107 protein-coding genes, 1 tRNA gene and 1 pseudogene (1 of these 109 cut by a window edge) are annotated in these 110,752 nt (G+C 67.4%); 54 read left to right on the plus strand and 55 right to left on the minus strand.

The genetic code is table 11. The features are described from left to right. The first annotated feature begins 105 nt into the window (after positions 1-105). Genes pdxY through AC5JCN_RS03200 form a run of 4 tightly spaced genes read left to right on the plus strand, consistent with a single transcriptional unit; the run spans position 106 to position 3,711 of the window. The gene (gene pdxY, locus AC5JCN_RS03185) at positions 106-954 is read left to right on the plus strand and encodes a pyridoxal kinase PdxY (protein WP_495753551.1); all 849 of its coding nucleotides are present in this window, start codon (positions 106-108) and stop codon (positions 952-954) included. Positions 955-988: 34 nt separating this feature from the next. After that, positions 989-2,089: an endonuclease/exonuclease/phosphatase family protein gene (locus tag AC5JCN_RS03190; RefSeq protein WP_495753552.1), complete on the plus strand. Its 1,101-nt coding sequence runs from the start codon at positions 989-991 to the stop codon at positions 2,087-2,089. Positions 2,090-2,113: 24 nt separating this feature from the next. After that, positions 2,114-3,016, plus strand: coding sequence for a PhzF family phenazine biosynthesis protein (locus tag AC5JCN_RS03195; RefSeq protein ID WP_495753553.1), 903 nt, complete (start codon positions 2,114-2,116; stop codon positions 3,014-3,016). Beyond that, a complete protein-coding gene (locus tag AC5JCN_RS03200) occupies positions 3,013-3,711 on the plus strand; it encodes an NUDIX hydrolase (protein WP_495753554.1) in 699 nt (232 codons plus the stop codon). The genes AC5JCN_RS03195 and AC5JCN_RS03200 overlap by 4 nt, the downstream gene beginning before the upstream one ends. Before the next feature lie 68 nt (positions 3,712-3,779). Here the strand turns inward: AC5JCN_RS03200 and AC5JCN_RS03205 are convergent, their stop codons facing one another. Continuing rightward, entirely contained in the window at positions 3,780-4,136 is a 357-nt protein-coding gene (locus AC5JCN_RS03205; protein ID WP_495753555.1) for a hypothetical protein, read from the minus strand. A 395-nt stretch (positions 4,137-4,531) separates the two neighbouring features. Between AC5JCN_RS03205 and AC5JCN_RS03210 the strand changes: the two genes are divergently transcribed. After that, positions 4,532-6,112, plus strand: a complete 1,581-nt coding sequence (locus AC5JCN_RS03210; protein WP_495753556.1) for a 2-isopropylmalate synthase — start codon at positions 4,532-4,534, stop codon at positions 6,110-6,112. A 118-nt stretch (positions 6,113-6,230) separates the two neighbouring features. Next, positions 6,231-6,306: transfer RNA gene (locus tag AC5JCN_RS03215), tRNA-Lys, on the plus strand. Positions 6,307-6,781: 475 nt separating this feature from the next. Here AC5JCN_RS03215 and AC5JCN_RS03220 read toward each other — a convergent pair. The 4 genes from AC5JCN_RS03220 to AC5JCN_RS03235 all read right to left on the minus strand — a co-directional run bounded on the left by AC5JCN_RS03220 (position 6,782) and on the right by AC5JCN_RS03235 (position 8,379). Then, complete coding sequence (locus tag AC5JCN_RS03220; protein ID WP_495753557.1) at positions 6,782-7,129, minus strand: barstar family protein; 348 nt, start codon at positions 7,127-7,129, stop codon at positions 6,782-6,784. A 161-nt stretch (positions 7,130-7,290) separates the two neighbouring features. Next, complete coding sequence (locus AC5JCN_RS03225) at positions 7,291-7,758, minus strand: hypothetical protein (protein WP_495753558.1); 468 nt, start codon at positions 7,756-7,758, stop codon at positions 7,291-7,293. 153 nt (positions 7,759-7,911) lie between these two features. Next, on the minus strand, positions 7,912-8,106 hold the full coding sequence (locus AC5JCN_RS03230) for a hypothetical protein (RefSeq protein WP_495753559.1): 195 nt from the start codon (positions 8,104-8,106) through the stop codon (positions 7,912-7,914). A gap of 51 nt (positions 8,107-8,157) precedes the next feature. After that, positions 8,158-8,379 (minus strand): hypothetical protein, encoded by a 222-nt coding sequence (locus AC5JCN_RS03235; protein WP_495753560.1) that lies wholly within the window; start codon positions 8,377-8,379, stop codon positions 8,158-8,160. 198 nt (positions 8,380-8,577) lie between these two features. Here AC5JCN_RS03235 and AC5JCN_RS03240 point away from each other — a divergent pair, with 198 nt between their 5' ends. Continuing rightward, a complete protein-coding gene (locus AC5JCN_RS03240) occupies positions 8,578-9,384 on the plus strand; it encodes a metallophosphoesterase (protein ID WP_495753561.1) in 807 nt (268 codons plus the stop codon). A 32-nt stretch (positions 9,385-9,416) separates the two neighbouring features. Continuing rightward, complete coding sequence (locus tag AC5JCN_RS03245) at positions 9,417-10,034, plus strand: hypothetical protein (RefSeq protein WP_495753562.1); 618 nt, start codon at positions 9,417-9,419, stop codon at positions 10,032-10,034. A gap of 316 nt (positions 10,035-10,350) precedes the next feature. Here AC5JCN_RS03245 and AC5JCN_RS03250 read toward each other — a convergent pair whose 3' ends face one another. Beyond that, positions 10,351-10,518 (minus strand): hypothetical protein, encoded by a 168-nt coding sequence (locus tag AC5JCN_RS03250; protein WP_495753563.1) that lies wholly within the window; start codon positions 10,516-10,518, stop codon positions 10,351-10,353. A gap of 251 nt (positions 10,519-10,769) precedes the next feature. Here AC5JCN_RS03250 and AC5JCN_RS03255 point away from each other — a divergent pair, with 251 nt between their 5' ends. Beyond that, positions 10,770-11,774 (plus strand): OmpA family protein, encoded by a 1,005-nt coding sequence (locus tag AC5JCN_RS03255; protein ID WP_495753564.1) that lies wholly within the window; start codon positions 10,770-10,772, stop codon positions 11,772-11,774. A gap of 238 nt (positions 11,775-12,012) precedes the next feature. Here AC5JCN_RS03255 and AC5JCN_RS03260 read toward each other — a convergent pair whose 3' ends face one another. After that, positions 12,013-12,702, minus strand: coding sequence for an RraA family protein (locus tag AC5JCN_RS03260; protein WP_495753565.1), 690 nt, complete (start codon positions 12,700-12,702; stop codon positions 12,013-12,015). 457 nt (positions 12,703-13,159) lie between these two features. Here AC5JCN_RS03260 and AC5JCN_RS03265 point away from each other — a divergent pair, with 457 nt between their 5' ends. After that, a complete protein-coding gene (locus AC5JCN_RS03265) occupies positions 13,160-14,590 on the plus strand; it encodes a DUF1254 domain-containing protein (protein WP_495753566.1) in 1,431 nt (476 codons plus the stop codon). A gap of 29 nt (positions 14,591-14,619) precedes the next feature. Here the strand turns inward: AC5JCN_RS03265 and AC5JCN_RS03270 are convergent, their stop codons facing one another. The 7 genes and pseudogenes from AC5JCN_RS03270 to AC5JCN_RS03300 all read right to left on the minus strand — a co-directional run. Next, positions 14,620-14,808, minus strand: a complete 189-nt coding sequence (locus AC5JCN_RS03270; protein WP_495753567.1) for a hypothetical protein — start codon at positions 14,806-14,808, stop codon at positions 14,620-14,622. 296 nt (positions 14,809-15,104) lie between these two features. After that, positions 15,105-16,049, minus strand: a complete 945-nt coding sequence (locus AC5JCN_RS03275) for a phosphatidate cytidylyltransferase (protein ID WP_495753568.1) — start codon at positions 16,047-16,049, stop codon at positions 15,105-15,107. After that, the gene (locus AC5JCN_RS03280) at positions 16,046-16,705 is read right to left on the minus strand and encodes a lysophospholipid acyltransferase family protein (protein WP_495753569.1); all 660 of its coding nucleotides are present in this window, start codon (positions 16,703-16,705) and stop codon (positions 16,046-16,048) included. Before AC5JCN_RS03280 ends, AC5JCN_RS03275 begins: the two co-directional genes overlap by 4 nt. 4 nt (positions 16,706-16,709) lie before the next feature. Further along, complete coding sequence (locus AC5JCN_RS03285) at positions 16,710-17,168, minus strand: hypothetical protein (RefSeq protein ID WP_495753570.1); 459 nt, start codon at positions 17,166-17,168, stop codon at positions 16,710-16,712. Beyond that, on the minus strand, positions 17,165-18,496 hold the full coding sequence (locus AC5JCN_RS03290) for a phosphatase PAP2/dual specificity phosphatase family protein (RefSeq protein ID WP_495753571.1): 1,332 nt from the start codon (positions 18,494-18,496) through the stop codon (positions 17,165-17,167). The genes AC5JCN_RS03285 and AC5JCN_RS03290 overlap by 4 nt, the downstream gene beginning before the upstream one ends. Continuing rightward, on the minus strand, positions 18,493-20,286 hold the full coding sequence (locus tag AC5JCN_RS03295) for a bifunctional alpha/beta hydrolase/class I SAM-dependent methyltransferase (protein WP_495753738.1): 1,794 nt from the start codon (positions 20,284-20,286) through the stop codon (positions 18,493-18,495). Before AC5JCN_RS03295 ends, AC5JCN_RS03290 begins: the two co-directional genes overlap by 4 nt. Before the next feature lie 48 nt (positions 20,287-20,334). After that, positions 20,335-20,940, minus strand: a pseudogene (locus tag AC5JCN_RS03300) (CDP-alcohol phosphatidyltransferase family protein); the annotation flags it as partial. Between the two features lie 258 nt (positions 20,941-21,198). Here AC5JCN_RS03300 and AC5JCN_RS03305 point away from each other — a divergent pair. The 8 genes from AC5JCN_RS03305 (at position 21,199) to AC5JCN_RS03340 (ending at position 29,961) form a co-directional block, all read left to right on the plus strand. Beyond that, positions 21,199-22,257, plus strand: a complete 1,059-nt coding sequence (locus AC5JCN_RS03305) for an ABC transporter substrate-binding protein (RefSeq protein WP_495753572.1) — start codon at positions 21,199-21,201, stop codon at positions 22,255-22,257. 12 nt (positions 22,258-22,269) lie between these two features. Next, positions 22,270-23,163 carry an ABC transporter permease gene (locus tag AC5JCN_RS03310; protein ID WP_495753573.1) on the plus strand — a complete coding sequence of 298 codons (894 nt, stop codon included), beginning with the start codon at positions 22,270-22,272 and terminating at the stop codon, positions 23,161-23,163. Continuing rightward, the gene (locus AC5JCN_RS03315) at positions 23,160-23,960 is read left to right on the plus strand and encodes an ABC transporter permease (RefSeq protein WP_495753574.1); all 801 of its coding nucleotides are present in this window, start codon (positions 23,160-23,162) and stop codon (positions 23,958-23,960) included. The genes AC5JCN_RS03310 and AC5JCN_RS03315 overlap by 4 nt, the downstream gene beginning before the upstream one ends. Next, positions 23,947-25,023, plus strand: a complete 1,077-nt coding sequence (locus AC5JCN_RS03320) for an ABC transporter ATP-binding protein (RefSeq protein ID WP_495753575.1) — start codon at positions 23,947-23,949, stop codon at positions 25,021-25,023. Before AC5JCN_RS03315 ends, AC5JCN_RS03320 begins: the two co-directional genes overlap by 14 nt. Then, the gene (locus tag AC5JCN_RS03325) at positions 25,020-25,757 is read left to right on the plus strand and encodes an MBL fold metallo-hydrolase (RefSeq protein ID WP_495753576.1); all 738 of its coding nucleotides are present in this window, start codon (positions 25,020-25,022) and stop codon (positions 25,755-25,757) included. Before AC5JCN_RS03320 ends, AC5JCN_RS03325 begins: the two co-directional genes overlap by 4 nt. 570 nt (positions 25,758-26,327) lie before the next feature. Then, the gene (locus tag AC5JCN_RS03330; RefSeq protein ID WP_495753577.1) at positions 26,328-27,965 is read left to right on the plus strand and encodes a cryptochrome/photolyase family protein; all 1,638 of its coding nucleotides are present in this window, start codon (positions 26,328-26,330) and stop codon (positions 27,963-27,965) included. Between the two features lie 69 nt (positions 27,966-28,034). Then, the gene (locus tag AC5JCN_RS03335) at positions 28,035-29,513 is read left to right on the plus strand and encodes a protein adenylyltransferase SelO (protein WP_495753578.1); all 1,479 of its coding nucleotides are present in this window, start codon (positions 28,035-28,037) and stop codon (positions 29,511-29,513) included. A 106-nt stretch (positions 29,514-29,619) separates the two neighbouring features. Next, a complete protein-coding gene (locus AC5JCN_RS03340) occupies positions 29,620-29,961 on the plus strand; it encodes an ArsR/SmtB family transcription factor (RefSeq protein WP_495753579.1) in 342 nt (113 codons plus the stop codon). Positions 29,962-30,052: 91 nt separating this feature from the next. On the opposite strand, the gene AC5JCN_RS03345 is transcribed toward AC5JCN_RS03340, so the two are convergent. The 8 genes from AC5JCN_RS03345 to AC5JCN_RS03380 all read right to left on the minus strand — a co-directional run bounded on the left by AC5JCN_RS03345 (position 30,053) and on the right by AC5JCN_RS03380 (position 37,230). Further along, a complete protein-coding gene (locus AC5JCN_RS03345) occupies positions 30,053-30,445 on the minus strand; it encodes a hypothetical protein (protein ID WP_495753739.1) in 393 nt (130 codons plus the stop codon). A gap of 113 nt (positions 30,446-30,558) precedes the next feature. Next, complete coding sequence (locus AC5JCN_RS03350) at positions 30,559-31,650, minus strand: D-TA family PLP-dependent enzyme (protein ID WP_495753580.1); 1,092 nt, start codon at positions 31,648-31,650, stop codon at positions 30,559-30,561. Next, positions 31,647-32,459 (minus strand): SDR family NAD(P)-dependent oxidoreductase, encoded by an 813-nt coding sequence (locus AC5JCN_RS03355; RefSeq protein ID WP_495753740.1) that lies wholly within the window; start codon positions 32,457-32,459, stop codon positions 31,647-31,649. The genes AC5JCN_RS03350 and AC5JCN_RS03355 overlap by 4 nt, the downstream gene beginning before the upstream one ends. Before the next feature lie 16 nt (positions 32,460-32,475). Further along, on the minus strand, positions 32,476-33,525 hold the full coding sequence (locus AC5JCN_RS03360) for an ABC transporter permease (protein ID WP_495753581.1): 1,050 nt from the start codon (positions 33,523-33,525) through the stop codon (positions 32,476-32,478). Positions 33,526-33,587: 62 nt separating this feature from the next. Then, positions 33,588-34,646, minus strand: coding sequence for a sugar ABC transporter substrate-binding protein (locus tag AC5JCN_RS03365; RefSeq protein ID WP_495753582.1), 1,059 nt, complete (start codon positions 34,644-34,646; stop codon positions 33,588-33,590). Positions 34,647-34,675: 29 nt separating this feature from the next. Next, on the minus strand, positions 34,676-35,443 hold the full coding sequence (locus AC5JCN_RS03370; protein WP_495753583.1) for an ATP-binding cassette domain-containing protein: 768 nt from the start codon (positions 35,441-35,443) through the stop codon (positions 34,676-34,678). A 7-nt stretch (positions 35,444-35,450) separates the two neighbouring features. After that, entirely contained in the window at positions 35,451-36,695 is a 1,245-nt protein-coding gene (locus tag AC5JCN_RS03375; protein ID WP_495753584.1) for an ROK family transcriptional regulator, read from the minus strand. Between the two features lie 55 nt (positions 36,696-36,750). Beyond that, positions 36,751-37,230 (minus strand): GNAT family N-acetyltransferase, encoded by a 480-nt coding sequence (locus AC5JCN_RS03380; protein ID WP_495753585.1) that lies wholly within the window; start codon positions 37,228-37,230, stop codon positions 36,751-36,753. Between the two features lie 131 nt (positions 37,231-37,361). On the opposite strand from AC5JCN_RS03380, the gene ada reads away from it, so the two are divergent. After that, on the plus strand, positions 37,362-38,483 hold the full coding sequence (gene ada, locus AC5JCN_RS03385; RefSeq protein ID WP_495753586.1) for a bifunctional DNA-binding transcriptional regulator/O6-methylguanine-DNA methyltransferase Ada: 1,122 nt from the start codon (positions 37,362-37,364) through the stop codon (positions 38,481-38,483). A gap of 55 nt (positions 38,484-38,538) precedes the next feature. On the opposite strand, the gene AC5JCN_RS03390 is transcribed toward ada, so the two are convergent. Together AC5JCN_RS03390 and pgi are read right to left on the minus strand one after the other, a co-directional pair. Further along, positions 38,539-39,549 carry a zinc-binding alcohol dehydrogenase family protein gene (locus AC5JCN_RS03390; RefSeq protein ID WP_495753587.1) on the minus strand — a complete coding sequence of 337 codons (1,011 nt, stop codon included), beginning with the start codon at positions 39,547-39,549 and terminating at the stop codon, positions 38,539-38,541. Positions 39,550-39,661: 112 nt separating this feature from the next. Then, positions 39,662-41,299: a glucose-6-phosphate isomerase gene (gene pgi / locus AC5JCN_RS03395; protein WP_495753588.1), complete on the minus strand. Its 1,638-nt coding sequence runs from the start codon at positions 41,297-41,299 to the stop codon at positions 39,662-39,664. Positions 41,300-41,434: 135 nt separating this feature from the next. On the opposite strand from pgi, the gene AC5JCN_RS03400 reads away from it, so the two are divergent. The 5 genes from AC5JCN_RS03400 to AC5JCN_RS03420 all read left to right on the plus strand — a co-directional run bounded on the left by AC5JCN_RS03400 (position 41,435) and on the right by AC5JCN_RS03420 (position 47,656). Further along, the gene (locus AC5JCN_RS03400; protein ID WP_495753589.1) at positions 41,435-42,349 is read left to right on the plus strand and encodes a LysR substrate-binding domain-containing protein; all 915 of its coding nucleotides are present in this window, start codon (positions 41,435-41,437) and stop codon (positions 42,347-42,349) included. A gap of 116 nt (positions 42,350-42,465) precedes the next feature. Further along, complete coding sequence (locus AC5JCN_RS03405) at positions 42,466-42,939, plus strand: formate dehydrogenase subunit gamma (protein WP_495753590.1); 474 nt, start codon at positions 42,466-42,468, stop codon at positions 42,937-42,939. Continuing rightward, a complete protein-coding gene (locus AC5JCN_RS03410) occupies positions 42,936-44,498 on the plus strand; it encodes a formate dehydrogenase beta subunit (RefSeq protein ID WP_495753591.1) in 1,563 nt (520 codons plus the stop codon). The genes AC5JCN_RS03405 and AC5JCN_RS03410 overlap by 4 nt, the downstream gene beginning before the upstream one ends. A gap of 10 nt (positions 44,499-44,508) precedes the next feature. Then, entirely contained in the window at positions 44,509-47,349 is a 2,841-nt protein-coding gene (gene fdhF / locus AC5JCN_RS03415; RefSeq protein WP_495753592.1) for a formate dehydrogenase subunit alpha, read from the plus strand. Between the two features lie 88 nt (positions 47,350-47,437). Then, positions 47,438-47,656 carry a formate dehydrogenase subunit delta gene (locus AC5JCN_RS03420; protein ID WP_495753593.1) on the plus strand — a complete coding sequence of 73 codons (219 nt, stop codon included), beginning with the start codon at positions 47,438-47,440 and terminating at the stop codon, positions 47,654-47,656. Between the two features lie 8 nt (positions 47,657-47,664). On the opposite strand, the gene AC5JCN_RS03425 is transcribed toward AC5JCN_RS03420, so the two are convergent. Together AC5JCN_RS03425 and AC5JCN_RS03430 are read right to left on the minus strand one after the other, a co-directional pair. After that, positions 47,665-48,030: a hypothetical protein gene (locus tag AC5JCN_RS03425; protein ID WP_495753594.1), complete on the minus strand. Its 366-nt coding sequence runs from the start codon at positions 48,028-48,030 to the stop codon at positions 47,665-47,667. Between the two features lie 113 nt (positions 48,031-48,143). Then, positions 48,144-49,127 (minus strand): LysR substrate-binding domain-containing protein, encoded by a 984-nt coding sequence (locus AC5JCN_RS03430; RefSeq protein ID WP_495753595.1) that lies wholly within the window; start codon positions 49,125-49,127, stop codon positions 48,144-48,146. A 104-nt stretch (positions 49,128-49,231) separates the two neighbouring features. Between AC5JCN_RS03430 and AC5JCN_RS03435 the strand changes: the two genes are divergently transcribed. The 4 genes from AC5JCN_RS03435 to AC5JCN_RS03450 all read left to right on the plus strand — a co-directional run bounded on the left by AC5JCN_RS03435 (position 49,232) and on the right by AC5JCN_RS03450 (position 57,962). Next, the gene (locus tag AC5JCN_RS03435) at positions 49,232-50,797 is read left to right on the plus strand and encodes a trimethylamine methyltransferase family protein (protein ID WP_495753596.1); all 1,566 of its coding nucleotides are present in this window, start codon (positions 49,232-49,234) and stop codon (positions 50,795-50,797) included. A 279-nt stretch (positions 50,798-51,076) separates the two neighbouring features. Continuing rightward, entirely contained in the window at positions 51,077-53,512 is a 2,436-nt protein-coding gene (locus AC5JCN_RS03440; protein WP_495753597.1) for a GcvT family protein, read from the plus strand. Between the two features lie 83 nt (positions 53,513-53,595). After that, a complete protein-coding gene (locus AC5JCN_RS03445; RefSeq protein ID WP_495753598.1) occupies positions 53,596-56,040 on the plus strand; it encodes a GcvT family protein in 2,445 nt (814 codons plus the stop codon). 173 nt (positions 56,041-56,213) lie between these two features. After that, complete coding sequence (locus AC5JCN_RS03450; RefSeq protein WP_495753599.1) at positions 56,214-57,962, plus strand: hypothetical protein; 1,749 nt, start codon at positions 56,214-56,216, stop codon at positions 57,960-57,962. 85 nt (positions 57,963-58,047) lie between these two features. On the opposite strand, the gene AC5JCN_RS03455 is transcribed toward AC5JCN_RS03450, so the two are convergent. Both AC5JCN_RS03455 and AC5JCN_RS03460 read right to left on the minus strand, forming a co-directional pair. Continuing rightward, positions 58,048-58,641, minus strand: coding sequence for a transglutaminase-like cysteine peptidase (locus AC5JCN_RS03455; RefSeq protein WP_495753600.1), 594 nt, complete (start codon positions 58,639-58,641; stop codon positions 58,048-58,050). 90 nt (positions 58,642-58,731) lie between these two features. Then, positions 58,732-60,606 (minus strand): PAS domain-containing protein, encoded by a 1,875-nt coding sequence (locus AC5JCN_RS03460; RefSeq protein ID WP_495753601.1) that lies wholly within the window; start codon positions 60,604-60,606, stop codon positions 58,732-58,734. Positions 60,607-60,813: 207 nt separating this feature from the next. Here AC5JCN_RS03460 and AC5JCN_RS03465 point away from each other — a divergent pair, with 207 nt between their 5' ends. The 5 genes from AC5JCN_RS03465 to AC5JCN_RS03485 all read left to right on the plus strand — a co-directional run bounded on the left by AC5JCN_RS03465 (position 60,814) and on the right by AC5JCN_RS03485 (position 65,830). Continuing rightward, positions 60,814-63,090 carry a glycoside hydrolase family 3 N-terminal domain-containing protein gene (locus tag AC5JCN_RS03465; RefSeq protein WP_495753602.1) on the plus strand — a complete coding sequence of 759 codons (2,277 nt, stop codon included), beginning with the start codon at positions 60,814-60,816 and terminating at the stop codon, positions 63,088-63,090. A 62-nt stretch (positions 63,091-63,152) separates the two neighbouring features. Then, complete coding sequence (locus AC5JCN_RS03470; RefSeq protein ID WP_495753603.1) at positions 63,153-63,689, plus strand: ferritin-like domain-containing protein; 537 nt, start codon at positions 63,153-63,155, stop codon at positions 63,687-63,689. Between the two features lie 353 nt (positions 63,690-64,042). Then, on the plus strand, positions 64,043-64,255 hold the full coding sequence (locus AC5JCN_RS03475) for a hypothetical protein (RefSeq protein ID WP_495753604.1): 213 nt from the start codon (positions 64,043-64,045) through the stop codon (positions 64,253-64,255). Positions 64,256-64,433: 178 nt separating this feature from the next. Further along, positions 64,434-64,754, plus strand: coding sequence for a hypothetical protein (locus AC5JCN_RS03480; RefSeq protein ID WP_495753605.1), 321 nt, complete (start codon positions 64,434-64,436; stop codon positions 64,752-64,754). 44 nt (positions 64,755-64,798) lie between these two features. Then, complete coding sequence (locus tag AC5JCN_RS03485; protein WP_495753606.1) at positions 64,799-65,830, plus strand: cysteine synthase A; 1,032 nt, start codon at positions 64,799-64,801, stop codon at positions 65,828-65,830. Positions 65,831-66,017: 187 nt separating this feature from the next. On the opposite strand, the gene cysN is transcribed toward AC5JCN_RS03485, so the two are convergent. The 12 genes from cysN to AC5JCN_RS03545 all read right to left on the minus strand — a co-directional run bounded on the left by cysN (position 66,018) and on the right by AC5JCN_RS03545 (position 78,119). Continuing rightward, positions 66,018-67,949: a sulfate adenylyltransferase subunit CysN gene (cysN, locus tag AC5JCN_RS03490; protein ID WP_495753607.1), complete on the minus strand. Its 1,932-nt coding sequence runs from the start codon at positions 67,947-67,949 to the stop codon at positions 66,018-66,020. Then, a complete protein-coding gene (gene cysD / locus AC5JCN_RS03495) occupies positions 67,949-68,908 on the minus strand; it encodes a sulfate adenylyltransferase subunit CysD (RefSeq protein WP_495753741.1) in 960 nt (319 codons plus the stop codon). The genes cysN and cysD overlap by 1 nt, the downstream gene beginning before the upstream one ends. Positions 68,909-68,928: 20 nt before the next feature. Next, positions 68,929-69,441 (minus strand): DUF934 domain-containing protein, encoded by a 513-nt coding sequence (locus tag AC5JCN_RS03500; protein ID WP_495753608.1) that lies wholly within the window; start codon positions 69,439-69,441, stop codon positions 68,929-68,931. After that, on the minus strand, positions 69,441-70,187 hold the full coding sequence (locus AC5JCN_RS03505) for a phosphoadenylyl-sulfate reductase (RefSeq protein ID WP_495753609.1): 747 nt from the start codon (positions 70,185-70,187) through the stop codon (positions 69,441-69,443). Before AC5JCN_RS03505 ends, AC5JCN_RS03500 begins: the two co-directional genes overlap by 1 nt. Further along, the gene (locus AC5JCN_RS03510) at positions 70,171-71,838 is read right to left on the minus strand and encodes a nitrite/sulfite reductase (protein ID WP_495753610.1); all 1,668 of its coding nucleotides are present in this window, start codon (positions 71,836-71,838) and stop codon (positions 70,171-70,173) included. The genes AC5JCN_RS03505 and AC5JCN_RS03510 overlap by 17 nt, the downstream gene beginning before the upstream one ends. Before the next feature lie 21 nt (positions 71,839-71,859). Then, the gene (locus AC5JCN_RS03515) at positions 71,860-72,186 is read right to left on the minus strand and encodes a DUF2849 domain-containing protein (RefSeq protein WP_495753611.1); all 327 of its coding nucleotides are present in this window, start codon (positions 72,184-72,186) and stop codon (positions 71,860-71,862) included. Positions 72,187-72,198: 12 nt separating this feature from the next. Next, positions 72,199-73,611: a siroheme synthase CysG gene (cysG, locus tag AC5JCN_RS03520; RefSeq protein ID WP_495753612.1), complete on the minus strand. Its 1,413-nt coding sequence runs from the start codon at positions 73,609-73,611 to the stop codon at positions 72,199-72,201. Positions 73,612-73,733: 122 nt separating this feature from the next. Continuing rightward, positions 73,734-74,081: a 2Fe-2S iron-sulfur cluster-binding protein gene (locus AC5JCN_RS03525; protein ID WP_495753613.1), complete on the minus strand. Its 348-nt coding sequence runs from the start codon at positions 74,079-74,081 to the stop codon at positions 73,734-73,736. Between the two features lie 97 nt (positions 74,082-74,178). Further along, positions 74,179-75,246 carry a sulfate/molybdate ABC transporter ATP-binding protein gene (locus AC5JCN_RS03530; protein WP_495753614.1) on the minus strand — a complete coding sequence of 356 codons (1,068 nt, stop codon included), beginning with the start codon at positions 75,244-75,246 and terminating at the stop codon, positions 74,179-74,181. Further along, positions 75,230-76,081 carry a sulfate ABC transporter permease subunit CysW gene (cysW, locus tag AC5JCN_RS03535; protein WP_495753615.1) on the minus strand — a complete coding sequence of 284 codons (852 nt, stop codon included), beginning with the start codon at positions 76,079-76,081 and terminating at the stop codon, positions 75,230-75,232. The genes AC5JCN_RS03530 and cysW overlap by 17 nt, the downstream gene beginning before the upstream one ends. Further along, on the minus strand, positions 76,074-76,970 hold the full coding sequence (cysT, locus tag AC5JCN_RS03540) for a sulfate ABC transporter permease subunit CysT (RefSeq protein WP_495753616.1): 897 nt from the start codon (positions 76,968-76,970) through the stop codon (positions 76,074-76,076). Before cysT ends, cysW begins: the two co-directional genes overlap by 8 nt. A 96-nt stretch (positions 76,971-77,066) precedes the next feature. Beyond that, the gene (locus AC5JCN_RS03545) at positions 77,067-78,119 is read right to left on the minus strand and encodes a sulfate ABC transporter substrate-binding protein (RefSeq protein WP_495753617.1); all 1,053 of its coding nucleotides are present in this window, start codon (positions 78,117-78,119) and stop codon (positions 77,067-77,069) included. A gap of 221 nt (positions 78,120-78,340) precedes the next feature. Here AC5JCN_RS03545 and AC5JCN_RS03550 point away from each other — a divergent pair, with 221 nt between their 5' ends. Beyond that, positions 78,341-78,604, plus strand: a complete 264-nt coding sequence (locus AC5JCN_RS03550) for a YMGG-like glycine zipper-containing protein (RefSeq protein ID WP_495753618.1) — start codon at positions 78,341-78,343, stop codon at positions 78,602-78,604. 3 nt (positions 78,605-78,607) lie between these two features. On the opposite strand, the gene AC5JCN_RS03555 is transcribed toward AC5JCN_RS03550, so the two are convergent. After that, a complete protein-coding gene (locus tag AC5JCN_RS03555; RefSeq protein WP_495753619.1) occupies positions 78,608-79,174 on the minus strand; it encodes a sigma-70 family RNA polymerase sigma factor in 567 nt (188 codons plus the stop codon). Next, on the minus strand, positions 79,174-79,446 hold the full coding sequence (locus AC5JCN_RS03560) for a NepR family anti-sigma factor (protein WP_495753620.1): 273 nt from the start codon (positions 79,444-79,446) through the stop codon (positions 79,174-79,176). Before AC5JCN_RS03560 ends, AC5JCN_RS03555 begins: the two co-directional genes overlap by 1 nt. Before the next feature lie 216 nt (positions 79,447-79,662). On the opposite strand from AC5JCN_RS03560, the gene AC5JCN_RS03565 reads away from it, so the two are divergent. Beyond that, positions 79,663-80,466, plus strand: coding sequence for a response regulator (locus AC5JCN_RS03565; RefSeq protein ID WP_495753621.1), 804 nt, complete (start codon positions 79,663-79,665; stop codon positions 80,464-80,466). An 89-nt stretch (positions 80,467-80,555) separates the two neighbouring features. On the opposite strand, the gene AC5JCN_RS03570 is transcribed toward AC5JCN_RS03565, so the two are convergent. The 3 genes from AC5JCN_RS03570 to AC5JCN_RS03580 form a co-directional block, all read right to left on the minus strand. Then, a complete protein-coding gene (locus tag AC5JCN_RS03570) occupies positions 80,556-81,071 on the minus strand; it encodes a hypothetical protein (protein ID WP_495753622.1) in 516 nt (171 codons plus the stop codon). Then, the gene (locus AC5JCN_RS03575; protein ID WP_495753623.1) at positions 81,068-81,415 is read right to left on the minus strand and encodes an ElaB/YgaM/YqjD family protein; all 348 of its coding nucleotides are present in this window, start codon (positions 81,413-81,415) and stop codon (positions 81,068-81,070) included. The genes AC5JCN_RS03570 and AC5JCN_RS03575 overlap by 4 nt, the downstream gene beginning before the upstream one ends. 306 nt (positions 81,416-81,721) lie before the next feature. Continuing rightward, the gene (locus AC5JCN_RS03580; protein WP_495753624.1) at positions 81,722-81,988 is read right to left on the minus strand and encodes a hypothetical protein; all 267 of its coding nucleotides are present in this window, start codon (positions 81,986-81,988) and stop codon (positions 81,722-81,724) included. 190 nt (positions 81,989-82,178) lie between these two features. Here AC5JCN_RS03580 and AC5JCN_RS03585 point away from each other — a divergent pair, with 190 nt between their 5' ends. Next, positions 82,179-82,679, plus strand: a complete 501-nt coding sequence (locus AC5JCN_RS03585) for a pyridoxamine 5'-phosphate oxidase family protein (RefSeq protein WP_495753625.1) — start codon at positions 82,179-82,181, stop codon at positions 82,677-82,679. A gap of 4 nt (positions 82,680-82,683) precedes the next feature. On the opposite strand, the gene AC5JCN_RS03590 is transcribed toward AC5JCN_RS03585, so the two are convergent. Together AC5JCN_RS03590 and AC5JCN_RS03595 are read right to left on the minus strand one after the other, a co-directional pair. After that, positions 82,684-82,887: a hypothetical protein gene (locus AC5JCN_RS03590; RefSeq protein ID WP_495753626.1), complete on the minus strand. Its 204-nt coding sequence runs from the start codon at positions 82,885-82,887 to the stop codon at positions 82,684-82,686. A 77-nt stretch (positions 82,888-82,964) separates the two neighbouring features. Beyond that, positions 82,965-85,229, minus strand: coding sequence for a mechanosensitive ion channel family protein (locus AC5JCN_RS03595; protein ID WP_495753627.1), 2,265 nt, complete (start codon positions 85,227-85,229; stop codon positions 82,965-82,967). Positions 85,230-85,450: 221 nt separating this feature from the next. On the opposite strand from AC5JCN_RS03595, the gene AC5JCN_RS03600 reads away from it, so the two are divergent. Both AC5JCN_RS03600 and AC5JCN_RS03605 read left to right on the plus strand, forming a co-directional pair. Further along, a complete protein-coding gene (locus AC5JCN_RS03600) occupies positions 85,451-85,666 on the plus strand; it encodes a Rho termination factor N-terminal domain-containing protein (protein WP_495753628.1) in 216 nt (71 codons plus the stop codon). A gap of 410 nt (positions 85,667-86,076) precedes the next feature. Continuing rightward, entirely contained in the window at positions 86,077-86,436 is a 360-nt protein-coding gene (locus AC5JCN_RS03605; protein ID WP_495753629.1) for a response regulator, read from the plus strand. Between the two features lie 3 nt (positions 86,437-86,439). Here the strand turns inward: AC5JCN_RS03605 and AC5JCN_RS03610 are convergent, their stop codons facing one another. Together AC5JCN_RS03610 and AC5JCN_RS03615 are read right to left on the minus strand one after the other, a co-directional pair. Beyond that, positions 86,440-87,531, minus strand: a complete 1,092-nt coding sequence (locus AC5JCN_RS03610; protein WP_495753630.1) for a sensor histidine kinase — start codon at positions 87,529-87,531, stop codon at positions 86,440-86,442. 84 nt (positions 87,532-87,615) lie between these two features. Beyond that, complete coding sequence (locus tag AC5JCN_RS03615; RefSeq protein ID WP_495753631.1) at positions 87,616-88,323, minus strand: outer membrane protein; 708 nt, start codon at positions 88,321-88,323, stop codon at positions 87,616-87,618. 466 nt (positions 88,324-88,789) lie between these two features. On the opposite strand from AC5JCN_RS03615, the gene ku reads away from it, so the two are divergent. Together ku and ligD are read left to right on the plus strand one after the other, a co-directional pair. Next, positions 88,790-89,824 (plus strand): non-homologous end joining protein Ku, encoded by a 1,035-nt coding sequence (gene ku, locus AC5JCN_RS03620; protein WP_495753632.1) that lies wholly within the window; start codon positions 88,790-88,792, stop codon positions 89,822-89,824. A 4-nt stretch (positions 89,825-89,828) separates the two neighbouring features. Further along, positions 89,829-92,528 (plus strand): DNA ligase D, encoded by a 2,700-nt coding sequence (ligD, locus tag AC5JCN_RS03625; protein WP_495753633.1) that lies wholly within the window; start codon positions 89,829-89,831, stop codon positions 92,526-92,528. Here ligD and AC5JCN_RS03630 read toward each other — a convergent pair. Continuing rightward, positions 92,525-93,055, minus strand: coding sequence for a hypothetical protein (locus AC5JCN_RS03630; RefSeq protein ID WP_495753634.1), 531 nt, complete (start codon positions 93,053-93,055; stop codon positions 92,525-92,527). The two genes, ligD and AC5JCN_RS03630, sit on opposite strands and share 4 nt — an antisense overlap. Positions 93,056-93,237: 182 nt before the next feature. On the opposite strand from AC5JCN_RS03630, the gene AC5JCN_RS03635 reads away from it, so the two are divergent. The 3 genes from AC5JCN_RS03635 (at position 93,238) to AC5JCN_RS03645 (ending at position 96,806) form a co-directional block, all read left to right on the plus strand. Next, entirely contained in the window at positions 93,238-93,393 is a 156-nt protein-coding gene (locus AC5JCN_RS03635; RefSeq protein ID WP_495753635.1) for a hypothetical protein, read from the plus strand. Between the two features lie 96 nt (positions 93,394-93,489). Beyond that, entirely contained in the window at positions 93,490-96,426 is a 2,937-nt protein-coding gene (locus AC5JCN_RS03640; protein WP_495753636.1) for a PAS domain-containing protein, read from the plus strand. 74 nt (positions 96,427-96,500) lie between these two features. After that, positions 96,501-96,806: a hypothetical protein gene (locus AC5JCN_RS03645; protein ID WP_495753637.1), complete on the plus strand. Its 306-nt coding sequence runs from the start codon at positions 96,501-96,503 to the stop codon at positions 96,804-96,806. Here the strand turns inward: AC5JCN_RS03645 and AC5JCN_RS03650 are convergent. Continuing rightward, entirely contained in the window at positions 96,781-99,537 is a 2,757-nt protein-coding gene (locus AC5JCN_RS03650) for a glycoside hydrolase family 2 protein (protein ID WP_495753638.1), read from the minus strand. The two genes, AC5JCN_RS03645 and AC5JCN_RS03650, sit on opposite strands and share 26 nt — an antisense overlap. A 288-nt stretch (positions 99,538-99,825) precedes the next feature. On the opposite strand from AC5JCN_RS03650, the gene AC5JCN_RS03655 reads away from it, so the two are divergent. The 3 genes from AC5JCN_RS03655 (at position 99,826) to glf (ending at position 103,274) form a co-directional block, all read left to right on the plus strand. Continuing rightward, a complete protein-coding gene (locus tag AC5JCN_RS03655; RefSeq protein ID WP_495753639.1) occupies positions 99,826-100,695 on the plus strand; it encodes an SDR family oxidoreductase in 870 nt (289 codons plus the stop codon). A gap of 226 nt (positions 100,696-100,921) precedes the next feature. Then, positions 100,922-102,160, plus strand: coding sequence for a glycosyltransferase (locus AC5JCN_RS03660; RefSeq protein WP_495753640.1), 1,239 nt, complete (start codon positions 100,922-100,924; stop codon positions 102,158-102,160). Continuing rightward, positions 102,153-103,274 (plus strand): UDP-galactopyranose mutase, encoded by a 1,122-nt coding sequence (gene glf / locus AC5JCN_RS03665; RefSeq protein ID WP_495753641.1) that lies wholly within the window; start codon positions 102,153-102,155, stop codon positions 103,272-103,274. The genes AC5JCN_RS03660 and glf overlap by 8 nt, the downstream gene beginning before the upstream one ends. A 138-nt stretch (positions 103,275-103,412) precedes the next feature. On the opposite strand, the gene AC5JCN_RS03670 is transcribed toward glf, so the two are convergent. Then, entirely contained in the window at positions 103,413-103,697 is a 285-nt protein-coding gene (locus AC5JCN_RS03670; protein WP_495753642.1) for a con-10 family general stress protein, read from the minus strand. A 179-nt stretch (positions 103,698-103,876) separates the two neighbouring features. Between AC5JCN_RS03670 and AC5JCN_RS03675 the strand changes: the two genes are divergently transcribed. After that, entirely contained in the window at positions 103,877-104,143 is a 267-nt protein-coding gene (locus AC5JCN_RS03675; protein ID WP_495753643.1) for a YMGG-like glycine zipper-containing protein, read from the plus strand. Between the two features lie 237 nt (positions 104,144-104,380). Here AC5JCN_RS03675 and AC5JCN_RS03680 read toward each other — a convergent pair whose 3' ends face one another. Then, positions 104,381-104,869, minus strand: a complete 489-nt coding sequence (locus AC5JCN_RS03680) for a YciE/YciF ferroxidase family protein (protein ID WP_495753644.1) — start codon at positions 104,867-104,869, stop codon at positions 104,381-104,383. A 270-nt stretch (positions 104,870-105,139) separates the two neighbouring features. Between AC5JCN_RS03680 and AC5JCN_RS03685 the strand changes: the two genes are divergently transcribed. From AC5JCN_RS03685 to AC5JCN_RS03695, 3 genes are all read left to right on the plus strand, one after another. Continuing rightward, the gene (locus AC5JCN_RS03685; protein ID WP_495753645.1) at positions 105,140-105,427 is read left to right on the plus strand and encodes a hypothetical protein; all 288 of its coding nucleotides are present in this window, start codon (positions 105,140-105,142) and stop codon (positions 105,425-105,427) included. A gap of 292 nt (positions 105,428-105,719) precedes the next feature. Further along, positions 105,720-105,878 (plus strand): DUF3309 family protein, encoded by a 159-nt coding sequence (locus tag AC5JCN_RS03690; protein ID WP_495753646.1) that lies wholly within the window; start codon positions 105,720-105,722, stop codon positions 105,876-105,878. A 22-nt stretch (positions 105,879-105,900) separates the two neighbouring features. Further along, the gene (locus AC5JCN_RS03695) at positions 105,901-106,275 is read left to right on the plus strand and encodes a hypothetical protein (protein WP_495753647.1); all 375 of its coding nucleotides are present in this window, start codon (positions 105,901-105,903) and stop codon (positions 106,273-106,275) included. A 40-nt stretch (positions 106,276-106,315) separates the two neighbouring features. Here AC5JCN_RS03695 and AC5JCN_RS03700 read toward each other — a convergent pair whose 3' ends face one another. Next, on the minus strand, positions 106,316-107,128 hold the full coding sequence (locus AC5JCN_RS03700) for a response regulator (protein ID WP_495753648.1): 813 nt from the start codon (positions 107,126-107,128) through the stop codon (positions 106,316-106,318). A 163-nt stretch (positions 107,129-107,291) separates the two neighbouring features. Here AC5JCN_RS03700 and AC5JCN_RS03705 point away from each other — a divergent pair, with 163 nt between their 5' ends. Both AC5JCN_RS03705 and AC5JCN_RS03710 read left to right on the plus strand, forming a co-directional pair. Next, entirely contained in the window at positions 107,292-107,513 is a 222-nt protein-coding gene (locus AC5JCN_RS03705; protein WP_495753649.1) for a NepR family anti-sigma factor, read from the plus strand. Continuing rightward, the gene (locus AC5JCN_RS03710) at positions 107,510-108,091 is read left to right on the plus strand and encodes a sigma-70 family RNA polymerase sigma factor (protein WP_495753650.1); all 582 of its coding nucleotides are present in this window, start codon (positions 107,510-107,512) and stop codon (positions 108,089-108,091) included. Before AC5JCN_RS03705 ends, AC5JCN_RS03710 begins: the two co-directional genes overlap by 4 nt. Before the next feature lies 1 nt (position 108,092). On the opposite strand, the gene AC5JCN_RS03715 is transcribed toward AC5JCN_RS03710, so the two are convergent. Then, entirely contained in the window at positions 108,093-108,578 is a 486-nt protein-coding gene (locus tag AC5JCN_RS03715) for a hypothetical protein (protein WP_495753651.1), read from the minus strand. A 134-nt stretch (positions 108,579-108,712) separates the two neighbouring features. Between AC5JCN_RS03715 and AC5JCN_RS03720 the strand changes: the two genes are divergently transcribed. After that, positions 108,713-110,455 carry a methyltransferase domain-containing protein gene (locus tag AC5JCN_RS03720; protein WP_495753652.1) on the plus strand — a complete coding sequence of 581 codons (1,743 nt, stop codon included), beginning with the start codon at positions 108,713-108,715 and terminating at the stop codon, positions 110,453-110,455. 136 nt (positions 110,456-110,591) lie between these two features. After that, positions 110,592-110,752: the start of a sarcosine oxidase subunit beta family protein gene (locus AC5JCN_RS03725; protein ID WP_495753653.1), read on the plus strand. The gene runs 1,090 nt beyond the window's last position; the window shows 161 of its 1,251 coding nt (coding positions 1-161); the start codon lies at positions 110,592-110,594; its stop codon lies off the right edge, out of view.

Here is a 110,752-nt window from a genome sequence, read left to right on the forward strand (position 1 = left end):
CACGGGTTTCGTGTCGCCACTGATCCCATCCATCAGCGAAATTCGCTTGCCGCGTACGGGTGCCGGACCGAAGCTCCGCGTCTCCCGGGATCAATGTGCGCGTCGATGAACATCCTCTCCATCCAGTCCCACGTCGCCTATGGCCATGTCGGCAACGCCTCGGCCACCTTCCCCATGCAGCGGCTGGGCTGCGAGGTGTGGCCCATCCACACCGTCCAGTTCTCGAACCATACGGGCTACGGCCACTGGCGCGGTCGGGTCTTCGACGGGCCGATGATCGAGGAGCTGGTCGAGGGCATCGCCGAACGCGGGGCGCTGTCCCGCTGCGACGGGGTGCTGTCGGGCTATATGGGATCCGCCGACATCGGCACGGCCATTCTCTCGGCGGTTGCGCGGGTCAAGGACGCCAATCCCAACGCGATCTATTGCTGCGACCCGGTGATCGGCGACGTCGGCCGCGGCGTCTTCGTGCGGCCCGGGATCCCGGAATTCATGCGCGAGAAGGCTGTCCCCGCAGCCGACATCATCACCCCCAACCAGTTCGAGCTCGACATGCTCTCCGGCGCGGAGAGCCACACGAGGAACGGGCTGCGCGCCGCGCTCGAGGCGGTGCACGGGTTGGGCCCGAAGGTAATCCTGGTGACCTCGCTCGTCGCCGACGACACGCCGGAGGACGCGATCGATCTCGTCGGCTCGCAGGACGGGCAGGTCTGGCGAGTCCGGACGCCCCGGCTGGACATCTCGGTCAACGGGGCGGGGGACGCCATCGCGGCGCTGTTCTTCGTCCACTGGCTCAGGTCGCGCTCGACCGCCGAGGCCCTCGCCTTGGCCGCGTCCTCGGTCTACGGCCTCCTGCGCCGGACCGCCGAAGCCGGGTCGCGCGAGATCCTGACGGTTGCCGCGCAGGACGAGTTCGTGGCGCCGACCACCCGCTTCACGCCGGAGGCGCTGTGAGGCGGGACCGTCGACCCCACCGGGACAGCCGCCGATGAGGCTGCGCGTCGCCACCTTCAACGTCGAGAACCTGTCGTCCCGCTGGCGGCCGGACGACCTTCAGCGGGGCGATGCGGCGGCCGCGCTGGCTCTCGCGGACATCCAGGACCAGGAGCAACGGGCGGCCGCGCAGCTCTCCGTCGCGCTCGCGCAGGAAGACGACAAGCGGCAGATGACGGCGCTCGCGATCGCCGAGACGGGTGCGGACATCCTCTGCCTGCAGGAGGTCGACAATCTGCGCTCGCTGGAGGCGTTCTTCTCGAAATACGTGAATCGGATCTCCGACATCCGCTACGGGCATTTCGCTCTGAAGGAGGGCAATGACCGGCGCGGCATCGACGTGGCGTTCGCCGCGCGGCGCTCGCTCGTTCCCGAGGGAACGCCGCGCCTGACGAGCCATGCCGAAGCCACCTTCGCCGAGCTCGACGTCTTCGACCAGAATCTCGAGGTTTTCGGCATCACGCCGCAGGACCGCGTCTTCACGCGCGACTGCCTTCAGGTCGAGCTTGCCATCGAAGGCCGCCAACTGACGCTGTTCCTGTGCCACTTCCGCTCGATGGACAATGCCGGTCGCGACGATGGGCGCGAGAGCACGATCCCGCTGCGTCGCGCCGAGGCGCAGGCGGTGCGCCGCATCGTCGAGCGGCGGTTCGGGGCCGACTGGCCTCAGGCGGCCTGGATCGTCGCCGGCGACCTCAACGACTACACCGCGGCGATCGAGCCCGGCGGCAGGGCGGTGCCCGGACAGCCGAGCGGAATCGATCCGCTCCTCGACGATTTTGCCGTGAACCCGGTCGAAGCGCTGCCGCCGCACGAGCGCTGGACGTACTTCCACCGGGCGTGGTCTTCGGGCAGGGCGCGCCTCGTCGAGCAGCACGTGCAACTCGACTACGTGCTTCTCTCCCCCGCGCTGGCGGATGGGGCGAGAGCCGAGATCGTGCGCCGCGGGCTACCCTACCGGGCGCCGCTCGACCCGCGCGATCCCGACCGGTCCATCGCCAGGCTGGCGACGACCTGCGACCGCTATCCCCGCGTCGGCTGGGATCGGCCCAAGGCAAGCGATCACTGCCCCCTGATCGTCGAATTCGAGTTCTAGCGTCACCGGTACGAGGGGAGTTTCATGCGCAGGCGCTTCTTGACGCTGGACGTGTTCACCGACCGGCCGCTCGCCGGTAACCCGCTCGCCGTCGTGCTGGACAGCCAGGGCCTTACCGATATCGCGATGCAGGCCATCGCCGGCGAGTTCAACCTGTCGGAGACGGTGTTCGTCTTTCCGCCCGCCGACCCGCACCAGCGCGCCGCGCTGAGGATCTTCACGCCCTCGCGCGAGCTGCCCTTCGCAGGCCATCCCACGGTCGGCACGGCGGTCCTGCTGGGGCTGCTCGACCATGGCCAGAGCCACGGCGTGGCGGCATTCGGGCTGGAGGAGCGCGTTGGCCTTGTGCCCTGCGCGGTCGAGATCTCCGGCGAGGGACGGGGGCAGGCCACCTTCACCGTGCCGCGCCTCCCGGAGCGGCTGGACGGGGCGCCTTCCCCCGGAGAAGTGGCGGTTGGCCTCGGTCTCGACCTCGGCCAGGTCGGCTGCCACGGCTTTCGGGCGCCTCAGGTCTGGAGTGCCGGCGTACCCTATGTCTGCGTGCCCGTGTCTGATCTGGCGGCGCTCGGCGCGGTGCAGCCCGATCCGCGCGCCTGGCCCGGAACCTTCGGCGGCGCGGTCGGCAATGCCTACCTCTTCACGCGAGACCCGGAGGGCGGCTTCCGCACGCGGATGTTCGCCAGCGACCTCGGCGCGGGGATCCGGGAGGATCCCGCCACGGGATCGGCAGCCGCGGCGATCTCTGGCTGGCTGGCGGGTGCGGGAGAGGAGGCCGAGGGCGAGTCCTTCCTGCCGATCCGCCAGGGCTACGAGATGGGCCGGGCCTCCGAGATCCTCCTCGGCCTTGTCATGGAGGAGGGCCGGCTTGCGCGCGCCACCATTGGCGGCTCTGCGGTGATCGTCGCCGAGGGGGCATTGCGGCTGTGAGCCTCGTGTTTCATCGCGTCGAAGCTGTCGACTGCCGGCTCGACGACCGTCCGTGGGCCTGGGCCGAGGCGGAGGCCGCCCGTATCGACGCGCACTGGGCCACGCTCGTCGCCCGCAAGCCCGCACTCTACGACGGCGCGGTGCTGCTGATGCACAGCGGGCGGGTCGACGGCAGCGTCTTCCGCGGATCCTACCTGTTCACGCGGTTCTCCCGCTTCATGGCGTGGCGTGACTTCGGCTCGCCCGACCGCTCGATCCGCAACGGCTTCGCCATGGCGGCGCTGCGCAGCGCGGACGGCGCCTGGCTGCTCGGCGAGATGGGTGCCCACACCGCCAATGCCGGGCAGGTCTACTTTCCCTCCGGGACGCCCGATCCCTCCGACATTCGTGACGGAAGGGTCGACCTCGCCGGCAGCGTGGCCCGGGAACTTGAGGAGGAAACAGGACTTTCAGCCGCCGAGGCGAGGTTCGAACCGGCATGGACCATCGTCGAGGCCGGACAGAAGGTGGCCTTCCTGCAGACCGTGACGGTTGACGCCGACGCGGACGCGCTGCGGGCGCGGATCCATGACTTTCTGACGCGGGATCCGCAGCCGGAACTCGCCCGCATCCACATCGCCCGCAGCAGGGCAGACATCACGCCCGCCATGCCGGACTTCGTCGCCGGATTTCTGGAACGGGAACTCGCCGGGTAGTCGCTCGTCCGGCGCACATCGAGCCAGTCTGCGGCCTCGCCCCGCAACGGTTCCGGCGGATCCGGTCCTCAGCCGGCGGGATAGCCGTTCCGGACACGCGACTGCCTGACGAGCGAGCTCGCTTCCGCATCGCGGCCGGCCTGGCAGGCCTCGCTCGCCTTGGCGATATCGCCCTGGATGCGGTCGTAGACCGTCTGGCTGACGTGCCCGGTGTTCAGGTCGTTGTCCTGGATCGCCTTCCAGCGGGCGATGTCCGCCGAGCAGCCCTTGCCATCCGGCAGCTTGAAGCCCTCCGGGGATACGCCCGGCGGCAGGCCGGCGTACGACGAAGCCGGAGGTGTGCCGGACGCCGTTCCGCCCGGACCGGCGGAATTGCAGGCGGCGAGGGCGGCGCAGGCGGCAAGGACGAGGACAGGCTTCAGCATGGGGCGACTCTCCGCTTCTTCGCCGCCGCAGTGTCACGGGCGTGAGCGCCACGTCAACGCCTCCTTCACCGGCCGCCAAGGGCGGACTTGCGCGAGAACGGCTGCGGGATTATGCACGAGCGTCCGCCGGGATTGACCCGGCCGAGGACGAGAGGACGCCGTGGCCGCTCGCGCTGCCCATCGCCGCATCGAGACGGAGACCCTCAGGGTCCGTCCGGCGGCGTCGTGCGTCCCGGGCCTGCTTTCCCAGCTGCTGCTTCTTAGCTGCCCCTGAGGGCCGGCCGGGCGCGTGCGCCTGGGCACTCAGGGGACCGGACGAGCCGCACCAGACCGAACCCATAGGCGCCTCGAACGTCATTCTCGTACCCGGCGCCGCTCCGACAGGAGACAAAGCCATGTCCGCGACCACCGCGAACCCCGTTATCCACAGCCCGGCATCGGACGACCGCGTCGTCATCTTCGACACCACGTTGCGCGACGGCGAACAATCGCCCGGCGCATCCATGACCTTCGAGGAAAAGCTGCAGGTTGCGGCGTTGCTCGAGGAGATGGGGGTCGACATCATCGAGGCCGGCTTCCCCATCGCCAGCCAGGGCGACTTCGAGAGCGTGCGCGAGATTGCCCGGCGCAGCGAAAGGGCCGTCATCGCCGGTCTCGCGCGTGCGATCACCGCCGACATCGCGCGCGCAGGGGAGGCGGTGAAGCCGGCGCGCAGGCCCCGCATCCACACCTTCGTCTCCACCTCGCCCATCCATCTCGCCCACCAGATGAAGAAGAGCCTGGAGGAGGTTCTGGAAATCATCTCCGTCACCGTCCGGCAGGCCCGCAATCTCGTCGAGGACGTCGAGTGGTCGGCGATGGACGCCACGCGCACGCCGATCGAGGACCTGGTGCGCTGCGTCGATGCCGCGATCCGCGCCGGTGCAACGACGATCAACCTGCCTGACACGGTCGGATACGCCGTGCCGGCCGAGTACGAGGCCATGTTCCGGACCATCCGGGAGCGGGTGAAGGACAGCGACAAGGCCGTCTTCTCCGTCCACTGCCACGACGACCTCGGCCTCGCCGTCGCGAACTCACTGGCCGGCATCGCCGGCGGTGCGCGGCAGGTGGAGTGCACCATCAACGGGCTCGGCGAGCGGGCGGGCAATGCCGCGTTGGAGGAGATCGTGATGGCCATCCGCACGCGTCGCGACGCGATCCCGGTGGTCACGGGGGTAGACGCCAGCTATCTGACGCGCGCGTCGCGCCTGGTCTCGGCCGTCACGTCCTTCCCGGTGCAGTACAACAAGGCCATCGTCGGCCGGAACGCCTTCGCGCATGAGAGCGGCATCCACCAGGACGGCATGCTGAAAAACGCGCAGACCTACGAGATCATGACGCCGGAGTCGGTTGGCGTGTCGAAGACCTCGCTCGTCATGGGCAAGCACTCCGGCCGCCACGCCTTCCGCGAGAAGCTGAAGGAGCTGGGGTACGCTCTCGGCGAAAACGCCTTCGAGGATGCGTTCCGCCGCTTCAAGGACCTCGCCGACCGCAAGAAGCACGTCTACGACGAGGACATCGAGGCCCTCGTGGACGAGGAGATCGGCAGCGCCGAGGACCGCATCACTCTGGTCGCGCTCACCGTGATCGCAGGCACGCAGGGTCCGCAGCTCGCCACGCTGACGCTGGACGTGGACGGCCACCACGAGACGGTGCAGTCCACCGGCAACGGACCGGTCGACGCCACCTTCAACGCCATCCGCCGCATCGTCCCGCACGAAGCCAGGCTCGACCTCTTCCAGGTCCAGGCTGTGACCGAGGGAACCGACGCCCAGGCCGAGGTCTCGGTCCGCCTCTCGGAGGAGGGCCGCACGGTGACCGCCAAGGCCGCCGATCCCGACACGCTGGCCGCGGCCGCGCGCGCCTATCTCGGAGCGCTCAACCGCCTGTCGGTCAAGTCGGCCCGTGCAAGGCCGGAGTCGCTGGCGGGCTGAAGCTGAAGCGGCGCGCGAAAAGCGCGCCGCTGACCTGCACGCAGGGTCTGGACATCCCCGGCGGCCTTTGCTACTCACCGCCTCGCCGCGGAGCCGAAGGGCTCCACGGACCTTTGATGGGCGCATAGCTCAGTTGGTAGAGCAGCTGACTCTTAATCAGCGGGTCCTAGGTTCGAGCCCTAGTGCGCCCACCATCAAAGCCATTGAGAACGTTGATATATTTCGCTTCTGGGGGCGCGAATGCTTTCGGGCGCAGCATCCAGGTAGCAAATAGGTAGCGGGACGTGCTCTGCGCATGTCAGGGCCAGCTGTCGTTCGCGGCACGCCGCTTTGAGCCCTTCATCCAATCGCATCGAGTCCGCTCGGGCCTTTGGTGCAGCACGACAGACCCTGAACATCCCGACGCCGTTTGCGCTCGCAACATTCGGTGTCGTCACCGTACCAGTTGCATTGGGTCCCCATCCCCCCGGCATCTTCCAAAAGCCGCCCGAATAGTCCGCCACAAACGGAAACTCATGTCGGCTCCCACACAGGCGAAGTGGTCACGAGCGATAGAACTCGCTTCCTCATACCTACTGCTTGAGCTCAGACCGAGAGGGGAAGAAAGTTGCACACCTCCTCGGATGCGAACACACGGCCTTAGCGCCGCTGGCAATGGGCTCTTTCTAGTTACGGAAAACATCCAGAAATAAGCAGAGACAGTACCGGTGACTTCCCAACCTCCGTCCGCTGATAATTCACAAAGGCCGTACAATCGATCAACGATTCAAATTGCTGAGGGCAACGACGAGCGAAATCGGCTGCATTGTCGATCTTTAGCGTCAAGAGATCGCCAGGGCTCACCGCCTGTTTGAGCATTCCATCCTGAGGTGCATCGGCGTAGGCCATGCAGTCGATCCATGCATCCATGTTGCGGCCGTAGAACGAAGGAAAACCTAGGGCCTCGGTGAAGATATCATGGAAGGACTCCCAATCCGTGATGCGATCGGCGGGAATATCTACAAGTGTGGTTTTCATGCTCGTGGACCAAACCGTGGAGTTCGCGATGAGACAGTGGATGCGGCTCAGCCGGTAGGAGGAATTTGTCCTCAATTGCTTAAATAATGCAGGTTCTGATACCTATGGAAAACTTATATCTCGGATCTGATCTCATAGAACGCATGAGCTCTGTTTGATCGTCAGATCTGCCAGAAAGTCAGCGTATAATCCAACGGATCCTTGTTCGGCTTATCGTCAAAGGCGACTTCAAAGCGACGGCCGGGAAAATTAAACCCGAGTTTGACATCGTGTATTTCTTTCAAAATGCGCCCAAGATAACGCATTTGTTCTTCTGTGGCCTGCATTCCGTTTGTATGTAAACTGTCGAGGTGTACGTGATTCATTACTTTTTCAATCGACGATCTATCTCCACTCCCCTCAAAACTACGAAGCGACTTTAAATCAAACCCGCTCCGGAGTACATAATCTTCAAAGACAACAAATTCCGGCCAGAACATCAAACTGTAGCCGATGGCCAGCTCGTAACTTCCTCTGTAACTAACCCAGACGTCTGCAGGGACACCTCGTCCCTCGTTCCATTGCTGGATCTCCGGGATGAGTGCTGAGAAGTCAGTTTGGATTGCCATTGGGTGATGATGCACGCGCAAGAGCGCAGCCGCAACTAAGTTGCCCCTCTACAAACATTCAGGTCTACAGCCTTTGATGCCGACCTTGCTATTAAAGGCGCGCCGGAAGAGGTAGAATAGAGACGTCGCCACTTCGACCGGGAGCGGCAGAAAGCTGCACATCGCCATGTCAACTTACGCGAAACTGACACCGCCGAGGAATTCGTTACCATCCAGAACAGCCTCTTCAGTCTTTCCCTTAAGCATCGCTTCGAATGCATGCGTGAAGCGTGAGACCGCCTCGTAATTTGTCAGGTAGCGCGCAGTCACCATTTGCTGCTTCTCAGCATTTGCATCACGCAGCACTTCGTCTGCAAGTTCGACGCACACCAGAAGACGGCCTCTGCCATCATAGCGGGTAATGATCAGTCGAAGATTGCATTAAGGGATTGCACTTGTTTGTATGCCTTCGATCATCGGCGGGCGTTCGGCATTCAACGGATAACTGCGCAGAGCCTTGATGAAATCTTTCTCCAGATTCGTTCTGCTGAAATAGGCTGAACCCACGCCAGAGAAGAAGTGAGAACGCACCTGCGCAATTAAGGTCACCAGATCGTCGTCCTCAAATCCGACGCGCAATCTCAGTTCCGGCCGTTCCATCATGACTTGGCCTCAAGATCGGGTCCCGCCCACGTGTGTCGGAGTATGCCAAGCTTTCTGTCGTAAAGGCGCCTGTCCAGGGTCTGGAGATAAGCTCGGGGTTCAGCGATGCCGCCTGAATGTGGCTGCAGTAGATAGTTCGTGGCCAGATCCGATTTTGCTGTCTGTTGCCCGTAGGTCGATCCGGCTGGAAGATACGCCATGACCCGCTTATGGGTGCTCTCCGACGTGCATTGCGACTTCCCAGCTGAACCTTGGATCGTCCCCCAGGGCGTCGAGGCGGACGCGATTGTCATCGCCGGCGACTACCGAAACGGACTCCGCAACGCGATCCGGGCTGTGGCCAGCGACTATGCCAGCTATTTGCGGGACGGTGTCCCGTTGATCTACGTGCCGGGAAACCACTGTTACTGGAACTGCGGACTGCAGCACGAATTGGAAGCGGCCCAGCCGCTTGCGCTTGATCTGGGCGTCGCGCTGCTCGCATCTGGCGAAACGACCGAAGTTGACGGGGTACGGATCGTCGGGGCGACCCTCTGGACAGACATGCTGATCGCGGGCAACGGTTACTCTGATCTCCTGGTCGTTCAGGACACCATGCTTGACTTCCGGAAGATCCGGGACGGCAACTTCCGCAAGATCCGTGCGAGCCAGATTGTCGCTGAGCATGCCAAGCACCGGGCGGCGATCGAATCCGTTCTTCGGGTTCCACATGCCGGCAAGACCGTCGTGGTGACCCATCATGCGCCGTCCGCCCTCGGACTTCGGTATGGCAAGGTCACCGAAGCCCTCGATGCGGCCTTTGCATCGGACCTGGACGCCATGATCGAGGTCTTTCGCCCCGAACTGTGGATCCACGGGCACGTCCACTGCACGCGGCGGTATGCGGTGTCAGGCACCTCCATCGTGGTGAACGCACGTGGCTATGTGGAAAGCAGCAGGCGCCCCGGGACGGCGCTTGTCCGTGAGAACCCGGATTTCGACCAGCGGCTTGTCGTCGAAGTTTGACCGGTTGCAGAAACGCATCGCGAGGATGGCAGATGCTTGACAGATATTCCCGGCGAGTTGCGGATATCCTGTTTGCAGAGCGCCCTGATTGGCGCAGCTACGCAACGTTCAAACGCGATTCGGATCAAAAATTGCGCTTCCTGCAGATCGAGTTTCCGACCCCTCCAAAGGCCGATCTATTGGACCCGCTGTACATTTCTACATGGAATTCTGAAATCACCGTGGGGATGGACATAATGCACAGCCATATCATGGGCGAAGAAACTGCAGAGTTCCTGGTTGCATCAGGGCTCGATCCCGAGGCGCTCGCATTGCTGGACAGTGACGAGGATTTCGAACGCGGCTGCGCGTACGTCATCGCCTTCGTCGAGGAATTCATCTCTGAGGACACCATCGTCGCATCCGCTTGGAAGGGCAAAAGCTGGAAAAGCTCATGGTATGTGACGCGCGATGACATGATGTCTGGCGCCGCGCAACGCGAGGCGATCGTTCGCGCGGAGAGCAGCCCAATTTGGCCAGACAGTCCAAATCGGACTCCGCCAGTGGATAAAGCGCTAGACCGGTACAGGATCAGAAGCTGGAAAGGCACGTTCGATCTCGATCTGGACGCTTTCGGAAATCGCGTGCAGCTCCCAAGCCCGTCGGACTAATGATCGCCGCCTTCATCGGATTTTCCCGAACGTGACGAACACGCGGACGACCGCTTGGCTCGCTAAACGACCGGCCAGGGGCACTCCTGGTTGAACCAACTGCGGTGCCTTGCGCTCGTGTCGGGAGGCTGCAGACCGCCCTAGTTATCTGTAAAATTAATTGAATTAAGAATCTGTTGGCAAGGTAGAGCAGCAGACTCTTCATCAGCGGGTCCTAGGTTCGAGCCCTAGTGCGCCCACCATCAAAGTCCTGATATCGCTGACGGAACGAACCGGGCGACGGTGCGACGCCCGGCTTGGTGCGTTCGTGCTCAGTTCAGCAATAGCCGCCCTGTCCACCGCTCCGGCAGCCCGACGCGCGCTGGCCGCAGCGGGATCCGTCGGATGCAGTGTCGTAGGAATTGGTGCAGGCGAAGGCCCGGGTCGGGGCGACGGACGTGCACGCCATGAGAAGAGCAGCGAAGAGCGCCGAGATGATGCGCATTGTGTTCTCCTGACGGAAAAGCGAGGTCTTGCCTCCAGGTCAGGCTAATCGGGCGCCCATTACGCGATCGTCCTTGCGTTCGAGATCAACGCGTTAAGTCGGCGTAATCCGGTTCACCTCGCGCCTCCCGGGATCCGCCGGCATGAGCGATCGACAGGCCACCAATCGGTTTTGAGGGCTCTCGCTGTCGCATGGGCGAGGGCTGCCCTAGCCTGCGGGCCGTTTCTCGCGGGGGAAGGCGGATGAGCAGGATGAACGTGTTGCGCCGCGCTGGCGCCCTGGCCCAATACGCGGCGGCCATCGCATGTCTTTTGGGTCCGGCGCTCGCTTTCGCCGCCGACGCGCCGGGCTGCAAGGATGCCGCGGGTCTCAAGCGCTTCGAAGGCTCGGCCATCGTGCTCTGCGAGGCGCGTAACTTCGCCGAGTACACGCTCGCCAAGGGCAAGGCCGCGTCTTACGATTTCGACGCCAAGAAGGCTGCCTTCGACGCCTCGGAAGACCTCGAGGGACGGTTGGTTCAGAACGTCTATGCCGTGCCGCGGGGACCGTCGTCGGCGGAGGTTTTCCGCAACTACCTGGCCGAGCTCCAGGCCAAGGGGTTCACCGTCCTCTTCCAGGGCAAGAAGGACGAGCTCGGCCCCGCGATGGGGTCTTTCTTCGAGAACATGGGGCCGGGGACACAGATCTTCGGCTACAGCCCCGACGAGGCCCGTTACGTCGCCGCCGTGAAGGAGGACGGTGCGGCGAAGACCTACGCAGCCATCTATGTCGTCGAGTTCATCAATGGCTATGAGCCGCGCTTCGCGCCGGAGAAGGGCCAGGTGATGGTGCGCTTCGACACGCTCCAGGTGGGCGAACTGAAGAACCAGATGGTTGTCGTCTCCGCGTCCGAAATCGACAAGGCCATCATCGGGACGGGCCGTGTGGCGCTGTACGGGATCCTGTTCGACTTCAACCAGTCGACCATCAAGGCCGAGTCCCGCCCGGCGCTGGACGAGATCGCCAAGTACCTGAAGGCCAACCCCGAGCGCAAAGTCTACGTGGTCGGGCATACCGACAGTGTCGGCGGCTTCGACTCAAACATGCAGCTCTCGAAGGCGCGTGCTGCTGCCGTCGCGGCAGATCTCGCCAAGACCTACGGCATCCAGGCCGCCCGTCTTCAGGCGAGCGGCGTCGGGCTGCAGTCCCCGGTGGCGAGCAACGATACCGAGGACGGGCGTGCGAAGAACCGGCGGGTGGAACTCGTGCCACGCTGAGCGGCGGTTCCCGGCGCTGCGGCCTGGCACTGGACGCCCGCGCGCGGCCGTCCCGCACCGGAACACCCTTCATGAAAAGGCCCCGCAACGGGGCACGTTGCGGGGCCAAGGCGTGTCAAGTTGAACAGGCAGATGACCTGTAAGCTCAATGGGAGCAACCTCTGGGCCAAGGGGAGGCCCGGTCGACACCATGGCCCGGCGTGCCGACGATCCACCGGGAGTTGTGCGGCTGCCGCTGTCAGAACTTCCCGTACCGGAGATACGCCTCCTTCGGCGCGACGCCCTCAAGGATGGCCTTGCGCACCTTGTTCTCCGCCTGGATCACGTCCTCGACCTTGCCGACGACCTCGGCGGCCACCTCCTGCGGGATGACGACGATGCCGTCGATATCGCCGAGGATGTAGTCGCCGGTGGCGATGCGGACCTGGCCGATGGTGACCGGCTCGCCATAGGCCTCCGGCATCCAGGAGGCGACGATGTCGCGCGGGGTGTGGAACCGAGCGAAGACGGGAAAGCCGATCTTGCGGATAAAGGCGAGGTCGCGCGTGCCGCCGTCGACGATGTAGCCGCGCACGCCCCGGAATTGCAGCGTTTCGGCCGACAATTCGCCCATCAGAGCCCGCACGTCGTCCTGCGGCTGGCAGGCCACGACGTGACCCGCGGGCGCCAAACTGAGGAACTCGGTCCAGGCGATCAGGCTTTCATGGGCGGAGATCGTGTCGTCGGGCCGGCCGCGCACGGTGAAGACGCGGCCGAAGACGCGGGTGTCGGGATCGATCGCGCGGATCGTGCGCGGCAGGACGCATCCGGCCCGGCCCATGTCGCGCATGACGTCGTAGATCGCGCCCGAGTAGCAGTGGCCGAGACGCTCGGTCAGGTCCGCCGCTGCCGGGTCGAGACCGCCGCCTGTGTCCGTTGCGCCCTCCATTGCGTCCTCCCTTTTCCCCGCTCGTCTTTGCAAGCTGCGGTCCGCTTCGCACTCAAGTCGGGCAGCCATCAAACTGTCAAGGGGAGGCTCGCTCATTTGTTGGACCAGATCCTTCCTGAAGGTACAGATGCGCCAATACGGCTCCACCAAATGCGCCGACTGAGCTTGAAAATCCACTCTGCCGCGGATCTTGTCCTACAAATAAAAGAGGTTGGCTGCGCCCGATCCGTTTGCTTCATCTCACCTGACCAGCGATGTCTTGGTGGCAAACCAAGCATTCCGGAGCCTCACTCGACACGACCCGGCTGATTGCGATCAAACTCGTCCCGATCCTCGTGCCTGCTGATCCGCTTCCCTGCGGGCGAGTCCCCAATCGTCCTTCGACTGTCCCAAACTGCCAAGACTCGGCTGCGGTGGTTGGGCAAGTGTGCGGCTCCGATCCAAGAGGACCGCAGCCATGACGATGACCCGCCGCGAAGCACTCGGCGCCTTCACCGCTCTCACCGCCGCCGGATTTGCTCCGGCTGCGCACGCTCTGGACGGACCGCTAGCCGACCTCGTGGAGGGGACGGAAGAATTCGCCATCGCGTCCGACGCGTACATCTACGGCTATCCGTTGGTCACCATGGAGATGACGCGCCGCATCGTCACCAACGTCGCCGAGCAGGTCGGGACGCGTGGGCCGATGGGGACGATCATCAAGCTGCGCGAATACCCCAACGCTGCGTTCCGGGACGTCACCGCTCCGAACGCGGACACGCTGTACACGACGTCGTTCTTCGACGTCGGCGACGAGCCCTGGGTGCTGGATACACCCGACATGGGCGATCGCTACTTCCTGCTGCCGTTCCTGAGCGGCTGGACCGACGTGTTCCAGGTTCCCGGCACGCGCACCACGGGAGGCAAGGCGCGAACCTTCCTGATCACGGGGCCGGGATGGTCCGGCACGGTGCCGGACGGCATGATGCAGCTGAAATCCCCGACCGCGCTGGTGTGGCTGCTCGGGCGCATCTACTGCACCGGCACCCCCGAGGATTACGCGGCGGTCCACGCACTGCAGGACAAGTTCAAGCTGCAGCCGCTTAGCTCCTGGGGCAAGCCCTGGACCGCGCCCGCCGGCAAGGTGGATTCGTCCATCGACATGAAGACGCCGGTCCGCGACCAGGTGAACGCGCTCTCGGCGGTGGACTACTTCACCCTGCTGGCCGAACTCCTGAAGCGGAATCCGCCGGCTTCGGCGGACGCGCCGGCCCTGAAGCGCTTCGAGCGTATCGGCCTGGTGGCCGGCAAGAGCTTTGATCCGCAGTTCGTCGACAAGGGCTGGGAACGGCGCCTGCCGGAGTTCTCGTACCACCGCATCATGGCGCAATTCCTGTCGCGCAATGGCGACATGACGCGGCAGAACGGCTGGGCCTTCACGACCAAGGCCGGCGTCTACGGCACCAACTACATCCAGCGCGCTCTGGTGACCGCCATCGGCCTCGGCGCCAACCGTCCGCAGGACGCGATCTATCCCACGTCGCTGAAGCCATCGCTGGTCGAAAACTACGATGGGTCGAAGAAGTACGAGCTGCGCTTTGCCAAGGGTGAAATGCCGCCGGTGCGGGGGTTCTGGTCGCTGACCATGTACGACGAGAATCTTTTCTTCGTCGAGAACCCGATCAACCGCTATTCGATGAGCCTGCGGACCAACCCGAAATACGAGAAGGACGGTTCGCTGGTCATCTCCATTCAGAACGACAGCCCGGGCGCCGACAAGGAGGCCAACTGGCTTCCCGCCCCAAAGGGCAAGTTCCACCTGATGCTGCGGCTCTACTGGCCGGACGAGAGCCACCCCTCGATCATCGACGGCTCGTGGACCATCCCGCAGGTCAAGAAGGTCGGCTGAGCATCTGCACCCGACGGGTCCGTCCGCGCTCAGCGCGGGCGGCGCTCCACCTCGGTGGGATAGAGCGACACGGCCGACTTGCCGACAGAGGCCTCGGCCAAGGCAATCAAAATGCGGGACAGGTCGGCCGGCACTGTTCCGGATCCTGCCGCGGCCTGCCCAACGGCGCCGCGACGGGCCGCAATGAGTTTCCAGGTCGACTCGATGATGCGTGGCATCGTTGGTCCTCCCCGATGGGCTTCTGCCCCGATCCATGGACAGAACGCTCCTGCGTTCCGGGTCCTCCCGCCGGGTTGGGATCGTTCCCGACCAGCGTCCATGCGAGAGATGATTTGACCCGCCGCGTTAACGAGTCCTTTTACCTTTCGCCGAAAGCCGGGGTCATCGGGCTCGCGCCTTCCATCTCGGGTTGCGCGCTCGCGAGATGATCAACAATAGGTTGCAGCAATCTTCGCCGCGCCGGAAATGAAGGCTTAACCCGATTGCAGACTCGCTCCGGGAGGCTGGAACCTTTTCAGGCAGCCCACCAGTAGCGGACGAGATGGAAGAAGACGGGGGCGGCGAAGACCACCGAGTCGATCCTGTCCATCATGCCGCCATGCCCCTCGATCAGGCGGCCCCAATCCTTGACGCCGCGGTCGCGCTTGATGGCGGACATCACCAGCCCGCCGAAGAAGCCCATCAGCGTGATGACGAGCGCCATGGCCCCCGCCTGCGCGGGCGTGAACGGCGTCATCCACCACAGCCCCGCCCCGAGCAAGGTGGCGGACGCCACGCCTCCGACGAGGCCTTCCCACGTTTTCGAAGGCGACACGGTGGGCGCCACCTTGTGCCGCCCGAAGAGCTTCCCCCAGACGTATTGCAACACGTCGCTGGACTGCACGACCACGACGAGGAAGCAGATCAGCAGCAAATTGTGGCCCTCGTAGCCGGGTATGGCGAGGGTCAGCAGCGCCGGCACGTGCGAGACGCAGAACACGGCGACCATCAGGCCCCATTGCACCTCCGCGATGCGGGTGAGGAACCCGGACACCTCGCCGCGCAGCACCGCGACGATCGGCAGCATCAGGAAGACGTAGACCGGGATGAACACCGCGAAGAGCCCGTACCACTCCCACCAGACGAGCGCGTACTGGATGGGCAGCACGACGTAGAAGGCGGCCGCCAGGGCATAGTGGTCGCCACGCCGCGTGTGGACCAGCGTCATGGCTTCGCGCATGGCCGTGAAGGACACGGCGGCGAAGAGCAGGATCACGCCGGCCCGGCCGAACTGGAACGCGATGGCGATGAGGGCGACCATCGCCCACCAGGCCCGGATGCGGGCATTCAGGTTCTGAACCGTGGGGTTTGGCCCGTCGCGTTCGAGGCGACGGTGCAGGACATAGCCGGCCACCGAGGCGACGAGCAGCACCCCCGCGATGCCGCCGAAGAGGATCAGGCTGTGCTGCCAGGCGGTCATGCCGCCGTCTCCGAGCTCGCAGCGGGCTGAGACGGCCGCAGAGCCAGCACGGCGGCCTGGGCGCGATCCATGAATGCCGTCCTGTCCTCGCCCTGCTGCAAGGTGAAGGGCTGTCCGAAGGTCACCGTGCAGAGGAGGGGGACCGGTATCATCTCGCCCTTCGGCATGACGCGGCTGAGATTATCGATCCACACCGGTACGATCTCAGTGCCGGGCCTGGCGCGAGCGAGGTGGAACAGGCCGGTGCGAAAGGGCAGGAGCGGCTCCGGCCCCGTATTGCGCGTGCCTTCGGGAAACAGGATCAGCGACGAGGTCTCCAGTGCGCCCATCATCGTGGCGATGGGGTTGGCGGCGCGTGAGACCGGCGTCCGGTCGATCAGGAGAGCGTTGAACACGCGCTGTCCAAAGAAGCGCCGCAGCCGCCCCTTGCTCCAGTAGTCGAGTGCCGCGACCGGGCGCGTCGTGCGCCGCAGGTCGCGCGGCAGGACAGTCCAGACCAGCACGAAATCGCCGTGGCTGACATGGTTGGCGATGTAGATGCGCCGGGCCGGCGATGGCGTGCAGCCCGTCCAGTTGGCGCGGACGCCCGTCACGATCCGCGCGAAAGCGACGATGCCGAGCGCTGCAGCCGTTGCCGGAATGTCGCTCACCGCCATTGTTTCAATTCGCAAGTCCGGCGGCGAGGGCCAGCAACACGACCTGGACACCCAATGCCGCGCCCTGCAGCGCCATCAGCCGGCTTGCTCCGGCGATGCGGGCAACGAGGGGGCGGCCAGCCTTGCCCTCCGGCATCAGGCGGAGGCGCGCCATGGCCCGGTCGAAGGCCGCGAGGTCGGCCGCCTCTCCCGTCAGGCCGCTGAAGAGGGCCGCGTCGAACCCGACGCGAATGGCGAGGTAGAGCTGAGCCAGGCCTGCGCCGACGGCGCCGATGCAGAGCGAGACGGCCACAGGCGCTTCGTGCCGCGCGGTGAGCAGGGCGGCGAGAAGCGCGACACCGGTGAGAATACGCGACAGCGAGTCGATGCGGCCGCCCTGCCGCAGCAGGGCCGCGGCGATGCCGGCGGCGCGGCGCTCCTCTGTGGCGGCAGGCCCGGGCTGGATGCGCGGGACGGGGTTCATGACCGGCTTCCTGCCTCCGCTATCCTGTCGAGTGTCTCGCGGCTGGCGACGACGGCCGGCCTCGCCCGGCGAACAACGTCGAGCGCGTCCCCGGCGGTTGCGGCTCGCCCCGTCCGAAGCAGCCACGTGGCCACCGCCGCGGCGCTGCGCCCGTAGCCCAGGGCGCAGCATGCAAGGACAGGCCCAACCCGCCGCAGCCGCTCGATCTCGTCCGCGGCCTGGCGGAGCTCCGCGGCTTCGGGCACGACGAGGTCGAGCATCGGCACGCCTGATACGATCGCGCCTCCGCCACGGCATGGGATCTCGGGGCAGAGGTCGACGATGCCGGCAAAGCCGTGTGCCCCGGCCCGCCGCACCGGGACGCGGCCGATCCACACGCCGTCGGCAACAGCGTCGGGAGCGGGGGACTTCCGCGTCCAGAGCCGGGAGTTCACGAGAGCGGCGAGCGTGTAGGGAGCGAAGAGCCAGCGGGCGGCGAAGGAGGGCGTTCCCCCAGCTGACTGGAAGCCGGCCGGCCCGGCGAGTGCATAGGAAACCGCGACCATCAGGCAGGACACCGCAGGCCACAGCAGCCAGAGCGCCCAACCCCCCAGGGCGAAGGCGCCAGATGCGAGCAGGCTGGCCAGACCCGCGTAGAGGAGGGCGAGTTCGCGCCGCTTCGAACTTGGCGTCAGCCGGAGCCGGGACAGGGGTGACGGCGAACTGTCCGGCCACATCCAGAGGCACAGGAGACCAGCGAGCAGCCCCGTCGGGATGTCGACGAAATGATGCTGGAACGTCGTCAGCACAGACACGCCGATCAGCGCAAACCAGCTGATCAGGAAAGGCCGGAGCCAGCCGGGGACGTGCCTGGCGTAGAGCGCTGCCAGGATGACGCAGAGTGCGATGTGCAGGGAAGGCGCCTGGTTGAACGGCTTGTCGAAGCTCAGCAGCGCGTCGAAGAGGCTGGCCGGGAGACCGGGCTCGATGGTCGGCCGCTCGAAGCTGAACCGCAGCGGAAACAGCAGGAAGCATACGACGCAGATCGCCTGGATGGTGAGCAGGCGTCTACCGTGTGTATCGAGCTCCCGGCGGTCGACGCAGACGAACACGGAGGCCGCGTAGAACAGGTTGATGCTCCAGTACGGGATGATCGTCCACGCAAGGAACGGTACCGACCGCTCCCAATCGAAGACGATGGTGGGGACGTCGGCGCGCATGCCGGCCAGCCAGTTCGCCGTGCCGTAGGTGAGGTAGAACAGCGGCCCGAGCACCGCGAGCCAGGCGCAGGCGCGCAGCCAAGGGCGCCCAGCACGCGTCGTCTCGAGTGGCGCAGCAGCGATGCTCATCCCTCGCGCCTTGCCAGAGACACGGTGAAGATGCCCTCGCGGCCGACGCGGTGCTCGACCTTGCGGAACCCGGCGGCGGCGACCAGCTGATCCATCTCGGCCACTGTCCGGCGGCGCATCACCCAGGCCGAGCCGCCGCGGTGGCTCGTCAGGGCCCGCGCGATGAAGGCGAGCTGGGGGTGCCAAGGCTGGCCGGTGTAGACCAGCCAGCCGCCCGGCGGCACCGCCTTCGCGAGCCCGGCCAGCGAGCGGCGCACCATGGCGTTGGACGGGAAGAGTTCGAAGAGGCCGGAGACGACGGCCAAGGTCGGACGGGGGTCGAGAGCTGCCAGCCCATCCTCGTCGAAGGCGTCGCCTTCCTCGAAGCGGGCGACGCTGCCCAGGCCGCGCGCGGCGATGAGATCCCTCCCGGCCGCCACGTTGAGAGGCGAGTAGTCCCTGAGCAGGATCGTCTCTGCATCGACGCCGGACGATGCGAGTGCGTCCAGCACGTAGCGCCCGTGCCCGGCGGCAACGTCGACCACGCGCACCGGCAGTTCCGCGTCGCGCAGGCGCCGCATGGCCTCGGCCAGGAGCTCCTCGACATGGGCTTTCCGCTCGCGGATGCCGCTCCAGCCGGGGGAGTCGAGATAGGCGCGGTCCACGAGCCGGCCGGGCACGCCGAACCCCGTCGCGCGGTTGCGATAGACGTAGTCGAGCGTGGAGCCTGAATCGAATCCGGTCCGGTGACCGAGCGCGATGCCGTCGGAGAAAACGCCTGCAAAGCGCAGGCCGGCCCGGGTCGCAGCCCAGTAGAGGCCTTCCGGCGACCATGCGGGGAGGGGGGAGGCCAGCACCTCGGCCTGGTCCCTCGTATAGCCCATGCGGTCGGCGTCCAGGAAGGACGGCCGCGCCGGTTCCTCGTCGAAGCGTTCGCTGACGAAGCGCCGCGCGTGGCCGATCGCGATGGCGCGATCCTTCTCGCCCAGCGTGTCATGGAAGAAGCCGGGCAGGACGTGGCGCTCCTTCGTGGCCGAGCCCAGCCGCTCGAAGAAGCGGTGCTGGGGACGGTGCCGCACGACCCAGTCGTCGCCGGATATCAGAAGCTGCGTCGGGACGGTAATCGCCCTCGCATCAGCGACGATGCGATCGGAGGTCGCATAGAGGCCAAGGAGGACGTCCACGGAGATGGCGCGGGTGACCAGCGGATCGGCCTTGAAGCTCTCGATGCGCGCGGGGTCGTGCGTCAGGAGCTTCGGCTTCACGTAGGAGTTCACGGTGAAATTGCCGCGCAGCTTGCGCAGCAGACCCAGGCCAGGGCGCGCGAACGGCACGTAGAGCTTGACGCTGAAGGCGGGCGAGCCGAGCACGAGAGCGCGCAAGGGCGGCGCGTAGTCGTGCACCCAGGCCGTCGCCAGCACGGCGCCGACGCTCTGGGCCACGACCGCCATGTCGTGGCGGGCGATGGCGTAGGTCTCGCTCACGTGCCGGGCGAAATCCTCCACGTCGCGCACCGAGCGGGCGAAGCTCGGCGAATGGCCGCGTTCGCCGGGCGAGAGACCGTGTCCTCGCGCGTCCCAGGCGAAGATGTCGAAGCCGGGCAGGCCGAGTTCGTCGGCCAGATGCGCCACGCGGCCGGAGTGCTCATGGCCACGGTGGAAGACGAGGATGGCGCCCTTGCGGTCCTGCGTCGCTGGCCAGCGGCGGTAGAACAGGTCGACGCCGTCGGACGTGCGGAACGTGTTTTCCTCATAGGGCCGGTCGGTCAGCGAAGGCGCGGCATTTTCTCTCGCCTGCCCCGGTCGCGGCACGTCGTGCGCTTCGAGGACCTGCGGGAACGAAGCCGGAAAGCCATCGGCCTTCGCCTCTGCCAGCCCGGCCCGGACACGATTTATCGTGGTGAGGGCCAAAAGGGCTGCCAGGGCGGGCATGATCCAGACAGCGGCCGGCGGAAGCGCGCCGGCGAACCCGATCCAGGCGCCGAGCACGCCGAAGACGGCGGCGCGGTCGCTCTTGCCCATGGGACCCCGGTATTGGCGGGGAGCGCCCACCATCGGGCCGAGGGCCCCGGCAAACTCGGAGATGACGGCGAGAACGACGACCGCCGCTACCGAGCCGGGAGAGAAGGGCGCGACGAGGGCGAAGGGTGCATAAAGCGCGACGTCGGACACCACGTCGGACAGTTCGTTGAGGTAGGCGCCTAGCCGGCTCTTCTGGCCGTGCTCGCGGGCCAGCATGCCGTCGGCGGCATTCAGCGCCATGCGCAGGAGCAGCCACGCCGGCAGCAGGAGGAAGACTGTGAGGCGCCCGTCCAGGGCACCGCGGGAAACGACCCACCCGACGAGCACGGATCCGATTGCCGCGGAGACCGTGACCTGGTTAGCCGTCACGCCTGTCCTGGCGAGTGCAGCAACCGCAGGGCGCAAGAGAGCCTGAAACTGCGGCTTCACCGCGTAGATCGACATGCCCTGCCCCCCGCAGAGATTTCCTGCTTCACGCTCTTTGCGACTCCACTCAACCCGGGGCTGTGCCGAAACGCACGCGGCCGCCTTGAATTGCTGGACGCTACGTGCCCGTTGGCCGACGGTGCGGATGGGCCGGGGTGGGGCCAGCGGAAGTGGCAGGGGCAGTGCGGCAATCCGTTGCGTTGCGCGAACCGTACGCTGGCACACATCGCGCATGGCGCGGTGGGCACGTTCTACAGGCGTTGAGGAGGGAACAGGATGGCAAGAGGGGCGGGGCGGGTACTTGGACTTTGCACGGCTTTGGCCGTGTCCATGCTGATGGCAGGAGCATCGAAGGCGCAGGAAATCAACGCGCTGGTCTGGTGCGACCACACCGACGAAGGGTTCCTCAAGGCCTTCACAGACAAGACCGGCATCAAGGTCAACGTGAAGGACTATGAAGGCACGGGCACCGCGCTCGCGCTGCTCGAGCAGTCGAAGCCGGCCGACTGGGACGTGTTCGTCGTCGATTCCACCGACGTGCGCCGCGTGGTCGAGCGCAAGCTCCTTGCGGAGCTCGATCCCAAGGACTTCCCGCTCGCCAACATCCCGCCCGCGGTGCTACTGCCCGACTACCACCAGGTCGGCGGCAAGATGTATGCGGTGCCCGAGAAGTTCGGCTACAACGCCATCGCCTTCGACAAGTCGAAGATCCCGGCCGAGAAAGCCCGCGACGTCAGCGTGCTGTGGGATCCCGCAATGAAGGGCAAGATCGCCATCTACGACTACTACCTGCCCGTGATCGGACAGGTGGCCGTGGCGCTCGGCAAGACCCCTCAGTCGCTCACCGAGGCTGATCTCCCCGCCATCAAGGAGAAGCTGGCAGCCATGCGCGCGAACGCGGTGCTCGTCGGTGACGTCGTCACGTCGCAGACGGCCCTGGCCACGGGGCAGGTCGCAATCCTGGCGGGCGGAGGCGAGTACACGGTGTCTGGTCTCTCGGCCGAGAAGCCGAACCTCGACTGGGTTCTGCCGGACGTCGGCGGTATCCGCTGGCAGCAGGCCATCGGCGTCTTCGCCGGATCGGCCAAGAAGAAGGAAGCGACGCAGTTCGTGCAGTACGTGCTGTCGCCAGAGGGCCAGGCCAAGCTCGCCACCTCGTCCTGCTATTGGGGCATGCCCGCCAATTCCAAGGCAACGCTGACGCAAGAGCAGAAGACGGTGCTGCGCTGGGACGAGCAGCCGAAGTTCATCGCCAAGTCCTTCCCCTATCCCTCGCCGAGCGAGTCCCTCGACAAGGCGATGCTGACGATGTGGGAGGAGGTCCTGCAGAAGTAAGCGCCAGCCACCATGGCTGGCTCGGGAACAATCGCGGCCGCCTCCGCCGAGGACAGCGGCCGCCGCGCCGACGCGCGCCGCGGGCTGATGCTCGCGGCGCCCGCCGTGCTGTGGACGCTGGCCTTCTTCCTCGTCCCGACCGCCGTCATCGCGGTGTGGAGCCTCTTCCGGAAGGAGGGCGCGGTACTCATCACCACGCCGGGGCTCGACAACTACCGCAGGTTCATCGAGCAGGACAGTTTCGTCCAAGGGTTGTGGAACTCCCTGGAAGTCACTCTGCTTGCGACACTTCTCTCCGTCCTGCTCGCCTTTCCGCTGGCCTACATGATCGCGACCCGCGTGCCGGCGCAGTGGCAGCGGCTCTGCCTGACGCTGGCGGTTCTGCCGTTCTGGACGTCCTACGTCGTGCGGTCCTACGCCTGGCTTCTGGTGCTGGCGCCGAACGGTGTGGTGAACCAGACGCTACTGGCGCTGGGACTCGCTTCGGAGCCGGTGCAGCTGTCCTTCAACCAGGGTGCGACGGTCCTGGGCTTCGTGCACTTCTTCACGATGCTCTGCACCCTCACCATTTTCGCGAGCCTCGTGCGCATCGACCCGAAGCTGCGACTGGCGGCCGCCGACCTCGGGGCTGGGCCGGTGCAGACCTTCCTGCGCGTGACGCTGCCCCTGGCCCTGCCCGGCGTCGCGACAGGGGCCTTCCTCACCTTCGTCGTCGCCATCGGTGACTTCGTCACGCCGCAGATCCTGGGCGGCAACACCCAGCTGCTCCTGTCGCAGCTGATCCTGCAGCAGATCAACCGGCGCGCCGATATCCCGATGGCTTCGGCGCTGTCGATGATCCTGCTCGTCCTCGTCGCTCTCGCCTATGTCGCCGCGGCGCGCTGGCTCACCGCGAGGCGGGCATGAACGGCCGCGCAGGACGGGCCGCAGGAGCGGCGCTCGTCATCGTCCCGATCTTCGTCTTCATCTACCTGCCCATCGCGGTGCTGGTGATGTTTTCATTCCAGGCCGGCAAGGTGCCCGTGCCGCCCTTCACCGGCCCGTCGCTGGAGTGGTACGGCAAGGTGCTGGGCAATGACCGGGTTCTCGCGGCGACCGGCAGCTCGGTGCTCGTCGGGCTCCTCTCCTCGGCCTTCGCGACCGTGCTCGCCACGCTGGCGGCGTGGGGCCTCGCGCGACATGCCGTGCCCGGACGCCGGCTGATCGAGGGGCTGATCTACCTGCCTCTCGCGGTCTCCTACCTCGTCGTCGGCGTCGGCCTGCTGGTGGCCTTCTCGGCCCTGGGGATCGGCAAGTCGCTCTGGGCGGTCGGCATCGGCCATGTCGTCTTGAACCTGCCGCTCGCCTTCGCGGTCGTCTACAGCCAGTTCGATCGGGATCAGGCGAGGCTCGAGCAGGCTGCGCGGGATCTCGGCGCATCCGAGCCGCAGGTTCTGGCGCGCGTCACCCTTCCGCTGCTCTGGCCGGCCATTCTGGCCGCCTTTCTCCTCAGCTTCACCTTCTCCTGGGACGAGTTCATCGTGGCCTTCCTCCTGTCGGCGTTCCAGCCGACGCTCCCCGTCGTCATCTGGTCCATGCTGCGCACCGGCCTCGACCCGCAGACCAACGCGGCCGGCACGCTGGTCTTCCTCGTGTCCGTCGTCGGCGCGCTCGTTTTCGAGCTGCTGGTGCTCAGGCGGAGGGCACGTGATGCGCGCGGCTGAACTGGCTTTGCAGGACGTCAGCAAGTCGTTCGACGGCGTCGTCGCGGTCGAGCGCTTCTCCATGGCCGTGCCGCCGGGGAGCTACGTGGTCCTGCTCGGCCCGTCGGGCTCGGGCAAGAGCACGGTGCTCTCGATGCTCGGCGGCTTCGTCCTGCCGAGCTCCGGGCGGATCCTGATCGGCGGCGAGGATGTCTCGACCGTTCCCCCCGCCAAACGCCCGACGGCGACCGTGTTCCAGGACTACGCGCTGTTTCCCCATCTCACCGTCGCCGGCAATATCGGCTTCGGCCTGTCGGTGCGTGGCCTCCCGAAAGCACAGATCGCTGCCAAGGTCGGCGAAGCGCTCGACATGGTGGGGCTGGCCGGTTTCGGGAATCGGACGATCTCGGCCACCTCCGGCGGCCAGCGGCAGCGCATCGCGCTGGCCCGGGCGCTCGTCACCGATCCCGCGGTGCTGCTGCTGGACGAGCCTCTCGGTGCGCTCGACCTGGCCTTGCGGCGGCAGATGCAGGACGAGCTCAGGCGCATCCAGAGGGCGCAGTCGCGCAGCTTCGTCCACGTCACGCACGACCAGGAGGAGGCGATGGCCATCGCCGACCTCCTCGTCATCATGCGGGCCGGCAGGATCGAGGACGCCGGTCCGCCGGAGCGGGTCTACTCCCGCCCGCGCACCCGCTTCGCAGCAACGTTCATGGGCGAAAGTACCATCCTGGAGGGCCGCGTTGCGGCGGCCGCGGATGGCATCGTGACGGTGGACACGACGGCCGGCCGCTTCGCCGCCGAGGGCGACACCCCAGCCGGCACCGCGGTCGCGCTGGCGCTGCGGCCCGAACAGGTGCATTGCGGCGTCCCGGGTCCCGGCGACCAGCCGCTCGGGACGGCGCGGATCGAGGAACGCGTCTTCCAGGGCAGCTTCGTGCGCCTTCGCGCGTTGCTTCCGTCGGGAGCACGGATCCTGGCGAAGGTCGGACCGGCCGAGGCTGCGATGCTGGGCGACACGGCATCGCTGCATGTGAGACAGGGCGGCTTCGTGCTGCTTCGGGACGAGAGCGAATTGCGATGACGAAGCCGGTCATTCCCCCTGCGGATTGGTACGAGACGCTGCCCTTCGCCGACGGCATCACGCTCATCCACGAGCCCTGGATGCCGTTCTTCTTCCGCTGCAACATGTGGCATGTCCGCGGCCGGGACCGTGACCTCCTCGTCGACACCGGGCTCGGCGCCTTCTCGCTGCGCCAGAACGTGCCGCTTGTGAACGGCAGGCCCATCGTCTGCCTCAGCAGCCACACGCATTTCGACCATATCGGCTCGACGCACGAGTTCGAGGAGCGGCTGGTTCACCCGGCGGAGGCGCACATCCTCGCCGACCCCCGCAACGAGTGGACGCTGGCCGCGAAGTACGCGCGACCCGGAGGCGACGAGGCCATGTTCGACGGCGTGCCCGAGGGCTGGGTGGCCGCGGAATACGCGATCAAGCCTGCCCCTGCCACCGGGCTGGTGAACGAGGGCGACCGGATCGACTTGGGCGACCGCGCCTTCACCGTGCTGCACACGCCCGGCCACTCGCCGGGCCATGTCTCTCTCTTCGAGGAGAAGACCGGCACCCTGATCGCCGCCGACGTCATCTATGACGGCCCGCTGGTGACGAATTGCTACCACTCAAACATAAACGACTACCGCGCCACCATGCGGCGCCTGCGCGAGCTGCAACCCTCCATCGTGCATGGCGGCCACTGTCCCAGCTTCGGACCGGTGCGTTTCCGGCAGCTTATCGATGCGTTCCTCGCGGAGGGGTAGGGCCTCCGGAGCGCGGGTCTCCAGACCCGCACCTTCAAACCTGCCAAAAGGCGCGTCTGAAGACGCGCGGTCCAAAGGCGCGTCTGAGACACTGCTTTGGAGCGCGGGTCTTCAGACCCGCACCTTCGAGCCTGCTAACAGGCGCGTCGGAGACGCGCGGTCCAAAGGCGCGTCTGAGACACTGCTTTGGAGCGCGGGTCTTCAGACCCGCACCTTAAGGCCTGCTAACAGGCGCGTCTGAAGACGCGCGGTCCAAAGGCGCGTCTGAGACACTGCTCTGGAGCGCGGGTCTCCAGACCCGCACCTTTGAGCCTGCCGAAAGGCGCGTCGGAGACGCGCGGTCCAAAGGCGCGTCTGAGACACTGCTTTGGAGCGCGGGTCTTCAGACCCGCACCTTCGAACCTGCCGAAAGGCGCGTCGGAGACGCGCGGTCTAAAGGCGCGTCTGAGACACTACTTTGGAGCGCGGGTCTTCAGACCCGCACCTTTGAACCTGCCAACAGGCGCGTCGGAGACGCGCGGTCCAAAAAGGCGCGTCACGCCGCCTCTTCCCCGATTGCGCCGTCGCCCCATGTGGGTTGCAGACGCTTCAGGAGCACTCGTGACGACTCTCCGCCTCATCCTCGGCGACCAGCTGACCCGCGATCTGTCCTCGCTGGCCGATCTCGATCCTGCCACCGACGTTGTGGTGATGGTCGAGGTGGCGGACGAGACGACCTATGTGCGCCACCACAAGCAGAAGATCGCGCTGATCCTCTCGGCCATGCGCCACTTCGCACAGGCGCTGCTGGAGGAGGGGATCACTGTCGATTATGTCCGCCTGGACGACGCCGGGAACACCGGGTCCTTCAGCGGCGAACTGCAGCGGGCCGTGGAGCGGCACCGGCCGCGGCGGATTGTCGTGACGGAGCCCGGCGAGTGGCGGGTCTGGGAGGCGATGCGGGGCTGGTCCAAGGCATTCGACCTGCCCGTCGAGATCCGGGAGGACGATCGCTTCTTCTGCTCGCGCGGACGCTTCGCGCGCTGGGCTGGCGGCCGCAAGGCCTACCGCATGGAGTTCTTCTACCGCGACATGCGGCGCGAGTCCGGCCTGCTCATGGACGGCGAGGAGCCGGTCGGTGGCCGCTGGAACTTCGACGCGGAGAACCGCAAGAGCCTCCCGCCCGGCGTTGTCCCGCCGCCCCGTGCCGCCTTCGAGCCGGATGAGATCACGCGCGGGGTGCTGGACCTCGTCGCCGGGCGCTTTGCCGAGCATTTCGGCGACCTGGAGCCTTTCGGCTGGGCCGTGACCCGCACCGGGGCACTGGAGGCGCTGGACCACTTCATGACGGCCTGCCTGCCGTCCTTCGGCGACTACCAGGACGCGATGAAGAGCGGGAACGTGTTCCTCTACCATTCCGTGCTGTCGCCCTACCTGAACTGCGGGTTGCTGACGGCCCGGGAGGTCTGCTTCGCGGCCGAGCGGGAGTGGGAGGCAGGACGGGCGCCGCTCAACGCGGTGGAAGGCTTCGTGCGCCAGATCCTCGGCTGGCGGGAATATGTCCGCGGCATCTACTGGCTGCGCATGCCCGACTATGCCGGCACGAACGCGCTGTCGGCGAAGCGGCCGCTGCCCTGGTTCTACTGGTCGGGCGAGACGGCCATGAACTGCCTCGCCAATGTCATCGGCGACACCAAGCGCCATGCCTACGCCAATCACATCCAGCGCCTGATGGTGACGGGCAACTTCGCGCTGCTCGCCGGGATCAACCCGGCCGAGGTCGAGGAGTGGTACCTCGTCGTCTATGCCGACGCCTATGAGTGGGTGGAGCTGCCGAACGTCCACGGCATGGTCATGTTCGCGGATGGGGGCCTGCTGGCCTCCAAGCCCTACGCCGCCTCGGGCGCCTACATCGACCGCATGTCGGACTATTGCAGCGGCTGCGCCTATGATCCCGCTGTAAAGACAGGGCCCGGCGCCTGCCCGTTCAACATCCTGTACTGGAACTTCCTGGTCGAGAACCGGGCGGCCCTGGCGAAGAACCCACGCATGGCCATGCCCTACCGCACGCTCGACCGCATGGCTCCCGAACGCCGCAAGGCCATCGTAAAGGAGGCCGCTGCCTTCCTTGCAAGCATGGGAGGCGACACCGGTCCGCAGGGGGGAGGCCGGGCGCAGCTGGCCCTCGATCTCGACGCTCCGCCCGTTCGCAGCGCCACGCGGCCTTGATAGGCGGGCCGGAAGGCCCGATCTTCGGAGGACGGCGTGCGTTGAGCGTGCGGCGAGGAGCTTCAGCCGATGACTGTGCACGTCCCCTTCGACAATTCCTACGCCCGTATGCCGGACGTATTCTACGCCCGCGTCGAGCCGACGCCGGTGCAGTCGCCCCGGCTGATCGCGCTCAACCGCGCGCTGGCGGCGCAACTCGGTGTGGACGCCGACGCGCTGGCCTCGCCCGAGGGGGTCGAGATCCTCGCCGGCAAACGCATCCCCGAGGGTGCCGAGCCGCTGGCGATGGCCTATGCGGGCCACCAGTTCGGCAACTTCGTGCCGCAGCTCGGCGATGGGCGGGCCATCCTGCTGGGCGAGGTGGTGGACAGGAATGGCGTACGCCGCGACATCCAGCTGAAGGGCTCGGGGCCGACGCCGTTCTCCCGCCGGGGTGACGGCCGGGCGGCGCTCGGTCCCGTGCTGCGCGAATACCTCGTCAGCGAGGCCATAGCCGCTCTCGGCGTGCCCACCACCCGGGCCCTCGCGGCGGTGACGACCGGCGAGCACGTCTTCCGCGAGACCATCCTGCCGGGGGCCGTTCTGACGCGCGTCGCATCGAGCCATATCCGGGTCGGGACCTTTCAGTACTTCGCCGTGCGGGGCGATGTGGATGCGCTGCGGGATCTGGCCGCACACGTCATCGCCCGTCACTACCCGGAGGCGGCGCGGGCAGAGAACCCGTATCGCGCGCTGCTCGAAGGCGTTCTGCGCCGGCAGGCGGCACTCGTCGCGCGCTGGCTGCTGCTCGGGTTCATCCACGGCGTCATGAACACCGACAACATGTCGGTGGCCGGCGAGACCATCGACTATGGCCCCTGCGCCTTCCTGGACGCCTATGACCCCGCGACGGTCTTCAGCTCCATCGACGAGTTCGGCCGCTATGCCTACGCCAACCAGCCGACGATCGCGCAGTGGAACTTGGCACGCCTCGCCGAGTGCCTGATTCCGCTTCTCTCCGAGGACAAGGACGAGGCGCTGGAGCAAGCCCGCGCCGTGCTGGCCACATTCCCGGACCATTTCAACGCCGCGCACGTGGCCGGCTTGCGGGCCAAGCTGGGCCTCGCGACGGAGGACGACGGCGACCTCGCCCTGATGCAGGATTTGCTCGACCGCATGGCCGCGAACCGCACCGACTTCACGCTGACCTTCCGGCGCCTCGCCGACGCCGCGGCGGGCAGCGAGGCGGACGGGCCCGTCCGCGACCTTTTCGTCGATCCCACACAGTACGACGACTGGGCCGCCCAGTGGCGCGAGAGGCTGGCCCGGCAGCCCGGCACAGCCGAGGATCGGCGCAGCGCGATGCGGCGTGTCAGCCCCGCCTACATCCCCCGCAACCATCTCGTGGAGCGCATGATCGAGGCCGCCGTCGAGCGGCAGGACTACGCCCCCTTCGAGGAGTTCATGGCCGTCCTCTCGCGTCCCTTCGAGGACCAGCCCGGCCGCGAGGCCTATGCCGAGCCTCCGCCGGAGGGGCAGGGCGTATACCGGACGTTCTGCGGGACGTAGGGGGCGTTCCAGCCAGCTTGGTTTGCGTTGATTTCCTGCAGCCGGGGCCCATACTCAACCAATCGGTTTCCGGTCCGAGGGTAGGCATGCAGCTGGCGTTCGGGGAATGAGCGAGGATCGCCTCAGCCTGATCCTGGCCGCTCTGGCCGATCCCACCCGCCGTGCGATCCTGGCGCGGCTGGCCCGGGGCGAGACATGCGTCACCGAGTTGGCCGAACCGTTCGAGATGAGCCTTCCGGCCGTGTCCAAGCACCTGAAGGTGCTGGAGAGGGCAGGGCTGATCGCCCGCGGACGCGATTCGCGCTGGCGGCCCTGCAGGCTGGAATGCGGGCCGCTGCGGGAGGTCGCTCTCTGGCTCGAGCACTACAGGGTGTTCTGGGACGAGGGCATCCGGCGCTTGGAGGCCGAGGTCACGACCGCAGGGTGCAACGACAAGGACGCATGCTAGCCAGGCCAGCCCCGCTGCAGGCGTTGCAAAGGAAGAGCCGGCACGCGGTTGCCCGCGGCCGGCTCCGGTCAGTGTCTGTACGGCGGTGAGATCAGGCGCCCTTGAGTCGCTTGTTGCACTCGCTGTAGTAGCCGCCGCCCTTCATGATCCACTTCAGACCGCCATTGCCGTCCTTGGCCTTGTTGGCGTTGTACTGGTCGAGGCAGGTCTCCATCCGGGCCTTGCCCGGCGATTCCTTGGCGTATTTCGGTGAGACCGCCTTCGGGAAGACGGCTTTCGTCGCGGCGCCGGCCGGAGCCTCGTCATTCGCCTCGGCGTCGTCGGTGCACTCGGCCTTGCGGAAGTCATTCCACTTCATGCCGTCGAGCGTGCCCGCCTTCTGCGCCTCCTGGTACTTGGCGCTGCATTCCTTCATCGTCAGCGCGCTCGCCGGCGCGATGCCGCCGAACGTGGCGGCCAAGAGCAGGGCCGTTCCGGCCCCCATGATCGCAACGGTCTTCACGTTCAGTTTCCTCCACCGCAGGTTGCGGATGCGAGGAGCCTCTTCCAGCTTCTTGATATTTGCAACCTATTTGGTGCAGCAGCTCCAGGTTGCTCTCAGGAGACGCGTCCCCGCGCGTCCACCGGAATGCTGCCTAGCACGATGTTGCCACGCACCGCGACGACGCGGTCGAAGAGGTTCGTCACCGGGCAGACATGGTTCGGCACGATCCGGATGACGTCTCCGACCCTGGGCCCGGCCCCGATCGTGTCGGCGAGGTCAATGAGGCCATGCTCCTCGTCAAGCCGATAGACGATGGCCTGGGGCCATTCGCGCACGAGGCCGTATCCGTTCTGGCCCGAGAGGTCGCTCGTCAACGCCTTTGAGCCGGCGTCGATGATCACGCGGCCTGCAGTGGGGCGGCTGACAACTGTCGCCACAACCGAGAGGCCGCAATCGTCGAGAGAGCAAAGCCCGCGGCTTACCAGTGAACGGTCGTTGTAGATGTAGGTGCCGGCCCGGTACTCGGTGACGACGTCCAGCGCGTCGTCCCTGGCCATGTCGGGCGTGCCGCCGGCCGAGACGGTCTCGACCCGAAGCCCCGCCGCCTCGCACTGGCCGCGCGCTTCACGGAGAAACTCTCCCATCCGGGCCCGGCCCCCCGGCGGCGGGTAGGTCATGAGCCCCCCGAAACGCAGGCCGTCCGTGCCGTCGATGGATCGCGCCAGCGTCACGGCCGCCTCCGGCGTCTGCACCCCGCAGCGCCCTGCGCCGGTGTCACACTCGACCAGAACGGTGATGGGCCTGCCGGCGGCCTGGCCCGCCGCTCCAAGGCCGTCCACGATCACCTGCGAATCCGCTACGACGGTGAGCCGGATCCGCGATGCGAGGTCGGCGAGGCGGCCCAGCTTTTGCTCTCCGAGAATGCCGAAGGTGATCAGGATGTCGTCGATTCCGGCATCGGCCATCACCTCTGCCTCGCCGATTTTCTGGCAGGTGATGCCGCGCGCGCCGAGTTCGATCTGCCGGCGGGCCCAGCAGACGAGCTTGTGCGTCTTGATGTGCGGCCGGTTGGCGATGCCGAGCGTGTTGCAGCGTTCCTGCCAGCGGATGAGGTTGCGCTCGACCACGTCCACGTCGATCACCGGCAGCGGCGTCTCCAGCTGCGTGAAGCTCATTCCGGCAGTTGCGGAAAAGGGCGCGGTCATGTTGGCGGTTCCGGTTCGGGTTGCGCGGCACCGGGGGAGATGCGGAAGTCGCGGCCTTCGGGAAGCGTCTGGCCGCCGTCGACGACGATGGTCGTGCCGGTCACGAAGCTCGCGCCCTCGCTGGCCAGGAAGGCGACGGCGTGGGCCACGTCCTCCGGCGTCCCGAGGCGGCCGACCGGGACGCTGTCGCGCATGCCGTCAATGAACTCCTGGCTGCGCTCGGCCTTCATTCCGTCGGTCAGGATGTTCCCGGGCTCGACGCCGTTCACCGTGATGCCGTCCGCGGCCCATTCGAGCGCCGCCGAGCGGATGAAGCCGACGATCCCGGCCTTGCTCGCGGCGTAGTGGCCATGGCCCGGGCTCGTCACGCGCGGTCCGGTGATTGACGAGGTGAAGATCATGCGCCCGTAGCGCTGGCGTCTCATCGGGGCGAGCGCTGCGCGGGCGGCGAGAAAGGTGCCGCGGAGATTCACGGCCATGACCCGGTCCCACTCATCGGGATCGATGTGCTCGATCAAGCGCCAGGGGTATATGCCGGCGTTTTGAACCATGATGTCGAGGCGGCCGAAGCGCGACAGCGTTTCGTCCACGATGCGTTGCGCATGGCTGGGGTCGGAGATGTCGACCTCGATCCCGTGCGAGGCGCCGGCGGGCCCGAACCGCGCGGCGGCCTGGGCCGGCTCCAGCTCCGGACGGTCGCCGATCACCACCCGAGCGCCGTCAGCGAGGAAGCGGCGGGCGATGCCCTCGCCGATGCCCCGTGCCGCACCTACGACGATGGCGACGCGTCCTTCGAGGCTTCTGGTCACGCTCATCCCCCGGAAATCACAGATAACGGCGGCGGATCGACGTCTTCACCGTGTCCAGCAGCACGGCGAAGAGCACCAGCCCGCCACGGATGACGAGCGTGTAGTGGGGCGGCATGCCCATCACGTTGATGGCCGTCGAGATGGCGGAGAGCAGCAGGACGCCTGCGAACACGCCGGAGAGCCTGCCCGAGCCACCCTTGAGGCTGACACCGCCGATCACCACCGCTGCGAAAGCCTCGAACAGCATGCCCGTGCCGAGGTTCGCGGTTGCACCCGCCGTGCGTGACGCCAGGAGCCAGCCGGCGAGACCGGCGACCGCGCCGGAAATGACGAAGGTCGCCGCCACCACGCGGTCGACGCGGATTCCGGCGCGGTAGGGCGCGATCGGGTTGCCGCCGATCATCAGCACGTAGCGGCCGAACGGCGTCTTCCTCAGCACGAAGGCGAAGACGATGAAGACGATGATGAGGACGATGCCGAGCAGCGGGATGCCGCCCAGATTCCAGATCGAGACCGCCCTGATCTCAGGCGGAAGGCCATAGACCGAGCGCCCGCCCGAGAAGGCCACCACAAGCCCGCGCGCCCAGATGTAGGACGCGAGAGTGACGATGAAGGCGTTGATCTTCAGCCCGACCACGAGCCAGGCGTTGATCGCGCCGATGATGACGCCGATGCCCACGCCGACCGCCAGCGAGACGGGGAGGGCGAGCCAGGCCGGGTTGAGCACGAGGCCCGAACCGGCCCCGTGCGTGCCGAAGACGAGGGCGACGGTCATGGCGGAGAGCGCCAGCACGGACTCGACGGACAGGTCCATATGCCCGGCCATGATCACCATGGACAGGCCGACGGCCATGATCCCGACGAAGGTGGACTGCTCCAGGATGTTCAGCAGGATCCCGATCTGAAAGAAGTTCGGGATGGTCAGGGAGAAGAACGCGAGCACCGCGACCAGGATGATCCAGACGAGGTGCTCCAGCGCGAACTCGATCACAGCCTTGCCGGGCCTTTCCGCGGGGGCGGCGGGGCCGGAAAGTGCGCTGTCGGCACCGGCGGCGGGATCGGTCATCGTCAGTCTCCGGCGGGGATCGCGGCGCGGAATGCCCGCGCCGCGTCAGTGTCAGGCCAGTGTCACTCGACCGGCTTCACGGGGTCCGTCGGCGCCTTCAGGTTGCCCCAGAAGCGCGCCTCGTCGACGTTCTTCTTGGAGATGGCGGCGCCCGGGATCCTGATGTTCGGGCCCCAGTCTTCCATCGTCAGGTCGGATTCGAGCCCCAGCACCTTGTACTTGCCGGGCTTGATCTCCTGCTTGCCGGCGATCTTGTCCGCAAACATCGCAATGGCGGCGGCCTGGGCGTAGAGCGGCTGCTCCACCTCGACCTGCTCCCAGCCCTTGCGGATCAGGTCGAGGCCCACCGGCGCGCCGTTGGAGCTGACGAGCATGATCTCGCCCGGCTTCTTGCCCTTCGCCTCCATGATGGCGACGACGGGAACCGCGAGGTGCGCGGCGTGCACGAAGACAAGGTCGATGTCGGGGTTGGTCAGGATCTGGTCCGACATGATGTCGCCGGCCTTCGACGCTTCCCACTGCAGGGCGGGCTGCGTGATGATCTTGACGTCCGGGAAGGCCTTCATCTTCTCCTCGAAGCCCTTCTGGATGTCGAGGGTGTAGCTGTCGCCGGGATCGCCGAGGATCTGCAGAACCTTGCCCTTCACCGCGCCCTTCTTCTCCTTCAGGAGGCGCTGGATCTCGTCACCGGCGACGTAGCCGATCTCGACCGTGCCGGCGACGGAGGTGAAGTCGCTCTTCGTGGACTTGATCTGCCGGTCGAAGATGACGACCGGAATGCCTGCCGCGCGCGCCTTCTCGATGCCGGGCTTGACGGCGTCGAAGTCGACGGCCGCCAGGATGATGCCCTGAGGCTTCAGCTTGATCACGTCGTCGAGTTGGTTCAGCTGCAGGTCGGTCCGGTTCTGGCCGTCGAGGGACGTCACCTCGTAGCCGACGTCCTTCATGAACCGCTCGATCGCCTTGATCGACTCCGTCTGGAACTCGTCGAGCAGGGTCGGCACAAGATAGTAGAACTTGCCCTTCGATTGAGCGAAGGCTGCGCCGGGCATGGCGAGTGCGAGCCCGAGCACGCCCAGCCCCAGTACGGCCCCAAACAGGGCCCTCAACATCGGCTTCATCGTCGTCCTCCTCCTCCGTGAGAAGTCCCTCACGCCTGGGCGAGCCCGCTGCGGATATCGCCCGTGATCATCCGGACGACCTCGTCCGGCGTGGTGTCGCGCGTCGCCACGTCCCCCGCGACGCGCCCGTGGCGCAGCACCACGATCCTGTCCGCGACCTGGAAGGCCTGGGCCATGATGTGGGTGATCACGACCACCCCGATGCCCTGCGCGGCCACTCTCTTGATCATCTCCAGGCCGCGCCGCGTCTGCTCGACGCCGAGGGCCGCGAAGGGCTCGTCGAGCAGCACCAGCTTGCCGCCCCAGTGGACGAAGCGGTTGAGCTCGATGGCCTGGCGCTGCCCGCCGGAGAGATGCTCGACATTCGTGCGCAGCGAGGGAATGCGCGTCCCCCCGTCGGCCAGCGCCTTGCGCGTCGCCTCGTACATCTCGCGCTCGCGGAGCACGGGGATGCCGAGGATCTTGCGGGTCAGCTCGCGGCCCATGAAGAAATTGGCGACCACGTCGACATTCGTGCACAGCGACAGGTCCTGATAGACCGTCTCGATTCCCGCCGCCTTGGCCTCGGCGGGGGAGGGAAACACGCGCTGCTCGCCCTCGAACAGCATGCGGCCCTCGGTCGGCTCCATGCCGCCCGAGATGATCTTCACCAGTGTCGACTTGCCCGCCCCGTTGTCGCCGAGCAGCGCCAGGACCTCGCCGCGCTCGATGCGCATCGTCACGCCGCGCAGCGCCTCGATGGCTCCGAACCTCTTGGTGACGCCGTCGAGTTCGAGGAGGGGCGGGGGTGCGCTCATGCCGGCCTCACGACGCTTTCTGCAGCAGGGCCGCCACGCGCGGCAGCGGAGCGACGATCGGATCCGGGGAGCTTCCCGCATCGCCTTCGAAGAGAAGGCCGAAGCGCGGCGACAGCACTCCGTTGAAGGCCAGTACGGCGGCGCCGAGCAGCGCGGCGTCTGCGCCGAGCGCCGAGCGGGTGATGCGGGGGAGGGCACGGTTCCGTCGCTGGCCGACCGATGGCGGGAGCGGCTCCATGGCGGCCAGCAACCGGTCGAGGATCGATGGTGGAAGCGAACCGCCGACGATGATCGTCGAGGGATCCAGCAGGTTCTCGACCACGGCGACGGCCCGGGCGAGCAGGGGGGCCGCGTCCGAGATCCAGGCTTCCACGACGGGGTGGACGGATCCGTCCTTCGCGTCGAGCCGGTCGCTCTCGGGATCGATGCCCGCGGCCACGAAGCGGCGGCGCAGCGCATCCAGCGAGACGTAGCGCTCGAGGCAGCCCCTGTTTCCGCAAGGGCAGGGATCGCCTCCCGGCACGACGACCATGTGCCCGAGTTCGCCGGCATTGCCGTGGGCACCGGTCCACAGGCTGCGGTCCGCGATGGTCGCGCCGCCCAGGCCGGCGCTGAAAAACACGTAGAAGAAATCGCTGAGCGCTGCGCCCGCGCCGAATTGGCGTTCACCCAGCGCCGCGGCTCCGCCGTCCATCCCGATGAAGACCGGCAGGCCGGTCAGCCCCGCGAAGGTCTCGCGCAGCGGCACGCCGCGCAGCGCCTCGATCGTCGTGGATCCTGCGTGGCTCATCGGCTCCACGTCGAAGGGCCCGGGCATGGCGATGCCCAGCCCGAGCACGCGGCCCGTGCCGCAGGCGGCGCGCATGCGGCCGACGAGGTCGGCGGCGGTGGAGAGGACGCCCTCGGTGTCCGACGGCATCCGCGCCTCGACCTGCGCCACGCGATCGCCTGCGAGGTCGACCGCCATGGCGCCGGCATGCAACGGCGTCAGCTGGACGCCGATCGCGTAGCCGCCGCGGCCGTCGATCTCCAGCATCGTCGCCGGCTGCCCCCGCCGGGTCGGCTTCTCGCGGCGGGACTTGAGGAAGCCTCCGTCCTCGAGTTCGCGGATGATGTTGGAGACGGTCTGTGCGCTGAGGGAAACCTCGCGTGCAATGTCGGCGCGAGAGACAGGGCCCATCAGCCGGATCGTCTCGAGGACGATTCGGCGGTTGTACGGTCTTCCGAACTCCTGGTTCGTGCCGCGCAGCATGAACCCCTCCTGCCTGGAGTGTGTGGTCGCCGAATTAATAAGTCCATTGGTTTTTTTAAAACTGGACTGCACTTTTGAAGAGAAGACGTGTCATCAGGCGGCTGCCCCTGTCGGCGAACCCGAGACGCTCGTAGAGCCGTTCGGCGGGGTTGCCGGGCATGATCTCGAGATGGATGGCAACCACTCCGGTCCTGCTCGCCTCGGCCACGAGCGTCTCGACCAACCATTGTCCGACACCCGCACCGCGCGTGTCCGGCGCAATGTAGAGGTCGTCGAGGAAGGCATCCCGGCCTCCCCACTCGATGCTGAATCCGTAGCAGATCACCGCGTATCCGACAGGCTGCGCGCCATTCCTGAGAAGAGCGGCGAAGCCGAGCGAGGGGTCGCGCAAAAGCCGGCCCAGAGCCGCTTCCCCCGCGGCTGAGAGGGGATGGTCGTCCTCGGCGTGAAAGACGCGCGCCAGTGCCAGCAAATCGTGCTCGTCGGCCGGTCCTGCCGTCGTCAGCACAAGCCCGTCCGCCGTCTCGGCCCGCATCGTCGTTGTCCTCGGTGGCCGGGGAGCAAAGCGGCAGGGGAGTTCAACCGCAAGGGGCGGAGTTCGCGGCGGTGTGGAAGGCGCCATCTTGCGTCCACACCGATGATGCCTCAATCGCAAGGGAGATCGCGATGACCGCCCAGCCCCGGATGATCAGCCCCGTGGAACAGCTTCCTTCGCCCGACCTGCTCTGGGACGCCGTGACCCGGCGCGACGGCGCCTGGGATGGCCGGTTCGTCTATGGTGTGCGCACGACCGGTGTCTATTGCCGGCCGTCCTGCCCGGCTCGGCTGGCGCGGCGCGAGAACGTGTCGTTCCACGCAACGACGGAGCAGGCCCGCGAATCTGGGCTGCGCGCCTGCAAGCGCTGCAATCCCGATGGCGAGGATCCCCGCGCCAGGCGCGAGGCGCTGGTCGCCGCGGCCTGCAGGGCGATCGAGGAAGCCGAGGAGGCGCCCCGGCTGGAAGACCTCGCCGCGTCCGCCGGACTGTCGCCCTTCCACTTTCATCGCGTCTTCCGGTCCATCACTGGGCTCACGCCGGCCGCATGGGCTGCCGCCCACAAGGGGCGCCGGGTCCGCGAAAGCCTGGGAAAGGGGGCGGGTGTGACGGAGGCGCTCTATGATGCGGGCTTCAACTCCTCCAGCCGCTTCTACGAGAAGGCGACGTCCATGCTGGGCATGAAGCCCTCGGCCTATCGAGACGGGGGGCGTGGCGAGGAGATCCGCTTCGCGGTCGGCCAGTGCTCCCTCGGCGCGATCCTCGTCGCCGCGACGGGCGCCGGCCTGTGCGCCATCACCATGGGCGAGGATCCCGAAGCCCTGGTCCGTGACCTCCAGGACCGGTTTCCGAAGGCGAGGCTCGTTGGCGGCGATGCCACCTTCGAGCGGACGGTGGCCGCGGTAGTCGCCTTCGTCGAGGAGCCGGGCCGGGGTCTCGAGCTGCCGCTCGATATCCGTGGCACCGCCTTCCAGCAGCGCGTCTGGGACGCGTTGCGGTCCATCCCGGCCGGTGAAACCGTGACCTACACCGACATCGCAGCACGCCTTGGTCGGCCCGAAGCGGTGCGGGCCGTCGCCGGGGCCTGCGCCGCCAACGCCATTGCCGTCGCTATCCCCTGCCACCGCGTGGTTCGCCGCGACGGTGACCTCTCCGGCTACCGGTGGGGCATCGAGCGCAAGGCGGAACTTCTCAGGCGCGAGGGAGCTCCGTCTCCCGCGCTCCGGGACAAGGCGGCGCGAACCGCCGGATGAGGCGTTCTCCCGGAGGCGGGGACAAGAGCCTGCCTGCGCCGGGGGCTGTCGAGCCTCAGATCTCCAGCAGGGCCTTCACCACCCCCGTCTCGGGCTTCGCCCATTCCGGGATGAGCGACGGGGCCTCGTCGAGGCTGCCGCGGTGGGTGGCGAGGGCCTTCGAGGGGACGTGGCCGGCACGCATCGCGGCCAGGACGGTGTCGAAGTCCTCCCGCGTCGCGTTGCGGCTGGCGAAGATCGTGAGTTCGCGCCGGTGGAACTCGGGATCGTCGAAGGTGATGGCGCTGCGCACGATGCTCAGCAGCACGTAGGACCCGCCGCTCGCGACATAGGCGAAGCCGGCGTCCATCGCCGCCGGGCTGCCGGTGGCGTCGATCACGAGGTCGAAGAAGTCCCCGCCCGTGGCGGCCCGCAGCCGGTCCTTGACGTCGGGGGAAGCCTCCATCCCGGTATCCGCCCTGGCCTCGTTCACGGCGAAGGCGAGGCGCTTCGTGTTGCCGTCGACCACGGTGACGTGGGCTCCGCGGGCCTTGGCGAACACGATGGCGGAGAGGCCGATCGGGCCCGCGCCGACGACGAGCACGCGCTGATCGGCCCGCAGCCCGGACCGGCGGACGCCGTGGGCGCCGATGGCCAGGAACTCGACCATGGCGGCCTCGTCCAGCGACAGGTCGTCGACGGCGATTAGGTTCTCCACCGGCAGGGCCTGCCAGTCCGCCATGCCGCCATCCCTATGCACACCGAGCACGGAGAGCGTGGTGCAGCAATTCGTCTTGCCCTGCCGGCAGGCGATGCAGTGGCCGCAGTGGAGATAGGGGATGATGGTGACGGTCTGGCCCTTGCGCAGCCCGCTGCCGGCCGGTGCCTCCTCGATGGTGCCGGAAAGCTCGTGGCCGATGATGCGCGGGTACTCGAAGAAGGGCTGGCGGCCTCCGACGATGTGATAGTCGGTGCCGCAGACACCTGCCCGCCGCATGCGCACCAGCGCCTGCCCGGGGCCAGGGCGAGGCGCGTCGCGCTCGACGATCTTGAGCGAATGCGGGTTGTCGCACAGCAGCGCGCGCATGGTGTGTTTCCTCCTGGGCGGCGGGCCTCTGCGGACCCTGCTCTCGGACCGCGGGTCCTCAGACCCGCTTGTATCATCAGGGCGAACTGCGCGTCTGAAGACGCGCGGTCCTTCAGCGGAGATCCCGCAGGTACTTCACCAGCCCGGCCGTGGACGAATCGAGCCCATCCGTCGGCTTTTCGCCGGAGACGATCGGCTGCAGGCGCGTGGCGAGTTCCTTGCCGAGTTCCACGCCCCACTGGTCGAAGGCGTTGATGTCCCAGATCGCCGCCTCAACGAAGACGCGATGCTCGAACAGCGCGATCAGCCGGCCCAGCGTGAACGGGTCGAGCTTGCGGTAGGCGATCATCAGCGAGGGCCGGCTGCCCGGGAAGGTGCGGTGAGCCGAGAGACGGTCGGCGTCCTCCGGCGTACGGCCCGCGGCCACCAGCTGGGCGGCGGCCTGCGCCGGCGTGCGCCCGCGCAGCAGGGCCTCGGACTGCGCCAGGCAGTTGGCCATCAGGAGCTCGTGATGAACCTCCATGCCGGTCTCGTGCGCCTGAGCGGCGATGAGGAACTCGACCGGGATCGGGTCCGTGCCTTGGTGGATCAGCTGGAAAAAGGCGTGCTGGGCGTTGGTGCCCGGCTCGCCCCACACCACCGGCCCGGTCGGGTGGGCGACCGGCTTGCCGTCGCGCGTGACACGCTTGCCGTTCGACTCCATGTCGAGCTGCTGCACATAGGCCGGCAGCCGCGACAGGCGCTGGTCGTAGGGGATCAGCGCCCGCGTGGCGTAGCCGCAGACGTCGCGGTGCCAGACGCCGACCAGCCCGAGCAGGATGGGAAGGTTCACCTCCGGCGGGGCCGTGCGGAAGTGCTCGTCCAATGCGTGACCGCCGGCGAGCATCTCCGCGAAGCGCTCGGGCCCTATTGCGATCATCACCGGCAGGCCGATGGCCGACCAGAGCGAGTAGCGGCCGCCGACCCAGTCCCAGAAGCCGAAGGTGCGGTCCCGCGCGATGCCGAAGGCGTCGACCTTGTCGAGCGCCGTCGACACGGCCGCGAACTGGCCGCGAACCGCCTTCTCGCCCCGCGCTGCTACGAGCCAGGCCCGCGCCGAGCGGGCATTGGTCATCGTCTCGATGGTGGTGAAGGTCTTCGATGCAACGATGAAGAGGGTGCGGGCAGGGTCCAGTCCCTTCAGCGTGTCGGCGAGATGGGCGCCGTCGACGTTCGAGACGTAGTGCAGGCGCGGGCCGTCATGGTACGGCGCCAGCGCCAGCGTCGCCATCGCCGGCCCGAGGTCGGAGCCGCCGATGCCGATGTTGACGACGTCGGTGAAGGGCTTGCCGTCACCGGCCGAGATCCGGCCGGAGCGCACGCTGTCCGCGAACTCATAGAGGCGGGCCAATTCGGAGCGCACATCGCCCATCACGTCGCGGCCGCCCAGAGTCACGGTGGCATTGGCCGGCGCGCGGAGAGCCGTGTGGAGCACCGCCCGGCCCTCGGTGAGGTTGATCGGCTCGGCGGCGAACATCGCGTCCCGCTTGCCCTCGACCCCGCAGGCGCGGGCCAGCCCCACCAGCAGGTCGCGGGCGCGGATGTCGATGGAGGTCTTCGAGTAGTCGAGGAGAAGGTCGTCCAGATTGGCCGAGAAAATGTCGAAGCGGGCCGGGTCGGCCTCGAAAAGCCGGAGCACGGGGGTGTCGGCCGTCGAGGCGCGGTGCGCCTCCAGCGCGTGCCAGGCTGCGGTCCTGTCGGTTTCAGTCATGGGGATCTCCTGCAGGATCGCCGCACCCTAGCCGTGCACCTCTTCGCAGGAAAGGCAGGCTGGTCCGCGGCGCGCCAGTGTCGTGAAAGCTGCTATAGAGCAAAGCGGCAGAAGAGGAACGCCGGACCCGCATTCATGCTGAAACAGCTCCGCTACCTCGCCGTTCTCGCGGGCGAGAAGCATTTTGGCCGGGCGGCCGCGGTGCTCAATATTTCTCAGCCCACCTTGTCCGCGGCCATCCGCCAGCTGGAGCAGGAGCTCGGCGTGCCGCTGGTCGAGCGCAGCCAGCGCTTCCGCGACCTCACGCCGGAGGGGCGGTGCGTGGTGGAGCATGCGACGCGCATGGTCGCGACCTTCGAGGAAATGCGGCAGAGCCTGGAAGAGATGAGCACGGGTCTCTCCGGCCGGCTGCGCCTGGGGGCCATCCCCACCGCGATGCCGGTCGTCTCGCTGCTGACCACGCCATTTCATGCACGGTATCCGCGCGTGACGGTGACGGTGCTCTCGCAGACCTCGCAGGAGATCGAGCGCAAGCTGGCGGAGTTCGAGCTGGAGGTCGGGTTGACGTATCTCGACAACGAGCCGCTCGATCATGTACGCGCCAAGCCGGTCTACAATGAAGAGTACGTCTTCCTCACGGGCCGGGGAGGGGCCTTTGCGGGCCGGGACGAAATCACCTGGGAAGAGGCATCGCGCGTGCCGCTGTGCCTTCTCACGCCGGATATGCAGAACAGGCGCATCGTCGACGGCGTCTTCCGCTCCGTCGGGGTCTCGCCGCAGGTCGCGGTGGAAACGAACTCCATCTTCAATCTCTGCTCGCACGCCGGGTCCGGTGTCGTGTCGAGCATCGTGCCCCGGCCGTTGCTGCAGTTCTTCGGCATGCCGCGCGGGGCGCGCGCCATCGAGCTCGTCGCACCCCGCGTCGCCAAGTCCGTAGGCCTCATCATCGCCGACCGTGACCCGGCGCCGCCGCTGGCCCGGCGGATGTTCGAAAGCGTCACCGCCCTCGATCTCGACAGCTCACTCAGCCCCATGGTCCAGGCTGGTTGATAGGCTGAGACTATCAACCGTTCCGAAGTTTCGATTTGATCGAGCCGCGCCCTTCACCGCATGGTGAGGGTTATACCGGCAGAATTGCGCTTCTGGCGGTTCGAGGGGAACGCCCGATGCGGGTCTGGGACGCCGAGACAGCCTCGGCATTGATCGAAGATCACAAACACCTGGACGGGGCGATGCTACCCGTCCTGCACGCGCTGCAGGAGCGCTTCGGCTATATCGACGACAGCGCCATCCCGCTGGTCGCGGACGCGCTGAACGTGTCGCGCGCCGAGGTGTTCGGCGTCATCACCTTCTACCACGACTTCCGCCGCCAACCCGCCGGCCGCCACGTGCTCAAGGTGTGCCGGGCCGAGGCCTGCCAGTCCATGGGTTGCGAGAGCCTCGTCGAGCATCTGGCCGCCGAGCATGGGATATCGATGGGCGAAACCTCCGCCGACGGGCGCGTGACGGTCGAGACGGTCTATTGCCTCGGCAATTGCGCGCTCTCTCCGGCGGTCCTGATGGACGGCGAGCTGGTGGGCCGGGTGGACCGCGACACGCTGGATGGCCTCATGGCCCGCACCAAAGGCGCCCTGTCATGACCGTCCGTGTCTTCGTTCCGCGCGACGCGGCCGCTCTCTCCGTGGGCGCCGAGCGCGTTGCCAAGGCGATCGCCGTCGAGGCTGCCATCCGGAACGTGCCGGTCGAGATCGTCCGCACGGGCACGCGCGGCATGCTCTGGCTGGAGCCGCTGGCCGAGGTCGAGATCGACGGCGTCCGCCAGGGCTATGGCCCGGTGGCGCCTGCCGATGTGCCATCGCTGTTCGATGCCGGCTTCCTGACCGGCGGTGAGCATGCGCTGGGGCTGGGGCCGGTCGAGAGCCAGCCCTGGATGAAGCGCCAGCAGCGCCTGACATTCTTGCGCTGCGGCGTGGTCGACCCCCTGTCCGTCGACGACTATGTCGCCCATGGCGGCTTTCGCGGGCTGACCGCGGCGCTTGCCCTGGAACCACCCGCCATCGTCGAAGCCGTCAAGGTCTCGGGCCTGCGCGGCCGGGGCGGCGCCGGCTTCCCCACCGGGATCAAGTGGGCGACCGTCGCCAATGCCCAGGCCGACCAGAAGTACATTGTCTGCAACGCCGACGAGGGCGACAGCGGCACCTTTGCAGATCGGATCCTCATGGAGGGTGATCCCTTTACCCTCATCGAGGGGATGATCATCGCCGGCCTCGCCGTCGGTGCGACCAGGGGCTTCGTCTACCTCCGCTCCGAATACCCGCACGCCTTCCGCACGTTTCAGGCGGCCATTGCCGCCGCGGAAGCAGACGGGTGGCTGGGCGCCTCGGTCGCGGGCTCCGGCAAGGCCTTCCACCTGGAGGTCCGTCTCGGCGCTGGCGCCTATATCTGCGGCGAGGAGACCTCGCTGCTGGAGAGCCTGGAGGGCAAGCGCGGCCAGGTGCGCGCCAAGCCGCCCCTACCGGCGCTCAAGGGCCTCTTCGGCAAGCCTACCGTCGTCAACAACGTGCTCTCCTTCGCCGCCGTGCCGTGGATCCTGGAGCATGGCGGGCAGGCCTATCATGACTTCGGCATGGGCAGGTCGCGCGGCACGCTGCCGGTGCAGATCGCCGGCAATGTCAGGCATGGCGGGCTGTTCGAGACCGCCTTCGGGGCCACCCTGCGCGAGCTGGTCGAGGACCTCGGCGGCGGAACGGCGTCCGGCCGGCCCGTCCGGGCCGTGCAGGTCGGCGGTCCGCTCGGCGCCTATCTTCCCGCCGGCCTTCTCGACACGCCGGTCGACTACGAGGCGCTGGCGGCGGTCAAGGGTATGCTGGGGCATGGCGGCATCGTCGTGTTCGACGACACGGTCGACATGGCGAAGCAGGCGCGCTTCGCCATGGAATTCTGCGCTGTCGAGAGCTGCGGCAAGTGCACCCCGTGCCGGATCGGGTCGACGCGCGGCGTCGAGACGATCGACCGCATCGTCGCGGGGGTCGAGCCGGCGAAGAACCACGCCGTTCTGGCCGACCTGCTGCAGCTGATGACCGATGCGTCCCTGTGTGCGCTGGGCGGCCTGACGCCGCTGCCGGTGCAGAGCGCGCTCACCCACTTCCCCGAGGATTTCGACCGGCCGCAGCGCATTCCGCTGCGCGCGGCCGAGTGAGGAGGCCAGCATGGCCCTCGTGCAAGAGACCGACTACGGCACCCCGATCCGCGTCGCGGAGCAGACGGTCACCCTGACCATCGACGGCGAGGCTGTCACGGTGCCGGCCGGCACCTCCGTCATGGCGGCGGCGATGAGCATGGGCACCAAGATCCCGAAGCTCTGCGCCACCGACATGCTGGAGCCATTCGGATCCTGCCGGCTCTGCCTCGTGGAGATCGACGGCAGGCGCGGCACCCCGGCGTCCTGCACCACGCCGGCCGAGGACGGGATGGTCGTCCACACCCAGACGCAGAAGCTCGCCAAGCTGCGCAAGGGGGTGATGGAGCTCTACATCTCCGATCACCCGCTGGACTGCCTGACCTGCGGCGCGAACGGCGACTGCGAGCTGCAGGACATGGCAGGTGCCGTCGGCCTGCGCGAGGTTCGCTACGGCTACGAGGGCGCAAATCACTTCGAATCTGCCAAGGACGAGTCGAACCCCTATTTCTCCTTCGACCCCGCCAAGTGCATCGTCTGCTCGCGTTGCGTCCGCGCCTGCGAGGAGGTGCAGGGCACCTTCGCGCTCACCATCTCGGGCCGGGGCTTCGAGAGCGCCGTGTCGCCGGGCGGCCTCGACTTCCTGTCCTCCGACTGCGTTTCGTGCGGCGCCTGCGTGCAGGCCTGCCCCACCGCCACGCTCATCGAGAAGAGTGTGCTCGAGAAGGGCCAGCCCGAGCACTCCGCCGTCACCACCTGCGCCTATTGCGGCGTCGGCTGCTCGTTCAAGGCGGAGATGCAGGGCGAGACCCTGGTGCGCATGGTGCCGTACAAGGACGGCAAGGCGAACGAGGGTCATTCCTGCGTGAAGGGCCGCTTCGCCTGGGGTTACGCCACGCACAAGGACCGCATCACCACGCCCATGGTCCGCGACAAGATTACCGACCCGTGGCGCGAAGTGTCGTGGGACGAAGCCATCGGCCGGGCCGCGAGCGAGTTCAGGCGGATCCAGGCGACCTATGGCAGCGAGGCGATCGGCGGCATCACGTCCTCGCGTTGCACGAACGAGGAGACGTTCCTCGTCCAGAAGCTGATCCGCGCCGGGTTCGGCAACAACAATGTCGACACCTGCGCCCGCGTCTGCCACTCGCCCACCGGCTACGGCTTGCGGACGACGTTCGGCACATCGGCCGGAACGCAGGACTTCAAGTCTGTCGACAAGACGGACGTGATCCTCGTCATCGGCGCCAACCCGACCGACGCCCATCCCGTCTTCGGCTCCCGGCTGAAGCGCCGGATCCGGAAGGGCGCCAAGCTCATCGTCATCGATCCCCGCCGGATCGAGCTGGTGAAGACGGCGCACGTGAAGGCCGAGCACCATCTGCAGCTGATGCCGGGCACCAACGTCGCGATGATCAATGCGCTCGCGCATGTCATCGTCACCGAGGGCCTGATCGACGAAGCCTTCGTGCGCGAGCGCTGCGACCTCGGCGACTTCGAGGTCTGGGCCCGCTTCATCGCCGAGGAGCGCAACTCGCCCGAGGCCACGGCGGAGCTGACCGGGGTGCCGGCCGGAGAGGTGCGGGCAGCCGCCCGGCTCTTCGCCACCGGGGGCAACGGCGCCATCTTCTACGGCCTCGGCGTCACCGAGCATTCGCAGGGCTCGACGATGGTGATGGGCATGGCGAACCTCGCCATGGCCACCGGCAACATCGGCCGCGACGGCGTCGGCGTGAACCCGCTGCGCGGCCAGAACAACGTGCAGGGCTCGTGCGACATGGGCTCGTTCCCGCACGAGTTCTCCGGCTACCGGCACGTCTCGGACGATGCCACGCGCGAGATGTTCGAGACCATGTGGGGCCGCCCGCTCTCCGACGAGCCGGGCCTGCGCATCCCCAACATGCTCGACGAGGCCGTCGCCGGCGGCTTCAAGGGCATCTACATCCAGGGCGAGGATCCCGCACAGTCCGATCCCGACACCCAGCACGTCATTGCCGGTCTCGAGGCGATGGAGTGCGTCGTCGTGCAGGACCTGTTCCTGAATGAGACGGCGAAGTACGCCCACGTCTTCCTGCCCGGCGCGTCCTTCCTGGAGAAGGACGGCACCTTCACCAATGCCGAGCGGCGCATCAGCCGCGTCCGCAGGGTGATGTCCCCGCTGGCCGGCAAGGCCGACTGGGAGGTGACGATCGCCTTCGCCAACGCGCTCGGCTACCCGATGTCCTACAGCCATCCGTCCGAGATCATGGACGAGATCGCCCTGCTCACGCCGACCTTCGCCGGGGTGAGCTACCAGAGGATCGACGAGCTCGGCTCGATCCAGTGGCCCTGCAACGACAAGGCTCCGGCGGGTACGCCGATCATGCATGTCGACCGCTTCGTACGCGGTTCCGGCAAGTTCATGATCACCGAGTTCGTGCCGACTGAAGAGCGGACCGGCGCCCGCTTCCCGCTGATCCTGACCACCGGCCGCATTCTGAGCCAGTACAATGTCGGCGCGCAGACAAGGCGCACAGCCAACACCGCCTGGCATGACGAGGATGTGCTGGAGATCCACCCGTTCGACGCCGAGAACCGCGGCATCCAGACTGGAGACCTCGTCTCGCTCGCGTCTCGCTCCGGCGAGATCGCGCTGCGCGCCGAGGTGAGCGAGCGGATGCAGCCGGGGGTGATCTACACGACCTTCCACCACGCCAGGACGGGCGCCAACGTCGTCACCTCCGACTATTCCGACTGGGCGACCAACTGCCCGGAGTACAAGGTCACCGCCGTGCAGGTGCGCCGCACGAACCGGATGTCCGACTGGCAGGAGCAGTTCGACAAGGACGAGATCGACCTCAAGCGCATCGCCCATGTGGAGGCGGCTGAATGAGGCCCGGACCGCGCGTCTCCGGACGCGCTGTTCGGATGGAAACGCGACATAGCGGGTCTGAAGACCCGCGCTCCGGCAGGACAGTTCGATGACGAATGAGCGCATGGTCAGTATGGCCAACCAGATCGCCACCTTCTTCCGCTCCTACCCCCACGCCGTGGCGGTGGAGGGCGTGGAGAGCCACATCCGCCAGTTCTGGGAAAGGCGCATGCGCACCCAGCTGCTCGACCACATCGCCCATGGCGGCGAGGGCCTGGACCCGCTGGTCATCGAGGCGGCGCAGGGACTGAAGCCAAAGGCGGCCTGACGACCCGCTCAGCGGGCGCCGGGCACGAGCGGCCCCTGGCCTACGCCGTAGTCGCAGGACTGTTTTCGCTTTTCGAGTTTGTCCCGTAGCCTCGCCAGCTGCGCCAGGGAGTCCGCCGGCATGCCGCAAGCCGTGCCGGTTCTCTTGAACTCGGCGATCAGCGCATCCGTGCTCGCGAGCAGTGGCCTCGTCTCGCAGAAGGGCGGCACGACCGCCCCATATCCGTTGATGTTGTCGAGCAGTTCATGGTGCCGCCACAGCAGTTTCCTGGTCTGCGTGCAGTCTGTCGCCTGGGCGGGCTGCGTAATGGCCCCGGCTGCCAGAAACAGGGCAAGGAGTGGGAACAATCGCTCCACCAGCGTCAGGCTCGGCATGACGGACATCCTGTGTCTGGGGGAGCTCCCCAGAGCTAGGACCGCTCACAGGCCTCTGAAAGCCGGTTTAATGCGTATGGCCGATCGGTCGCGGGCGAACCACGGCAGCTTTCTCACCGCGCGTCGGCAGTGACGTGGCCGCGCCGCCTGACCCTCGCGATCCCTCCCGTAAGAACCGGATCCGTCGCGATCTCGTCTAAGAGCCAGCTGCGGAAGCGCGAGACGGCGGGCTCCTCCGCCTCGGCCTCGCGGCAGACGAGGTACCAGCGCGCCGGCTGGCGGGCGGCGATGGAGAAGGGCTGGACGAGGCGGCCCGCCTTCAGGTCCGCCGAGGCGAGGAAATGCGGGACCACGGCTACGCCGCGGCCCTCGGCTGCGGCCTCGATGACCAGCAGGTAGCTGTCGAAGCTGGCGCTCGAGGCCGGCACGATCCCGCCGATGGCGGCTGCCCCGGCCCATGTCGTCCAGTCCTCGTTGGCGGGGTGGACGACGAGCCTGTGGTGGCGGCCGAGATCGCGAGGGCTCGTCAACGGCACCGGCCCGTCGACGAGGCTGGGGCTGCAGACCAGCACGAGGTCCGCCTCGAAAAGCGGCGTGTAGTGGCGGCCGGGCCTGTCCGGCGTCGTCGTGCAGATCATGCCGAGATCGGCGAGCGCCGGGTCGTACTCCCAGTCCATCTGGCTGGCGTTGACCTTCAGCAGGACGTCGGGACATGCTTTCTGGAAGGAGTGCAGCCTCGGCATGAACCAGCGTACGGCCACCGTGATGTAGACCTGGATGGTCAGCTCCCGCCGGCCACCGCGCAGCAGCAGTTCGGCCCCCTGCGCGATGCGGCCGAAGCCGTCGCGGACATAGGGGAAGAGCTGCCTTCCGCCCTCGGCGAGTTCCACGCCGCCCCCCGTGCGGCGGAACAGCGCCTGGCCGAGGACGGCCTCGAGCTGGGCCACCTGGTGGCTCACCGCGGAAGGCGTGATGCCGAGCTCCGCCGCAGCCCGCCTGAAGCTGTTGTGGCGCGCTGCCGCCTCGAACGCGCGCAGCGCGGTGAGCGGCACACGGCCGAGTACACCGGAGGCGGGGAGGGGGTGAACGGAATTCATCTCGGCATGAGGAAGCTTCGCTTGCCGGTTTTGGCGCGATCCGGTCACATCCCACCATGGCGGAGCCTCCCGGGCAATCGCCTGCGACGCCATGGCGAGGCACGATGAGCGAAATTCAGGTCGACAAGGGGCGCAGGGGCGGGCGCGAGGCGCGGGTCGCGGCACGGTCGCGACCGCTCACCGAGGATATGCGCCCGATCCGTCCCGGCATGCCGGGTGGCCGCTTCCGTCCCCTGGCGGATGCGGACGTTCTGCGCATTCACAACGCCGCCCTGGACGTGCTGGAGCAGATCGGCTTCGCCGACGCCATCCCGAGCTGCGTCGAGGTGATCACCGCCGCGGGCGGCGTGATGGGCGATGACGGCCGCCTGCGCTTTCCGCGCTCGCTGGTGGAAGACATGGTTGCAAGGGCAGCCCGGCGCTTCGTCCTGCACGGGCAGGATTCCCGGCACGACATGGAGCCCTGGGGATCCAACGTCTATTTCGGAACCGCCGGGGCGGCGGTGAACGTCGTCGATCCCGTCACCGGGGATTACCGCGAATCGACGGCCGCCGACCTCTATGATTGCGCCCGGCTGGTCGACGCGCTCGACAACATTCACTTTTTCCAGCGCACGAATGTCTGCCGCGAGATCCCCGACCCCTACGAGATGGATCTCAACTCCTGCTACGCCTCGGTCGCCGGCACGACGAAGCATGTCGGCACGAGCTGGGTGCACCAGCGCCATGTCGAGGACAGCCTGGAAATGCTGCACATGGTGGCGGGCGGTGAGGAGAAGTGGCGCGCCCGGCCCTTCGTCAGCCAGTCCAACTGCTTCGTCGTCCCACCGCTGAAATTCGCCGAGGATGCATGCCGCTGCCTCGAGGCTGCGGTGCGCGGCGGCATGCCGGTGCTGCTGCTCTCCGCCGGCCAGGCCGGGGCCACCGCGCCGGCCGCGCTTGCTGGAGCGGTGGTGCAGGCCGTGGCCGAGTGCCTCGCCGGCATCGTCTACGTCAACGCTATCCGGCCGGGCGCGCCCGCCATCTTCGGCACGTGGCCCTTCGTGTCGGATCTGCGCACGGGCGCCATGTCCGGCGGCAGCCCGGAGCAGGCGTTGCTGTCTGCGGCCTGCGGACAGATGGCGCAGTTCTACGACCTGATCGGCGGGACGGGAGCCGGCATGTCCGACTCCAAGCTTCTCGACGCGCAATTCGGTGCCGAGGAGGCGCTGAACCTCGCGCTCGTCGGCAATGCCGGGACCAATCTCGTCTACGAGGCGGTCGGCATGCATGCCAGCCTGCTCGGCGTCTGCAAGGCGTCTCTCGTCGCCGGCAACGACATCATCGCCTCCGTCCAGCGCACGATGAAGGGGATCGACGTCAGCGACGAGGCCCTGTCGGTGGAGACGATCCGCGCCACCTGCGTCGGCGGCCCGGGGCACTATCTCGGCTCGGAGCAGACGCTGAGCCTGATGCAGCGCGACTACGTCTACCCCGTCGTCGGCGACCGCTGGAGCCCCAACGAGTGGAACGAGAAGGGCCGGCCGGACTATGTCAGCCGCGCCGTCCGCCGGACCGAGGACCTGTTGCGCCGCCATCATCCCCGCCACATCGACCGCTCCATCGACGACCGCATCCGGCAGCGCTTCCCCATCAAGCTCGACCGGGCGCACATGGGGGACATGGCGTGAATGCGTTGTCGCCTCGCGAGGAGCGCAGCGACGCGCCAACCCGACTTCCGACGACGCTCGAAAGGGCGCATGTGAGGGCCGCAGCGTGAGTGTGCGTGTCATCCCCGGCGCGCCGCAGGCGCGGGAAGGGGATCCAGCGCGTGCCTCCCGGCTCGTCGCTCCTGCGCTGCTTGTGCCCGAAACGGGCTCTGGATCCCGGTCCCGGCCTGCTTGGCAGGCCGCCGGGGATGACAAGCCAGGCAATTGTCCTGACCAGACGAAGGGAACGGGAGCGTGCCCATGAGCGAGCGAGCGAAGGTCGTCGTCATCGGGGGCGGAGCCGTCGGGGCGAGCGTTCTCTACCATCTCGCACTTCGCGGCTGGACGGACGCCATCCTCGTCGAACGTGACGAGCTGACCACGGGCTCGACGTGGCATGCGGCGGGGAACTGCCCGAATTTCTCGACCAACTACAACGTCATCAAGCTGCAGCGCCACTCGACGGCGCTCTATGCGCGGCTGGCCGAGGAGGTCGACTACCCCATCAACTACCATGTGACCGGGTCCATCCGGTTGGCGCATTCGCGGGAGCGAATGGACGAGTTCCGGCATGTTGCCTCCATGGCGCAGGCGCAGGGTATCGACTTCCGCGTGCTCTCCCCGGAACAGGCGCGCGACCTCTATCCCTTCCTCGAGCTGCACGACCTGCAGGGCGCGCTCTGGGACCCGCTGGACGGCGACATCGACCCGAGCCAGTTGACGCAGGCCTTCGCCAAGGGTGCCCGTGACCGGGGTGCGCGGGTGCGGCGCTTCGTCGACGTGGTCGGGCTCGACTGCGCGCCTGACGGCGGCTGGATCGTCAGGCTGAAGGCGAAAGACGGCAGCGAGAGCGAGATCGCCTGCGACACCGTCGTCAACGCGGCGGGGTACCGGGCGGGCGAGGTGATGAAGCTCGTCGGCCGTCGCCTGCCGATCGTCGCCATGTCGCACCAATACCTCGTCACCGAGCCGGTTGCCGCGTTGACCGGCCGGGAGCAGAAGCTGCCGCTGCTGCGCGACCCGGATTCCAGCTACTACCTCCGCCAGGAGCGCGACGGCCTGCTGCTCGGCCCCTACGAGGCCAAGGCGACCCTCCACTGGCAGGACGGCATTCCCGACGACTTCGCCAGCCAGCTCTGGCCCGACGATCTCGAGCGGCTGGAGTGGTATATCGAGGACGCCATCGCCCGCGTCCCGATCCTCGGCACGGCCGGCGTGCAGCGCGTCATCAACGGCCCGATCCCGTATTCGCCGGACGGCAACCCCTATATCGGCCCGGTCCGTGGCCTGCCCGGCTTCTTCCAGTGCTGCTGCTTTTCGTTCGGCATCGCCCAGGCTGGCGGGGCAGGGCGGCTGGCAGCCAACTGGATCGTCGACGGCCGGCCGGAATGGGACATCTGGGCTCTCGATTCCCGCCGCTTCAGCGACTACGCGACGACGACCTACACCGCCGACCGCGCCACGGAGCTCTACCGGCGCGAATACGCCATCGCCTTCCCGGTGGAGGAATGGCCCTGCGGGCGGCCCGCGCGCGTCACCACGCTCTACGAGCGGCTTGCCGCGAAGGGCGCCCGCTTCGGCGCGCGCGGCGGCTGGGAGCGGGCCGTTTGGTTCGCGGCGGAGGGAGACGATCCCGATCCCGCCCCGAGCTTCCGCCGGCCAGCCTGGCACACGGCGGTTAGGCGCGAGGTCGAGGCCGTCTCGCAGCGCGCGGGCATCATGGACATGGGCGGCTTCACCAAGCTCGTCGTGTCCGGCGCGGGCGCGGAGGCCTTCCTCGACCGGTTCCTGTGCGGAAAGCTGCCGGGGCTCGGGCGCGTGGTGCTCACCTGGGCGCTGGACGAGGCCGGGGGCATCGTCAGCGAGTTCACGGTGACGCGGATCGGCGCCCAGCGCTTCTACCTCTGCAGCGCCGGTTCTGCGCACGAGCACGACCGGCAATGGCTGGAGGCAGCGCTGCCGCGCGATGGCTCCGTGCAGGTGGAGGACATCTCCGCCCAGTGGGGAACGCTGGTGCTGGCGGGGCCGGCGTCGCGCGCGATCCTCGGTGCGGTCACGCCCGATCCGCTGCATAATGCCGCTTTTCCCTGGTTGTCCGCGCGCGAGATCGAGATCGGCTATGTCCGGCCGCTCGCCATCCGCATCGGATATGTCGGCGAGCTTGGCTGGGAACTGCACCTGCCGCTCGCGGCGCTGCCTCGGGTCTACGATGCCCTGTGGACGGCGGGTGAGCCGCACGGGCTTACGGATTTCGGCGTCTACACCATGGACAGCCTGCGGATCGAGAAGGGCTATCGCGGATGGAAGGGCGACATCACGCGGGAATACACGCCGCTGATGGCGGGCTTCGACCGTTTCGTCGCATTCGGCAAGGGCGAGTTCACCGGGAAAGCGGCGCTCCTCGCCGAGCGAGAGAAGGGCCCGCGCGAGCGGCTCGTACTGCTGGCGCTGGACGAGGCGGGCGACGCCGACGCCCCGTCCTGCTCGACCGTCTGGAAGGACGGCAGTCGCGTCGGCATCGTCGCCACCTCCGCCTTCGGCCATCGCACCGGTAGGAGCCTGTCGCTCGCCTATGTTCCGCCGGCGCTGACGACGACCGGCACGGCGTTCCAGGTCGAGATCTGCGGCGAGCTGAAAGGCGCGACGGTGGTGCCCGATCCGCTCTACGATCCCGCCAACGAGCGCCTGAGGGCGTAGTTGCGGAGCGCGCGTCTCCAGACGCGCCTTTCAGCCAAGATGCGGGTCTGAAGACCCGCGGTCCAATACACGCAGAGGCACCCATGGCCGAGCTTCCCACCCACGCCCGCGTCGTCGTCATCGGCGGGGGAATTCTCGGCTGCTCGACGGCCTACCACCTCACCAGGATGGGCGTGAAGGACGTGCTGCTGCTCGAGCGCAAGCAGCTCACCTCGGGCACGACATGGCACGCAGCGGGGCTCGTGAGATCATCGCAGTACACGCAAAACCTCACAAAGCTCTCGAAGTACACGGTAGACTTGTACACGGGGCTGGAGAAGGAGACCGGGCAGGCCACGGGCTTCGTCCAGCCCGGCTCGATCACCATCGCCACCAACCCGGAGCGCTGGGACGAGGTGCAGCGCGCTGCCGCCATGCTGCGCAGCTTCGGCGTCGTGGCCGAGGAGATCTCGCCGCGCGAGGCGCAGGAGAAGTGGCCGCTGATGTCGATCCACGACGTCATCGGCGCCTACTGGTACCCGCATGACGGCAAGTGCAACCCGATCGACACGTGCATGGCGCTGGCCAAGGGCGCGCGCATGGGCGGGGCGCGCATCGTGGAGAACTGCAAGGTCGAGCGTGTGCTGGTCGAGAACGGCCGCGCCGTCGGCGTGGAGACCGAGCAGGGCACCGTCAAGGCCGAGATCGTCGTCAATTGCGCGGGGATGTGGGCCCGCGCCATCGGCCTTCAGGCCGGCGTCGACATCCCGCTGCAGGCTTGCGAACATTTCTACATCGTCACTGATCCGCTGGACGGAATGCATGCCGGCCTGCCCGTCATGCGCGACATGGACCATTGCGCCTACTACAAGGAGGATGCCGGGAAGCTGCTCCTCGGCGCCTTCGAGCCCAAGGCCAAGCCCTGGGCGCTGGACGGCATCCCCGAGGACTTCGCCTTCGGCGAACTGCCCGAGGACTTCGACCACTTTGCGCCGATCCTCGAGGACGCCATGCGGCGCGTGCCCTCGCTGCAGACCGTCGGCATCCGCAAGTTCTTCAACGGGCCGGAGAGCTTCACCGCCGACCAGCGCTACATCCTCGGCCCCGCTCCCGAGGTCCAGAACTTCTTCGTGGCTGCCGGCTTCAACTCTATCGGCATCCAGTCGGCCGGCGGCGCCGGCATGGCGCTCGCGCACTGGATCGTCGAGGGTGAGCCCCCCTTCGACCTGTGGGACGTGGACGTTGCCCGCCTCTTCCCGCACCAGAACGCAAAGAGCTTCCTCGTGCCGCGCGTCTCGGAGGCGCTGGGGCTCCTCTATGCGATGCACTGGCCGTTCCGGCAGTACGAGACCTCGCGCGGCGTTCGGCGGTCCAGCCTGCACGAGCGCCTGACGGAGGCGCGCGCCTGCTTCGGCGAGGTGGCGGGCTGGGAGCGGCCGAACTGGTACGCGCTGCCCGGCGAGGAGCCTGTGTACCGTTACTCCTGGGGCCGGCAGAACTGGTTCGAGGCGTCCCGGCAGGAGCACATGGCCGTGCGCGAGGCCGTGGGCCTGTTCGACCAGTCGTCTTTTGCCAAGTTCGTGGTGAAGGGCCGCGATGCCATGAAGGTTCTGAACCGGCTCGGCGACGCGGAGGTGGACGTGGCTCCCGGCCGTGTCGTCTACACGCAGTGGCTGAACGGGAAGGGCGGCATCGAGGCCGACCTCACCGTCACCCGCGTCGCGGAAGACGAGTACCTTGTCGTGACGGCTGCCGCCACGCAGCTGCGAGACCGCCGCCACCTGGAGAAGGGAATCGGCGAGGACGATCGCGCGGCGGTCGTCGACGTCACGTCCGGTCTGGCCACGCTCGGGCTGATGGGGCCGAACTCGCGCGCGCTGCTGGAGAAGGTTTCGGGGGAGGATCTCTCCAATGCGGCCTTCCCGTTCGGGACCAGCCGCATGATCGTCATCGGGGCGGCGGCGGTCCGGGCGACGCGCATCACCTATGTCGGCGAACTCGGCTGGGAGCTCTATGTGCCGACCGAGTTCACGCTGGCCGTCTTCGACCTGCTGGTGGAGGAGGGCAGGGCATTCGGGCTGCGCCTGGCGGGCTATCACGCCATGAACAGCCTGCGCATGGAGAAGGCCTACCGCCACTGGAGCCACGACATCACGCCCGAGGATACGCCGCTCGAGTCGGGGCTGGGCTTCTGTGTCGCGTGGGACAAGGCCGGCGGCTTCGTGGGCCGGGACGCGCTGCTGCGCCAGCGGGACCAGGGCGTGAGCCGGCGTCTCGTCCAGTTTCTCGTCGAGGACCCGGAGCCGCTGGTCTATCACGACGAGCCCATCTGGAAGGACGGCGCCATCGTCGGGCGCCTGACCTCCGGCATGTACGGCCATGCGCTGGGCGGCGCGGTGGGGCTGGGATACGTCCCCGTCGCCCCCGGCGAGGGTTCGGCAGCCCTTCTGGGCTCGCGATTCGAGATCGAGATCGGCGGGCGAATCGTTCCCGCAAGGGCTTCACTGAAGCCCCTCTACGATCCCTCCTCGTTGCGGATCCGGGCCTGAGCGAACCGTTCCAGCTGGAGCGCCGCGGACTTCGGATGTGGCCGCGAAGACTCATTCGCGGCCCATCGCCGAGGTTGACCTAGGTATGCAACCGGGGGTCGCTAAAGTTAACCACTCATAAACTTCTGGATGAAAAGTCATGGGTATCGACGAGCTGATCGGAGTTGCCGCCCATGACGAGACCCTTCCTGTTGAGCGCGCTTGGAGGCGTCGCGATTTCGACCCTTCTGGCCGTGGGAACCGGCGCAGCGGCACCGGCGGACACGATTTCCGCGACCGCCCTGGCCGAGATCGAGAAGACGATCTGCCGCAAGGTCCCCCTGGATGCGGCCTCGAACGAGCCGATCCGCTATCGCCGCGGAACCTGCGCGCCTGGATACGTGGAGCTGGCTTTCGACAACCCCGCGTCGGTGACGCCAGCGCCGTTTGAGTTTGGTTTCGGCTCGGCCGCTCCTTCTTCCGGAGCCACGGCCTCCGCGGCGCCTGCCGCGACCGCCGGCGGTGTCCGCGACGTGACGGCCACGGCCTCCACCACCGGGGGCTCGTCGGGCAAGCAGCTCTGCCGCCGCATCCCGACGGCGCCGGGCCAGCGCATCGTGACGCGCCTGTTCCAGAACGGCTGCCCGTCCGGCTTCGCAGCGGTCACCGAGGATGCCCCTGCCGCGGCATCGGCCGCCGCTGTGCAGCCCTACGAGCCCGGTCCAAGCGCTTACGCCGCGCCCCTCACGGGCCCGGGCCGGTCAGCGCCGGACGTCCGCACCACCGCATCGTCGGCGAGCGGGAGCGGCAAGCAGCTCTGCCGCCGCATTCCGACAGCGCCGGGGCAGCGCATCGTCACGCGCCTGTTCGAGAACGGATGCCCCAGCGGCTTTGCCGCGGTCAGCGAGGATGCGCCGGCGGCTGCTGCGGCCTCTGGGGTCCAGCCCTACGAGCCGGGTCCGAACGCCTACGCCGCGCCAATCCCGGGCCCCGGCCGGTCAGCGTCTGACGTGCGCACCACCGCGTCGTCGGGCGGCGGCTCGGGCAAGCAACTCTGCCGCCGCATTCCCACCGCGCCCGGACAGCGGGTCGTCACGCGGCTCTTCCAGAATGGCTGTCCCGCCGGCTTCGCCTCGGTGAGCGAGGATACCCCTGCGGTCGTTGCCGGCGTGCAGCCCTACGAACTCGGATCGGGCCGTTCTGACGGCTCATTCGGGCCGGAGCCCCAGTACACGGTTCGCGAGGTGACGACGACCGGATCCACCGGCCGCGGCACCGGCCGCTCGTTCTGCAAGGTCGCGCCGGGACGGCGCGGCGGCGGCGAAGCCCGGCTCCGCCTCTACGAGGGTGGCTGCCCCGGCGGCACCATCGAAGTCGAGATCGACGATCCCCAGTACACCGGGACGATCGGCGGCGGATGGGGCCATGTCGGCGTGGGCAGTGGCGGCTCGACGTCGCAGCCTCCCGCCTCGAACCCCGGTACCAGCCGGCCTCCGTCCGGTAACCCCGGCACGCCGGGTGACCCCGGCACGCCGGGCAACCCTGGCACGCCGGGCAACCCTGGCACACCGGGCAACCCTGGCACGCCGGGCAACCCTGGCACACCGGGCAACCCCGGCACACCTGGCAACCCTGGCACACCTGGGAACCCTGGCACGCCGGGCAACCCCGGCACGCCGGGCAACCCCGGCACACCGGGTAACCCCGGCACACCGGGTAACCCTGGCACGCCGGGCAACCCTGGCACACCGGGCAATCCTGGAACTCCCGGCACCCCCGGACAGCCGGGCAATCCGGGCGGCGGGCACCATGGGGGCGGTGGTCACTGCGGCTGCGGTGGAAAGAGCGCCAGCGCGTCGTCCTCGGCGACCACGAGCAGCTCCGGCGGCACGGCGAGCGCGTCGGCCAGCAGCTCGGCCTCGGTCTCCGTCAGCTCCAACTGATATCGGTGGGCTTCGGCCCGCCTAGCATGAAGTAGGCCGGATCGGCGTTATGCCGGTCCGGCCTTCTTCGTTGGAGCGGGGTTCGTCAGAGCCGGTTCCAGATCCATGTGTCGGTCGGCGACTGGATCTTCTCCCAGCGGTACGAGACGCTGCGCCACGGGCGCACGCTATCGTCCAGATTGTCGAGCACGTAGTCGCCCTGGTCGGTCCGGACCACCAGGACCGCGTGCTGTTCACCGCTCCACAGCCGAACGATGGCGACCAGGGCCGCACTGGATGGCAGGCCGGCTTCCAGAAGCCGCTGGCGCTTGGTCAGCACGTAGTCCTTGCAGTTCCCGGCCTTCGCATCGACCCGCCATTTGCCAATCCCGGGTGCATCCCGGTCCGCGACCGGGATGATGGCGCGGTTGACGGCGACCGTGACCGCCTGAAGCTCGGAGAAGAGTTCCGGCGTCGCCCGCACGGCCCCGTCGCCCGTACGCGGCTTGCGGCCAGCGCGCGGGCGGCACACGGACGGCGTCGACACGCACAGCTCGTAATAGCCCACCGGGATCGGCACCGGCTCGCGCAGCGTAATCGAGGTGGAGGGCGCTATGCCTGCGGCACCGGCGGCTTCAGCGCTTCCAGCGAACCCTGTCGCGATGAGAGCGGCAAGGGCGAGACTTGATGCAACCCGCATGAATTCGACTCCGGACTTTCAACCGGAAGGTCTCATCGCGGGTTTAAAATCAGGTCCGGAAAGTCCGTCGAATTTAAGCGTGTTTTTTTGTCACTCGCCTGCTGCGGTTGCAGCGACCCACGGCAGCGCAGCCTCGAGCCTCCACGTCACGCCGGTGGGCGCGGGATTCCACGTGGCCTGGCCGTGAACGGCGCGCGAGACGATGAGCTCCGTGACCACGCGCCCGAAGCCGCGTTGCTGGACCATCTCCGGACGGACCGGTGGTCCGCCACTCTCGCGCCATTCGAGAACGAACCTGTCCTCCTCGCCCGCACCGCCGGGCTCGACGCGCCATTCGATGTCGACGCGGCCTCCGCCGTTGGACAGCGCCCCGTATTTGAGGGCGTTGGTGGACAGCTCATGCAGCGCCATGCCGATGTTCTGGGCTGCCGCAGGCAAGAGCAGCAGCGCTGGCCCGCGCTGGACGACGCGGCTGCCCAGCATTTCGGGATAGTGGCCCAGCTGCGAGGAGACGAGGTCTCCGATACCCGCGCCGCTCCAGCCTTCCCGGGCCAGGATGTCATGCGATTGGGCGAGGCTCTTCAGACGCCCTTCGAACGAGGCGAGAAACTCGTCGACGGTCGCGACCCGCCCCCGGGAATGGCGCGCCATGCCCTGGATGACCGCCAGCAGGTTCTTCGACCGGTGCGCCAGCTCGAGCATCAAGGTCTCGACCTGGTTTTCCCGCTGCTTGCGATCGGTGATGTCGATCGAGACGCCGACGAGGCCGGCTACCGTCCCGTCCTCGCCGAGCACTGGCTCGACGCGCTTGTGCCACCACATCTCCCGGCCATCGATGTCGACGCGCATGTCGCACTGGCGCGACTGGCCGGTCGCAAGGACCTCGTCCTTAAGAGCGATCGTGGGTCCGGCGACATCCGGCGGCAGCAATTCCTCGTCGCGCAGACCGACCGCCTCGTCACGGCTACGGCCCCAGCGCGCCTCGCTGATGAACGTGTAGCGGCGCTGGGCGTCCTGGGCGAAGACCACGATCTGCGCGGCGCGCGTCACCACCTCGAAGCGATGAAGGGACTCAGCGAGGGCGCGGTTCAGCGCAGCCAGCCGCCGGTCCGACGCCGTGCGTTCCGTGGTTTCCAGGCAGATGACGCCGATGCCGGTCGCTTCGCCCGTCTGGTCCTTCACCGGGTAGAACAGCTCGTTCCAGGTCCTGACGACACCCGGCGCCTTCGCCGTCTCGCCCTCCAGCTCGAAGTCGATGACAGGCTCCCCGGTTTCGAGCACACGCCGCAACAGCGGCTCGGCCACGGAACGGGCGTCGGGCACGATGTCGAAGATATTTCGCCCGACATGCTCGGCGACACTGAAGCCGTTCAATTCGGCCAGGGCCTCGTTGATGCGGACCACGCGGAGGTCGCGGTCGAGCATCTGCAGACCGACCGGCGCCGCGCTGTAGAGGGCTTCCAGTTCGGCCAGCTGCGCGCCGATGCGTTCCCGGCTCTCGACAAGCTCGCGCTCGGCCGCCTCGACATCCGTGACGTCCTGGCCGGTGGTGATGACGAGGCGGCGCCCGTCGCCCTGCGTGTAGGGCTCGGAGCTGAACAGGCGCCAGCGCCGGTGCACGCCCGCGGAGGTCCAGATGTCGATCACCTTGCCGAGCTGGGCCACGCCGGACCGGTACGGCTCCAGAGCGTCCGAGAGGACGCTGTCCCGTTCACTGTCGGGCACCCGCCTGAGGAGGCGCAGCCAAGCCGTCGCGTCGGGCACGTCCGCCAGGCTGTAGCCGGTCATGGAGACGAAGGAATGGTTGACGTCCAGGATGGCGCCGTCGACGTCGTGCAGGATCATGGGCAGAGGCGAGTGCGCGAACGCGGCACGCCAGATGGCCGGCTCGCCCGGATGGCCGGTCGTTTCCGCTCCATCTACGGGTTCTGCCGTCTGGCGGCTCTCCGCCGTCTGGTGCTTCATGGGATCGACGTCGCCTCCGGCGGGGCGGTGATGGCGAGAAAGTGAGTGGCCGTTCTCATTTCTACCGCATGGCAGTGTAACCCGTCGGTCGTGCTCAGGTCCATGCGCCCCCGCCATGCTGGCGGCTTTACCGTGACCATTCACCGCTGTGGGCGCATAATGCCCGTTCGGCCCGCCCGTCCTTCCGTCAGCCTTTTCGCGAGTCCCATGAGCTTCGACGTCGCCAGACTGCCGCGCAGCATCGCCCTCACGCTGTCTCTTGCTCTCGCCGCGGCTTCGCCACCGGCCAAGGCGGAGACGGCGAGCCCACGCGTCGAAGCGCTTCTCGCGCGCATGACGCTGGAAGAGAAAGTGGGTCAGCTGAACCTAGTATCCGGCCACCACGCCACCACGGGTCCCTACACCCGGTCGGACGTGAAGGAGGCGATCCTCGCCGGGCAGGCGGGCGGCCTGTTCAACGTCTACGGCGCCGAATACACCCGCGGCCTGCAGGACCTCGCCGTCAACAAGACCCGCCTCGGCATTCCGTTGCTGCTCGGCTTCGACGTGCTGCATGGCTATCGCACCATCTTCCCGATCCCGCTCGGGCAGGCCGCCAGCTGGGACATCGGTGCCATCGAGGGGGCTGAGCGGGTTTCCGCGCGCGAGGCTTCGGCCGCGGGCGTCAACTGGGTCTACGCCCCGATGGTGGACGTGACCCGTGATCCACGATGGGGACGCGTGGCGGAGGGGTCCGGCGAGTCCGCCTGGCTCGGAGCCAGGATCGCCGCCGCCCGGGTGCGCGGCCTGCAAGGCAAGTCGCTCGCCGACAACGACACGGTGGCCGCCTGCGTCAAGCATTTTGCCGGAAACGGCGCAACCGAGGCCGGCCGCGACTACTCTGCCGCCGACCTTTCCGAGAGGGCGCTGCGCGAGACACAGCTGCCGCCGTTCCAGGCCGCCGTTGAAGCCAAGGTCCGCTGCGTGATGGCAGCCTTCAACGCGGTCGACGGCGTTCCAGGCGTCGCCAATGCCCGCCTGCTGCGGGACGTGCTGCGCAACGAGTGGGGCTTCGGCGGTGTCGTGGTGAGCGATTTCGGCGCTGTCGAAGAACTGACCGTGCACGGTGTCGCCGAGGATGGCGCCGATGCCGCCGACCAGGCGTTCCGTGCCGGTACCGACATCGACATGGAGAGCCGGACCTATCTCACCCAGCTGCCGCAACTGGTGCGCGACGGTGCAGTGCCGATTGCGGAGCTGAACGACTCCGTCCGCCGCATCCTGACGCTGAAGGAGGAGCTCGGGCTCTTCGACAATCCCTATGGTCGCTCCAACGAGAGCCGGGAGAGCGCGATCCTCGATCTCGCCGTGCACCAGGAGAAGTCTCTCGATCTCGCCGAAAAGTCGCTCGTGCTGCTGAAGAACGACCGCCAGACCCTGCCTTTCGCGCCAGGCGCGCAGCGGATCGCGGTCATCGGGCCGCTCGCCGACTCAAAGCCGGACACGCTGGGCTCCTGGGCCGCCCACGGCGATCCGGAGGCGGCCATCACCGTCATCGACGGGATCAGGCAGGTGGCGGGGGAGGATGCCGACATCGTCTCGGCGACCGGCGGTTCGATCGACCGCTCGTCGCCCGCCGACATCGCCGCCGCCGCGAAGCTCGCGGCCAGCGCCGACCGTGTGGTGCTGGTGCTCGGCGAGCGCTCCACGCAGAGCGGGGAGGCGGCCAGCCGGTCGAACATCGATCTTCCCGGCGACCAGATGGCATTGGCGCGGGCGGTGATGGCGACGGGAAAGCCGGTCGCCGTGGTACTGATGAACGGACGCCCGCTGACGATCGAGGATCTGGACCGGGAGGCGCCGGCGATCCTGGAAGCGTGGTATCCGGGCAGCCGCGGCGGCCTGGCCGTCGCCCGCGTCCTTTTTGGGCTCTCCGAGCCGAAGGGACGCCTGCCCATCACCTTCCCGCGCTCGGTGGGGCAGATCCCCATCTACCACGACGCTCGCCCGACCGGCCGTCCTGCGGGCGAAACGCCCAAGCCCTACACCAGCACCTATATTGACCAGGCTCCGACGCCGCTCTACCCGTTCGGCTATGGCCTTACCTATACGAGCTTCTACATCGGCCCGCCGCGGGTCGACACGGCGTCGCTCGGACCGGCCCAGACCGCCACTGTGAGCGTCGACGTGATGAACACCGGCGAGCGCGAGGGCTCGACCCTGGTGCAGCTCTACATCCGGCATCACATCGCTCGCGTCTCGCGGCCGGTCCGCGAGCTGCGCGGCTTTGCCCGGGTGGCTCTCAAGGCCGGCGAAGTGGGAACGGTGAAGATGCCGCTGACGGCGGCGGACCTCGCCTTCTGGCAGCCCGACGGGCGCTTCGCGCCGCCGGTGGCCGGGGCGGTGGACGTGATGGTGGGCCCGGATTCACGCAGCCTGCGGGGCACGGTCCTGCCATTCCGTTTCCGCGACGTCACGCCGCGCGAGGCCATGAACCGCAACTGATTCAGCGAGGGAACATCCCGTCGCTGGGGCCGTTCTGGGCCCAGCGAAACAGGAGAACCCCCATGAGCGCGAGCTACAGCAGCACGGGCGCAGGCGACACCGCCCGCTCGCTCTTCGTCGACGGCGCCATCAACATCCACTCCGTCGAAAAGGAAGCGGAGCAGATCATCGAGCGGCAGCTCGATCGCGTCACAAACTACCCGGAGGTCGCCGCGCGGTTGCGCCAGCACCTCGATGAAACGCGCCAGCAGATGCAGCGCATCGACCGCATCCTCGAGAGCATGGACGAGGGCCGCTCCGCCCTGAAGGACACGGCGATGAAGCTGATGGGCAACCTGGCCGCCATGGCCCATGCCCCCGCCAGCGACGAGATCCTGAAGAACAGCTTCGCCAATCTGGCCTTCGAGAACTACGAGATCGCGGCCTACAAGTCGCTGATCACGCTGGGCGAGGAAGCGGGCTTCAACCGCGAGGTCGAGGTTCTGCGCGAGTCGCTTCGCGAGGAGCAGGACATGGCGCGCTGGATCGACGAGCACATCGACGATGTCACCCGGCAGTACCTCGCCCGTTCGGCGAGCGGCGAAAAGGCGGATCGCTGATCTAAATTCCGGCAAAACGGACGGAATTTCGATTCCGTCCGTTTTCCCGGACGAATTAGTTGACAAAATCACTAGACAGCTTAGCGTTGAGTTGTGCCCGGGAGATGCGCTCCCGGCCACCGCGGCAATTTGAACGAGCAGCTTGCGCCGCGTCACCAACCGCTAAAGCGCCACGACACCGTCGTGGGCTCCCTTTACTGAGGACGACCATGACGAACCCCATCGCAGACAGGCACGCAAACGGCAGGTGCAGCACGGCTGCCACGGGATGCTGTCGGCAAAGCTGACGCCGCGACGCATGCAGCATTCCGAACTCCCAGCGAAGCATCGCAGGACGATGCCGGAGAACCGTCATGCCTGACGCCTACGTGATCGAGATCGACGACAACGCGGCCGGTATCGTTGCCCGCCAACCCGGCGAGCGGCACTACAGCTTCTACGCCTCGGACGCCCTGTACCGGCCCTTGGAGAGCACCAGCTTCGCCAGTGTGGCCGCCGCACAGAAAGCCGCTGCCCGCCTGCGAAAGGAAGCCAGGCCGGGGCCGCAGCAGGTGAGGGCCGCCTGACACCCTACCACCCTCGACGGATCCTCCCCGAGGGCTACTGGCCTCGGCCGTTCACCCGGCCGGGGTTTTTTACATTCCTTTTCGTGTAATACAAATCTGCCCACGACTGGATGTGAAATACTTGTCAACCGATCCCGGACATGTATATTGTGTCTTCAACGAGCGCGTGGAGAACGCCATGTCGGATGCCGGTTTGATCGTCGCGAAGCGCACACCGCATCCAGCGGGAGACGTGAAGCGCTGGCTCGGCGATCGGCTCGACGGCTTCGTGCGGTACTTCCTCTCCGAAGGCTTGCGTGCGGACGCATTCATCGTCTCCGCTGCCACAGACACGCTCGGCGTACTCGTGCGGCGCTGGGATCTCTACGTCTTCACGGTCGGGGAAGGGCAGTCGTCCGCTCTGGACGGCCGGGCCTTCGCGTCGACGAACGAGGCGCTCGCGCTGCTGGCGGAAACCACGTCTGACCAGGTGTCCTTGCAGCCCGTCTGGTACAGCTGATAAGCGTCGGCCTGTCCGCAAAGGACTGGCTGGGTCAGGTTTTCATGAACATCCGCAACGGTATCGTCGAGGCGATCGGCAACACGCCGCTGATCGCGCTCAAGGGCCCTTCCGAGCTCACGGGCTGCAACATTCTCGGCAAGGCCGAGTTCATGAACCCCGGCCAGTCGGTCAAGGACAGGGCCGCCCTCTTCATCATCAATGACGCGGTCGAGCGGGGCGAGCTTCGTCCCGGCGGCGTCATCGTGGAGGGTACGGCGGGCAACACCGGCATCGGCCTCGCGCTCGTCGGCAATGCGCTGGGCTTCCGCACCGTCATCGTCATCCCCGAGACCCAGTCTCAGGAGAAGAAGGACATGCTGCGGCTGGCGGGTGCCGAGCTCGTCGAGGTGCCGGCTGTTCCCTACGCCAACCCCAACAACTACGTGAAGGTGTCGGGCCGCCTCGCGGCTGAGCTGGCCCTCACCGAGAAGAACGGTGCCATCTGGGCCAACCAGTTCGACAACGTCGCCAACCGACAGGGCCATGTCGAGACGACGGGTCCCGAGATCTGGGAGCAGACGGACGGAAAGGTCGACGGGTTCGTCTGCGCGGTCGGCACCGGCGGCACGCTCGCCGGCGTCGGTATGGCGCTGAAGGCGCGAAATCCGAACGTCACGATCGGGCTCGCTGATCCGCTCGGAGCGGCGCTGTACAGCTTCTACACGACGGGCGAGCTGAAATCCTCGGGCTCGTCGATCACTGAAGGCATCGGCCAGGGCCGCATCACGGCGCAGCTGGTCGACGCGCCCATCGACGTCGCCTTCCAGATCCCGGACGAGGAGGCAGTGCCTATCGTCTTTGACCTCCTGGAGAAGGAAGGCCTTTGCCTCGGCGGCTCGTCTGGCATCAACGTCGCCGGCGCAATCAGGCTGGCTCGCCATCTCGGCCCCGGCCACACGATCGTGACGATCCTGTGTGACTACGGCACGCGCTACCAGTCGAAGCTCTTCAACCCCGAGTTCCTGCGCTCCAAGGGGCTTCCGGTCCCCGCCTGGCTCGAGCGTCGGGCGACGGTAAAGCCGCCACTGGAGTAGGCGAGGCAGCTTTCGCCCTGGCGTGAGACCACTCCCATTTTGCCAGCGAAGCGAAGCAACCCAACGCCCGTTTTCACCATCCGATACCAGCGACGGGGTTGCTTCGTCGCTGCGCTCCCCGCAATGACGTTAGCCGGTGAGCATGCGCGCCGCCTTCTTCCGCAAGGCGGGAAAAGGCCGTTGAGCCCTAAAGACCCGCCGAGTCGATGGCCGTCTCGGGTTCCGCGAGGATCCGGCGGCGGATGTCGGCGACGAGTTCCTCAGCGAGTTCGGCGGCGGACTCCATGCCGGCGTGCAGCACGAGTTCTGGTGCGAGGGGTGCCTCGTAGTCCTGACCGACCCCGGTCAGGTTGACGATACGGCCCTCGCTGGCGCGCGCGTAGAGCCCCTTGGGGTCGCGCTCCCGGCAGATCTCCAGCGGCGTGTCGATGTGAACCTCGACGAACGTGCCGGCCGGGAAGCGCGCGCGCACGGCATCGCGGTCCGAGCGGAACGGGGACACGAGCGCCACGAGCACCACAAGGCCCGCATCCGCCATCAGGCCGGCCACGGCGCCGGTGCGGCGCACGTTCTCCGCGCGTGACGCAGGGTCGAAGCCGAGGTCGCGGTTGAGGTCCTGGCGGAGATTGTCGCCGTCGATCAGCATCGTGTGGTGGCCGAGCGCGTGCAGCCGGCGCTCGGCCATGTTGGCGATGGTGGATTTGCCGGAGCCGGGCAGGCCCGTGAGCCAGACCACCAGCGGCCGCTGGCCCTTCTGAGCGGCGCGTGCCCGGCCGTCGAGGTCGTGGGCGTGGCGGTGCACCTGAGTCGCGGCGTCGAGACCCGCCTCGATCATGCCGGCGGCGAGCGTGCCGTTCTCCTGCCTGTCGATCAGGATGAAGGCGCCTGTCGCGCGGTTCTCCTCATAGGGATCGAACGCGATGGCGCCGGCCGTCTCGAACTCGGCCAGGCCAATCTCGTTCAGCGCCAGCGAGGATGCCGGGCTCGTGGCGAGGCTTTCGACGTCGATGCGGTGGCGAAGCGCCGTGACCGTGGCCGGCACGGTGCGGGCGCCCGACTTGAGGAGGTAGGTCCGCCCGACATGCAGCGGCTGCTCCGCCATCCACACGAGCCGGGCCGAGAAGCGGCTGGACACCGTCGGGCGGCGCTTGGCCTCCACCAGCATCTCGCCGCGCGGCGCGTCGAGCTCGTCGGCGAGAACGAGGGTCACGGCGTCGCCCGGTCCGGCCTCGGCGAGGTCGCCATCCATGGTCGCGATGCGGGCCACGCTGGTGTGGCGGCCCGAGGAGGCGACGACGACCGGGTCTCCCGGCCGGACGCGGCCGCTCGCGACGGTGCCGGAGAAGCCGCGGAAGTCGAGGTTGGGACGGTTCACCCACTGGACCGGGAAGCGGAAGGGGAGGTCGCCCTCCTCGTCCGCGACGTCCACGCGCTCCAGGTGCTCCAGCAGCGTCGGGCCGGAATACCAGGGCGTGTTGGCGCTGCGCGCGACGACGTTGTCGCCGAAGCGGGCCGAGAGCGGCACGGAGACGATGCCGGTGAAGCCGAGCCCTGCGGCAAAGGCGCGATACTCGGCCTCGATCGCCTCGAAACGCGTCCTGTCGAAGCCGACGAGGTCGATCTTGTTGATGGCGAGAACGACGTTCCGGATGCCGAGCAGCGAAGCGATGATGCTGTGGCGCTTGGTCTGGGTGAGCACGCCCTTGCGCGCGTCGATCAGCAGGATGGCGACATCGGCGGTCGAGGCACCGGTCGCCATGTTGCGCGTGTACTGCTCGTGCCCGGGAGTGTCCGCCACGATGAAGGAGCGCTTCGGCGTCGCGAAGAAGCGGTAGGCGACGTCGATGGTGATGCCCTGCTCGCGCTCCGCCTCCAGCCCGTCGACGAGAAGCGCGAGGTCGATGTCCTCGCCCGTCGTGCCGTGGCGGCGGGAGTCTTTCTCCAGGGCCGCCATCTGGTCGTCGAAGAGCGCCTTGGCCTCGTAGAGCAGGCGGCCGATCAGGGTCGACTTGCCGTCGTCCACGGAGCCGCAGGTCAGGAAGCGCAACAGACCCTGCCGGGCCGCGGCGCGGGCCAGCGGAACGGGGCGGGCCGCAGAGGCGGGGATAGGAGCACCCATCAGAAATAGCCCTCGCGCTTCTTGCGCTCCATGGAGGCCTGCTCGTCCTTGTCGATGACGCGGCCCTGCCGTTCCGACGAGCGTGCACCGAGCACCTCGGCGACGACCGCTTCCAGCGTATCGGCGTCGGACTCGACGGCGCCCGTCAGCGGATAGCAGCCGAGCGTCCTGAAGCGGACGCGCAGCATCTGCGGTGTTTCGCCCGGGTGGAGGGGGAGCCTGTCGTCGTCGACCATGATGAGCGCGCCGTCGCGCTCCACCACGGGACGCTCCTTCGCCAGATAGAGCGGCACGACGGGGATGTCCTCGGCCAGGATGTAGGCCCAGATGTCCGCCTCGGTCCAGTTCGACAGCGGGAAAACCCGCATCGACTCGCCCTTGTGCAGGCGGGTGTTGAACACGTTCCAGAGTTCCGGCCGCTGGTTGCGCGGTTCCCAGACATGGCCGGCGCTGCGGTGAGAAAAGATACGCTCCTTGGCGCGGCTCTTTTCCTCGTCGCGGCGCGCACCGCCGAAGGCGGCGTCGAAGCCGTGCCGGTCCAGCGCCTGGCGGAGCGCCTCGGTCTTCATCACCTGCGTGTGCACGGCCGATCCCGACGCGATCGGGTTGATGCCGCGCGCCAGTCCGTCCTGGTTAGTGTGCACGATCAGGTCGACGCCGAGGCGGCGGGCCGTCTCGTCCCGGAAGGCGATCATCTCGCGGAACTTCCAGGTCGTGTCGATGTGCATCAGCGGAAAGGGCAGGCGGCCCGGCCAGAAGGCCTTCACCGCCAGATGCAGCATCACCGCCGAGTCCTTGCCGATGGAGTAGAGCATCACCGGATTGGCGAACTCGGACGCCACCTCCCGGATGATGTGGATCGACTCCGCCTCCAGCCGGGCCAGATGCGGCGTCAGCCGCGGGCCCGGGCCCGGGAGGAGTTGGCCTGCGGTCTGGAGCGCGGAGGGGGCGGTGAGCATCATGTCGGTCCCGTCCTCGTTCACGCCCGCGACACGCGCAGCCAGGGCCGCGTGCCTTCGGGCACCGCCTCGCCGCCGCGGGCCGAAGGCTGGTAGTGGACGCCCACGCCATGCACGCGGCCCTCGGCCAGCGCCCGGCGGGTCGGTTCGTTCGTCACGTCGAAGCTGTCGACCCCGCAGCGGATCATCAGCGGGATCTGGTCGCGCAGGACGTCGCCCACGGCGCGGATCTCGCCGCGAAAGCCGTGACGCTCGCGCAGCAGCGCGGCGTTGGAGTAGTTGCGGCCGTCGGTGTAGCGCGGAATGCGCAGAACGATCAGGGAGAAGCGCGGCAGGTCGTGCTCCAGGCCCTCGAGATCCTCGCCCGACTCCAGCACGATCCCCAGCGGGCCGTTGCGGCCGATCAGTTCGTCACGGCTTGCGAGAAAGCGTGCCTTGCCGACGGCCACCGCGCCGTCGCCCGGCACCGGGTCGTCAGCGCCGGGATAGGACCACTCGTCCGCGACGAAGGCGCCGTTCTTGTAGAGCGCCATCATGCGCCTCCGATGCTGGATGCCGCGGCGCTCCGGTGAATGCCGCATTCGGTCTTGCCCTGGCCACGCCAGCGGCCGGCACGCGGATCCTCGCCCTCGGCGACGGGCGTCGTGCAGGGGGCGCAGCCGATCGAGGGATAGCCGCGCGCCACGAGGGGGTGGCGGGGCAGGTCGTGCCGGGCGAGGTAGGCGAGGACGTCCGACGCCGTCCAGGAGGCGAGGGGGTTCACCTTGATGCGCGTGCCATCCGCCTCGAAGGTCGGCAGCGCCGCGCGCGTCCCCGCCTGGAAGCGCTTGCGGCCGCTGATCCAGGCATCAAACCCATCAAGGGCCTGTTCGAGCGGCTCGACCTTGCGGAAGCCGCAGCACGCGTCGGGGTCAGCCGCGAAGAGCGCGCCGAAGGGGTCCTTCGCGTCCTCGTCCTGTTGCGACGTAGCGACGGTGCGCACGCCGGTCAGCCCGAGCCTCTCCACCAGTGCGTCGCGATAGGCGAGCGTCTCGGGGAAGAGGCGGCGAGTGTCGACGAAGATCACGGGCAGGGCCGGGTCGATGTCCGCAGCCATCTTCAGCAGCACGGCGCTGTCGGCGCCGAAGCTCGTGACCAGCGCGGTCCGGCCGGTGAACAGCGTCCGGGCAGCGATAGCGAATACGTCCTCCGCTGCGAGGTGCCCGTGGGCTGCCTCCAGCGCCGCGGCCGTTGCCACGGCAGCCGGGGAGACCGGAAGGGGCTCAGGCTGCCTCTGCATAAAGGGCCTCCCGGAATGGCGCCTCGCCAAGACGGCGGAAGGCCTGGAGGAAAGTCTCCTCCGGGCTCGTCCGCAGCTTCAGGTAGGTGTCGACGACGACCTCGACCGCGTCGACGATCTCGGCCGTCGAGAAGCCCTTGCCGACGATCTCGCCGATCGAGCAGGTTTCGTCGCCGGAGCCGCCGAGCGTGATCTGGTAGAACTCCTCGCCCTTCCGCTCCACGCCGAGAATGCCGATGTGGCCGACGTGGTGATGGCCGCAGGCGTTGATGCAGCCGGAGATCTTGATCTTTAGGTCGCCGATTTCCTGCTGGCGCTTGGCGTCGCCGAAGCGTTCGCTGAGCCGCTGGGCCAGCGGGATCGAGCGGGCGTTGGCGAGCGCGCAATAGTCGAGGCCGGGGCAGGCGATGATGTCGGTCACCAGCCCGGCATTCGCCGTGGCAAGGCCGGCGCGCTGCAGTTCGGCGTAGACCGTGGGAAGATCGTCAAGCTTCACGTGGGGCAGCACGAGGTTCTGCTCGTGGCTGACGCGGGCCTCGTCGAACGAGTAGCGTTCGGCAAGGTCGGCAACGACCTCCATCTGCTTCGAGCTGGCATCGCCGGGCACACCGCCGATGGGCTTCAGCGAAACCGTCACGCAGCCATAGCCGGGCTGGCGGTGGGCGAGCACGTTGCGGGTGATGAAGTCGGCGAAGCCGGGATCGACGGCGCGTGCATTCTCCAGCACCTCGGAGCGGGCAGGGAGTGTCTCGAAGGCGGGCGGGGCGAAATACGCCCCGATCCGGTCGATCTCCTCGCGCGGCAGCTCCAGCGGCACGCCGTCGGCCTTGATGGCGGCGTACTCCGCCTCGATCTCGTCGCGGATCTCGGCATGACCGGTCTCGTGCACCAGGATCTTGATGCGGGCCTTGAACTTGTTGTCGCGCCGGCCGTGCTGGTTGTAGACGCGCAGAATGGCCGTGCAGTAGGCGAGCAGCTCGCGCTCCGGCAGGAAGTCGCGCAGCTTGATCGCAACCATCGGCGTGCGGCCCTGGCCGCCACCGACGAAGACGGCAAAGCCGATCTCGCCCGCCTCGCTGCGCTTCACCTCGAGCCCGATGTCATGGACCTGAATCGCCGCGCGGTCGTTCGGCGCGCCGGTGACGGCAATCTTGAACTTGCGGGGGAGGTAGGTGAACTCGGGGTGGATCGAGGACCACTGCCGCAGGATCTCGGCGAAGTGCCGGGGATCGGCGATCTCGTCGGCCGCCGCGCCCGCGAAGTGGTCCGCCGTGACGTTGCGGATGCAGTTTCCCGACGTCTGCAGGCAGTGCATCTCGACTTCGGCGAGATGCTCAAGGATGGCCGGCACGTCCTTCAGCGCGATCCAGTTGAACTGCAGGTTCTGGCGCGTGGTGAAGTGGCCGTAGTCGCGGTCGTAGGTGCGCGCGATGAAGGCGAGCTTGCGCAGCTGTCGCGAGGACAGCGTGCCGTAGGGGACGGCGATGCGCAGCATATAGGCGTGAAGCTGCAGGTAGACGCCGTTCATCAGCCGCAGTGGCTTGAACTGGTCTTCCGTCAGCTCGCCGGACAGGCGCCGGGCCACCTGGTCGCTGAACTCCTGCGTCCTTTCCTGGACAAAGCGGCGGTCGAACTCGTCGTAGCGATACATGGCGGTGCTGTCCGGTTCGGTTCAGGCGGCGGGGCGCGCGGCGGGGAGTATTTTGGACGATCCCGTGGTGGGACCGGTGGTGCGGATGAGCTCGCGCAGGCGGGTCGGGCGCCACGCGCCGTCCTCCTGCGCCACTTCGACCATGTAGGGATCGACGACGATGTTCGCTTCCTGGTCGCGCATCGCGGCGGCCAGCAGCGTCTCGCCCTCCTCAGCGGTCATGGCGATCTCGGCGTGGTTGACGTCGGGCACCCAGGTGCCGTCCGCGGCCCGGAAGACGACCCGGCCGGTGTCCGCCGTGTTGGCCGTCACCGCCTGTGCCGCGGGGGACTTCGGCTTCTTCATCATGGTCGGTGTTCCTCAGGCCGCTGCGGCAAGGCACGGCGCCATGGCTTCCGCGGTGGAAATGTCGGCTTGCCGGATGGCCGGCCCGCACAGGATCAGAACGGGGCCGTCCACGTCGTCCCTGGCGCTGAGCGCCGGGACGTCGGCGAGCGTTCCCGAGAAGATGCGGCGGTCCCGGCGCCCGGCATTCGCCACGGCGACGACCGGGGTGGAAAGCGCCACGCCGGCGCGGCGCAGGCGGTCGCGGATCTGGGTGCCGGTGCTCTTGCCCATGTAGACGGCGACGGTGCCGCCGCTGCGGGCGACCTCGACCCAGCCGCCGGGCTCGCTGCCGTCCGCCCCGTGCGCCGTGGCGAAGACGACGGAGGAGGCGACCTTGCGCATCGTCAGGGACACCCGCGCATCGGCAGCCGCGGCCAGCGCCGCTGTCACTCCGGGAACGACGTCAAAGTCGATCCCGGCCTCGCGAAGGGCTGCCATCTCCTCGCCGGCGCGGCCGAAAACCAGCGGGTCGCCGCTTTTCAGGCGGGCGACGCGCAGGCCTTCGCGGGCGAGGCGAACCAGCAGCGCGTTGATCTCGGATTGGGTCGCGGAGTGGTTGCCCTTCGCCTTGCCGACGCAGATGCGCTCGGCGTCGCGGCGGCCCATGTCGACGACCTCGGCAGGCACGAGCTGGTCGTGCACGATGACGTCCGCTGTCTGGAGAAGGCGCTGGGCCCGGATGGTGAGGAGGTCAGCCGCGCCGGGGCCGGCCCCGATGAGCCAGACGCGTCCGGTTTCGTCGGCGCCCTCGTCGGACAGGAGCCGCTCGGCCTCGTGGCGGGCTGCTTCGAGATCCCCGGCGAGGGCCAGCTCAGCGGCGCGGCCGTCGAACACCTTCGACCAGAAACGGCGTCGCAGCACGGGGCCGTCCAGGGCCTCCATGACGCGAGAGCGGATCGAGCGAGCCAGTTCGCCGAGCCGGCCGAACTCCGGTGCCAGCATCGCCTCGATCTGGGCCCGGACCCGCTGCCCCAGCACTGGCGCCAGCCCGTCGGTAGAGATCGCTACTGCGATCGGGGCACGGTCGACGATGGCGGGAACGGCGAAGTCGGAGAGGTGAGGGCGGTCCACGACGTTGACGGGGACGCCGGCCCTGCGCGCCATGCGGGAGTAGCGCGTGTCTGTGACTTCGTCGCCGGTTCCCGCGAACAGAAGGGCGATGCCGAACAGGTCGCAGGGTGCCAGCTCGCGGGGGCGGTGCTCGATGCCAAGGCGGTCGGCCAGCTCCGCGATGTCGGGCTCCAGCTCCGGCGCCACCAATACGATCCGGGCGCGGGAGCGCGACAGCAGCCGCAGCTTGTTGAGCGCGGGCTCGCCACCGCCGGCCAGCACGACCGTCCGATGCTCGACCTCGTAGGCCACGGGGAAAAACCGCAGTCCGGACATTTCACACTCTAGACTGTGAATTTATATATTTTACATTACACCATGCGCTATGTCGTGGAAAGGCCAAGACCCCCGCTGAGAGCAGGGGAACCCTGTTCAAGGCGCACAGATTGAGATTTGGGTTAAGCGGCGCGGACAGACGAGGTGCCCTCGTCGGGCTCGCTGCCAGGCGCGAGAACGACCTTGAGGCCGTCGAGCTCGTCGGACATCAGGATCTGGCAGGACAGGCGGGAGTTCGCTTCCACGGCCAGCGCTTCGTCGAGCCGGTCGTTCTCCTCGTCGGTCGGGGGAACCAGCCGGTCGACCCATGCCTCGTCCACGTAGACATGGCAGGTGGCGCAGGCGCAGGCGCCGCCGCACTCGGCCTTGATGGGCAGCCCCCAGTCGCGAATCACTTCCATGACGCGCCAGCCCTCGAGGGCTTCCAGCGCGTGCTCCTTGCCGTCCCGGTCCACGACGATGATCTGCATGGGCGCTCCGTGCTGGGCCACGGCGCGCGCACCGGGCATATAGTCGTCAGGCTGGCTATAAGCCGCACCGGCGTTGCTTGTCGACCGCCTTCCCGCGTCAGGCGGGGAAGATGCGGGCACGATCGAGCGTCAACCCTACCGTGCTGCCAATGGCGACGGCGGGGAGGTCTGCCTCGACCTCGATCAGGCCGTTGTAGCCCTCGACGGCGACCTCCGCGCGATGCCCGGAAGCCGTGCGGCGCACGCCCACGAGCCGCCCCGGAAGAGCACCATCGGCATGCGGGCGCATGCGCGTCTCGGTCGGGCGCAGGAACATGCGGCCCCGCCCGTCCGGCAGGCCGCCGGCCGAGAGCGGCAGGGCACGGCCCGCGAGATGAACGCCGCCACCCCGGATGTCGACGGCGATCTCGGCCGCCTCGCCCACGAACGACACGACGAAGGCGGAGGCTGGCGCGTCGTAGATCTCCTCGGCCGCGCCGACCTGCTCGATCCGGCCCTTGTTGAGGATGGCGACGCGGTCCGCGAGTTCCAGCGCCTCGTCCTGGTCGTGGGTGACGAAGACGGTGGTCTGCCCGGTGCGCGAATGGATCTCGCGGAGCCAGCGACGCAGCTCTTTGCGGACCTTGGCATCCAGCGCTCCGAAGGGCTCGTCGAGCAGCAGGACCTGCGGGTCGATCGCAAGGGCACGGGCCAGCGCGACGCGCTGGCGCTGTCCGCCGGAAAGCTGGCCGGGGTAGCGGCCTTCCAGTCCGGAGAGCTGGACCAGGTCGAGGAGTTCGCCGACGCGACGGCGGATCTCGGCGTCCGCAGGGCGCGTCGCGCGGGGACGGACGCGCAGGCCGTAGCCGATGTTCTCCTGCACGGTGAGGTGTTTGAAGAGGGCGTAGTGCTGGAAGACAAAACCGACGCCGCGGTCCTGCACGCGGACACGCGTGGCATCGCGGCCGTCGAAGAGCAGCATGCCGGCATCAGGCTCCTCGAGACCCGCGATGATGCGCAGGAGGGTCGTCTTGCCCGAGCCGGAAGGGCCAAGCAGCGCGATGAGCTCGCCCTGCGGGATCGTGAGGTCGATGCCCTCGAGCGCCGCATGCGTTCCGAAACGCCGCGCGATGCCGCGGACGGCGATCTCGACCCCGCGCGTCTGGACGTCAGTGACGGTGTCCACCCGCGATGGCGTCGGCGTATCTCCATTCGAGGAAGGATTTCGCGGCAAGGGTGACGAGCGCGAGAAGGGCGAGGACGGAGGCGACCGCAAAAGCGGCGACGAAGTTGTATTCATTGTACAGGATCTCGATGTGAAGGGGCATGGTGTTGGTGAGGCCGCGGATGTGGCCCGAGACGACCGACACCGCGCCGAATTCACCCATGGCGCGGGCGTTGCAGAGCAGGACGCCGTAGAGCAGTCCCCACTTGATGTTGGGCAGCGTGACCGTGAGAAAGGCACGCCAGCCGGAGGCGCCCAGCGTCAGCGCCGCTTCCTCGTCGGCGTTGCCCTGCTCCTGCATCAGCGGGATCAGTTCACGCGCCACGAAGGGGAACGTCACGAACATCGTCGCCAGCACGATGCCGGGCACGGCGAAGATGATCTGCAGCCCGTGGCTCTTCAGGTATGGCCCGAGCAGACCCTGCGCCCCGAAGAGCAGCACGTAGATCAGGCCGGACACAACCGGTGACACGGAGAAGGGCAGGTCGATGAGGGTGACCAGCAGGCTCTTGCCGCGGAACTCGAACTTGGCGATGGCCCAGGCGGCGGCGACGCCGAAGACGGCATTCAGCGGGACCGAGATTGCGGCGACGAGCAGCGTCAGGCGGATCGCGGCCAGGGCGTCCGGCTCCGTGAGGCTTTCGGCGTAGGCGCCGAGCCCCTTGCGCAGCGCCTCCGTGAATACGGCGGCCAGCGGCAGCAGCACGATCACGGCCAGGGCAAGCATGGCGAAGACGATGAGCGCGATGCGCGCTCCCCGGCTTTCGCCGGCGGGAGAGGCGAGGCGGCTAGACATGCCCGAACCTCTTCCGGCTCCACGCCTGGATCAGGTTGATGACGAGCAGCATGGCGAAGGAGATGGCCAGCATGATCGTCGCGATCCCGGTGGCGCCGCGATAATCGTACTCCTCCAGCTTCACCACGATGAGGAGCGGTGCGATTTCGGATACGTAGGGCAGGTTTCCGGCGATGAAGATCACCGAGCCGTACTCTCCGACGGCGCGGGCGAAGGCCATGGCGAAGCCGGTGAGGATGGCCGGGATAAGCGGCGGCAGGATCACGCGCGTGATGGTCTGAAGCCGCTCGGCGCCCAATGTGGCCGACGCCTCCTCGATCTCGCGGTCGATCTCGCCGATGAGGGGCTGGACGGTGCGCACGACAAACGGCAGACCGACGAACGCGAGGGCGACGAAGATGCCGAGGGGCGTGAACGCCACCTTGATCCCCAGCGCGGCCAGCGGCTCGCCGATCCAGCCATTCGGGGCGTAGATCGCGGCGAGCGCGATGCCTGCGACGGCTGTGGGCAATGCGAAGGGCAGGTCGACGAAGGCGTCGATGAGCCGGCGGCCCGGGAAGGAATAGCGGGTCAGGACCCACGCGATCGGAACGCCCGCCACCACGTCGAAGATCGCCGCGGCCAGCGCAACACCGAAGCTGACCTTGAGGGCCGCAAGCACGCGCGGCTCCGTCGCGATCGCCAGCAGTCCGTCGATCCCGAGGCCGGACGCCTTCAGAACGAGGGCAGCCAGGGGCAGGAGGACGAGGCCGGACAGCCAGAGCAGCGTCCAGCCCATTGCCAGCCCGAACCCCGGCAAGGCATTGCCGCGGCCTCGCCTGCCCGGGCGTACCGGGAGGAGGGGCGTTTCGCCTGTCGGCAGGAGGGCATCGGCGACGGTCACGGTCATCCTGTCGTCATTGTGAGATAAAGCGTCGCACCGGAATAAGGCGGAGCTCTGTCCAAGGGGACCACGGGGTTGAGCCCGTGCTTTGGGTCGGGCCTGCTACTTCGCTGCCTTCTGGACCTCGTCGAAGATGCCGCCATCGGCGAAGTGCGCCTTCTGCGCCTTCGTCCAGCCGCCGAACATCTCGTCGATGGTGAAAAGCTTCACGTCCTGGAGCTTGGCGAGGTCTTCCTTGGCAGCGGCCTGGGGCTTCGAGGGACGGTAGAAGTTCCTGGCGATGATGGCCTGCGCCTCATCGGAATAGAGGAAGTCCAGGTACGCCTTGGCGGCCGGGCGGGTGGTGTCGTCGAGATTGCCATCGACGAGCGCCACCGGCGGCTCGGCCAGGATCGAGACCGACGGCACGACGATGTCGAACTTGTCGGCGCCGAACTCGGCGAGGCTGAGATAGGCCTCGTTCTCCCATGCGATCAGCACGTCGCCGAGGGCGCGCTGCGCGAAGGTGATCGTCGAGCCCCGGGCTCCCGTGTCGAGCACCGGCACGTTCTTGAAGATGGCGGTGACGAAATCCTTGGCCGCCTTCTCGTCACCCTTCGTCTTGCCGATCTGGTACCCCCAGGCGGCGAGGTAGTTCCAGCGCGCTCCGCCCGAGGTCTTCGGGTTGGGGGTGATGACCTGGATACCCGGCCTGGCGAGGTCGTCCCAATCCTTGATGCCCTTGGGATTGCCCTTGCGGACGAGGAACACGATCGTCGACGTGTAAGGCGACGCGTTATTGGGGAGCCTCTTCTGCCAGTCTGCCGGGATCTTGCCGGTCTGCCTGGCGATCTCGTCAATGTCCGCCGCGAGGGCAAGCGTCACGACCGAAGCCTCAAGGCCGTCGATCACCGAGCGCGCCTGCTTGCCGGACCCGCCATGCGACATCTTGACGGCGATGTCCTGGCCTGACTGCTTTTTCCACGACGCCGCAAACGCCTTGTTGATGTCCTTGTAGAGCTCGCGCGTGGGGTCGTAGCTGACGTTCAGAAGCGACGTCTGGGCATGCGCGGCGACGGTCACGAACAGGATGAGGCCGAATGCGCCGGCCAGCAGCAGGAGGTCGCGGATGGTCCGCATGCGCGTCAACGCGCTCGTTCGGGACGTGGCGGTCATGGGTCTTGCTCCCTGTTGACGGCACACTGGCGTGTGGATTTTCGGAATGCAACACAAAAAACGTAGATTATATAATTATACGGATCGGTCTGTGAAATGAGGTGAATTCTGGCGGGGCTTCTAGGCCTTCCAGGCAGGCGCCATCCGCACGCGCCCTTTACGGTTCCTGCAATTTCTTCGTGTTCAATGGGGCGGAAGAACGGAGGGTCTCCGCCATTAACGTGAAAACGATTTTCCCCGCCGCTGCCCTGTGCGTTGCGCTTTCCGCCTGCGGTACGACCCCGAGAGATCGCGTCGTGTCAGGAGGCCTCATCGGCGCTGCGACGGGCGCGACCGTCGGGCTCGTCACGACGGGCGATGCCACGGGGACCGTTCTGGGAGCGGCGCTCGGAGGGTTGGGCGGAGGCATCATCGGCTATGCCACGGCGCCGCATCGCTGCCAGGCCGTCGACAAGTACGGCTACACGCACCGGGTGCGGTGCTAGGCGTCAGCGGTCGTCACGCTTCTCGCCGGACAGTGCAGCCAGCGCTGGCTGCCATTGCGACTCCGGACCGAACTCGCTGGTCGAGGACACCGAGAGCAGTTCGGCTAGGCGGTTGCGGGCCCGGTTGACGCGGCTCTTGATCGTGCCGACCGCGCAGCCGCAGATCTCGGCGGCCTCTTCATAGGAGAGGCCGGAACCGCCGATCAGGATCAGCGCCTCGCGCTGGTCCGGCAGGAGTTTCTGCAGCGCCTCCCGAAAATCGACGAGATCCATGTGCCCGTCCTGGGCCGGATGGGTGGCGAGGCGCGACGCCATCTGGCCGTCGGCATCCTCCACCTCGCGCCTGCGCTTGCGGTGCTCGGAATAGAAGACGTTGCGGAGAATGGTGAAGAGCCACGCCGACACGTTGGTGCCAGGGGTGAAGGATGTGCGATTGGCCCAGGCCTTGAGCAGCGTCTCCTGAACGAGGTCGTCGGCGCGGTCCGGATTGCCGCTCAGCGACATGGCGAAGGCGCGCAGCGCGGGAACGGCGGCGAGCAGGTCTTGCTTCATCTGGGCGGTGTCGTCCATCACTCCCCGTCCTTGGTCGCGCCGCCGTCGGAGAGCGACTGGTCGCTCCCGGGGGCCGCGGTAACGTCGCGATCAAGCTGGTCGAGGAGCTCCAGGAAGCGGTCAGGGACAGGCTGCGACAGGACGCCGTCATAGATGGCGCGAAGTTGCCGGCCGATCTGGGCCTGCAGGTCGGTTTCCAGCGGCACGACCTTGCCATGCTCGTCGGATGCCAATCCGGCCTGCTCCAGCATCATGTCCTTGTCCGTCTTGCGCGGGGTCTTCTCGTCCATCCCAACCTCCACGACCCGGAACTCGGGGCGGTCGCGCCGCCTTGCCATAATGGCGTCGGGCGGATGTGCGCTATACATCCCGGCAGGATCGTGGTCCCGGCTTCAACGCCGCGTCCACACGCCGGTTCCTGACGAGCGGCTGGAACTTTTCCGCCCGGCATTCGTTGGTCATAGCATGACTTTGGTCATGCGCGTTTCCATACAAGGAGGGCAGGGATGTCCATCGCCCAGGCGATCGCGCCGCATCTTCCCTATCTCAGGCGCTTCGCTCGCGCTTTGACAGGGACACAGCAGGGAGGTGACGCTTATGCGGTTGCAACCCTGGAGGCCTTGATCGCCGACCCGTCGTCTTTCGACTCCACGCTGGACTCCCGCGTGGCTCTCTACAAAGCCTTCCTGAAGGTCTGGGGGTCGGTTCCGATCAACCAGACCCCGGAAGCGCCGGGATCGCAGGGCGGTGTTCGCCGCAGCCTCGCGGCCCTTACGCCTCCAGCCCGCGTGGCTTTTCTGCTGAGTTCGGTGGAAAGCTTCGACAATGAGCAGACTGCCGCCGCGATGGACCTCTCGACTGGCGAAGTCGAGAACCTGATCCACGACGCCGGCCGCGAGATCGCCCAGCAGATGGCCACGGACGTTCTCATCATCGAGGATGAGCCGCTGATCGCCATGGATCTCGAATCCCTGGTGGAAAGCCTGGGCCACCGTGTCATCGACGTGGCACGGACCCGGCGTGAGGCGGTGGAAGCCGTCCAGCGCAATGCTCCGGGGCTGGTGCTCGCGGACATCCAGCTGGCCGACGGAAGCTCCGGTCTCGATGCCGTGAACGACATCCTGTCGACGTTCGAGGTGCCGGTGATCTTCATCACCGCCTATCCCGAGCGCTTTCTCACCGGCGAGCGCCCCGAGCCGGCCTTCCTGATCACCAAGCCGTTCCGGACGGAGACGATCAAGGCCGTGATAAGCCAGGCCCTGTTCTTCGATCAGAAGTCGCATCGGACAATGAAAGCTGCTGTGGGTTGAATCGGTTCCGGCCGGCTCCTCACACAAGAAAAGAGGCGCGGAGAAATCCGCGCCTCTTTTTGTTTTGGACGAAGGCTGGTGCCAGATCGCTAGCGGCGACCGCGGTCGATGAAGTGGGCACCGACGAAGCCGCCCATGAGGGCGATGGCTATGACCGACCACGGGCCTGCCGATTTCGTTGCACGTCCCGCTGGGCCGACGCCCTCGGGATCGGCGACTGCCCTGGCTTCCGGCGAGCGCCTGCGTCCGGTCAACAGCTTGGCCGCCGATACCACCCCAGCAAGGTTGGCGAGCGTCCCGCGCAAAGCCTCGGCGCTCCGCTCCGCTTCCCGTCTTGCCCGCGACCGTTGTTCGGCAGCGGCATAGGAATGGATCGCGAAAACGACGATGGCGAGCGCCAGGAAAAGCCCTGCGATGATCAGCGACGCCTCGATCGGGCCGAAGCGAAAGGCGAGCCATGTGTGCAGGGCCGCCACGCCGAAGCCGAGCGCAACGATGGCGAGGATCGCTACCGCTCCCAGCCACACGACGCTCTGGACGGCGCTCGACACGCCGGCCCTGATCGGCCGGGTCCCCGCGTCCACGAGGAGCCGGAGCGCGTTCATGAGCGGTGACGGCTGATGAGGCCGAGGACGAGGCCGATACCGGCCGCAATCAGGACCGAGGTGAGCGGGTTGCGTTCGATCCTGGTCTCGAGCGCGGCGTTGGCGCCGCCGATGCGATCACGGGCCTCGTAGGCAAAGGCCTGCCCGCTGCGGCCGAGTTCGGCGGCGCGGCTGGCCACCTGGTCGCGCGCGGTATCGACGAGGCCGCGCACGGATGATTGTGCGGTGCCGGACTGGTCTCGAACCAGGCTCGATACGGTGTCGGCCAGTCGCGAAAAATCGGCGCGCAGCCGTTCCAGATCGTGCCCAACGTCGGATGGACGGGTATCGCGGCTGCTGAACATCGGAACCTCCAGGATGGGTGGCGCATCGGCGGGAACCTGAGGGCCGGGCAAGCTGCCGGCACCAGGGCGCACGCTGCGCGTTGCATCCGGTAACGTCCCGGCGCTGTCGAGGTTCCGCTGCCTGGCGGGACGGCAGCATTGTTCCTGGATCGCAAAGCCGCGAAAAAAGAAACCCGCAACGGTGGCCGTTGCGGGTTTCAGGTTGTGTCGGCGTTGGCTTGGGAGGGGGCGTTCCTTGTCCTTCGCCGACACGACACTGGCAGAACGCAGAGGAAGTTCCCCCGGTTCCCGAAGCGACAAAAAATTTTAGTCGAGCCCTCGTGCCGTGCAAGCGCGGGTGAGAGACCGCCTAAGGCGACCCAAGGCAAGGTAACCGGCGCGCTCGGCGTCCCAGCGCGGCGCGTGTCCATCCTCGTCCATGTGCCGCATGGCAACGATAAGCCGCATGAAATCGTCGACGGTTTCCGAAAGGTCGCGCGCGAGGGGATGCGAACTGTCCTCAATCGCATCGGGCCGCACCAGGCGCCACTCGGGCGGGTGGATGGTGCCGCCTTCCGGCATGCCCTGTCGCATGGTCTGTCCCTCCCGGGCCGCACCGACGCGACCACCCGCGGGCGAAACGTGCGTCACCCTCCTTGGGTTCCCTCGATTTCCGGCGCCGGACGAGCGGACCGCGACAGCGGAACCCCGGAGCTCAAGCCCGCGTTCTTGAGCGTGAACACAGCCCTTTCATGGGCCTCATCCTGTGAGGGAGATGATTGTCGTGACGGACACAACCGATGTGAAGGCCTCGCTCGATTTCATCTGGTCCACCGTCGACAAGATCAGGACGGGAATGCTGACCACGTTCTCGGGGGAGACCATCCGGGGGCGGCCGATGACCGCGATTCCCCGCCGGGACGAGAATACCATCTGGTTTTTTGCCGATCGAGCAGCCCATGCGGAAGCCGACATCCGCCGCGACCCCCGTGCGTGCATCGCCTTCGCGGACCCGCGGGACCAGACATATGTCTCGCTGACCGGCCGCGTGTCCCTCCACGAAGACGAGAGCCTGAAAAAGGATCTCTGGAACATGGGGGTGGACGTCTACTTTCCCGGTGGGCCTGAAAATCCAGAGGTGGTCCTGATCGGCTTTGAGCCGGAGGAGGGCGAGTACTGGGACTCGCCCTCCAATCCCATCCTGCTTGCGGTGAAGTTCGTGCAGGCCAAGCTGACCAGCGAACGGCCTGACCTCGGCGAGAATGCCAGGGTCCAGCTCGCCTGAGAGCTCAGGCGATCGTCGGCGGGGACTGCGGGTCGCCCGGCATCGGCAGCGGCGGCACGTGACCGGGATCCGGCACTTCCGGCGGACCTCCGGGAGAGGGCGTGTCGGGCGTCAGCGGCGGCACGCCGGGAGTGGGGCCGGGGGTCGGTGACGGCCCGGGAGACGGCGAGGGGGCGGGTCCGGGGCTGGGCTGGATCGGGTCGGACATCGGATCTCCTGTCTGGGAGGTGTGGAACGGGTTCGTAACGCCCGCGCCAACTCCGCGGAAAAGCCGAGGTTCCGGTTTCAGGCGTGGGAGCCTGCGCCCGTCTTCTTCTGGGGCGGCGGCTCATCGGGCAGCCCGACTTCAGCGGCGGCGGAAGCGACCGCTTCCTCTTCGTCCGGCCTGAGTTTCGCCCCGGGTGGCACCTGCACCACCACCTGCGGCCGCGCGAAGGCGATGCCGTTCTTCTCGAACGCGTCCCGCACGCGCTGGTAGACCTCCCGGCGGAGGATGAACTGCTCGCCGGGCTTGGCCATGAACTTGACGCCCACTACCATGCCGATCTGCTCCATCCGTCGCACGCCCTGGCTCTTGGCGGGCTCGAGGAAATGCGGGCCGAACTCCGGGTCCTCCAGCATCTCCTTGCCGATCTGCTTGACGATCTTCTTGACTTTGGACAGGTCGGTCTCGAAGGCCAGCAGGAACTCCAGCTTCAGGATGATCCAGTCGCGGCTGTAGTTGGTGAGGCGCTGGATGGTGCCGAACGGCACCGTGTGGACGGCGCCGCGGTGGTGGCGGATGCGAAGGCTGCGGATCGAGATGCCTTCGACGGTCCCGCGGGTCTGGTCGATCTCAACGTACTCGCCCAGCCGGAACGCGTCGTCGAAAAGGAAGAAGATCCCCGACACGATGTCGCGCACGAGCGTCTGCGCACCAAAGCCGATCGCGATGCCGATGATTCCGGCACCTGCCAGCAACGGCCCGGTGTCGACGCCGAGCGCCCGCATGATGCCGAGGGCCGCCACCACCACCACGATCACGAACAGGAACTTCTCCACCAGCGGCAGGAAGGTCTGCATCCGGCTGGCGGGGCGGACATGCGTCAGGTCGTCGGTGGCTGCTTCCGTGCTTTCGGCCGAGGCCGCCGCGTTGCCGCGGACCAGCGCCTTGACGAGTTCCCAGGCGACATAGGCCAGCAGCACCACCGTGATCACGCCGGTCGCGGCGCGAACGGCATTCTCGCCGAAGCGGTCGCTGGCGAGGCCGACGAAGTCAACATCCCAGATGCGCCCGATCACCCAGGCCGCGGCCAGCGCGCCGAGAACGCGAGCACAGCGGATGACCGCCGGAACCCAGGCCGGCTGACGCATGGCGCCATCCTCCTTCGGACGGGTTCGCACCCGGCGAAGCGTCATCGCGAGAAGGCGGATCATGGCGGGCGCGTAGGCGCAGACCAGCAGCGTCAGGACGCCGGCCCGGATGGCAGGAAGTCCGGTCTCCAGTGCACGCTCGGCGGTCACCACCCAGAGCAGGAAAGACCCGGTGAGGGCGACACCCAGCCAGTGGGCGCGCAGCCAGCCGAAGGGCGGGCCATCCGCCGGGTCGCCGTCCGGCGGCGGCGGTGCCGCCAGCATATCGAGACGCTTCAGCACCGATCCCACGCCGATCATCACCAGCGTCCACAGTCCCAGTGCGACGGACAGCCTGACGTCCTCGGGGGCGCCGGCGCGATGCAGCAGCCCCAGCGCGGCGGCGCCGAAAGCCGCCACCGCATGGATGGCCGCGATGCCGACCCGGAGCGAACGGCCGGCGCCCGGCTGGAGGGCAGCGGGGGAGGGCGGCACGAGAAGCCGCGTGCATCCCGTGGCCAGCAGGTCCGCAAGCCTGACAAGCAGGAGAGACGCGCCCAACGTCGCAAGCAGTGTTTGCTGGCCGACGGGAAGCCCGGCCGTGAAGAGCTCTGCCGCGACCGCGGTGGCGGCCGTAAAGGCTCCCAGTCCGATGGCGCGGGCGGCGATCCAGCGCGGCTTTCTGCGGCGGCCTGCCGTCCCGGCGACCCGAGCGGCAAAGGACAACCGGCCCAGCAGGAGAACCGTGGCTATTTCCGCCGCGAAGCCCGTGACCAGAATCGCAAAGCCCGCGACAAGCATGGGCAGCCACGGCGCGTCCTGAATGTCCAGCGAGGCCTCCACCTGCCGGACGGTGTCTGGGAGAGCCGCTGTCGCTGCGGCGACTGCGACCAGCCGCGATCCGGCGAGCTGGAAGATCGTGGCTGCCTCTCCTGCAAGATCGCCGAGACTGTCCCTCGCATCCTGCGTCTGCACCGGCGCGCGCGCCGACAGCGTGTCGATGAGCACCTGGCGCGCCTGGCGGTCATCGAGACGGCTGACGAAATCGGGAACCTTGGCCGGGTCTTCGGGCGGGGAAGGCGTCTTTGAGCCCGAGCTCTGCCCTGGAAGTGAGGGCAAGGGCATGACCGTGCCCTGGGCGCCCTGAGCCGGAACGGCCATCACCAGCGCGACCACGAATGCAAGGGCCGCTGCGTTCCGCCACAATGAATGAACCATGCTTTCCCCGATCAGGTTCTGCAAACGCTTCGTCTCCCGCGCAGGTTCCGCTCGGGGCGGGAACGAAGGGCCGCAGCCGACGTTTGATGGCTTGGCGCATGAGCGCCACGGCCCCGAGGGGCCGGTGTTCAGCGTTGGCCTGGCGCTTGCATAGCGACAGGCAGAACCGCACGGTCCGGGGTCAGTTCCCCTTCTCCGAGCGGCTCTGGAAGGGCGGGATCATGATGGGGCGTAAAGTGCCGGTTTCATCGAGCCGTTCCCTGGATGGAACGCGCGAGCCAACCGATCAGATCGTCAGCGACCTCAGGTCTTTCGCGCACGACCTCGGCATTCCCGGCTGCTCTGCGATGAGCAAGGACGAGCTCGTGGAAAGCCTGCGCCAGTGCTACATCCTGACCACCTTGCAATCTGGCACACGGCAGGCGCGCGCACGCTGAAGCTTGCCGGCAGGCGCTTTCGTCCTCGCCCCGGCTGACGGCGTGAACGAGGGATTCGGTCCCGTTCTCGCGCATAGCCTCCCGTTTCGATCAGGGTGGCCTCTTCGGAACCATCGTTACTGCGGTTGCGTTCAAGCACGAAATCGCAGGATGATATGATGTCGAGCATTCCGAAATCCGAAGGGACGCAATCTGCAAACGAAGCGTCCCCTCAAGCCAGACGAGATCCGGCACGGCGCCCGGGCCAGCCTGGCAGCCAAGAGGAGAAGGCGCGTGACCCTTCCGGCCCGGGAAGACTGCCGGAGACCGGTGAGCCCTCGCCCGGGGGTTCCGCTCCCGCCGGCCGCACCGGGCCGGCCGGCCCATGAGACGCGCAGCGTGAAGCGTCAAGCACCATGCCGGATCAAGTCATGTCCAGGCCGCTGACGATCCTCTTCGTCGAGGACGAGCCGCTGATCGGCCTGACGCTCCTCGACATGCTGGAGGAGCTCGGGCACCGACCCCTCGAAGCGTCGTCGGCTGCGGAAGCGCTGACGATCTTCAAGGACAATCCGGGCATCGATCTGGTGATCTCCGATCTCGGTCTTCCCGACCTGCCCGGAGACGCGCTGGCGCGCGACCTGCGCTCCATTGTTCCGGGCCTACCGGTGATCTTCGCCTCGGGTTCGCCGCCCCGTCACGACGCGGGCGACGCGCCGACGTTCCACATCTCGAAGCCGTTCCGGATGGAAGAGTTGCGGGACGCCATCATCGCCGTGACGCCGGCCTGAGATTCAGGCCGGTTCGTCCGCGGCCAGCGCAGATTGCGGGAGCAGCAATTCCCAGCGTCCACCCGGCCCGGCGTGGCTGACCACTTCCATCCCGACCTGACGTGCGAGATTGCGGACCAGGAGGAAGCCCAGGCCGCGCGTGGCCGCGCCGGTGTGTCCCGACCCGCTGTCCTCGACTGTGATGCTCGGACCTTCGCCCTCTCGGCCTCGCACATCGATCCGGATCCAGCCATCGCCCGATCCGATCCCATGCGTAAAGGCGTTGGCCAGGATCTCCGACATCATCATGCCGATGACGCTCGCAATGGTGAGGCCGATCGGCAAGTTGTCGCCGCCGACATAGGTTTCGACGCGGGGATTTCCGTAAAGGGAGGACAGCGGGCGCACGAGCCGTCCGACATAATCGAGCACACCGATCATCGAGACGTCGGGGTCTTCGTGCAGCTCCTGCTGAACGATGGCCAGCGCCTGGATGCGCCGGCCGACCGTGTCCAGTGCCTCGCGGCACTGCGTGTCCGCAACGTGCCGGCTCTGCAAAGTAAGAAGGCTGAGAATCACTTGCAGGTTGTTCTTTACGCGATGGTGAACCTCAGCGAGCAGAACATCGCGCTGGCGAATGGCACGCCGCGCGTCCGCAAGTGATCTCGCGGCGCGGACCTCGGCCTCCTTGCGGTCGGTGATGTCGAGGCAGGAGCCGAGAAAGCCCCCGAACGAGCCGTCCGACAGGAGGAGGGGCCGGCCGGTGTCGAGCATCCACCGGTACTCGCCGTCATAACGCTTAAGCCGGTAATCCATCGCGAAGTCGCGACGGTTGGTGAAGGCGGTGACGAAGACTGCCATGCAACGCTCGGCGTCGTCAGGGTGGACACCGTCCAGCCACCCGTAGCCCAGCTCCTGCTCCATGGTTCTGCCGCGGAACGTAAGCCAGGTCCGATTGAAGTAATTGTAGAGCTTGTCGGGACCCGCGCGCCAGATCAGCACAGGCGTCGAATCCGCCAGCTCCCTGAAGCTGTGCGCACTTTCCATGCGTGCTGTTGAACCTGACGGTTCCGCCCCCTTCGACTCCGCACCGACCCATGACGCGTCAGCGTTCAACGTCCGGACTCGATGAAGGTTCCACGCACACGAAAAAGCCCGGCAGTTGCCTGCCGGGCTTTCGTCATCAAACCGGGTATCCGATCAGAACTTGTAGTTCAGGCCGACGCGAACAACGCCGAAATCGTTGTTCTTGCTGCGCTCGACGAGGTAGTCGCCGACGTCGGTCGAAATCGTGCCCGTGTTGTTGCCCTGGTCGATGTTGACGTACAGGCCTTCGAGCTTGACCGTCCAGTTGTTGGTGAAAGCGTACTCGACGCCGCCGCCGACAGTCCATCCCGCGCGGGTGTTCGAGCCACCGAAGAGGCGCTCGCCGACGTCGCCATAGGCGAGACCACCGGTTGCGTAAACGAGGAAGCGATCAAAGGCGTAGCCGGCGCGCAGGCGAACCGTACCGAAGTAGCTGCCGGAGTCGCTGGAGATACCGAAGTCCGAGTAATAGTACTTCTTGCCGAGATCGGCGTACTGGATGTCAGCCTCGGCGCCGATCACGAACGGACCGGTCTGCCAGTTGTAGCCAGCCTGGGCGCCGCCGACGAAGCCGGTCTGGTCATTGCCGGAGTAGTACACGACAGGGCCGACCGTACCGGGCGCCGGGACGAAGGTCGTGCTGCTCGACTTGCCGCTGAAGCCGACGCCGGCGTTCACACCGACGTAGAAGCCCGTCCAGGTGAAGATGGGCGCGTAGACGATCGGCGCGGCCGGGGCGGTGGAGCGTGCCGGCAGGTCAGCCGCGAAGGCCGTGCCCGAGAGGGCCGCCAGGGAGGCGGAGGCGAGAAGGAGCTTACGCATGATGTCGTCCTTGGTTATCCGTCAGCGTTGCGAGACCGTACTGGCGCGGTTCAGGCTATACAACCCTAAGTTGGGTGACTCGATCCAGGATACGCGAAGACAAAAAGCTCTGTGTCTTGAATGCCACAAAATGATCGCAAGCGTGAGCTAAGCCGTATTACTTTGACACATCTAACTGTGTGCAACGCCATGTGGATTGAGAACTGCAAAGCCTGATCTCAGCTGCAGCCCGAATTCTGCCTTACGCATGGATGCGGTGTTCATGTTTTAGGCAGGACTGTGGCCGCGCTTCTGTCGAACGCACTTCGTTCATCCCGGGTTCCATTCGAGACGGAAAAAGATGGGGTGATCTGCCCGGCGCCTTCGCGCCTCCGGTCGTCGTGGAAGGAACGATGGAGGAATGCCTGCGTTCGATTCGCGGGCCGGCCGTTGCGCCGGCATGCGTCCGCGTAGGAGGGCAGTCGACATGGCGCCGCGTGCCAACTGGAAGGGCTATCTGAAGCTCTCCCTCGTCTCCTGCGCGGTTGCGCTTTACCCAGCGTCCCGGACGACGGGGCGGATTTCCTTCCATACACTCAGCCGCAAGACCGGGAATCGGCTGCGGCGGCAAATGTTCGACCCCGACACGGGCGACGTGGTGGAGACGGAGGACCAGGCAAAGGGCTACGAGGTGGCCAAGGGCCAGTATGTCGTCGTCGACGACGAGGAGCTGGATGCCATCGCACTGGAAAGCACGCACACGATCGACATCGAATCGTTCGTCCCGCGTGCGGAGATCGACGAGGTCTACTACGACAGCCCTTACTACCTCGCGCCCGACGACAAGGTGGCGCAGGAGGCGTTCGCCGTGATTCGCGAGGCGATGCAACGCCACGACGTGGTCGGACTGGCCCGCGTCGTCCTCTACCGGCGGGAGCGGATCGTGATGATCGAGCCCCGCGGCAAGGGCCTGTTCGTCGCGACGCTCCGGTATCCCTACGAGGTGCGGGAGGACGACGCTTATTTCGAAGAGATCCCGGACGTGAAGATCCAGCCCGACATGCTCGATCTCGCGACGCACATCATCGACCGCATGGCTGGCCACTTTGATCCCACCAAGTTCGAGGACCGCTATGAGGAAGCCCTCGTGGCGCTCGTGAAATCCAAGCAGAACGGCGAACCGCTCGCCCTCCCCGAGGCGCCGCGGCCGGCCAACGTCGTCAACCTGATGGACGCGCTGCGCCGCAGCCTCGATGCCGAGCGTGGCGGCGGATCCGCGCCTCCGGCCGGCAAGCCCTCGGCAGCGAAGAAGGCGGCAGGGAAGGCCGCATCGAGTACCCCGGCCCCAAGCGCCTCCGATGCAGCCAAGCGGTCGTCACCAAAGGCGAAGGCTGCTCCTCGGCCTCCTGCCGCCGAAGCCAGCAAGCCCGCGCCGGAAGCAAAGCCGAAGTCGAAGCCGCCTGCGAGCCGCGCGGCTCCCACATCCGGCCGCAAGCCCGCGGGCATGAAGAAGGCGAGCTGAGGCGATGGCCGACGCGCTTGACCGCTACAATGCCAAGCGGGATTTCTCCCGCACCGGCGAGCCGAAGGGCGCTGCCGCGAAGAAGCGCAAGCCCGCGGCATTGTCCTTCGTCATCCAGAAGCACGCTGCGACGCGCCTGCACTACGATCTCCGCCTGGAGCTTGACGGGGTCCTCCTCAGCTGGGCCGTGACGCGCGGTCCGAGCCTCGTGCCCGGCGAGAAGCGCCTCGCAGTGCATGTGGAGGACCATCCGCTCGACTATGCTAGCTTCGAGGGACGCATTCCGGACGGGAATTACGGGGCAGGCGAGGTCATCGTCTGGGATCGCGGAACCTGGGAACCGGTTGCCGACCCGCACAAGGGGCTGGAGAAAGGGCATCTGGACTTTCGGTTGTCCGGCGAGAAGCTGTCCGGCGAGTGGCACCTCGTCCGGCTGCGGGCGCGGGCCGGGGAGAAGCGGGACAACTGGCTCCTGATCAAGGCGTCCGACGAGGCGGCGCGTCCCGAAGGCTCTCCCGAGATCACGGAGGAGCATCCTCAGTCCGTCATCACGGGCAAGCGGGTGGAAGATCTGGCGCCCGCGGGTTCGAAGCAAGCCGGCAAGAAGCCTGCGGCTGGCAAGCCCGCCGCTGCGGCGAGCAAGGCGGCGACCCAGGCATCGAAGCCGGCCAGAACGCGACCCGCCGCTGCACACGCGCCGGCGTCTTCCCGTGCACCGCGCAAGGCTCCTGCCGCGGTGGCAAAGAAGGCGAAAGACACGAAAGACGAGCCGGAAGGTTCCCGATCCGCGCCCAGGCCGAAACGGGCGAGCCGGGACGCGTCGCTTCCGGAGCCGCCAGAGTTCGTCCAGCCCTGCCTTGCCGAACTCGCGACCACGACCCCGTCGGGCGCACGCTGGCTCCACGAGATCAAGTTCGACGGCTATCGGATCCAGGCGCGTCTGTCGGCAGGCACGCTGACCCTGCGCACCCGCAGCGGCCTCGATTGGACCGACCGTTTCGTACCGTCCGCCTTTGCCGGCGAACTCGCGGAGCTCGGCATTCGCAACGCTCTCATCGACGGCGAAGTCGTCGTCGAGGACAGCGGCGGGGTTTCCGACTTCTCCGCGCTTCAGGCCGACCTCTCGGAAGGCCGTCGCGACCGCATGGTCTTTTGGGCCTTCGATCTCCTCTTCCTTGATGGGGAGGACCTAGCGGGCCGACCCCTGGCTGAGCGAAAGGCGGCACTGGCCGGCCTCATCCCGGAGCCCCGGGCCCTGCGCTACAGCGAGGACATGGACGAGGGCGGGGAGGCGCTGTTGCGGCACGCCTGCCGGCTGAGCCTCGAGGGGATCGTGTCGAAGCGCCGGGATGCGCCGTACCGTTCCGGAAGGGGCGGCGAGTGGGTGAAGACGAAGTGCAGCCGCCGTCAGGAATTCGTCATCGGCGGCTACACACCATCCTCCGCATCTCCCGGCGCCGTGGGCTCGCTCGTGCTTGGGACATGGCACAAGGACGCTCTGCGGCTCGACGGGCGCGTCGGCTCCGGTTTCAGTGCTGCAGCCTCGCGGTCGCTCTGGAAGGAACTGGAGGCCCTTCGGACGGAGGCACCCCCCTTCGCGGGTCCGCTTCCGGCCGAGGCCCGGCGGGGTGTCCGCTGGGCGAAGCCCGAACTGGTCGCCGAGGTGGAGTTCCGCAGCCGCACGGCATCCGACACACTCCGGCATGCAGTATTCCACGGCCTGCGGCGCGACAAGCCTGCCCGCGAGGTTGTGCGTGAGGAACCTTCCGCGCCGCCTTCGGGCGCCGGAGCCCAAGGCGAAGCGACGACGAGCGTCCCGCTGACGCATCCCGACCGCATGTTCTGGCCGGAGGCGGGCGTCACGAAGCAGGGTCTGCTGGATTTCTATTCGGCCATCTGGCCCTACATCGGTCCGCACATCGTCGAACGGCCGCTCAGCCTCCTTCGCTGCCCGGGAGGCGTGACAGAGGAGTGCTTCTTCCAGAAGCATGCATGGAACGGGATGGATGCCCGCGTCTCGACCGGCACCGACGCGGAAGGGGAGCAGTTCCTTTTCATCCGCGACTTCGACGGGCTCGCGGCCCTGGTGCAGGCGGGCGTGCTCGAGATCCATCCCTGGGGATCGCATGTCGCGTCGGTGGAGAAGCCCGACATCGTCACCTTCGATCTCGACCCCGGCCCCGGGGTCTCGTGGAACGAGGTGATCGAGGCCGCTTTCGGTGTGAAGGCGCATCTGGAAGATCGCGGCTTGGCCAGCTACGTGAAAACGTCAGGCGGGAAGGGGCTGCACGTCGTGGTGCCTCTGCGGCCCTCTGCCGGATGGGACGACGTCAAGGCGTTCGCGAAGGGGGTTGCGGAAGGGTTGGCGCGCGAGGCGCCGGCGCGGCTCACCGCCGTCCTCTCCAAGTCGGCCCGGTCGGGCAAGATTTTCGTCGACTACCTGCGCAATGGCCGGGGTGCCACTGCGGTCGCGGCCTATTCGACCCGGGCCCGGGAGACTGCCGGTGTATCCACCCCCGTGAGCTGGGACGAGCTCGGGCCGGCGCTGACGCCAGACCGCTTCAGGATCGGCAATCTCCTGAACCGCCTCGACCATCTTGGCAAAGACCCCTGGCAGGGTTTCTTCGAGGCGTCTCAGAAGCTCCCCTCGCCGGGCAAAACGAGGACGGGCTGGCGCAAGGCGGCCCGGAAGCCGGGCGCCTAGAGCGCCTGCGCGTCGCGGCCTCCGACGACCCGCAGCGCGGGAACGGATGCCGGAACGCGCGGTACCGCGTCGACGTCGATCTCGAGGGCGGCCGGATCGAGCTTTACACCGGCCTCGGCCAGCCGCGCACCGAGCCGGTAGGCCAGCATCGTGAGTGCGCGGGCCTGGAGGATTTCCAGCTGGAGCGCGTACTCGCCGGCCTTGCGGGCGTTGCCGGCCTGCATGGCGGAGACGATGCCGACCAGAGCGAGTTCGTCGGCGGACGCCGTCGCGGAAGCGTCGGGGAGGAAGACGAAGCGGCCCGCAGTGCGCAGGCGCAGTTCGTTGTCCAGCATGATCGCGTCGGACATGATCGCATCGGCATGCCGCTCGCCGACCCTGGTGCGCAGGGTTTCGGCGGCAGCATCCAGATGCGCCTGGTTGTAGCTGCTGCGGAACTTGTTGAAGCGGCGAAACAGGTTGACGACCAGCGCGGCGTTGGCCGGGAGAAGAATGCGGACGCTCTCTTCGAGGACGGCTAGTGACATGGTCTGTGTACCTCGAGAACGGGCGGGTCACGCGAACGGGCCGGCCGGCGATCAGAGCGCGAAGGGTCACGCCCGTCGCTTTCGTGAATAGAACGCCCGCCGCAAAGGCGTGGTTCCCGCCCGGAACCGCCGTGTCTCCGGCTGCGTTGCCGCCCCTGTCAGAGATTGCGAGAGGACGGCACATGTCAGCGGATCCGGGCAGTCAGCGCCCCGAAATCGTCAGCCAGGAAGAGGCGCGCCAGGGCGTGACCGGCCACAATGTCCGGTATGTCCTGTTCATCGGCATGGCTTTCGCAATCGTTGCAGGGGTGGTGCTCTACTTCAGCGTAGGGACGTGAGGAGCAACCACGAGCGCAGCGGGAACTCCTGCTGCATTTTGTGCGTTGTCTGGTCTGAAACGCGGTGAACGGGCATCACGATCGGGCGCAGCCATCATGATCCACCTGAACGGCCGCGAGGCAGCGGACGCCGGGGCCGTTCCGGTCCCGTCCGCCGACGGAATCGCGGGCGGTCTCGTCCTGCGTCATGGTGGCCGGATCGCGGTCGTCGGCGTTGTGCTGATGCTGCTTGCCGCGGCTGCTGCGGCACTGACCATTGCATCCACAAACGAAATCGTCCGCTTGAACGCCCGGGCCACCGAGGTCCGCTCGCATATCCAGGGACTGCAGGGAACGCTGGCTGACCTGGAGGCAGACGAGGCCGGCTACCTCGCTTCGCAGGCTCCCGCTTTCCGCACCCGCTTCGAGAAAGGGCTGGCGTCGGTCGTCGAGCAGTTCGAGGACCTGCAACCACTGGTCACGGGAGACGAGCAGCGCGCCAGGTTTGCCAGGGCAAAGACGGCCGCGGAGTCGGTGGGAAGGCGGGCGCAGCAGGTCGTCAGGCTTGCCGCCCAGGGCGATCTCGAAGAGGCCCGTGCCGAGTTCGGCCGGCAGACGTCCGAGGGTGAACGGGAGCAGGCGCGCTCCGTCCTGGGCGAAATGGCAGCCGCCAATGCCGACGCCATCCTGAAGACGCGAGAGGATTATCGTTCTGCCACGCGGCGGCAGGTGACCGCTCTCGTTCTCGCGGCGTTGGCCATCCTGCTGTTCGGGCTGCATCAGATCGCAAGTTCCAGCCGCTTCGTGCGCGAGGTCGCCGACAGTCGCGAGCGTCTCCGACGCACCAATCTCGACCTCGAGGCGCAGGTGGAGAAACGGGCAGGGGAGGTCTCACAGGCGAACCAGCAGCTCACGGCTGCCCTGGCTGCCGCGCGTGTGACCGCAAGCCGCCAGAACGCCGACCTCGTCTTCACCTGGGTCCACAATCCCCAGCCCGGAATGCCCGGCACTGACGCGCTCGGGAAGTCGGATTTCGACGTGTTTCCCGCTGGCGATGCTCTCGATGCGCTGGTCGGCGCCAAGCGCCGGGTTCTGGCGACGGGCCAGGGGGAGACCCTCGAGGCGAAGTTCGGCGCGGGGGACGCGACGGGCTGGTACCGTGTCCGGCTGGATCCACTCGATGACGGTGGCACGACGATCGGGGTGCTCGCAGCCGCGGTTGATATCACCGAGGACCGCAACGCGCGGCGGCGGTTGGGCGAGCTCTCCGACGAACTCGCCGGCACGGTCCAGCGGTTCGACCTGGCGCTGCGCGCCGCCAACGTCGTCGTCTTCGCCCAGGATACGGAACGTCATTTCACCTGGGTCAGCCGCGAGCTGTTCGGCATGTCGCCGTCGGATATCGCCGGGCGCCGGGAGGAGGATGTGCTGCCGCCAGACGTGCAAGCCGTCGCCATTCCGGCAAAGGACGCCGTGCTGCGGACCGGCCAGCCCCGAGAATACGACTACAGCGTCCTCGTGCACGGAGAGCGAAGGTGGTTCCGAGCGAGAGCCGAGCCGGTGCTCGACGCCTCCGGCAAGGCGTCCGGGATCGTCGGCGCCGTGATCGACGTAACGACGGAGAACTTCGCCCAACAGCGGCTCTGGGCCGTCACCGACGAACTCGCCGCCACCGTGGCCCGCTTCGACGTCGCACTGCGCGGCGCCGAGGTCTTCGTCTTCGCCCAGGACCTGCGGCGGCAGCTCACTTTTGCCAGTGACAGGCTGGCAGGGCTGTCTCCCCTGGAGCTCATGGGACGGCGCGACGAGGAATTTTCGTCGCCGGACATCGCCGCGATCCTCATTCCGGCGAAGGAACGCGTGCTCGCGACCGGTGAGCCGATGCAGCTCGACTTCGCTGTGCCCGACGAAAGCGGCGAGTTGCGCTGGCAGAAGCTGCACATCGAGGCGAGCCATGACCCGTCAGGGGCGGTCTCCGGCCTCATCGGCTGCGCAGTCGACGTGACGGCAGAGCGGCTCGGGCAGCAGCGCGAGAGGCGGCTGGCCGACGAATTGCGGCAGACTGTCCAGCGCTTCAAGGTGGCCCTCCGGGGCGCCGACGTGACGGTGTTCACGCAGGACAAAGACCTTGCCTACACATGGGTGAGCCAGGACTTCCTCAACCGGAAAGCGGGGTCCTTCATCGGCCTCACCGACAGGGATGTCTTGCCCCCGGAAATGAGCCCGAAGCTGGTCGACTTCAAGAACGCGGTCCTGGAACGGGGCGAACCGCAGCAGGGGGAGTTCCGCTTCCCTGATCCCGCCAATGAGCGCTGGTACTTCGTGCGTGCCGAGCCGCAGCGTGACGAGGCCGGGGCCACCGTGGGGCTGCTGGCGGCCGCCGTGGACGTCACGGAGCGGCGCCAGAGGGAGACGCACATCCGCATCCTCCTGCGCGAACTCACCCACCGCACCAAGAACCTGCTCGCGGTCGTGCAGGCCATGGCACGCCAGACGCTTACCACCTCCACCTCAGCCGGTGACTTCGAGGCCCGGTTTTCCGGCCGGCTCCAGGGGCTGGCCGCCTCGCTCGACATCCTCGTCAGCGAGAACTGGGAAGGCGCGTCCATCGAGGAGTTGGTTCGATCGCAACTCGGTCACTACCGTGACTACGTCGGCGGCCGCATCGGACTGAAGGGACCGGATGTCAGACTGGAACCCGAGGCGGCCCAGAATATTGGCCTCGCTCTGCATGAACTCGGGACGAACTCGTCCAAGTACGGGGCTCTCTCCGTGCCTTCGGGCCGGGTCGAGATCGTGTGGGACATGGTTCCGCGCGCAAGCGACGTGGCGCTTCGCTTCACTTGGCGGGAAAGCGGCGGGCCGCCGGCACAGGCTCCAGCCCGGAAGGGGTTCGGTTACGCGGTGCTCGAGAGGCTGGTGCCGCGTGCACTCGGGGGACAGGCGGCACTCGACTACCGGGACGACGGCATGTCCTGGTCGGTGGATGTCGCCGGCACCCACGTCCGGTTTCCGGAAGAGGCGAGGGAGCCTCACGAGGAGTGGGCCGGGTGAGGGCAGTGGGCGGCGTCGGGAACGATGCCGCCCGTTTGCGGGTTTGGCCACAGCTGCTGCATGAGGGTTGCCCGATGCCGTCGAAGCCAGCTTCCGCCTGGATCCGCTTTCTCCTGACACGCGCCGGCGCAGGGGCCGGTCTCGGCTTCGCGGCAGCCGCCCTGCTGGTGGCGAGCCCGGCGACGGGGCTTCTCCAATTGATAGGGTCGGCTGACGCCGTCTATGCGGGACCGGGAATGATCGGTCTCGCCTTCGCGTCACTCAGCGCAACCGCATTTCTGGCCACGGCCCTGGCTCTCGGGTCGGTCGAGGGCGGCGTCTCCGGTGGACGGCCGGTCGCCGTCCGCGCGGTGGTCAGGCAGCCTCCTCGCCGGACTTGAGATCGGGCTCCGCCTCCGAATCGCGCGGACGTTCCGCCGTCGCGGTGGCGAGATCGATGAGCGTGTGCATCAGCAGCGTCGCCGTCGGATCCTCGCCAGGCGCATCGCGCAGAAGGCGAAAGCTCGACGCCACGAAGCGGCCCTTGCCATAGGCACGCTCCACGGAAATCGCCACGGGCTTGTGGATCCATCCGATCGCCAGTCCGGCATGTACCCTCGACTGGAAATCGAGCAGGTTGCAGCCGACGATCACGTGAGCGGGGATGACCCTGTCGAAGGTTTCGTCGATCAGGGGGCCGCCGGGAAACGCGGCGAACCGGCCAGACCGCACCAGCCAGGCGAAGGTCGAAGCCCAGTCGCCGGCCCAGAGCGTGCCGGCACGGGCCCGCACGGCGACGTTCTGCCAGTGCGGGAAGAAGGGATAGAGCGGCATCTCCGTGTCGCACAGCAGCAACATGCGGCCGCCCTCGCGCACATGGCCCGCCAGCGCCTTGTCATGCGACGAGGCCACGACGATGTCGGACGACGCCATGTCCGGAGCGATGTCGTAGCCCAGGGCGGACAGCCGTTCCGCGACGGCCGGGTCGGCCGCAAACGCCTTGCGGGCCGGCCGTGCTTGGGGCCTGGGATGGATTGCGGCATCGATCCGGTTGCGGGCGATGACGTTGCCATCCGTATCCCGGAGGGTGAAGGTCACCGGGGTGAGGCTCGGCGCAGCCACCTGCGGAAGCGCGACCTTGACGACGCCGAGGTCCGACACCTCGCCGGCCGGCAGGCGTCCGACGGGATGGACAGCCTTCTCCGCCCCTGCTGCTTCCACCTCGACCGTGCAACCCTCGAGCACGGGACCGGCCCCGTGCGCGACCGACAGGTCCACGTTCATGCGGTCTTCGGACCAGTAGGACAGACGCTCCCAGCGCGGGATGACGACGGTGTCCGCGTTCACCTGCGCGAAGACCGGGTGGAACACGCGGGTGTTGCGGCGCATGTCGAGCAGGCCGTTCGCTTCCCAGTGCGCGTCGGTGAACTCGGTGATGACGTAGCCGGCAATACCCGGCCGGCGGCGCATCGTCTCGATCTCGTATTTCAGCGCGCGGAACTGCTGCCACTGCGCCGAGACGACGAGCCCGCCGAGATGGCCGAAGACGCGATCCAGGCTCCAGTCCGCGAAGCGGTTCTCGATGCCGTGGGCGTACATCACACCCTCGCCCCAGTCGTGGCCCGTTTCGAACCACCACGGCTCCTTGCCGTCGCTGCCGCGCAGGTCCTCCGGGAAGGGCAGGCCCCAGTTGCCGAATTCTGAGCACACCAGGGGCTCGTCGCCGCGGATCACCGCATCCCCCTCCTGGCTGTAGAGCCAGGACGCGCGGCCGGCGAGCTCGTCGACAAAGGCATCCCACGCCCGCCGGTTGTCCGGGAACGCGGCGTAGAAGTGGTAGTCGGCGATGTCCGTCTCGACATGGAAGGACGGCGCCAGCGGCGAGTTGTCCACCACCAGCCGGGTCGGATCGTAGGCCTTCAGCCACGCATAGGTGCGCTTCAGCCAGGCACGATGGTCGGCGTCGTGGACGAGGTCGACGCCCCAGTTCTCGTTGATGATCGTCCAGATGCCGATGCTGGGGTGGTTGCCGTCGCGATCGACGATGCCCTTGAGCAGCCGTTCCTTGCGGCCGCGGGACCGCTCGGTCGACAGGCCCCCATTCGGCAGTTCCGTCCAGATCAGGAGCCCGACCCGGTCCGCGGCGGCGTAGTAGCGCGGATCCGCTGCCTTGATGTGGCAGCGCAGGCAATTGAGCCCGAGTTCCTTCGCCTTGCGGAACTGGTCCTCGATGAACTCGACGGAGGGCATCGTGCAGATGCCGTCGGGGTAGTAGTCCTGGTCCAGCGCGCCGCGCAGGTAGAAGGGCTCGCCGTTCAGATAGAACCGCCCGTCGCGGGCCTCGATGGTGCGGAAGCCGAACGTGTCCTCGAAGTTGTCGATCTCGGATCCGGCGTGCATCAGGCTGGCATGGACGCGATAGAGGTTCGGCTTGTCGGGTGACCAGGCCTGCACCTCCGGGACGCGCAGCACGGACTGGATCTCGTCGTCCCCCGCCAGGGCCTCTTCGGTGTTGGCGGCGACCACCTGTCCCTCCGGGCCGACGATGGCGAGCCGCAGCACGTGGTCGTGGTTCAGCGGGGCGAAGAAGTGGGCGGCGATCCGCACTTCGCCCGTCGCCATGTCGGGCACGATGCGCAGGCGCGCAACGTTGTCGTGGTTTCGCTGCTCGATCCGGACGGACTGCCAGACTCCGGAGAGCGGCCCGTACCAGCTCTGCTTGCCGAAGGGAATTTCGGCGAAGGGGGCATCAGGCCAAGTCGAGGGATCGTCGGTGGGGCTTTCGACGCGCAGCTTGATCTCGTTCTCGCCCTCGACGAGGTACTCGCTCACATCGAATGCGAAAGGCAGGAAGCCGCCTTCGTGCCGGCCCACCGGCGTACCGTTGAGCCAGACGCGCGTGTTGTGGAAAACGGCGCCGAAGTGCAGCACGAGGCGCCCGTTCTTGAAGCCCGTCGGAACCTCGAACATGCGGCGGTAGATGCCGGTCCCGGCGCGCATGCGCAGGTCCTGGAACTGCGCCTGCCACGGACCCGGCACCTGGATGGTGCGAACGCGGATCGGCTCGATCTGCCGGTCGTCCGCGACGTAGAGGAACTCCCACGCGCCGTCGAGCGAGATGGTCCGTGACATGGGCAGCCTTGGGTTGTGTCTCGGGGATAGGCGGTGGGGCGTTAGGCAGCAGGAGCGGACAGGACGGGCACTATCGCGCCTGTCAGGAGAGAGGCTTTTCGTGTCGCAAACGCAGCACGGACTTCGCCAGTGTCCAGCGAGATTCCCATAGTCCGCCTCCTCATCCGGGCAAACGCCTCCTCAGCCCCGCGAGTTCCGCGCGGGGGTACAGAGCCGTGCAGGCCGGAACCGTCGTGCCGGGCGGACGTTGGGCGGGCCGTCTTTTCCCAGCCAGAAGCGAGGCCTCCCATGCCGCCCGATTCCTCCGGAACCGACCATCTCCAGCCGCCGCAGAAGCAGGAGCATCAGCCGGGAATCGAGGCGGAAATGAGCCCCGCTCCCGACTTCATGCCACGTCATCCCGGCTCGGGCAGGCTGCAGGACAAGGTGGCGCTGATCACCGGGGGTGACAGTGGCATCGGCCGCGCCGTCGCCATCGCCATGGCGCGCGAGGGGGCCGATATCTCAATCGTCTACAAGGACGAGCACGAGGATGCACAGGAGACGGTCAGGCTTTGCGAGGCTGAAGGCCGTAAGTGCCTCGCGCTGGCCGGGGATGTCGGCGAGGAAGCCTTCTGCCGCGAGGCGGTGGAGAAAACGGTCGAGGCCCTCAATCGGCTGGACATCCTCGTCAATAATGCTGCCGAGCAGCACGAATGCGAGAACATCGCGGACATCGACGCCGGGCAGATCGAGCGCACGTTCCGCACCAACATCTTCGCGCACTTTTATTTCGCCAAGGCGGCGCGGCCCTATCTGAAGAAGGGCTCGTCGATCATCAACACGACGTCCATCACGGCCTACCGCGGCAGCCCTCAACTGATGGACTATGCGGCGACCAAGGGCGCCATCGTTGCCTTCACCCGCTCCCTCGCGACGGCACTCGTCGAGGACGGAATTCGCGTCAACGGGGTTGCGCCGGGTCCTATCTGGACACCGCTCATCCCCGCTTCGTTCGACGAGGAGCGGACGGCGTCGCACGGCGCATCGGCGGCGATGAAACGGGCGGGTCAGCCCAACGAGGTTGCACCCTGCTACGTGTTCCTGGCGAGCGACGACGGCTCATACATGACCGGCCAGGTGCTCCATCCCAATGGAGGGACAGTCGTCAACGGCTGATACCACGTCCAATGCCGATCATTGGGGGAGCCCGCCTCGTTTTCCAGCAGTTTCAGCAGGTTTTCGCTCCAGTTCAACGGCCAAGCTGGAACTCGCGAAATTCTGGAACGTTTGACCTCTAATCCGCCTTGCGGACCCCCAAATACCGTCTCCGGCCTCACCTCCAGAGAACAACCGGCTTTTCGGCCGGCTGGCGGAGCTTTTCGCTGAAAGGGAACCTCACATCATGCCGAAGAACAGGGCGACCGAAAACGAGGCCCGCAGCGCTCCGTCTTTCCCTGTGCAGACCTCGCCGGACAGGCCGCTCCTGCTCTGCTTCTCCCACCTGAGATGGGACTTCGTCTACCAGAGGCCGCAGCACCTTCTGACACGCGCTGCGAAGAGCTTCCGCGTCGTCGTCCTGGAAGAGCCGGTGTTCGGCGACTACGACCGGCCGCGGCTCGACATGCAGGAGAGGCCCGGCGGCGTCACTGTGGCGCAGCCGCAGCTGCCTTCCGATCTCGGTCCCCGTGCCGTGATCGCGGCACAGCAGGCCCTGGTGGATGGCCTCGTCGCCGCCCTCGGTGCGCCTGCGGTGGCCTGGTATTATTCGCCCGCTGCGATGGCTTTCAGCGGTCATGTCGCGGCGCGCGTGCGCGTCTATGACTGCATGGACGAGCTCAGCGCATTCAAGAACGCCCATCCCATGCTGCCGCTGCAGGAGCGCCGGCTGTTCGGCCGAGCCGACCTGGTCTTCACCGGCGGTATGAGCCTCTACGAGGCGAAGCGCTCGCTGCATCCCAGCGTCCATGCCTTCCCCAGCAGCATCGACCGGGCCCATTTCGACACGGCCCGCGACCCTGACCGCGTCGACCCGGCCGATCAGGCGAACATCCCGCATCCGCGCATCGGCTTCTTCGGGGTGATCGACGAGCGCATGGATGTCGACCTCGTCGGCCGGATGGCGCAGCTCCGCCCGGACTGGCAGTTCGTGATGCTCGGACCCGTCGTGAAGATCGACCCGGCCTCACTTCCCCGGCGCGACAACATCCATTGGCTGGGCGGCAAGTCCTATTCCGAGCTGCCTGGCTATCTCGGCGGCTGGGACCTCGGCTTCATGCCGTTCGCGCAAAACGAGGCGACCCGGTTCATCAGCCCGACGAAGACGCCCGAATTCCTCTCGGCAGGCCTTCCGGTGCTGTCTACCCCGATCGCCGACGTGGTGAGCCCCTATGGCGAGAACGGACTGGTCGAGATCGCGACCACGGCCGAGGAGATGGTTGAGGGCGCGGCGCGCCTTCTCGCCGGCCAGCCTCCCGAATGGGCGGCAAGGGTCGACAAGCATCTGGCAACGACCTCCTGGGACCGGACATGGCAGGCCATGTATCGCCTGATCCGTGAGGTGCTGCTCGAGAAGGAAGTCCTGTCTCAGCGTCAGAACCGCCGTGTCGCAGCCGTCGCCGCGGGCGAGGCCGCCCATGTTTGACTGGCTCATCGTAGGCGCGGGTTTCGCGGGCAGCACGCTGGCCGAGCGGCTGGCGAGCCAGCGCGGGGACAAGGTGCTCGTCATCGACAAGCGCAATCATATCGGCGGTAACGCCTATGACCGCTACGACGAGCACGGCCTGCTCATCCACCAGTACGGCCCGCACATCTTCCACACCAATGCCGAGTCGGTGTTCTCCTACCTGTCGCAGTTCACGCCGTGGCGGCAATACGAGCACCGCGTGCTGGCCAATGTGGACGGGCAGCTGCTGCCCATCCCGATCAACCTCGACACGGTCAACAAGCTCTACGGCCTCGACCTGAAGGAGGAGGAGGTCGAGGCCTTCTTCGCCTCGAAGGCCGAGAAGGTGGACGAGATCCGCACGTCGGAGGACGTCGTCGTGTCGCGGGTGGGGCGCGAGCTCTACGAGAAATTCTTCCGCGGCTACACGCGCAAGCAGTGGGGGCTCGACCCGTCCGAGCTGGACAAGTCCGTCACGGCGCGCGTGCCGGTGCGCACAAACCAGGACGACCGCTACTTCGGCGACAAGTTCCAGGCGATGCCGCGCGATGGTTTCACGCGCATGTTCGAGCGCATGCTTGACCACCCCAACATCAAGGTAATGCTGCAGACCTCCTGGCAGGAGGTGAAGGACCTGATCCCGCACAGGCGGGTGATCTTCACCGGGCCGGTGGACGAGTATTTCGGCTTCCGTTTCGGCAAGCTGCCCTACCGCTCGCTCTCCTTCGAGCACAAGACGCTCGACACCGAATGGCACCAGCCGGTGGCGGTGGTGAACTACCCGCAGACGGAAGAGTACACGCGGGTGACCGAGTACAAGCACCTGACCGGGCAGGAGCACCGCAAGACGGCGCTGACCTACGAGTATCCAAGCGGGGAGGGGGATCCCTACTACCCGATCCCGCGGCCCGAAAACGCCGAGCTTTACAAGCGCTACGAGGCGCTAGCGCGGGCGACGCCGGACGTGTGGTTCGTCGGTCGCCTGGCTACCTACCGGTACTACAACATGGACCAGGTGGTCGGGCAGGCACTCGCCACCTTCGCCCGCATCCAGGAAGCGGACGGGCGGGGCATGAAGGTCGCGGCGGAGTAGGGCGGTCCGGCCGCGTTCACCAGGATAAATCAAGGCCCGGCTGGTGGAGATCCAGTCCGGGCCTTTTGCTTGATTCCAGCCTGCACATACAAAAACGCCCGGCGAGGGCCGGGCGTCTTGTCGATCGTGTAAGGGCGATTAGCGTGAGCGTTCCGTGTCGCCGGTCCGCCGGTTGCTATGGGAGGCTTCGCCGCCCTTGCGTCCGGCCTCCGCGGCGAGCTTCGGATCCCGGGAGAAACTGCGGGCCTCGGGGGCCACGCTCCGGCCGCCCTTGCGTCCGGCTTCCGCTGCGAGCTGGGGATTGCGCGAGAAGCTGCGCTTCTCGTTGGGAACGCTCTCCCCGCCCTTCCGGGCGATCTCGCGCTGCTTCTTCTCGTCCATCGAGGCGAAGCCCCGATTTGAGCGCGTTGGCTTGTCCTGCATTGACGGCTCCTGTGTCAGTCGCATCGGGCAAACGCGAACGGAGCGGGTTGGTTCCCGCAAAGGTTCAGTTTTCTCCCCCTCCGGCGGATCCGCCGGGCCAACGCAACCAAGCGCTTGCGAGCAACGTTGCAGGACGGGGTCGAGATGCGGCGACCGTTGGCTGGACAAGGAGATCTGCGATGAAGAAGGTGTTTCTGGCGGGCGTCACCGCCCTTTCCCTCGGCGCTTGCGCCCAGACCGAGAGCGGCGACAGGGCGCTCACCGGAGCCGCGCTTGGCGGCGCCACCGGCGCAGTCATCGGAGGCGTTGCCACGGGTCGCGCCAGCGGTGCCCTGGCTGGCGGCGCGATCGGTGCGGCAGGAGGAGCAGTCGTCGGTGCAGCCACCACGCCGCGGCGCGACTGCTACTACGACAGCTATGGCCGCCGCATCTGCGACTACTACTGATCGCCACGGCATGTTTGTCGAAAGGGCCGGCATTGTCCGGCCCTTTCTTTTGTGCTGGACTGGCCGAATAGGTCGGGCCTGGAGGCCCGCGGTCCGATCAAAAGAAGAAGCGCCGGCCTTGCGGACCGGCGCTTCCAGGGCCGCTCCGCCGGCCTGCGGCCCGGAGCGAGGGCGCGGATCCGCGCCCCGACTTGACGGCCGCCGCCCGGGTGATCCGGGCGGCGAATTCGTTGCGGTTCAGGCTGCTTCCTCGTTGATGTCGCCCTCGGCGATCTCGGTCAGGAGGCGGTCGGCGTTCTTCTCTTCCTCGAGGTTCTCCTCGAGCAGGTCGATGGCGTCGTCGAGGCCGAGTTCCTCCGCCCACGCGATCAGCGTGCCGTAGCGGGAGATCTCGTAGTGCTCGACGGCCTGGGCCGCGGCCAGCATGCCGGCGTCGCGGACCTCGGCGTCCTCGATCTCCTGGATCAGGCCGTCTGCCTCCTTGATGATGCCTTCGATCGCGTCGCACCGTTCGCCCTTGGCGGGCTGCTGCACGAGCTGGAACACCTGCTCCAGCCGCTGCACCTGCCCACGGGTCTCCTCGAGATGCTGCTCGAAGGCTTCACGCAGGTCTTCCGAATGGGCCTTTTCCGCCATCTTCGGCAGCGCCTTCAGGATCTGGTTCTCGGCGTAGTAAATGTCGCCCAACGTGTGGACGAAGAGGTCGTGCAGCGTCTTGACGGCCATGGTGCGTTCCTCGGCTTCTGAGTGCGGATCTCGGTATCGGATCGGGGATCCCGATGTGGATGGCCGGGCAACGTTCGCCGTAGGGGGAGGTTCCGGCTTCGGCGGACCAAGGCCAGGGCGCCTCGCCCCTCATCGTGTCACGTGCGACATCGGGTCCGTGAAGCCGTTTCGGCGGCGCGGGCCGGAACCCGCCTGACTCGAACTCGTTCTGTGTTCACAAGATGTTCGTCTCTCAAGACGTGCATTCGGATCGAGCACGGGAGACCGTCCATGAAGGCGTCCCGCATTCTGCCGTCGGCGGCTTTTGCCGTGGCCGTCGGATTCTTCTTCGTTCCTCCGGTGTTGAGCCTCGCGGGGATCATGCCCGCTGCGTCCCGGCCTCAGCCCCGGCTGGAGATCAGGAACGAGTACCCCGCCCGCGCGGATCACGCGCTGCCAACCCGGCGCTCGGCGATGTCGGCGAAGGCGCCCGCCTGCGCTCCCACCTCGCTGCCGGCCGGCGAGGCACTCCCGGCGAGGCAGCGTTCCGTGGTGGCCATGGCCGACCCGCTGCACTGAACCGCACAGGAACCATCCCCCGTGACCACCGGTTGTCGAACCGGAAGCCATGGCCCGGGTGTCTTTGCCCCCTCCCGCCAATCGGGCCGTGTTTCCGGGACCCGCAACGGCACTGCCGTTGCGGGTCCTTCCTTTTCTGGGACCGCGCGGCGCGCGGCAGCTTCTCCGGCCCGGGATGCACCCATCGTGAGAAGAAGGAACCTTGCTCGCGGCCCGCACGTTGGCGGCCCGACACGGCCGTGACCGCGCTGGGGCGGGTGCCGGCCTCGCGTCAGTTCACAGGGAGCCGGCCATGACCATCGGTACCATTCTTCTCATCCTCCTCGTCCTCCTGCTGATCGGCGCCATCCCGAGCTGGCCCTACAGCCGCGGCTGGGGCTACGGGCCGTCCGGCGTCCTCGGCATCGTGCTGATCATCATCGTAGTCCTGCTGCTGACCGGACGCCTGTGACGGCAAAAGACGGGAGACGACCGTGACGAACGAAGACAACGCAGGCGCATCGTTTGGACGCGCAGCCGGGGCAGCGCGGCCCGAGGATCTTTCCCGGGACATCGGTGCTCTTCGCGACGACGTCACCCGGCTGAGCGACTCGGTGGCGACACTGGTGAAGGAGCGGGCCGGCGAGAGCGCCGCCCGCGTTCTCGACGTCGCCACCGTGGCGACCGATACGCTGAACGAGGTCGGAGGAAGCTTCGCGCGAGCCGGCAGCGGCCTTGCCGCGGACGCCAATGTCCGGCTGGGCATTCTCGGCACCGAGCTGCGGTCCAGCATCTACAAGAGCCCGCTTGCCTGCGTGGCGCTGGCGGCCGGGTTCGGCATGCTGTTCGGCGCGCTTCGGCGCCGTTGACGAGGAAAAGGTGAGGGGCGCCTTGCGCCCCTCATTGTCCTCAGGCGCTGAGCTGCTGGATATCGCTACGACGGGCCTTGCGCTGGAAGAACAGCGCCTGGCTAATCACCGCCTTCACCGTTTCGGTGAGGAACGGCTTGGTGATCAGGAATGCCGGCTCCGGCCGCGTCCCCATGAGGAAGCGCTCGGGATAGGCCGTGATGAAAACGACCGGCAGTTCGAGCGTGCCGAGGATCTCGTTCACCGCTTCCAGGCCGGAGCTGCCGTCGGCAAGCTGGATGTCGGCAAGGATGAGACCGGGACGGAAGCGCGCGATGGCTGCCACCGCCTCCTTGTGTGTCCTGGCGACGTCGACCACCTCATGGCCGAGCTCTTCGACCAGCGACTGCAGGTCGAGCGCGATCAGCGGCTCGTCCTCGATGATGAGGACGTTGGTCTTGATCTGGTCGGCAATATCGCGGCCGGCAGCGTCGATCAGTCCCTGCGTCTCGTCGACCGAGCAGCCCAGCACCGTCGATACCTCACGCAGGCTCAGGCCTTCGAGCGACCGGAGCAGGAACGCGATGCGGGTCCGCGGGGCGATGGCCTCGAGGTTCTTCAGCGCGCCAATCTCGGCGGCCGGCAGGCCGGGGTCCACCTGCGCATCGATCGGCACCGAGCGCCAGACTTCAAGCAGCAGCCGGTACAGTGCAACCCTGACGTCGCCATCGGGATCGAGCTGCGTGGGATCGGCTACCAGGGACTCGAGGGCCGCCTGCACATAGACGTCTCCGATCCGCTGGTTTCCGGTCAGGGCCCGCGAGAAACGGCGCAAATAGGGAAGGTGAGGCGCAATCGCCTTTGAAAGTGGCATGGGTCCCCCTCCTGCCGAACCTGCCCGAAAGGTCGTGTTGGGCGCAAGATCAACGTGAGCCCCGCAGAAAGGTTCCGCCAACTCGGGAACCGGCACGCTGTTGTCGGCGTTGGTGGGTGGCATGGAGCCGCGTCCAGCGCGACGCGGGCTTTCGGAGGGCGGCATGAACCAAACCAAGGGTGCACAGCAGATGCAGCATCCGCAGGGCGAGCGTGAGCCGCCGGGCGCCGAAGGCGCGACCAAAGCGGCGCTGCTTCCGCAGCTCCAGGACCATATCGGGCGCCAGCTGCGCGCGGTGTATGACGACGTCCTGCAGCAGCCGGTCCCGGACCGGTTCCGCGAGCTGATGGAGAAACTCGACAGGGCGGCAGGAGACGAGGCATGAGCACCGCCTCCCCCAATCCTGGCGCGAACCTGAAGTCGGAGCTGCTGGCTGCCATTCCCAGCCTGCGTGCCTTCGCGATGTCGCTGTCCGGCAATATCGACAGGGCCGACGACCTCGTGCAGGAGACGCTCGTCAAGGCGTGGAGCAACCTCGGTTCGTTCACCGAGGGTACGAACATGTCGGCGTGGCTCTTCACCATCCTGCGCAACCTGTTCTACTCCGAATACCGCAAGCGCCGGCGCGAGGTGGCCGATGCGGACGGGCAGATCGCCGGCAAGCTCGCCTCGATCCCCACGCAGAACGCGCATATGGACTTCCTCGATTTCCAGGAAGCGCTGCAGCAGCTCTCTCCAGACCAGCGCGAGGCGCTGATCCTCGTGGGGGCCTCCGGCATGTCCTACGAGGAAGCCGCCGAGATCTGCGGCTGCGCCGTCGGAACGATGAAGAGCCGCGTCAACCGTGCCCGGAACAGGCTTTCGCAGCTGCTGTCCGTGTCCGCGGAAGGCGAGTTCGGCCCGGAGCCGCAGTGGCAGGCCGGGATCGACAGCCGGGCCAGGCTGGCGACGGTCGGCGAATAACTCACGGCAAACGCGACAGGAAGGCGGCGGGATCGAGAGGCTCGCCGCTTTTTGCTTTCATGACGACCTCGTGCCGGTCGGGCAGGACGAGGATCGACTCGCCGCCGCTGAACACCACAACGGGCCGGCGCAGGGGCAGTCCCGCCGCGGCGAACCGCTTCAGCTGGGCGAGATAGGGCTCGCGGAGCCACGCCTTCGGCGCACCGGCATCCACCTCGACCAGCAGCCAATGCTGCGGGTTCATGGTCAGCACCATCTTGGCCGTCTGCGGATACCATTCCGGTCCGAGCCATGCCTCGTTCAGCCACAGGCAGGCGAAGGCCCGGCACTGCGCCGGGTGCTCGCCCCAGATGGCGCAGCCGCGACCGGGCCGGCAGTGGCCGCACCACTGGCCCGCGGGCTTCGCGATCTCGTCGATGCGGTAGACCTTGCAGCAGAGACTGCAGGTCCCGCACTGCTTGGTCCCGCTTGCCGCAGCCGTGACCATCCTGTCCCTTTCCGCCTGCTCCGCGAAGTTCGCCGCGGACACTACCGACTGGCCGGGCCAGCTGTGAAATTGCCGACGCGCACGGCCCGTGGCATCGATAGCGCATTGCCCGATTCGCTATTTCAGTTTCCCAGATGCCAGTTTCGGCTTCGTCGCTCTACTACAACGCCGTCAATCCCGATGTCCTCGTCCGCATTCCCGTGACTGCCCGTCACGTGCTGGAAGTCGGCTGCGGGGCGGGTGCGCTTGGCGCTCGTTTCCGTCTCCGTGCCCCTGTTGCCCGGTGGAGCGGGATCGAACTCGTGCCAGATGTCGCTGAGCGAGCCAGCGCTGTGCTGGACCAGGTGCTGTGCGCCGATATCGAGGACCTGACGGACGGCGAACTTGACGCGTTCCTCGCCGGTCATTCCCGCCCGGACGTACTCGTTTTCGCCGACGTGCTGGAGCATCTGAAGGACCCCGAACGAACGCTGGCGCGTCTTGTATCGCGGATTGCAACCGAGGCGACGGTGGTCGCCTGCATCCCGAACATCAGCCACTGGAGCATCATCGAAGGCCTTCTGCGAGGCGACTGGACCTACGCGGACCAGGGACTTCTCGACCGCACGCATTTGCGCTTCTACACACCCGGCACGGCCGTCCAGCTGCTGCGTGGAGCGGGCCTGAACGTCTTTTTGGCCGCCCCGAGAAAGATCCCTCTGTCGGTGCAGCGGCGCGACCGTCTGCTGGGCGCGCTTGGACAGGCTCTCGACGCCGTCGGTGTCAACGCCACCGAAGCAAGGGCGAGGATGGACGCACTCCAGTATGTCCTGGTCGCGGCCAAGCCTCCACTTCCGGATCCAATCCATGTGCATCACACGCTCATGGTGACACAGCTGCACGAGGCGCGGATGCAGGTTCCCGCCGAGGCGATGGCCGCCTTGCCCGGCGTCTTCCTGACGCAATCCATTCGCGAAGCGAAATTGCCCAACGTCCCGGGAAAAGGGCCGCGGATCCTCGTCGTTCAACGGCAACTCGTTCGTTCGCGCGCGGAATGGCTGGCGGCGATGGCCCGTATTGCGGCGCAGGGCTGGCTCATCGTGGCGGAGTGGGACGATCACCCCAGCCTGCTCCCCCAGCCGGCCCGGGCGGCCTGGCAGGCGCACCCCTGGCTTCCGTTCTCCGGCACGCACGCCGTGCAGGTCTCCACGCCCTTGCTGGCGGATGCGCTTCGTGAGCACAACCCCGAGATCGCTGTCCTCCCGAACGCGATGCTCGAGTTGCCTGTGGCCGCGCCAAGAGCTCCTGGCACGATCCGGGTCGTTTGCGCGGCGATGTCGAGGCCCGGCCTTGAAGGTTTGGTGGCCGGTGCGCTTGACGCTGCGGCGGGCGCCGATCCTCGCGTCCACGTTGACATCGTGGCGGACCAGGTGCTGTTCGACGCGCTCAGGACGGACAGAAAAAGGCTGCACCCGCTCCTGTCTTACGCCGCCTATCTTCAGCTTCTTTCGGAAGCCGACATCAGCGTCATGCCGATCCGGGGGGATGCACCGGAACGCTACAAGAGCCCGCTCAAGTTCCTGGAGGGTGCAAGCCGTGGCGCGGCGTGCATCGGCTCCCCGGTGCTCTATGCCGGGGTGATCGAAGACGGAGTGAACGGGCTGCTCGCCGAAACGCCGGCGCAATGGACACAGGCGCTGCTGAAGCTCATCGCCGACGACGACATGAGGCGCACCATCGCGGCGAATGGCTGGCTCAGCGTTCGCGACCGTCACCTGCAGGCTCACCATGTGGGCCAGCGCCGGGCCTGGTACATGGACCTCTGGGCCCGCCGGCACGAACTCAGGGCCGCGCTCCACGCCCGTCACCCGGAATTCCCGGTTTCGGCCGAAGTCTGATACATCGACGCACCATGTGGCGCGGCAAGACAAAAAAGCTGCGCGCCCGGTCGAACCGCCTTATTGGAACCCGGCTAGACCCTCTTTGCGTCGGATGCCGGTCCCCCGGGCCGGGTTCGCGCCGTGGAGCATGGACGTGCGCTTTTCCCTCCTGTCGCTGGTCCGCGAGGCGTTCGCGGGCAACGAGAACTGGCCGGAGCAGTGGCGGTCGCCGGAGCCGAAATCCGCCTACGATGCCGTGATCATTGGCGGGGGCGGGCACGGGCTCGCGACCGCCTACTACATGGCCAAGGAACA

This window comes from Alsobacter sp. (assembly GCF_059501845.1).

Bases quoted from the DNA above. Each gene is read 5' to 3' on its own strand.
- AC5JCN_RS03405 (WP_495753590.1), top strand. From the start codon at position 42,466: ATGCGGGTCTGGGACGCCGAGACAGCCTCGGCATTGATCGAAGATCAC.
- ada (WP_495753586.1), top strand. From the start codon at position 37,362: ATGACCGCCCAGCCCCGGATGATCAGCCCCGTGGAACAGCTTCCTTCG.
- AC5JCN_RS03565 (WP_495753621.1), top strand. From the start codon at position 79,663: ATGTCCATCGCCCAGGCGATCGCGCCGCATCTTCCCTATCTCAGGCGC.
- AC5JCN_RS03635 (WP_495753635.1), top strand. From the start codon at position 93,238: ATGTCAGCGGATCCGGGCAGTCAGCGCCCCGAAATCGTCAGCCAGGAA.
- AC5JCN_RS03700 (WP_495753648.1), bottom strand. From the start codon at position 107,128: ATGCCACTTTCAAAGGCGATTGCGCCTCACCTTCCCTATTTGCGCCGT.
- AC5JCN_RS03685 (WP_495753645.1), top strand. From the start codon at position 105,140: ATGAAGGCGTCCCGCATTCTGCCGTCGGCGGCTTTTGCCGTGGCCGTC.
- AC5JCN_RS03670 (WP_495753642.1), bottom strand. From the start codon at position 103,697: ATGCAGGACAAGCCAACGCGCTCAAATCGGGGCTTCGCCTCGATGGAC.
- cysT (WP_495753616.1), bottom strand. From the start codon at position 76,970: ATGACCGTGACCGTCGCCGATGCCCTCCTGCCGACAGGCGAAACGCCC.
- AC5JCN_RS03360 (WP_495753581.1), bottom strand. From the start codon at position 33,525: ATGACCGATCCCGCCGCCGGTGCCGACAGCGCACTTTCCGGCCCCGCC.
- AC5JCN_RS03505 (WP_495753609.1), bottom strand. From the start codon at position 70,187: ATGCAGAGGCAGCCTGAGCCCCTTCCGGTCTCCCCGGCTGCCGTGGCA.
- AC5JCN_RS03285 (WP_495753570.1), bottom strand. From the start codon at position 17,168: ATGAACCCCGTCCCGCGCATCCAGCCCGGGCCTGCCGCCACAGAGGAG.
- AC5JCN_RS03210 (WP_495753556.1), top strand. From the start codon at position 4,532: ATGTCCGCGACCACCGCGAACCCCGTTATCCACAGCCCGGCATCGGAC.
- cysD (WP_495753741.1), bottom strand. From the start codon at position 68,908: ATGCTCACCGCCCCCTCCGCGCTCCAGACCGCAGGCCAACTCCTCCCG.
- AC5JCN_RS03310 (WP_495753573.1), top strand. From the start codon at position 22,270: ATGGCTGGCTCGGGAACAATCGCGGCCGCCTCCGCCGAGGACAGCGGC.
- AC5JCN_RS03370 (WP_495753583.1), bottom strand. From the start codon at position 35,443: ATGAGCGCACCCCCGCCCCTCCTCGAACTCGACGGCGTCACCAAGAGG.
- AC5JCN_RS03325 (WP_495753576.1), top strand. From the start codon at position 25,020: ATGACGAAGCCGGTCATTCCCCCTGCGGATTGGTACGAGACGCTGCCC.
- pdxY (WP_495753551.1), top strand. From the start codon at position 106: ATGAACATCCTCTCCATCCAGTCCCACGTCGCCTATGGCCATGTCGGC.
- AC5JCN_RS03645 (WP_495753637.1), top strand. From the start codon at position 96,501: ATGCCGTCGAAGCCAGCTTCCGCCTGGATCCGCTTTCTCCTGACACGC.
- AC5JCN_RS03560 (WP_495753620.1), bottom strand. From the start codon at position 79,446: ATGGACGAGAAGACCCCGCGCAAGACGGACAAGGACATGATGCTGGAG.
- cysW (WP_495753615.1), bottom strand. From the start codon at position 76,081: ATGTCTAGCCGCCTCGCCTCTCCCGCCGGCGAAAGCCGGGGAGCGCGC.
- AC5JCN_RS03390 (WP_495753587.1), bottom strand. From the start codon at position 39,549: ATGCGCGCGCTGCTGTGCGACAACCCGCATTCGCTCAAGATCGTCGAG.
- AC5JCN_RS03445 (WP_495753598.1), top strand. From the start codon at position 53,596: ATGGCCGAGCTTCCCACCCACGCCCGCGTCGTCGTCATCGGCGGGGGA.
- AC5JCN_RS03400 (WP_495753589.1), top strand. From the start codon at position 41,435: ATGCTGAAACAGCTCCGCTACCTCGCCGTTCTCGCGGGCGAGAAGCAT.
- AC5JCN_RS03330 (WP_495753577.1), top strand. From the start codon at position 26,328: ATGTGGGTTGCAGACGCTTCAGGAGCACTCGTGACGACTCTCCGCCTC.
- AC5JCN_RS03240 (WP_495753561.1), top strand. From the start codon at position 8,578: ATGACCCGCTTATGGGTGCTCTCCGACGTGCATTGCGACTTCCCAGCT.
- AC5JCN_RS03525 (WP_495753613.1), bottom strand. From the start codon at position 74,081: ATGCAGATCATCGTCGTGGACCGGGACGGCAAGGAGCACGCGCTGGAA.
- AC5JCN_RS03410 (WP_495753591.1), top strand. From the start codon at position 42,936: ATGACCGTCCGTGTCTTCGTTCCGCGCGACGCGGCCGCTCTCTCCGTG.
- AC5JCN_RS03280 (WP_495753569.1), bottom strand. From the start codon at position 16,705: ATGGCGGTGAGCGACATTCCGGCAACGGCTGCAGCGCTCGGCATCGTC.
- AC5JCN_RS03675 (WP_495753643.1), top strand. From the start codon at position 103,877: ATGAAGAAGGTGTTTCTGGCGGGCGTCACCGCCCTTTCCCTCGGCGCT.
- AC5JCN_RS03235 (WP_495753560.1), bottom strand. From the start codon at position 8,379: ATGATGGAACGGCCGGAACTGAGATTGCGCGTCGGATTTGAGGACGAC.
- AC5JCN_RS03470 (WP_495753603.1), top strand. From the start codon at position 63,153: ATGAGCGCGAGCTACAGCAGCACGGGCGCAGGCGACACCGCCCGCTCG.
- AC5JCN_RS03435 (WP_495753596.1), top strand. From the start codon at position 49,232: ATGAGCGAAATTCAGGTCGACAAGGGGCGCAGGGGCGGGCGCGAGGCG.
- AC5JCN_RS03455 (WP_495753600.1), bottom strand. From the start codon at position 58,641: ATGCGGGTTGCATCAAGTCTCGCCCTTGCCGCTCTCATCGCGACAGGG.
- AC5JCN_RS03545 (WP_495753617.1), bottom strand. From the start codon at position 78,119: ATGACCGCCACGTCCCGAACGAGCGCGTTGACGCGCATGCGGACCATC.
- AC5JCN_RS03250 (WP_495753563.1), bottom strand. From the start codon at position 10,518: ATGCGCATCATCTCGGCGCTCTTCGCTGCTCTTCTCATGGCGTGCACG.
- AC5JCN_RS03345 (WP_495753739.1), bottom strand. From the start codon at position 30,445: ATGGGGGCCGGAACGGCCCTGCTCTTGGCCGCCACGTTCGGCGGCATC.
- AC5JCN_RS03705 (WP_495753649.1), top strand. From the start codon at position 107,292: ATGAACCAAACCAAGGGTGCACAGCAGATGCAGCATCCGCAGGGCGAG.
- AC5JCN_RS03290 (WP_495753571.1), bottom strand. From the start codon at position 18,496: ATGAGCATCGCTGCTGCGCCACTCGAGACGACGCGTGCTGGGCGCCCT.
- AC5JCN_RS03570 (WP_495753622.1), bottom strand. From the start codon at position 81,071: ATGAACGCGCTCCGGCTCCTCGTGGACGCGGGGACCCGGCCGATCAGG.
- AC5JCN_RS03515 (WP_495753611.1), bottom strand. From the start codon at position 72,186: ATGATGAAGAAGCCGAAGTCCCCCGCGGCACAGGCGGTGACGGCCAAC.
- AC5JCN_RS03305 (WP_495753572.1), top strand. From the start codon at position 21,199: ATGGCAAGAGGGGCGGGGCGGGTACTTGGACTTTGCACGGCTTTGGCC.
- AC5JCN_RS03510 (WP_495753610.1), bottom strand. From the start codon at position 71,838: ATGTATCGCTACGACGAGTTCGACCGCCGCTTTGTCCAGGAAAGGACG.
- glf (WP_495753641.1), top strand. From the start codon at position 102,153: ATGTTTGACTGGCTCATCGTAGGCGCGGGTTTCGCGGGCAGCACGCTG.
- AC5JCN_RS03465 (WP_495753602.1), top strand. From the start codon at position 60,814: ATGAGCTTCGACGTCGCCAGACTGCCGCGCAGCATCGCCCTCACGCTG.
- AC5JCN_RS03500 (WP_495753608.1), bottom strand. From the start codon at position 69,441: ATGGCGCTCTACAAGAACGGCGCCTTCGTCGCGGACGAGTGGTCCTAT.
- AC5JCN_RS03450 (WP_495753599.1), top strand. From the start codon at position 56,214: ATGACGAGACCCTTCCTGTTGAGCGCGCTTGGAGGCGTCGCGATTTCG.
- cysN (WP_495753607.1), bottom strand. From the start codon at position 67,949: ATGGGTGCTCCTATCCCCGCCTCTGCGGCCCGCCCCGTTCCGCTGGCC.
- AC5JCN_RS03425 (WP_495753594.1), bottom strand. From the start codon at position 48,030: ATGCCGAGCCTGACGCTGGTGGAGCGATTGTTCCCACTCCTTGCCCTG.
- cysG (WP_495753612.1), bottom strand. From the start codon at position 73,611: ATGTCCGGACTGCGGTTTTTCCCCGTGGCCTACGAGGTCGAGCATCGG.
- AC5JCN_RS03720 (WP_495753652.1), top strand. From the start codon at position 108,713: ATGCCAGTTTCGGCTTCGTCGCTCTACTACAACGCCGTCAATCCCGAT.
- AC5JCN_RS03315 (WP_495753574.1), top strand. From the start codon at position 23,160: ATGAACGGCCGCGCAGGACGGGCCGCAGGAGCGGCGCTCGTCATCGTC.
- AC5JCN_RS03220 (WP_495753557.1), bottom strand. From the start codon at position 7,129: ATGAAAACCACACTTGTAGATATTCCCGCCGATCGCATCACGGATTGG.
- pgi (WP_495753588.1), bottom strand. From the start codon at position 41,299: ATGACTGAAACCGACAGGACCGCAGCCTGGCACGCGCTGGAGGCGCAC.
- AC5JCN_RS03660 (WP_495753640.1), top strand. From the start codon at position 100,922: ATGCCGAAGAACAGGGCGACCGAAAACGAGGCCCGCAGCGCTCCGTCT.
- AC5JCN_RS03335 (WP_495753578.1), top strand. From the start codon at position 28,035: ATGACTGTGCACGTCCCCTTCGACAATTCCTACGCCCGTATGCCGGAC.
- AC5JCN_RS03600 (WP_495753628.1), top strand. From the start codon at position 85,451: ATGATGGGGCGTAAAGTGCCGGTTTCATCGAGCCGTTCCCTGGATGGA.
- AC5JCN_RS03615 (WP_495753631.1), bottom strand. From the start codon at position 88,323: ATGCGTAAGCTCCTTCTCGCCTCCGCCTCCCTGGCGGCCCTCTCGGGC.
- AC5JCN_RS03375 (WP_495753584.1), bottom strand. From the start codon at position 36,695: ATGCTGCGCGGCACGAACCAGGAGTTCGGAAGACCGTACAACCGCCGA.
- AC5JCN_RS03265 (WP_495753566.1), top strand. From the start codon at position 13,160: ATGACGATGACCCGCCGCGAAGCACTCGGCGCCTTCACCGCTCTCACC.
- AC5JCN_RS03260 (WP_495753565.1), bottom strand. From the start codon at position 12,702: ATGGAGGGCGCAACGGACACAGGCGGCGGTCTCGACCCGGCAGCGGCG.
- AC5JCN_RS03195 (WP_495753553.1), top strand. From the start codon at position 2,114: ATGCGCAGGCGCTTCTTGACGCTGGACGTGTTCACCGACCGGCCGCTC.
- AC5JCN_RS03350 (WP_495753580.1), bottom strand. From the start codon at position 31,650: ATGACCGCGCCCTTTTCCGCAACTGCCGGAATGAGCTTCACGCAGCTG.
- AC5JCN_RS03690 (WP_495753646.1), top strand. From the start codon at position 105,720: ATGACCATCGGTACCATTCTTCTCATCCTCCTCGTCCTCCTGCTGATC.
- AC5JCN_RS03715 (WP_495753651.1), bottom strand. From the start codon at position 108,578: ATGGTCACGGCTGCGGCAAGCGGGACCAAGCAGTGCGGGACCTGCAGT.
- AC5JCN_RS03430 (WP_495753595.1), bottom strand. From the start codon at position 49,127: ATGAATTCCGTTCACCCCCTCCCCGCCTCCGGTGTACTCGGCCGTGTG.
- AC5JCN_RS03605 (WP_495753629.1), top strand. From the start codon at position 86,077: ATGTCCAGGCCGCTGACGATCCTCTTCGTCGAGGACGAGCCGCTGATC.
- AC5JCN_RS03485 (WP_495753606.1), top strand. From the start codon at position 64,799: ATGAACATCCGCAACGGTATCGTCGAGGCGATCGGCAACACGCCGCTG.
- AC5JCN_RS03420 (WP_495753593.1), top strand. From the start codon at position 47,438: ATGACGAATGAGCGCATGGTCAGTATGGCCAACCAGATCGCCACCTTC.
- AC5JCN_RS03680 (WP_495753644.1), bottom strand. From the start codon at position 104,869: ATGGCCGTCAAGACGCTGCACGACCTCTTCGTCCACACGTTGGGCGAC.
- AC5JCN_RS03710 (WP_495753650.1), top strand. From the start codon at position 107,510: ATGAGCACCGCCTCCCCCAATCCTGGCGCGAACCTGAAGTCGGAGCTG.
- AC5JCN_RS03460 (WP_495753601.1), bottom strand. From the start codon at position 60,606: ATGAAGCACCAGACGGCGGAGAGCCGCCAGACGGCAGAACCCGTAGAT.
- AC5JCN_RS03275 (WP_495753568.1), bottom strand. From the start codon at position 16,049: ATGACCGCCTGGCAGCACAGCCTGATCCTCTTCGGCGGCATCGCGGGG.
- ligD (WP_495753633.1), top strand. From the start codon at position 89,829: ATGGCCGACGCGCTTGACCGCTACAATGCCAAGCGGGATTTCTCCCGC.
- AC5JCN_RS03475 (WP_495753604.1), top strand. From the start codon at position 64,043: ATGCCTGACGCCTACGTGATCGAGATCGACGACAACGCGGCCGGTATC.
- AC5JCN_RS03590 (WP_495753626.1), bottom strand. From the start codon at position 82,887: ATGTCCGACCCGATCCAGCCCAGCCCCGGACCCGCCCCCTCGCCGTCT.
- AC5JCN_RS03365 (WP_495753582.1), bottom strand. From the start codon at position 34,646: ATGAAGCCGATGTTGAGGGCCCTGTTTGGGGCCGTACTGGGGCTGGGC.
- AC5JCN_RS03575 (WP_495753623.1), bottom strand. From the start codon at position 81,415: ATGTTCAGCAGCCGCGATACCCGTCCATCCGACGTTGGGCACGATCTG.
- AC5JCN_RS03340 (WP_495753579.1), top strand. From the start codon at position 29,620: ATGAGCGAGGATCGCCTCAGCCTGATCCTGGCCGCTCTGGCCGATCCC.
- ku (WP_495753632.1), top strand. From the start codon at position 88,790: ATGGCGCCGCGTGCCAACTGGAAGGGCTATCTGAAGCTCTCCCTCGTC.
- AC5JCN_RS03630 (WP_495753634.1), bottom strand. From the start codon at position 93,055: ATGTCACTAGCCGTCCTCGAAGAGAGCGTCCGCATTCTTCTCCCGGCC.
- AC5JCN_RS03190 (WP_495753552.1), top strand. From the start codon at position 989: ATGAGGCTGCGCGTCGCCACCTTCAACGTCGAGAACCTGTCGTCCCGC.
- AC5JCN_RS03440 (WP_495753597.1), top strand. From the start codon at position 51,077: ATGAGCGAGCGAGCGAAGGTCGTCGTCATCGGGGGCGGAGCCGTCGGG.
- AC5JCN_RS03480 (WP_495753605.1), top strand. From the start codon at position 64,434: ATGTCGGATGCCGGTTTGATCGTCGCGAAGCGCACACCGCATCCAGCG.
- AC5JCN_RS03595 (WP_495753627.1), bottom strand. From the start codon at position 85,229: ATGGTTCATTCATTGTGGCGGAACGCAGCGGCCCTTGCATTCGTGGTC.
- AC5JCN_RS03380 (WP_495753585.1), bottom strand. From the start codon at position 37,230: ATGCGGGCCGAGACGGCGGACGGGCTTGTGCTGACGACGGCAGGACCG.
- AC5JCN_RS03270 (WP_495753567.1), bottom strand. From the start codon at position 14,808: ATGCCACGCATCATCGAGTCGACCTGGAAACTCATTGCGGCCCGTCGC.
- AC5JCN_RS03205 (WP_495753555.1), bottom strand. From the start codon at position 4,136: ATGCTGAAGCCTGTCCTCGTCCTTGCCGCCTGCGCCGCCCTCGCCGCC.
- AC5JCN_RS03245 (WP_495753562.1), top strand. From the start codon at position 9,417: ATGCTTGACAGATATTCCCGGCGAGTTGCGGATATCCTGTTTGCAGAG.
- AC5JCN_RS03320 (WP_495753575.1), top strand. From the start codon at position 23,947: ATGCGCGCGGCTGAACTGGCTTTGCAGGACGTCAGCAAGTCGTTCGAC.
- AC5JCN_RS03650 (WP_495753638.1), bottom strand. From the start codon at position 99,537: ATGTCACGGACCATCTCGCTCGACGGCGCGTGGGAGTTCCTCTACGTC.
- AC5JCN_RS03555 (WP_495753619.1), bottom strand. From the start codon at position 79,174: ATGGACGACACCGCCCAGATGAAGCAAGACCTGCTCGCCGCCGTTCCC.
- AC5JCN_RS03255 (WP_495753564.1), top strand. From the start codon at position 10,770: ATGAACGTGTTGCGCCGCGCTGGCGCCCTGGCCCAATACGCGGCGGCC.
- AC5JCN_RS03580 (WP_495753624.1), bottom strand. From the start codon at position 81,988: ATGCGACAGGGCATGCCGGAAGGCGGCACCATCCACCCGCCCGAGTGG.
- AC5JCN_RS03655 (WP_495753639.1), top strand. From the start codon at position 99,826: ATGCCGCCCGATTCCTCCGGAACCGACCATCTCCAGCCGCCGCAGAAG.
- fdhF (WP_495753592.1), top strand. From the start codon at position 44,509: ATGGCCCTCGTGCAAGAGACCGACTACGGCACCCCGATCCGCGTCGCG.
- AC5JCN_RS03640 (WP_495753636.1), top strand. From the start codon at position 93,490: ATGATCCACCTGAACGGCCGCGAGGCAGCGGACGCCGGGGCCGTTCCG.